General features: G+C 70.8%; 68 protein-coding genes, 10 tRNA genes, 1 other RNA gene and 1 riboswitch (1 of these 80 only partly in view). Of the genes, 50 read left to right on the forward strand and 29 right to left on the reverse strand.

From position 1 onward, the window contains the following. The 9 genes from ACZ7L5_RS16565 to ACZ7L5_RS16605 form a co-directional block, all read left to right on the forward strand. On the forward strand, window positions 1–1,188 hold the 3' portion of the coding sequence (locus tag ACZ7L5_RS16565; RefSeq protein ID WP_471517257.1) for a copper resistance CopC/CopD family protein. Its footprint begins 549 nt before the window's first position; 1,188 of the gene's 1,737 nt are visible here — the last part of the coding sequence; the start codon falls outside the window, past its left edge; the stop codon is at window positions 1,186–1,188. A 258-nt stretch (window positions 1,189–1,446) separates the two neighbouring features. Continuing rightward, window positions 1,447–2,760, forward strand: coding sequence for an ABC transporter substrate-binding protein (locus ACZ7L5_RS16570; RefSeq protein ID WP_471517259.1), 1,314 nt, complete (start codon window positions 1,447–1,449; stop codon window positions 2,758–2,760). 5 nt (window positions 2,761–2,765) lie between these two features. Next, window positions 2,766–3,743, forward strand: coding sequence for a carbohydrate ABC transporter permease (locus tag ACZ7L5_RS16575; RefSeq protein ID WP_471517261.1), 978 nt, complete (start codon window positions 2,766–2,768; stop codon window positions 3,741–3,743). Further along, a complete protein-coding gene (locus tag ACZ7L5_RS16580) occupies window positions 3,740–4,630 on the forward strand; it encodes a carbohydrate ABC transporter permease (protein WP_471517262.1) in 891 nt (296 codons plus the stop codon). The genes ACZ7L5_RS16575 and ACZ7L5_RS16580 overlap by 4 nt, the downstream gene beginning before the upstream one ends. Window positions 4,631–4,656: 26 nt before the next feature. After that, a complete protein-coding gene (locus tag ACZ7L5_RS16585; protein WP_471517264.1) occupies window positions 4,657–5,982 on the forward strand; it encodes a glycoside hydrolase family 36 protein in 1,326 nt (441 codons plus the stop codon). Next, window positions 5,979–7,979 (forward strand): beta-galactosidase, encoded by a 2,001-nt coding sequence (locus ACZ7L5_RS16590; RefSeq protein WP_471517266.1) that lies wholly within the window; start codon window positions 5,979–5,981, stop codon window positions 7,977–7,979. Before ACZ7L5_RS16585 ends, ACZ7L5_RS16590 begins: the two co-directional genes overlap by 4 nt. 62 nt (window positions 7,980–8,041) lie before the next feature. Next, entirely contained in the window at window positions 8,042–9,373 is a 1,332-nt protein-coding gene (locus tag ACZ7L5_RS16595) for a TerD family protein (RefSeq protein ID WP_471517268.1), read from the forward strand. 100 nt (window positions 9,374–9,473) lie between these two features. Continuing rightward, complete coding sequence (locus ACZ7L5_RS16600; RefSeq protein WP_471517270.1) at window positions 9,474–10,262, forward strand: Fpg/Nei family DNA glycosylase; 789 nt, start codon at window positions 9,474–9,476, stop codon at window positions 10,260–10,262. An 89-nt stretch (window positions 10,263–10,351) separates the two neighbouring features. Beyond that, window positions 10,352–12,808: a SpoIIE family protein phosphatase gene (locus ACZ7L5_RS16605; RefSeq protein ID WP_471517272.1), complete on the forward strand. Its 2,457-nt coding sequence runs from the start codon at window positions 10,352–10,354 to the stop codon at window positions 12,806–12,808. Window positions 12,809–12,847: 39 nt separating this feature from the next. On the opposite strand, the gene ACZ7L5_RS16610 is transcribed toward ACZ7L5_RS16605, so the two are convergent. After that, window positions 12,848–13,318 (reverse strand): NUDIX domain-containing protein, encoded by a 471-nt coding sequence (locus ACZ7L5_RS16610; RefSeq protein ID WP_471517274.1) that lies wholly within the window; start codon window positions 13,316–13,318, stop codon window positions 12,848–12,850. 37 nt (window positions 13,319–13,355) lie between these two features. Next, window positions 13,356–13,880: an AAA family ATPase gene (locus ACZ7L5_RS16615; RefSeq protein WP_471517275.1), complete on the reverse strand. Its 525-nt coding sequence runs from the start codon at window positions 13,878–13,880 to the stop codon at window positions 13,356–13,358. Window positions 13,881–13,995: 115 nt separating this feature from the next. Here ACZ7L5_RS16615 and ACZ7L5_RS16620 point away from each other — a divergent pair, with 115 nt between their 5' ends. The 4 genes from ACZ7L5_RS16620 to ACZ7L5_RS16635 all read left to right on the forward strand — a co-directional run bounded on the left by ACZ7L5_RS16620 (window position 13,996) and on the right by ACZ7L5_RS16635 (window position 16,500). Beyond that, on the forward strand, window positions 13,996–14,229 hold the full coding sequence (locus ACZ7L5_RS16620) for a hypothetical protein (RefSeq protein WP_328880663.1): 234 nt from the start codon (window positions 13,996–13,998) through the stop codon (window positions 14,227–14,229). A gap of 44 nt (window positions 14,230–14,273) precedes the next feature. Continuing rightward, complete coding sequence (locus ACZ7L5_RS16625) at window positions 14,274–14,498, forward strand: hypothetical protein (protein ID WP_328880664.1); 225 nt, start codon at window positions 14,274–14,276, stop codon at window positions 14,496–14,498. A 97-nt stretch (window positions 14,499–14,595) separates the two neighbouring features. Further along, window positions 14,596–14,904 carry a hypothetical protein gene (locus ACZ7L5_RS16630; RefSeq protein ID WP_471517276.1) on the forward strand — a complete coding sequence of 103 codons (309 nt, stop codon included), beginning with the start codon at window positions 14,596–14,598 and terminating at the stop codon, window positions 14,902–14,904. A 306-nt stretch (window positions 14,905–15,210) separates the two neighbouring features. Further along, window positions 15,211–16,500 (forward strand): peptidase, encoded by a 1,290-nt coding sequence (locus tag ACZ7L5_RS16635; protein WP_471517277.1) that lies wholly within the window; start codon window positions 15,211–15,213, stop codon window positions 16,498–16,500. A 157-nt stretch (window positions 16,501–16,657) separates the two neighbouring features. On the opposite strand, the gene ACZ7L5_RS16640 is transcribed toward ACZ7L5_RS16635, so the two are convergent. Then, window positions 16,658–16,745: transfer RNA gene (locus tag ACZ7L5_RS16640), tRNA-Ser, on the reverse strand. A 73-nt stretch (window positions 16,746–16,818) separates the two neighbouring features. On the opposite strand from ACZ7L5_RS16640, the gene ffs reads away from it, so the two are divergent. The 6 genes from ffs to ACZ7L5_RS16670 all read left to right on the forward strand — a co-directional run bounded on the left by ffs (window position 16,819) and on the right by ACZ7L5_RS16670 (window position 26,624). After that, window positions 16,819–16,913, forward strand: an RNA gene (gene ffs / locus ACZ7L5_RS16645) — signal recognition particle sRNA small type. Window positions 16,914–16,974: 61 nt separating this feature from the next. Then, window positions 16,975–19,350 (forward strand): DNA polymerase III subunit gamma and tau, encoded by a 2,376-nt coding sequence (locus tag ACZ7L5_RS16650; RefSeq protein ID WP_471517278.1) that lies wholly within the window; start codon window positions 16,975–16,977, stop codon window positions 19,348–19,350. 87 nt (window positions 19,351–19,437) lie between these two features. Next, a complete protein-coding gene (purD, locus tag ACZ7L5_RS16655; protein WP_471517280.1) occupies window positions 19,438–20,691 on the forward strand; it encodes a phosphoribosylamine--glycine ligase in 1,254 nt (417 codons plus the stop codon). A gap of 393 nt (window positions 20,692–21,084) precedes the next feature. Continuing rightward, window positions 21,085–23,835 (forward strand): hypothetical protein, encoded by a 2,751-nt coding sequence (locus ACZ7L5_RS16660; RefSeq protein ID WP_471517372.1) that lies wholly within the window; start codon window positions 21,085–21,087, stop codon window positions 23,833–23,835. A gap of 272 nt (window positions 23,836–24,107) precedes the next feature. Next, window positions 24,108–25,598 (forward strand): N,N-dimethylformamidase beta subunit family domain-containing protein, encoded by a 1,491-nt coding sequence (locus ACZ7L5_RS16665; protein ID WP_365061392.1) that lies wholly within the window; start codon window positions 24,108–24,110, stop codon window positions 25,596–25,598. Window positions 25,599–25,724: 126 nt separating this feature from the next. After that, the gene (locus ACZ7L5_RS16670) at window positions 25,725–26,624 is read left to right on the forward strand and encodes a phosphoribosylaminoimidazolesuccinocarboxamide synthase (protein ID WP_471517281.1); all 900 of its coding nucleotides are present in this window, start codon (window positions 25,725–25,727) and stop codon (window positions 26,622–26,624) included. A gap of 37 nt (window positions 26,625–26,661) precedes the next feature. Here the strand turns inward: ACZ7L5_RS16670 and ACZ7L5_RS16675 are convergent. The 8 genes from ACZ7L5_RS16675 to ACZ7L5_RS16710 all read right to left on the reverse strand — a co-directional run bounded on the left by ACZ7L5_RS16675 (window position 26,662) and on the right by ACZ7L5_RS16710 (window position 31,218). Further along, window positions 26,662–26,737 (reverse strand) — tRNA-Gly (locus ACZ7L5_RS16675). Window positions 26,738–26,759: 22 nt separating this feature from the next. Then, entirely contained in the window at window positions 26,760–27,410 is a 651-nt protein-coding gene (locus ACZ7L5_RS16680) for a response regulator transcription factor (RefSeq protein ID WP_362387114.1), read from the reverse strand. Beyond that, a complete protein-coding gene (locus ACZ7L5_RS16685; protein WP_471517282.1) occupies window positions 27,407–28,639 on the reverse strand; it encodes a sensor histidine kinase in 1,233 nt (410 codons plus the stop codon). Before ACZ7L5_RS16685 ends, ACZ7L5_RS16680 begins: the two co-directional genes overlap by 4 nt. Before the next feature lie 17 nt (window positions 28,640–28,656). Further along, the gene (locus ACZ7L5_RS16690; protein ID WP_471517283.1) at window positions 28,657–29,433 is read right to left on the reverse strand and encodes an ABC transporter permease; all 777 of its coding nucleotides are present in this window, start codon (window positions 29,431–29,433) and stop codon (window positions 28,657–28,659) included. Then, the gene (locus ACZ7L5_RS16695; RefSeq protein ID WP_406200539.1) at window positions 29,430–30,389 is read right to left on the reverse strand and encodes an ABC transporter ATP-binding protein; all 960 of its coding nucleotides are present in this window, start codon (window positions 30,387–30,389) and stop codon (window positions 29,430–29,432) included. Before ACZ7L5_RS16695 ends, ACZ7L5_RS16690 begins: the two co-directional genes overlap by 4 nt. A gap of 130 nt (window positions 30,390–30,519) precedes the next feature. Further along, window positions 30,520–30,592, reverse strand: a tRNA-Gly gene (locus tag ACZ7L5_RS16700). Window positions 30,593–30,672: 80 nt separating this feature from the next. Then, window positions 30,673–30,744: transfer RNA gene (locus ACZ7L5_RS16705), tRNA-Gly, on the reverse strand. A gap of 156 nt (window positions 30,745–30,900) precedes the next feature. Beyond that, the gene (locus ACZ7L5_RS16710; RefSeq protein ID WP_328880675.1) at window positions 30,901–31,218 is read right to left on the reverse strand and encodes a histone-like nucleoid-structuring protein Lsr2; all 318 of its coding nucleotides are present in this window, start codon (window positions 31,216–31,218) and stop codon (window positions 30,901–30,903) included. A gap of 364 nt (window positions 31,219–31,582) precedes the next feature. Here ACZ7L5_RS16710 and purS point away from each other — a divergent pair, with 364 nt between their 5' ends. The 9 genes from purS to purM all read left to right on the forward strand — a co-directional run bounded on the left by purS (window position 31,583) and on the right by purM (window position 40,760). Beyond that, entirely contained in the window at window positions 31,583–31,846 is a 264-nt protein-coding gene (gene purS / locus ACZ7L5_RS16715; RefSeq protein WP_015659417.1) for a phosphoribosylformylglycinamidine synthase subunit PurS, read from the forward strand. Beyond that, window positions 31,843–32,523, forward strand: a complete 681-nt coding sequence (gene purQ, locus ACZ7L5_RS16720; RefSeq protein WP_471517284.1) for a phosphoribosylformylglycinamidine synthase subunit PurQ — start codon at window positions 31,843–31,845, stop codon at window positions 32,521–32,523. The genes purS and purQ overlap by 4 nt, the downstream gene beginning before the upstream one ends. Beyond that, on the forward strand, window positions 32,520–34,778 hold the full coding sequence (gene purL, locus ACZ7L5_RS16725) for a phosphoribosylformylglycinamidine synthase subunit PurL (RefSeq protein ID WP_471517285.1): 2,259 nt from the start codon (window positions 32,520–32,522) through the stop codon (window positions 34,776–34,778). The genes purQ and purL overlap by 4 nt, the downstream gene beginning before the upstream one ends. Window positions 34,779–34,901: 123 nt before the next feature. Further along, a complete protein-coding gene (locus ACZ7L5_RS16730) occupies window positions 34,902–35,402 on the forward strand; it encodes an ArsR/SmtB family transcription factor (RefSeq protein WP_362387120.1) in 501 nt (166 codons plus the stop codon). Window positions 35,403–35,509: 107 nt separating this feature from the next. Then, complete coding sequence (locus ACZ7L5_RS16735) at window positions 35,510–36,346, forward strand: M23 family metallopeptidase (protein WP_471517286.1); 837 nt, start codon at window positions 35,510–35,512, stop codon at window positions 36,344–36,346. 10 nt (window positions 36,347–36,356) lie between these two features. Further along, window positions 36,357–37,154: a maleylpyruvate isomerase family mycothiol-dependent enzyme gene (locus ACZ7L5_RS16740; protein ID WP_471517288.1), complete on the forward strand. Its 798-nt coding sequence runs from the start codon at window positions 36,357–36,359 to the stop codon at window positions 37,152–37,154. Window positions 37,155–37,244: 90 nt separating this feature from the next. Then, window positions 37,245–38,039 (forward strand): META domain-containing protein, encoded by a 795-nt coding sequence (locus tag ACZ7L5_RS16745; protein ID WP_471517290.1) that lies wholly within the window; start codon window positions 37,245–37,247, stop codon window positions 38,037–38,039. A 61-nt stretch (window positions 38,040–38,100) separates the two neighbouring features. Beyond that, window positions 38,101–39,630, forward strand: a complete 1,530-nt coding sequence (purF, locus tag ACZ7L5_RS16750; RefSeq protein ID WP_328880682.1) for an amidophosphoribosyltransferase — start codon at window positions 38,101–38,103, stop codon at window positions 39,628–39,630. Window positions 39,631–39,692: 62 nt separating this feature from the next. Next, window positions 39,693–40,760 carry a phosphoribosylformylglycinamidine cyclo-ligase gene (purM, locus tag ACZ7L5_RS16755; RefSeq protein ID WP_328880683.1) on the forward strand — a complete coding sequence of 356 codons (1,068 nt, stop codon included), beginning with the start codon at window positions 39,693–39,695 and terminating at the stop codon, window positions 40,758–40,760. A gap of 85 nt (window positions 40,761–40,845) precedes the next feature. Here the strand turns inward: purM and ACZ7L5_RS16760 are convergent, their stop codons facing one another. Beyond that, window positions 40,846–41,097, reverse strand: a complete 252-nt coding sequence (locus ACZ7L5_RS16760; protein WP_328880684.1) for a DUF3073 domain-containing protein — start codon at window positions 41,095–41,097, stop codon at window positions 40,846–40,848. 316 nt (window positions 41,098–41,413) lie between these two features. Further along, the gene (locus ACZ7L5_RS16765; protein WP_471517292.1) at window positions 41,414–42,502 is read right to left on the reverse strand and encodes a Leu/Phe/Val dehydrogenase; all 1,089 of its coding nucleotides are present in this window, start codon (window positions 42,500–42,502) and stop codon (window positions 41,414–41,416) included. A 224-nt stretch (window positions 42,503–42,726) separates the two neighbouring features. Here ACZ7L5_RS16765 and ACZ7L5_RS16770 point away from each other — a divergent pair, with 224 nt between their 5' ends. Next, window positions 42,727–43,569, forward strand: a complete 843-nt coding sequence (locus tag ACZ7L5_RS16770; protein ID WP_471517294.1) for a DUF8083 family protein — start codon at window positions 42,727–42,729, stop codon at window positions 43,567–43,569. Between the two features lie 572 nt (window positions 43,570–44,141). Beyond that, window positions 44,142–44,348, forward strand: a complete 207-nt coding sequence (gene bldC / locus ACZ7L5_RS16775; RefSeq protein WP_003949541.1) for a developmental transcriptional regulator BldC — start codon at window positions 44,142–44,144, stop codon at window positions 44,346–44,348. A gap of 492 nt (window positions 44,349–44,840) precedes the next feature. Here the strand turns inward: bldC and ACZ7L5_RS16780 are convergent, their stop codons facing one another. The 7 genes from ACZ7L5_RS16780 to ACZ7L5_RS16810 form a co-directional block, all read right to left on the reverse strand. Continuing rightward, window positions 44,841–45,056, reverse strand: a complete 216-nt coding sequence (locus ACZ7L5_RS16780; RefSeq protein ID WP_471517296.1) for a DUF6274 family protein — start codon at window positions 45,054–45,056, stop codon at window positions 44,841–44,843. A 309-nt stretch (window positions 45,057–45,365) separates the two neighbouring features. Then, a tRNA-Asp gene (locus ACZ7L5_RS16785) sits at window positions 45,366–45,440 on the reverse strand. Window positions 45,441–45,534: 94 nt separating this feature from the next. Then, a complete protein-coding gene (gene hrpA / locus ACZ7L5_RS16790) occupies window positions 45,535–49,479 on the reverse strand; it encodes an ATP-dependent RNA helicase HrpA (protein WP_471517298.1) in 3,945 nt (1,314 codons plus the stop codon). 124 nt (window positions 49,480–49,603) lie between these two features. Beyond that, window positions 49,604–49,677, reverse strand: a tRNA-Phe gene (locus ACZ7L5_RS16795). Between the two features lie 26 nt (window positions 49,678–49,703). Then, window positions 49,704–49,778 (reverse strand) — tRNA-Asp (locus tag ACZ7L5_RS16800). Window positions 49,779–49,815: 37 nt separating this feature from the next. Beyond that, window positions 49,816–49,888 (reverse strand) — tRNA-Glu (locus ACZ7L5_RS16805). Window positions 49,889–49,968: 80 nt separating this feature from the next. Continuing rightward, the gene (locus tag ACZ7L5_RS16810; RefSeq protein WP_471517299.1) at window positions 49,969–51,540 is read right to left on the reverse strand and encodes a metallophosphoesterase family protein; all 1,572 of its coding nucleotides are present in this window, start codon (window positions 51,538–51,540) and stop codon (window positions 49,969–49,971) included. 85 nt (window positions 51,541–51,625) lie between these two features. Between ACZ7L5_RS16810 and ACZ7L5_RS16815 the strand changes: the two genes are divergently transcribed. The 9 genes from ACZ7L5_RS16815 to ACZ7L5_RS16855 all read left to right on the forward strand — a co-directional run bounded on the left by ACZ7L5_RS16815 (window position 51,626) and on the right by ACZ7L5_RS16855 (window position 63,080). After that, window positions 51,626–51,976 carry a metallopeptidase family protein gene (locus ACZ7L5_RS16815; protein ID WP_328880690.1) on the forward strand — a complete coding sequence of 117 codons (351 nt, stop codon included), beginning with the start codon at window positions 51,626–51,628 and terminating at the stop codon, window positions 51,974–51,976. A gap of 119 nt (window positions 51,977–52,095) precedes the next feature. Further along, complete coding sequence (locus ACZ7L5_RS16820; protein WP_471517300.1) at window positions 52,096–52,635, forward strand: hypothetical protein; 540 nt, start codon at window positions 52,096–52,098, stop codon at window positions 52,633–52,635. A gap of 292 nt (window positions 52,636–52,927) precedes the next feature. Then, window positions 52,928–55,081 carry a DEAD/DEAH box helicase gene (locus tag ACZ7L5_RS16825; RefSeq protein ID WP_471517302.1) on the forward strand — a complete coding sequence of 718 codons (2,154 nt, stop codon included), beginning with the start codon at window positions 52,928–52,930 and terminating at the stop codon, window positions 55,079–55,081. Between the two features lie 165 nt (window positions 55,082–55,246). Next, on the forward strand, window positions 55,247–56,797 hold the full coding sequence (locus ACZ7L5_RS16830) for an amino acid permease (protein WP_471517304.1): 1,551 nt from the start codon (window positions 55,247–55,249) through the stop codon (window positions 56,795–56,797). 130 nt (window positions 56,798–56,927) lie between these two features. Next, window positions 56,928–57,000: transfer RNA gene (locus ACZ7L5_RS16835), tRNA-Lys, on the forward strand. Window positions 57,001–57,390: 390 nt separating this feature from the next. Further along, complete coding sequence (locus ACZ7L5_RS16840) at window positions 57,391–58,395, forward strand: STAS domain-containing protein (RefSeq protein WP_471517306.1); 1,005 nt, start codon at window positions 57,391–57,393, stop codon at window positions 58,393–58,395. A gap of 138 nt (window positions 58,396–58,533) precedes the next feature. Then, window positions 58,534–58,665 carry a hypothetical protein gene (locus ACZ7L5_RS16845; RefSeq protein WP_471517307.1) on the forward strand — a complete coding sequence of 44 codons (132 nt, stop codon included), beginning with the start codon at window positions 58,534–58,536 and terminating at the stop codon, window positions 58,663–58,665. A 370-nt stretch (window positions 58,666–59,035) separates the two neighbouring features. After that, on the forward strand, window positions 59,036–59,380 hold the full coding sequence (locus ACZ7L5_RS16850) for a hypothetical protein (protein ID WP_471517308.1): 345 nt from the start codon (window positions 59,036–59,038) through the stop codon (window positions 59,378–59,380). Between the two features lie 421 nt (window positions 59,381–59,801). Next, the gene (locus ACZ7L5_RS16855) at window positions 59,802–63,080 is read left to right on the forward strand and encodes a S8 family serine peptidase (protein WP_471517309.1); all 3,279 of its coding nucleotides are present in this window, start codon (window positions 59,802–59,804) and stop codon (window positions 63,078–63,080) included. 70 nt (window positions 63,081–63,150) lie between these two features. On the opposite strand, the gene ACZ7L5_RS16860 is transcribed toward ACZ7L5_RS16855, so the two are convergent. Continuing rightward, the gene (locus ACZ7L5_RS16860) at window positions 63,151–63,795 is read right to left on the reverse strand and encodes a GTP cyclohydrolase II (protein WP_471517310.1); all 645 of its coding nucleotides are present in this window, start codon (window positions 63,793–63,795) and stop codon (window positions 63,151–63,153) included. A gap of 115 nt (window positions 63,796–63,910) precedes the next feature. Next, on the reverse strand, window positions 63,911–64,426 hold the full coding sequence (locus ACZ7L5_RS16865) for a MarR family winged helix-turn-helix transcriptional regulator (RefSeq protein ID WP_471517311.1): 516 nt from the start codon (window positions 64,424–64,426) through the stop codon (window positions 63,911–63,913). Between the two features lie 48 nt (window positions 64,427–64,474). Between ACZ7L5_RS16865 and ACZ7L5_RS16870 the strand changes: the two genes are divergently transcribed. The 5 genes from ACZ7L5_RS16870 (at window position 64,475) to ACZ7L5_RS16890 (ending at window position 69,552) form a co-directional block, all read left to right on the forward strand. Continuing rightward, the gene (locus tag ACZ7L5_RS16870; RefSeq protein WP_471517312.1) at window positions 64,475–65,608 is read left to right on the forward strand and encodes a dihydrofolate reductase family protein; all 1,134 of its coding nucleotides are present in this window, start codon (window positions 64,475–64,477) and stop codon (window positions 65,606–65,608) included. A gap of 98 nt (window positions 65,609–65,706) precedes the next feature. After that, window positions 65,707–65,780: transfer RNA gene (locus tag ACZ7L5_RS16875), tRNA-Met, on the forward strand. A gap of 103 nt (window positions 65,781–65,883) precedes the next feature. Further along, a complete protein-coding gene (locus tag ACZ7L5_RS16880) occupies window positions 65,884–66,987 on the forward strand; it encodes a PP2C family protein-serine/threonine phosphatase (protein WP_471517374.1) in 1,104 nt (367 codons plus the stop codon). Between the two features lie 229 nt (window positions 66,988–67,216). Continuing rightward, a riboswitch (cyclic di-AMP (ydaO/yuaA leader) is annotated at window positions 67,217–67,374 on the forward strand. An 11-nt stretch (window positions 67,375–67,385) separates the two neighbouring features. Then, window positions 67,386–68,411, forward strand: coding sequence for a M23 family metallopeptidase (locus ACZ7L5_RS16885; protein WP_471517313.1), 1,026 nt, complete (start codon window positions 67,386–67,388; stop codon window positions 68,409–68,411). Window positions 68,412–68,607: 196 nt separating this feature from the next. After that, window positions 68,608–69,552, forward strand: coding sequence for an aldo/keto reductase (locus ACZ7L5_RS16890; protein WP_471517315.1), 945 nt, complete (start codon window positions 68,608–68,610; stop codon window positions 69,550–69,552). Window positions 69,553–69,571: 19 nt separating this feature from the next. On the opposite strand, the gene ACZ7L5_RS16895 is transcribed toward ACZ7L5_RS16890, so the two are convergent. The 3 genes from ACZ7L5_RS16895 to lhgO form a co-directional block, all read right to left on the reverse strand. Next, window positions 69,572–70,906, reverse strand: a complete 1,335-nt coding sequence (locus ACZ7L5_RS16895; RefSeq protein ID WP_471517316.1) for a PrsW family intramembrane metalloprotease — start codon at window positions 70,904–70,906, stop codon at window positions 69,572–69,574. 153 nt (window positions 70,907–71,059) lie between these two features. Then, window positions 71,060–71,911 (reverse strand): tRNA (guanosine(46)-N7)-methyltransferase TrmB, encoded by an 852-nt coding sequence (trmB, locus tag ACZ7L5_RS16900; protein ID WP_471517318.1) that lies wholly within the window; start codon window positions 71,909–71,911, stop codon window positions 71,060–71,062. A 245-nt stretch (window positions 71,912–72,156) separates the two neighbouring features. Next, a complete protein-coding gene (gene lhgO / locus ACZ7L5_RS16905) occupies window positions 72,157–73,383 on the reverse strand; it encodes an L-2-hydroxyglutarate oxidase (RefSeq protein WP_471517320.1) in 1,227 nt (408 codons plus the stop codon). Window positions 73,384–73,769: 386 nt separating this feature from the next. Here lhgO and ACZ7L5_RS16910 point away from each other — a divergent pair, with 386 nt between their 5' ends. Next, entirely contained in the window at window positions 73,770–75,128 is a 1,359-nt protein-coding gene (locus tag ACZ7L5_RS16910) for a histidine-type phosphatase (RefSeq protein ID WP_471517322.1), read from the forward strand. Window positions 75,129–75,289: 161 nt separating this feature from the next. Here the strand turns inward: ACZ7L5_RS16910 and ACZ7L5_RS16915 are convergent, their stop codons facing one another. Further along, window positions 75,290–76,714 carry an MFS transporter gene (locus tag ACZ7L5_RS16915; protein WP_471517324.1) on the reverse strand — a complete coding sequence of 475 codons (1,425 nt, stop codon included), beginning with the start codon at window positions 76,712–76,714 and terminating at the stop codon, window positions 75,290–75,292. Window positions 76,715–77,471: 757 nt separating this feature from the next. Between ACZ7L5_RS16915 and ACZ7L5_RS16920 the strand changes: the two genes are divergently transcribed. Together ACZ7L5_RS16920 and ACZ7L5_RS16925 are read left to right on the forward strand one after the other, a co-directional pair. Next, entirely contained in the window at window positions 77,472–79,595 is a 2,124-nt protein-coding gene (locus ACZ7L5_RS16920; protein WP_328880709.1) for an asparagine synthase-related protein, read from the forward strand. Window positions 79,596–80,463: 868 nt separating this feature from the next. Continuing rightward, a complete protein-coding gene (locus ACZ7L5_RS16925) occupies window positions 80,464–83,925 on the forward strand; it encodes an AfsR/SARP family transcriptional regulator (RefSeq protein ID WP_471517326.1) in 3,462 nt (1,153 codons plus the stop codon). A gap of 30 nt (window positions 83,926–83,955) precedes the next feature. Here the strand turns inward: ACZ7L5_RS16925 and ACZ7L5_RS16930 are convergent, their stop codons facing one another. Together ACZ7L5_RS16930 and ACZ7L5_RS16935 are read right to left on the reverse strand one after the other, a co-directional pair. Next, the gene (locus tag ACZ7L5_RS16930; protein ID WP_471517328.1) at window positions 83,956–85,926 is read right to left on the reverse strand and encodes a sigma-70 family RNA polymerase sigma factor; all 1,971 of its coding nucleotides are present in this window, start codon (window positions 85,924–85,926) and stop codon (window positions 83,956–83,958) included. A gap of 366 nt (window positions 85,927–86,292) precedes the next feature. After that, window positions 86,293–87,072 (reverse strand): TetR/AcrR family transcriptional regulator, encoded by a 780-nt coding sequence (locus tag ACZ7L5_RS16935; RefSeq protein WP_328880712.1) that lies wholly within the window; start codon window positions 87,070–87,072, stop codon window positions 86,293–86,295. A 383-nt stretch (window positions 87,073–87,455) separates the two neighbouring features. Between ACZ7L5_RS16935 and ACZ7L5_RS16940 the strand changes: the two genes are divergently transcribed. Beyond that, on the forward strand, window positions 87,456–88,835 hold the full coding sequence (locus ACZ7L5_RS16940) for an NAD(P)/FAD-dependent oxidoreductase (protein ID WP_471517376.1): 1,380 nt from the start codon (window positions 87,456–87,458) through the stop codon (window positions 88,833–88,835). A 194-nt stretch (window positions 88,836–89,029) separates the two neighbouring features. Further along, on the forward strand, window positions 89,030–90,700 hold the full coding sequence (locus ACZ7L5_RS16945) for an ATP-binding SpoIIE family protein phosphatase (protein WP_471517329.1): 1,671 nt from the start codon (window positions 89,030–89,032) through the stop codon (window positions 90,698–90,700). Window positions 90,701–90,848: 148 nt separating this feature from the next. On the opposite strand, the gene ACZ7L5_RS16950 is transcribed toward ACZ7L5_RS16945, so the two are convergent. After that, complete coding sequence (locus ACZ7L5_RS16950; protein ID WP_471517378.1) at window positions 90,849–92,117, reverse strand: MFS transporter; 1,269 nt, start codon at window positions 92,115–92,117, stop codon at window positions 90,849–90,851. A 142-nt stretch (window positions 92,118–92,259) separates the two neighbouring features. Here ACZ7L5_RS16950 and ACZ7L5_RS16955 point away from each other — a divergent pair, with 142 nt between their 5' ends. Beyond that, on the forward strand, window positions 92,260–92,808 hold the full coding sequence (locus tag ACZ7L5_RS16955; RefSeq protein ID WP_328880715.1) for a MarR family winged helix-turn-helix transcriptional regulator: 549 nt from the start codon (window positions 92,260–92,262) through the stop codon (window positions 92,806–92,808). The last annotated feature ends 532 nt before the right edge of the window (window positions 92,809–93,340 follow it).

Genomic DNA, 93,340 nt, shown 5'->3' on the forward strand with positions numbered 1-93,340 from the left:
CTCCTCGCGGCCACCCTCGCCCTGCTGGTGCTGCGTGCCCCGTACGAGACGGGCGAGGGCCCCCTGGGAGCCCTGAGCGTCGACTCCCTCTCCCGCACCCTGACGAGCCGCCCGGGCGCGGTCCTGCTGGCCCGGCTGGGCCTCCTGGCCGTCGCCGCCGTCTACCTCGTACGGCTCACCGGGCGCCGTAAGCCCTACGGCTGGGCGGGCGCCGCCCTCGCCGTCGGCCTCGCCGTGACCTGGGCCGCCGGCGAGCACGCCTCCGCGGGCATCCAGGTGCCCGTGGCGATGACGTCCTCGGCGCTGCACCTGCTGGCCACGGCGGTGTGGATGGGCGGTCTCGCGGCGCTGCTCGCGACGCTGTACCGCGCCCGCCTGACCCCGGCCGCGGTCACCCGCTTCTCCCGCCTCGCGTTCGCCTCCGTGACCGTCCTGGTCGTCACCGGCGTCTATCAGTCCTGGCGCGGCCTCGGCTCCTGGGACGCGCTCACCGGCACGACGTACGGCAGGCTCCTCGTCCTCAAGCTCGTCGCGGTGGCTCTGCTGCTCGCGGCGGCGGCCGTGTCCCGGCGCTGGACGGCGCGGCTGGCGACGGCCGACGCGCCGGCGGTCGTGGCGGAGAAGGAGCGCGAACGGGTTCCCGAGCCTGTCGGCGGGCCGCCCGCGCTGCCCGAGGCGCCGCAGGCCGACGTACCGCCGTCGACCGACCCGCAGCGCCGGGCGCTGCGCCGTTCCGTCCTGGCCGAGGTCGCCGTCGGTGCCGCGGTGCTGGCGGTCACCACGATCCTCACCAGCACCCTGCCCGGCCGCGCGCAGGCCGAGGCGGCGGCGGAGTCGCCCGCGGTGATCGGCGCCTCCGTGACCGTGGTCCCCTTCGACGTCGGCACCCAAGGGGGCCACGGCAAGGTGCAGATCACCCTCGACCCGGGCCGGGTCGGCGACAACTCCATCGAGGCCATCGTCTTCGGCCCCGACGGCGGCGTCGCCACCGTCCCCGAACTGCGCGTCTCCTTCACCCTCCCGGCCAAGGACGTCGGTCCCATCGACGCCGGAGTCGCCGACAAGGGCGGCTACTGGGGCAACAGCTTCCTCAACCTGCCCCTCGCCGGGAAGTGGGAGATGAAGGTGACCGTGCGGACGTCGGAGGTCGACCAGGTGAGCGAGACCAGGACCGTGACCGTCCGCTAGTCACCGTCCGCCAGTCCCTCACCCATCTCGCTTCCCCTCTCGCTCCACCTCTTCGGTTCCCTGCCCTCAACGCAGTGTTGAACGTCGATCCGAGATGTCGGTCACGTTTCCGAAACGTCGATCGACATCCCTTGACGCATGACCGGACATACGGCTGTTATTGCGCCATCGTGTTCGGTCAAGTTGATTTCTGATCGGTTACGACGGACTTCGACGCGTCCCACCCTCATGATCGAACCCTGCCCTCAGGAGCCGTAGATGCAGCACTTCTCCCCCTCCGGTCTCTCACTGCCCTCGCCGAGTCGTCGCACCCTGCTGCGCGGCATAGGCGGCGCCGCCGTACTCGGCGCGGGCATTCCGCTGCTCAGCGCCTGCGGCGGCAGCGGTACGGCGAGCGACCCGAAGACCGTCACCCTCGGCTCCAAGGCGTCCGACGCCGTGCCGAAGAAGGCGTTCGCGGACATCTACGCGGCCTACAAGAAGAAGTCCGGCATCACGGTCGACGTGAACACCAAGGACTCCAACACCTTCCAGGAGCAGATCAACTCCTACCTCCAGGGCACGCCGGACGACGTGTTCACCTGGTTCGCCGGCTACCGGATGCAGTTCTTCGCGGCCAAGGGCCTCGCCACCCCGATCGACGACGTGTGGCAGACCATCGGGGGCAACTTCCCCGACGCGATGAAGAAGCTCAGCAAGGGCGAGGACGGCAAGTACTACTTCGTGCCGCTGTACACGTACCCGTGGGCGATCTTCTACCGGAAGAGCGTCTTCCGGGAGAACGGCTACGAAGTCCCCACCACCTGGAACGACTTCGTGGCGCTGTGCAAGCAGATGCAGAAGGACAAGCTGGTCCCGATCGCCTTCGGCGACAAGGACGCCTGGCCCGCGCTCGGCACCTTCGACCAGATCAACTTCCGCCAGAACGGCTACGACTTCCACGTCGACCTGATGGGCGGCAAGGCCTCCTGGACCGACGCCAAGGTGCGCAAGGTCTTCGACCTGTGGACCGAGATCCTCCCGTACCACCAGGAGGGCGCCGTCGGCCGTACCTGGCAGGACGCGGCCCAGACGCTCGCCTCGAAGAAGGCCGGCATGTATCTGCTCGGCACCTTCGTGGCCCAGCAGTTCACCGACAAGGCCGCCCTGGACGACCTCGACTTCTTCGCGTTCCCGGAGATCGACCCGCAGTTCGGGCAGGACACCGTCGAGGCGCCGACCGACGGCTTCATAATGAGCAAGAGCCCGAAGAACAAGGCCGAGGCCGTCAAGCTGCTGGAGTTCCTGGGCACGCCGGAGGCCGAGACCGTCTATCTCAAGTCCGACCCGAGCTCGGTCCACGCCTCCACCAAGGCCGACACCTCCTCGTACACGGCGCTGCAGAAGAAGGCGTACGACATGATCGCCGGCGCCAAGTCCCTGACCCAGTTCATGGACCGTGACAGCCGCCCCGACTTCACGTCGACCGTGATGCAGCCCGCGCTGCAGAAGTTCATCCGCGACCCCGAGGGCGTGGACAGCCTGCTGTCCTCGATCGAGCGCCAGAAGAAGACGATCTTCGCGTCCGGCTGATCGACATGACCACAGAAACCACCAAGGAGATCCCGGAGGCGGCCGCCGTGCCGCCTCCGGGCGCTGCCCCCGCCAAGAAGGTGCCCCACGGGCACCGCCGTCTGCTGACCCGCCGCGACCGGCTCACCCTCGGGCTGATGGCGGGCCTGCCGACCGTCCTGCACATCGCGCTCGTCTGGGTCACCGCGCTGGCCTCGATCGCGCTGGCCTTCACCACCTGGGACGGGATCGGCTTCGACTCGATCCAGTGGGTCGGGCTGCAGAATTTCAAGGAACTATTCGAGCAGAACCCGCAGTTCTGGCCCGCCGTCCAGCACAACGTCATCTGGTTCGTCGTCCTGATCGCGATCCCGACCCCGCTCGGCCTGTTCCTGGCCGTGCAGCTGGACAAGAAGATCCGGTTCAGCAGGGTGTACCAGACCGCGTTCTTCCTGCCGGTCGTGCTGTCGATGGCCGTCATCGGCTTTGTCTGGCAGCTGATCTACAACCCCGACACCGGCCTGATCAACAGCATCATCGGGGCCAACGAGCCCGGCAAGTACATCGACTGGATCGGCGACCCGGACCTCAACCTCTGGGCGATCCTCGTCGCCGCGTCCTGGCGCCACACCGGCTACATGATGATCCTGTACCTGGCCGGCCTGAAGGGCGTCGACCCGTCCCTGCGGGAGGCGTCCGCGCTCGACGGGGCGGGCGAGTGGCAGACGTTCAGGAACGTCATCTTCCCGACGCTGCGCCCCACCAACACCGTCGTCCTGGTCGTCACCATCATCGAGGCCCTGCGCGCCTTCGACCTGGTCTTCGTCTTCAACAAGGGCGCCGAGGGCACCGAGCTGCTCTCGATCCTGGTCACCAACAACATCATCGGCGAGTCCAGCCGCATCGGATACGGCTCCGCGATCGCGGTGGTCCTGCTGCTGATCTCCCTCGTCGTGATCATTCCCTACCTGGTGGCCACCTTCCGGAAGGAGCGGCGCGCATGAGCACCGGCACCCTCGCGCTCGGCAAGAAGCGCGCCCCCGTCCGCCCCGCCCGGATCCTGCTGCACGTCTTCCTCGCCGGCGCGGCGCTGGCCTGGCTCGCGCCGCTGGCCTGGGCGATCTATGCGGCGCTGCGGCCGTACTCGGAGACGAGCGAGAAGGGATACGTGTCCTGGCCGGACACGCTGAGCTTCGACAACTTCACGAATGCCTTCACGCAGTCGGACATGAGCCACTACTTCGTCAACACCATGATCATCGCCGTGCCGGCGGCGCTGGTGACGTTGTTCCTGTCCTCGATGGTCGCCTTCTACGTGAGCCGCTTCGACTTCCGCATCAACCTGGCGCTGCTGCTGGTCTTCACGGCGGGCAACCTGCTGCCGCAGCAGGTCATCATCACCCCGCTGTACCGGCTGTACCTGCTGATCGACCTGCCCGGCATCACGATGAGCGGCAAGCTCTACGACTCCGCGCTCGGCCTGGTGTTGATTCATGTCGCGTTCCAGTCGGGCTTCTGCGCCTTCGTGCTCAGCAACTACATGCGCTCGCTGCCGCACGAGCTGACCGAGGCCGCGCTGGTCGACGGAGCCTCGGTGTGGCGGCAGTACTGGCAGATCGTGCTGCCGCTGTGCCGCCCGGCGATGGCGGCCCTGGCGACGCTGTTGTCCATCTGGATCTACAACGACTTCTTCTGGGCCCTCGTCCTGATCTCGACCGGCGAGAACATGCCGATCACCTCGGCGCTGAACAACCTCACCGGCGCGTACTTCACGGACCCGAACCTGGTCGCCGCAGGCGCTCTGCTCACCGCGATCCCCACGCTGATCGTGTACTTCGTGCTCCAGCGGCAGTTCGTCAGCGGTCTGACGCTGGGCGCCAACAAGGGCTGACGGCCCCTTTCTTGAAAGAGACACCCGTGCACCACCTCTTCACCCCCGTCGCCTCCGTGCCCGTGGACACGCGCACCGCCCTCGTCCACGAGGAGGGCTGGCAGTCCTGGAGCCCCAGTGGCTCCTACGCCCTGGGCGACAAGCCGTACCGTCCGACCAACGACAACTGGGCGACGGTCTGTTACCGGCCCGGCGTCACCGTCCCCGAGGGAGCCTTCCAGGGCGAGGGGCTGCTGGCCCTGGACCCCGGCGACGGCTCACCCGTACGCCTGTGGGCGGCCGTCGAGCCGACCCGCGCGGTGCCGTCGATCCGCCTGGTCGTCGACGGGGACACGGCGGAGGTCAGCGCCGACGGGCCGGTGCAGGAGTGGACGGGCGCCACCATCCAGTCGGTACTGGGCGACTGGGCCGAGAGCCGCCGGCTGTCGGCCCCCCGCCCGGCGCCCACCGTCTGGTGCTCCTGGTACGAGTACTTCACCGCCGTCACCGAGGACGACATCCACGAGAACCTCCGTGCGATGGACACCCTCGACCTGCCCGTCGACGTCGTCCAGATCGACGACGGCTACCAAAGGGCCCTCGGCGACTGGCTCACCCTGTCCGGCCGCTTCCGTTCCCGCGCGGGCATCGCCGACGCGATCCGGGCGAGGGGCCGCCGCGCCGGCATCTGGACGGCACCCTTCCTGGTCGACCCGGCGAGCGACCTGGCCGCCGAGCACCCCGAGTGGCTGGTCCGCGACACCGACGGCGGCTTCACGCACGCCGGCCGCAACTGGGGCCACGACCTGCGCGTCCTGGACACCACGCACCCCGACGCGGCGGCGTACCTGACGGAGGTGTTCCGGACCCTGCGCGCCGAGGGCTACGACTACTTCAAGGTCGACTTCCTCTACGCCGGCGCCCTGGACGGCGTACGGCACGACGGAGACGACGGGGACGCAGCCGCGCTGACGGCGTACCGTTCCGGGATCGAGCTGATCCGCGAGGCCATCGGCGACGACGCCTACCTGCTGGGCTGCGGGGCACCCCTGCTCGCGTCCATCGGCCTGTTCGACGCGATGCGGGTCAGCCCCGACACGGCCCCGCACCGCCGCCCCGAGGCCGACGACCACAGCCAACCCGGCCAGGACCCGGCCGAGTTCACCGGTGCCGGCCGGCAGTGGCAGCACGGCCGCCTCTGGACCAACGACCCCGACTGCCTGATGGCCCGCCCGGCGGTGGAGACCCGTGAGCGGTGGGCGGCGCACGTCGAGGCGACGGGCGGCCTGATGGCGTCCAGCGACCGACTGCTCTCGCTGGACGAGTGGGGCGTGGCGACGACCCGCCGTCTCCTCGGGGGAGGTGCCCGGTGAAGCGCGAACTGTCCGTCCCCGGCATCGCCTACGGCGGCGACTACAACCCCGAGCAGTGGCCCGAGGAGGTCTGGGCCGAGGACATGCGCCTGATGCGCGAGGCCGGGGTCACCATGGTCAGCGTCGGCATCTTCTCCTGGGCGCTGCTGGAGCCGAAGGAGGGCGAGTACGACTTCTCCCTCCTGGACCGCGTCCTGGACCTGCTGCATGCCCACGGCATAGCGGCCGACCTCGCGACCCCGACGGCGGCGCCCCCGGCGTGGTTCTTCCGCGCCCACCCCGAGGCACTGCCCGTCGACAAGGACGGCAGGGGGCTGTCGTACGGCAGCCGCCAGACGTTCTGCCCGTCGAGCCCCGCCTACCGCGACGCCGCGCTGCGGATGGCGCGGGCGCTGGCCGGGCGTTACGCGCAGCATCCGGCGCTGGTGATGTGGCACGTCCACAACGAGTACGGCTGCCACAACGCCGAGTGCTACTGCGACGAGAGCGCGGCCGCCTTCCGGCACTGGCTGCGCGGGCGGTACTCGGACGACCTGGCCGCCCTCAACGACGCCTGGAGCACCCGCTTCTGGAGCCAGTGGTACTACGACTGGGACGAGATCCTCCCGCCCCGCCCCACCGGCGCCGTCCCGAACCCCACCCACCAGCTGGACTGGCGCCGCTTCTGCAGCGACGAACTGCTGTCGCTGTACGAGGCGGAGCGCGAGGTTCTGCTGGCGGCGGCCCCTCAGATCCCCGCCACCACCAACTTCATGGTGATGTACAACTTCGACGCCCTCGACTACTGGCGCTGGGCCCCGAAGCTGGACATCGTCTCCAACGACCACTACCTCCAGTCGGCCGATCCCGAGTCCGAGATCGACATCGCGCTCAGCGGCGACCTGGTCCGCTCCCTCGCGGGCGGCCCCTGGCTGCTGATGGAGCACTCGACGGGCGCGGTGAACTGGCAGCCGGTGAACAGGGCCAAGGGCCCGGGCGAGCTGCGGCGCAATGCCCTGGCGCACGTGGCCCGGGGCGCCGACGGCATCGCGTACTTCCAGTGGCGCGCGGCGAAGGCGGGCGCCGAGCAGTGGCACTCGGCGATGCTTCCGCACGCGGGCACGGACAGCCGGATCTGGCGGGACGTGGTCCGGCTCGGCGCGGACCTGCGGGCGTTGGCCGAGGTCAGGGGCAGCACGGTCCCGGCCCAGGTGGCCATCGTCTGGGACTGGAACTCCCGCTGGGCGATGGAGCTGCCCTCCCAGCCGAGCGCCGAGCTGCGCTTCCAGGACCTGGTCCGCGCCTGGTACGAGCCGCTGTGGCGGGCGGGCATCGCGGTGGACTTCGTCCGCCCCGACGCGGACCTGTCGGCCTACCGGCTGGTGCTGGCCCCCTCGCTGTACCTGGTGGACGACGCGGGCGTGAGTAATCTGACGGCCTTCGCGTCGGGTGGCGGCACGCTGGCGGTCGGCTTCCACAGCGGTGCGGTCGACGAGAACTGCCATGTCCGGCTGGGAGGTTACCCGGGCGCGTTCCGGGAGGCGCTCGGGGTACGGACCGACGAGCTGTTCCCGCTGCTGCCGGGGGAGCCGGTCGGGCTGAGCGGTGGCGGCACGGGGACCCTGTGGTCGGAGCGGGTACGGCTGTCCGGCGCCGAGCCGGTCGAGTCGTACACGACCGGGCCGCTGAGCGGCGTACCGGCGGTGACGCGCAACAGCACCGGGTCCGGGGTGAGTTGGTACGTGGCCACTCTTCCCGACCCGACGACCCTGGCCGCGCTCCTGGACCGTATCCGCCGCGAGGCGGGCGTGGAGCCGGTGCGCAGCACCCCGCAGGGCGTCGAGGCGGTCCTGCGGCGGGGTGCGGACGCCGATTATCTCTTCCTCGTCAACCACACCGACCGTCCCGTCCATGTGGCCGTCGCGTCGGACGCCACGGAACTGCTGACCGGCAAGGTGGTGCCGGGTTCGGTCAGCGTTGCGGCGGGGGAGACGGCGGTGGTGCGCGAGCCGCGCTGAGCATCCCGCCGTGTGGCATGGTGGCGGGAAATCACCGGGGGATCTTCGAGGGGTGGGGCGGCATGCCGGAGCTGGCCAAGGGCGGGAACATCGCGGTGGGCTCCGGGCCCGTCGCCGCCGAGCTGCACGCCGTGGGCGGCACGGTCGACCTCAGTGCCCTGCTGGTGGCGGCGGACGGCAAGGTCAGGTCCGACGACGACCTGGTCTTCTACAACCAGCCGTCGGCCGAGTCCGGTGCCGTCCGGCACCTCGCCGCCGACAGCGGGGGCCCCGAGCGCATCGAGATGGACCCGGCCGCGCTCCCGGCGGACGTGGACCGGGTGGTCCTGGTCGGGAGCTGCGACCCCGACGACGTGCACCGCACATTCCGCGAGGTCAAGGACGTGCTCGTCCGTGCCTCCCAAGTCGGCGCCGACCCGGTCGACTTCCGCCCGCCGGCCCTCACCGACGGCGAACGCGCCGTACTCCTGATGGAGCTCTACCGCAGGGGCGAGGCCTGGAAGCTGCGCGCCATCGGCCAGGGGTACGCCGACGGGCTGGCCGGGCTCGCCACCGACTTCGGCATAGACGTGGCGGAGGCGGAGGAGCCGGAAGCGGCCGAGGAGCCCGAGCAGCGGGTGGCGTCACAGGCGCCGATGCCGTCCGAGCCGCCCGCCGGCGCGGCGCAGCCGGCCCCGACCGCGCCCCCGATGAGCCTGCGCAAGCCCCCGCTCGGCACGATCAGCCTCGACAAGGGCGGCCAGGTCGCGCTGAGCCTGGACAAGGCGGACCGCAAGCTGGTGGTCACCGCGACCCTGGAGTGGGACGGCGGCAGCGAGCAGCGCCGCAAACGGGGCGCCGACCTCGACCTCTACGCCCTGTTCGTGCCGGCGTCGAAGGCGACACGCGGCGACCAGGCCCCCGGCACCCTCATCACGCCGAAGAAGGGCTCGCGTCCCCCGCGCGCCTCGGACACGGCGCACAAGGGCAAGGGCGCGGACGTCGTCTACTACAAGCGCCTCGGCTCGCGGAAGAACCCTCCCTTCATCCACCTCGACGGCGACGCCCGCGTCCCCGGCCGCGAGACACTCCGTATCGTCCGCCCCGACCAGCAGGGCTACGTCCTGCTCTGCGCCTACTCCGCGCTGAGCAACGGCTTCGGCTCCTTCCGCAGCTTCGGGGCGAAGGTCGTCGTCACCGACGGGCGCGGCTCGACCGTCACCGTCCCGCTCTTCGAGAACACGAAGACCCGGTACTGGGTGGCCATCGCCCTCGTCGACTTCACCGCGTCCGACGGGGCGGAGATCCAGCACGTCGAGGCCTACAGCGCCCGTATGACCGAGCGCCGCCCGGTCCTGCACGTGGACGGCACCGTCGAGATGAACGCGGGGCCGGTGGAGTTCAAGCGGCGCTGAACCGACGCCGGCCCGACGCCCGGGCCCGGCGAGGTGAGAAGTCCACTAAACGGGGCAAAACAGATAAGAGCACGGCATCCAACCGCGAAGGCCGTCCGCCATGCCTGAGCTGCCAGACGTCGAGGGTTTCCGGAACGTGCTCCAGTCCTGCGCGAAGGGCCGGACCATCCGCCGCGTCGACGTCCGCGACCCGGGCGTCCTGCACGGCGTGAGCGCACGGCGGCTGCGGGACTCGCTGGAGGGGCGGCGCGTCACCAGGGCGGAGCGGCACGGCAAGTGGCTGCTCGCCCGCACCGGCGGCCCGACCCTCGCGCTGCACTTCGGCATGACCGGCCTGCTGCTCTGCGCCCACCCGGACGACGCGGCCGAGCCCCACGACCGCGTCCTGCTCACCGTCGCCCGCGACCACCAGCTCCGCTACCGTGACCAGCGCAAACTCCAGGGCCTCTGGCTGGCCGGCGACGACTTCGACGTCGTACGGCTGCTGCGGGACCAGGGGCCCGATGCCCTGACGGTGGGCCGCGAGGAGTTCGAGGACGTGCTCGCCTCGCATCGCGGACGCGTCAAGTCGGTCCTGATCGACCAGTCGGCCCTGGCGGGCCTCGGCAACCTCCTGGCGGACGAGATCCTGTGGCGGGCGAGGCTGCGGCCGAACACCCCGGCGAACGTCCTCGCCGAGCCCGAGCGCCGCCGCCTCTACACCGAGATGCGCCGCACCCTGCGCCCCGCGGTCGCCGCCGGCCGGGTTCCCCCTCGCCCCACCTGGCTCACCGGCCACCGCGACGACCCCGACCCGCACTGCCCCCGCTGCGGCACGCACCTGCGCCGCACCCGCGTGGCAGGCCGGACGACGGTGTGGTGTCCGGGGTGCCAGGAGAAGGGGGCGTGAGTGCGGCAGACGACCCCGAAGCGACGGCCCGACGTGCGCGGGCCGGTTCAGGATCCAGGTGAATCTCGGCGAGAGCGAGATGAACGATCATGGACGAGCCCGTCATCACCGGCCGGACGACACGTCCGCTCGACGATGTGGTCGGCGAGGCGCTCACGGCCCGCGTCACCGTCGACGAACACGGCACGGTGACCGGGTGGAACGCGGGCGCCGAGCAGCTCCTGGGCTACTCGGCCGAACAGATCGTCGGGCGCCCGGCGGCCGAGCTGGCGGCCGGGCCTCTCCCGCCGGACCTGCCCCCGTTCGCCCGGCTGCCGAGATGGCACGGCACGGTCCCGGTCCGACACCGCGACGGCCGACGGCTGGAGATCAAGGTCCTCGCCCACCACAGGACCGGCGAATGGTTCCTGGTGTCGGCCCTGAGCAAGCAGCAGCCCCCGCCACTCGCCGACGACCCCTTCGTGACCTGGAGTTTCGCCCAGTCCCCCTGCTGCGCTCTGGCGCTCTACGACACCAGGCTCCGACTGCGCCGCGCCAATGCGGACATGGAACGCTCGGTCGCCCTCACCGAGGCGGACATGCTCGGCCTGCGGGTCAACGAGATCGTGGCCAACCCGGCCGGCGACCGGGCGGAGGAGAGCATGGTGCGGGTCCTGGAGACGGGCGAACCGCAGTACAACGAGAACTTCCTGCGCGCGGAGGGGGAGACCCGCGAGCACGCCTGGTCGATCTTCCTGTCGGCCCTGCGCGACCCGGCGGGCGAGGTGCGGGGCGTCTGCCTCACCGCGCACGACATGACCGAACAGCACTGGGCCCGCAAGCGCCTCCAGCTGATCGCCGAGGCGGGCCGGCGCATCGGCACCACCCTCGACGTGATGCGTACGGCGCAGGAGCTGGCGGAGGTGACGGTCCCGGCACTCGCCGACTTCGCCACGGTCGACCTGCTGACCTCCCTCGAGGACGTGCACGAGCCGCTCCCCGAGGGCGGGCCGCCGCCCGGCCCCGTGGTGATGCGCCGGGCCGCCCACCAGTCCGTGACCCCCGGCATGCCCGAGGCGGTCGTGGCGATGGGCGACGTGGACGAGTACCCGGAGGGCACCGCGCCGGTCGTGACGCTCCGCTCGGGACGGTCCGCGGTGTACGAGATGACACACCCCGAGATCACGCGGCTGACAGCCCGTGACCCGGCCCGGGGCGCCCGGGTCCGCGAGTTCGGCGTCCATTCGGTGCTGGCGGTGCCGCTGACGGCTCGCGGAACCACGCTGGGTGTCGCCGTCTTCACCCGTCACCGCAAGTCCCAGGCCTTCCAGCAGGACGACCTGGTGCTGGCCGAGGAGCTGGCGGCCAGGGCCGCCGTCTCCATCGACAACGCCCGCCGCTACACCCGCGAACGCGGCACCGCCGTGATGCTCCAGCGCAGCCTGCTGCCGCAGCGGCTGCCCAAGCAGGCGGCGATAGAGGTGGCGTCCCGCTACCTCCCGGCCGGCGCGCACGCCGGCGTCGGCGGTGACTGGTTCGACGTGATCCCGCTGTCCGGGGCGCGGGTGGCGCTGGTCGTCGGCGACATCGTCGGCCACGGCATCCACGCCTCCGCGACGATGGGCCGGCTGCGGACGGCCGTACGCACGCTCGCCGACATCGATCTGCCCCCGGACGAACTGCTCACCCACCTCGACGACCTGGTGGCCCGTCTGGCCACGGAACGCGAGGCAGGACGGTCGGCCGACGCGCACTCCGAGCCCGCCGGCGAGGTCGGGGCGACCTGCCTGTACGCCGTGTACGACCCGATCTCCCAGCGCTGCACCCTCGCCCGGGCCGGGCATCCGCTGCCGGCCGTGGTGAGCCCCGAGGGCACCGCCGAACTCCTCGACCTTCCGGTCGGCCCCCCGCTGGGCCTGGGCGGCCTGCCCTTCGAGGCGGCCGAGATCGACCTGCCGGAGGGCAGTCTGCTCGCCCTCTACACCAACGGGCTCATCGAATCCCCGGACCGCGACCTCGACGACGGCATCCGCCGCCTCCGCCGGCTGCTCACGGGCCCGGAGCCGAGCCTTGACGGCCTGTGCGACAGGATCCTCACCGATCTGCTGCCGCCCCGCCCGCCGGACGACGTGGCCCTGCTCATCGCCCGCGCCCGGGCACTCGACGCCTCCCAGGTCGCCACCTGGGACGTACCGGCCGACCCCTCCGCCGTCGCCCAGACCCGCAAGGACGCGCTGGCCCAGCTGGACGCCTGGGACCTGGAGGACGCCGCGTTCGTCACGGAACTCGTCGTCAGCGAGCTCGTCACCAACGCCATCCGGCACGCGGAACCCCCGATCCAGCTCCGCCTCATCCACCTCACCCACGACGACTCCCTCATCTGCGAGGTCTCCGACGGCGGCAACACCGCCCCGCATCTCCGCCGCGCCCGCACCTACGACGAGGGCGGCCGAGGCCTCCTCCTCGTCGCCCAGCTCACCCAGCGCTGGGGCACCCGCCAGACAGCCACGGGCAAGACGATCTGGGCGGAACAGCCGGTGGAGCCGGTGCCGCCGGCCGGCGTCTGACCGGCTGCGAGCCCGACCGAGCCGGACGAAAGCTCCCGGCTAGCCGAGATACGGCCGCTCGCGCGCCTCCAGGAAGTGCCGAAGCCGCAGCCGCTGGGTGTGGTGCATGGGGAGGCCGTCCAGTTCGCCGGGAGCCACGAACCGAATGCCGGTGGACTCGTCCGACGACGCGAGCCGTCCGCCGATGACGCGGGCGGTGAAGCAGACGTTGAACTGCCGCCGCACCTCACCGTCCGAGTAGGCGATGACATGCCTCGGGTCCGTGTACGTCCCGACGAGCCCGGTGATCTCCACGTCCAGCCCGGTCTCCTCCCGCACCTCCCGGACAGCCGCCCCGGGCAGCCAGTCCGCGAGCTCCATGCCGCCGCCCGGCAGGGCCCACAGGCCGTTGTCCCGCCGGCGCTGCAGCAGAATGCGCCCCTGCCCGTCCGTGACGACGGCCGAGGCCGCGACGACCATGCTGTTCGGCGTGGGCGCGTTCGGGTCGTCGTAGTACTCGGTGCGTGCCACGGTGGGTTCCTTCCTGCCGGGGGACCGCGGCCCGACCTCAGCCCTTGACGGCCTCTGCGATCCGCAGGGCGGCCTGGGCGGGCGTGAGGTGCGTGGTGTCAACGACCTCGGCCTCGCCGTGCAGCCACGTGCGGGCCGCCTCGGCGTAGGGCTCCAGGTACTTGAGACGGAACGAGGAGTTGGGCCCGACCACAGGGTCGCCCGCGATACGCCCGCGCAGGGTCTCCTGGTCGGCGTGGAGGACGAAGTGCCGTACCGGAATGGCGTGCTGGCCGAGACCGGCGCTGATCTCGCGCCAGTACTCCTCGACCAGGACGGTCATCGGCATCACCAGCGTGCCGCCGGTGTAGTCGAGTACGCGGCGGGCGGTCTCGACGACGAGCGGCCGCCACGGCGGCCAGTGCTGGAAGTTGTCCGTCCCGGGCAGCCCCGGTGTGATGTCCATGAGTGTCTCGCCGACCTTCTCGGCATCGAACACCCGTGAGTCCGGGAGCAGCTGCTGCACGAGCGCACTGGTCGTTGTCTTGCCTGCACCGTGGGTTCCGTTGATCCATACGATCACGGGATCCAACGCTAGCGCCGTGCGGGCCGCGGGAACGGGCTCGGCAGAAAACCAGTGCGTCACACCGGGCTCACTGGTGTGGCCTGAAAAATCGAACACATGATTGAATTTGGCCATGCGAACATTTCCCGACGACCTCGCCCAGGCACAGCGGGAGTGGAGCGCCACCTACCGGCAGCTGGCCGAGCGTCCCGGCCGCACGGAGCTGCGCCGGCGCCTGTACCGGCTGTCGGCCGAGGTGTTCTTCCATCCCTTCTGGCAGCAACGGCGCCCCAGCCCCGCCGCCTGGTGGGACCTGCGTGACCTGGGGCGTTCGGGCGGGGACGGGCACGGGCGGCAGCGTCGATGACGAGCTGGGGTGCAGGGCCCGACTTCCCGGATGATCCTGAGGACATGTCCGCACCGATACGCGTGACCGTGCATCCACCGTCCGCCACGGGAGGCCGACGCGTGCGCGTCGACGGCGAGATCCTCGGGCTGGCGCACAACGTGGCCGACGTGGCGGAGTTCCTCCGCAGGGCCGGGCTGGAGATCGACCCGTCGGACGTGGCGGAGGTGTCGTGGATCGACTGGCGGGGAGTGGGCCCCGATCGTTGGGGCCCCGAGGCGGGCGGCTGACGGCAACCTGGCGGGTGGCGAGGCAGGTTACTGGCGAGTTCGGGTGCTCTGTAAGATCCACTCCGACCAACGCAAGCCCTAACTGGGGGAAAAACTCATGACCAAGCGCTTCTCCGCCCTGGCCGTCTCCGCGGCCATCGTCGGCGGCCTCTTCATCACGTCGGTGCCCGCTCACGCCGCCCCGTCCGCCGACAAGGGCGCGGTCTCGGCCAGGGCCGCCGTCACGTGCAACAAGAACGAGATGCGCCAGCAGATCGCCAACCTCAAGACCAAGGCCGCGAAGCTGAAGCAGCTGGGGGAGACCGCGGCGGCGAACAGGGCGCTCAACGAGGCTGCGGCCATCCAGAAGAAGCTCAACGCCTGCATCAAGGCCGACGACGAAGCGAGCAAGCCGTTCCCCGGCTAGGTCTCGGCTGAGTCTCCGGTCCCACGTGTGGCGCTGCCCGTCCTTTCCATGGATGGCCGGCGCCACACGCTTTTTGTGGCCGCTCGCGCTGAGTGATGGATCACAGAAAAAGTGCGGCCTACGCAGGCAACTGTGCCGTAAGTGCCATATGTGCGTGCGCTGTGAAGGTTTCTCCGGCAGCGGGTGCGAGAAACCACCTGCGGCCTTGATCCGGCAGGTCATACGATCACCGCTGCGTCGCCCCGCGTGAGTAGTCCGCAAGTGCGACGCCCAGCGCACCTTTTCGCCACCGACCAGGGGTCCATTGTGAAGATTCGCCGTGTTCTTGCGACCGCCGTCGCCGCCGCCGTGACCGCCCCGGTCGTCCTTCTCTCGACGGCACCCGCCTTCGCCGACGAGAAGCCGGCCGCGCGGACGCAGAAGGCGAAGCCGACGATCGAAGAGCTCCAGCAGGCCGTCGACCTCGCGCAGAAGGAGTACGACGCCGCCGTCGTCGCGGTGAACGACGCCATCAAGTTCCTTGAGGAGGGTCTGGAGGCGGAGACCTACCCGACCAAGGCCGCCGTCATCGAGACCAAGAAGGCCGCCGAGGCCGCCGCCAAGGCCAAGACGGAGGCCGACCAGGCCGTCGTGGACGCCCAGGCCAAGCTGGACGCCGCCACCACCGACGAGGAGAAGGCCGCGGCGCAGACGGTGCTGGACGCGGCCGAGAAGGCCGCCCAGGACGCCGCGGCGGCCAAGACGGCCGCCGACACCAAGGCCGCCGAGGCGAGGACCGCTCACGACGACGCCCGCGTCGCCCAGGCCCGGAAGATCGGCCTTCTGCAGAAGGCGAGGGACGAGGCCAAGAAGAAGCTCGACGACGCGAAGAAGGCGCTCGCGGACGCCGAGGCCGAGGAGGGGGAGGAAGGGGAAGGGGAGGAGCCGGGCGGCGAGTGCGTCCCCGAGCCCAAGCTCACCGCTGTCCTCAGCGGGCTGCCGGACAAGGTCGTCGGCGGAACCACGGAGAACTTCACGCTGCGCGTGACCAACGGCACCGGCAAGACCATGGACGAGGTGTACCCGTACGCAGCCGTCCACGCCTTCGACGACAAGGGCCTCAAGGAGCTCGACTCCTACCTCGACCTGGAGTGGTCCACCGCTGCGAACCCGAGCTGGCGCGACTTCGACGTGCTCGACGGATCGTCCGTCGGCACCCTCAAGGCGAAGGCGTCGGTCGACGTCAAGCTGCGCCTGAAGGTCGACGCGGACATCCCGGCCGGGCAGGGCGCCGTCTTCGTCTCGGCCGACTACATCAACGCTGACGAGTCCTGCGGCGGCTACCCGGACCTCGACCACCACGAGTTCCAGATCCTTGCCAAGGCCGACCCGGGCAACACCGAGGACACCGACGGCAAGCCCGACCACACCACCGAGCAGGGCGGCACCTCCACCACTCCGGTGAACGCAACCGGCGGCAGCGACAGTGGCTCGCTCGCCGAGACCGGCTCGAGCGACGTCCTGCCGAAGGTCGCCCTGGCGGGCGGCGCGGCGCTCATGCTCGGCGCCGGCGCGGTGGTCGTCGCCCGTCGCCGCAAGACGGGCACCAACGCCTGACCGGCACTGCGAGACGCGACCGGGCCCGTTCCCTTGAGGGGACGGGCCCGGCCCGTTTCGGCCCCGACAGCGCGCCGAGACGGACATTGCGACGGACAACGTCGAAGGGCCCCACCGCGAACGGTGGGGCCCTTCGACATCGTGCCCGGTGAGGCACTGGCGGAGGATACGAGATTCGAACTCGTGAGGGGTTGCCCCCAACACGCTTTCCAAGCGTGCGCCCTAGGCCTCTAGGCGAATCCTCCGCCGCAAACAATACAAGACGTTGAGGAGTGCTCGCGAACTCGTTCCCCACTGCTGACATCGGGTACTCTCTGGGAAGCCCCTCACGCGGCGCTATCTGACTGAACTCCCCCAGGGCCGGAAGGCAGCAAGGGTAGGTTGGCTCTGGCGGGTGCGTGGGGGGCCCTTGCGTTTCCCGGGGGCCGGACCGCCGGGGCCGGGTTGTCAGTGGGCGCCTATAACCTCGTATGCGTGTCGTCTCTCGCGCTGTACCGCCGCTATCGCCCGGAGTCGTTCGCCGAGGTCATCGGGCAGGAGCATGTCACCGACCCGTTGCAGCAGGCGCTGCGGAACAACCGGGTCAATCACGCGTACCTGTTCAGCGGGCCGCGCGGCTGCGGCAAGACGACCAGCGCCCGGATCCTCGCCCGGTGTCTGAACTGTGAGCAGGGTCCTACGCCGACCCCCTGCGGCGAGTGCCAGTCCTGCCAGGACCTCGCTCGCAACGGCCCCGGATCCATCGACGTCATCGAGATCGACGCCGCGTCGCACGGTGGTGTGGACGACGCCCGTGAGCTGCGCGAGAAGGCCTTCTTCGGACCGGCGAGCAGCCGCTACAAGATCTACATCATCGACGAGGCCCACATGGTCACGTCGGCCGGCTTCAACGCACTGCTGAAGGTCGTCGAGGAGCCCCCGGAGCATCTGAAGTTCATCTTCGCCACGACCGAGCCCGAGAAGGTCATCGGGACCATCCGCTCGCGGACGCACCACTACCCCTTCCGCCTCGTCCCGCCGGGCACCCTGCGGGACTACCTCGGCGATGTGTGCGGCCGGGAGAACATCCCCGTCGAGGACGGCGTGCTGCCGCTCGTCGTGCGCTCGGGCGCGGGGTCCGTGCGTGACTCCATGTCCGTCATGGACCAGCTGCTCGCCGGAGCGAGGGAGGAGGGTGTGACGTATGCCATGGCCACCTCCCTGCTCGGGTACACCGACGGCTCGCTCCTCGACTCCGTCGTGGAGGCCTTCGCCACCGGTGACGGCGCCGCCGCCTTCGAGGTCGTGGACCGCATCATCGAGGGGGGCAACGATCCGCGGCGGTTCGTCGCCGACCTGCTGGAGCGGCTGCGGGACCTCGTCATCCTCGCCGCCGTGCCGGACGCCACCGAGAAGGGACTCATCGACGCCCCGGCCGATGTCCTGGAGCGCATGCAGGCCCAGGCCGGCATCTTCGGCGCCGCCGAACTGAGCCGTGCCGCCGACCTCGTCAACGATGGGCTGACCGAGATGCGGGGGGCCAACTCGCCCCGGCTGCAGCTCGAACTGATCTGCGCACGCGTGATGCTGCCCGCGGCCTACGGGGACGAGCGTTCCGTGATGGCCCGCCTCGACCGGCTGGAGCGGGGCGTCAACTTCTCCGCGGGCGGCGGCGCCGGCATCCCCGCGATGGGATACGTGCCCGGCCCCGACGCCCACGCGGGAGCGGCCGCCGCGCAGGCTACGCCGGGTGGCGGTCCCGCCGCGGCCCGCGCTGCCGTACGGGCGTCGGGAGGGCCGGGACAGGCCCCCGCGGCCGGTCCCGGTGCTCCGACGGGCGGCGCCGCGGGCGGCATGGGCGGTACGGCCGCCCCGGACCCGACGGGGCAGACCCCGCCCGCGCCCGCGGCCCCGGCCGAGGCGCCCCAGAGCGGCCACCGGCCTCAGCCCTCCCAGGCTCCGCCCACCCCCGAGCCCGCCCCCGCACCCCCGCCCACACCTACGCCCGCCCCGGCGGCGGCCACCCCTCAGCCCCCCTCCGCCCCCGGCGCCTGGCCCACCGCAGCCCCCGCAGGCGGCGGCCGACGTCCCGGCGGCTGGCCCACGGCGACCCCGGCGGGCGGCGGCACCCAGCCCCCGGCGCCTGCAGGCGGCACCCCGGCACCCACCCCGCAGCAGCCTCCGGCAGCCGCACCGGCGCCCACACCCGCCCCCACCGCAGGCGCGGCCCCCGCCTACACACCCCCGAGCAGCGGCGTCGACCCCCGCATGCTCTGGCCGAACATCCTGGAGGCGGTCAAGAACCGCCGCCGCTTCACCTGGATCCTGCTCAGCCAGAACGCCCAGGTGACCGGCTTCGACGGCACCACCCTCCAACTCGGCTTCGTCAACGCCGGAGCGCGCGACAACTTCGTGAGCAGCGGCAGCGAGGACGTCCTGCGCCAGGCGCTGGCCGAGCAGTTCAACGTCCAGTGGAAGATCGAGGCCGTCGTCGACCCGTCGGGCGGAGGCTCGGCTCCCCCACCTCCGGGCGGCTCCCCGGGCTTCGGCGGAGGCGGCGGCAGCTACGGCGGTGGCGGCACCGGCGGCGGCAACAGCGGCTACGGCGGTGGCGGTACGTCCGCCCAGCGCCCGGCCCCTCCCCAGCCCACGCCCACGGCGCCCGCCCCGCCCTCGACGGCCTCCGCGTCGGCCGCCGCCACCCCGGCCCCCGAGCCTGCCTCCGCCCCGGAACCGCGCCCACCGGTGAACCTCGAGGACGACATCCCCGAGGACGACGACCCCGACCTCAACGAGTCGGCGCTCTCCGGCCGTGAACTGATCGTGCGAGAGCTGGGGGCGACGGTGGTGGAGGAGTTCACGAACGAGTAGCGGGGCACGGTGCCTTGGAGGAACGTACAGGTCACGAACCCCCGGCCCCTCGGCACCCCGCACAAAAACCCCGTTAGGCTGACCCCCGTGAAGGTCCTTGTCATCGGAAGCGGCGCCCGCGAACACGCCCTGTGCCGCTCCCTGTCCCTCGACCCCGACGTCACCGCGCTGCACTGCGCCCCCGGCAACGCCGGCATCGCCGAGGTCGCCGAGCTGCACCGGGTCGACGCCCTGGACGGCACGGCCGTAACCGCGCTGGCGGAACGGCTCGGTGCCGACCTCGTGGTCGTCGGGCCGGAGGCACCGCTCGTCGCCGGGGTCGCCGACGCCGTCCGCGCGGCGGGCATCCCGGTCTTCGGTCCCTCCGGGGAGGCCGCGGAGATCGAGGGTTCCAAGGCGTTCGCCAAGGACGTGATGGCGGCGGCCGGCGTCCCGACCGCCCGCTCGTACGTCTGTACGACGCCCGCCGAGGTCGACGAGGCGCTCGACGCCTTCGGCGCCCCGTACGTCGTCAAGGACGACGGTCTCGCCGCAGGCAAGGGCGTCGTCGTGACCGCCGACCTCGAGGCGGCGAGGGCGCACGCGAACTCCTGCGAGCGCGTCGTCATCGAGGAGTTCCTCGACGGCCCCGAGGTCTCCCTCTTCGCCATCACCGACGGCAAGACGGTGCTCCCGCTCCAGCCCGCCCAGGACTTCAAGCGGGCGCTCGACGGGGACGAGGGCCCGAACACCGGCGGCATGGGCGCGTACTCCCCGCTCCCGTGGGCCGACCCGAAGCTGGTCGACGAGGTCATGGAGACCGTCCTTCAGCCGACGGTCGACGAGATGCGCCGCCGCGGCACCCCGTTCTCCGGGCTGCTCTACGCCGGTCTCGCGATCACCTCCCGCGGGGTACGGGTCATCGAGTTCAACGCCCGCTTCGGCGACCCGGAGACCCAGGTCGTCCTGGCCCGCCTGAGGACCCCGCTGGCCGGGGTCCTGCTGGGCGCCGCCAAGGGCGAACTCGCCGACCTGGAGCCCCTGCGCTGGAGCGACGACGCCGCGGTCACCGTGGTCGTCGCCTCGCACAACTACCCCGGCACCCCGCGCACCGGCGACCCGATCACCGGCCTCGACGAGGTGGCCGCCGAGGACGCCCCGCACGCGTACGTCCTGCACGCCGGCACCAAGCAGGACGCCGACTCGGTCCTGAGCGCCGGCGGCCGCGTCCTGTCCGTCACGGCCACCGGCAAGGACCTCACCCAGGCCCGCGACCGCGCGTACCGGGCCGTGGCCCGCATCCGGCTCGACGGCTCCCAGCACCGTACGGACATCGCGGCGAAGGCGGCGACGGGCGAGTAGCCACCCCGAGCGCCCGCCCCGGGATCAACGCGAGCGCCCGCCCCGGATAAACCCCGAAGGCCCCGAATCCGTCTCAGGATTCGGGGCCTGATCCATGCCGGGACCAGGGCCTGCCACCGTCCGGGACCAGGTCTCGCCACCTGCTGTGATCAGGGGCCTGATCCTCGCTGTCCGTCAGCCACCTTTCCCCAAAGCCATTCCATCGAGTGACCGATGCCCTATCCGGCTGACGTGGGCCGAAGCCCCAACTAGGGTGCGGCGCAAGCGTTCCGGCACTTGGCCCACCGGCATTGCGATGTCAGTGGCGGGTGCCACAGTGGGGGAGTGAGCAAAGCCAGGACAGTTCGGACAGCCAGGGCAGCGCGGAGGGGGTGAGGTCCGGCCGTGACCGGTATGGGTGTGGAGATGGGTGCGCAGGCCGCGCGTGCCCGGGCCCTCGCGGTGCTGCGCGTCCGCAGCCGCGCGCTGGCCGTCGCCCTGCTGCCCGCGGCGGTCGCCGTGGTGCTGCTCGCCGGCGTCTCCACGGGCCACTTCGTCGGCCCGGGCTGGCACGCCGCCCGCTGGGTCGTCATCCCCGTCGCCGTACTCGTCCTGCTCGCCGCCGCCGCGATCGCGCTGGTGGTCGCCCGGGCCCGCCCCGCCGTCAGTCCCACGGTCCCGATCGGCGAGGAGCAGGCCCCGGACCTGTACCGGCTGGTGCGCGACCTCGCCGACCGCCTCGACGTCCCCGCCCCGTCCGCGATAGCGCTCACGCCGGACTGCGACAGCTGGCTGGAGGACCGCACCCACCCGTCCCACGGCCCGCCGCCCCCGGCGGAGGACCGCGACGAGGACGGTCTCAACGGCCTGCGCGGCGGAAGCTCGCGCGGCGCCCACCGCCGTACGCCCGCCGCCCCCGTCCTCGTCATCGGCTCCCCGTTCCTGTGGTGGATGCGGGTCGGCGAGCTGCGCGCGGTCCTCGCCCCGGTCGTCGCCGGTACGGGACCCTCGGCGCACCCGGACATAGCCCAGGCCCGGCGCTTCGTCCGGGGCCTGGACGCCGCGGTGGCCGTCTCCTCGACGCGCGGCCGTTGCCCGGGGTCGCGGGCGGTGTGCGCGGGCATCGGCTGGGTCGCTCGGCTGCTGCTACGCAGTTGCCGGGACCATGCGGCCGAGATGGAGCGGGGCGTGGCCGCCGCGGCCGCCGAGCGTGCACAGGCTGTGGATTACGGACTGCGGATCGTCGCGCAGGAACAGGTCGGGCTTGCGTACGCGGGCTGGGACCGGCTGCTCACGCGGGTCGCGCTGCCCGCCTGGCGGATGGGCCGCTGGCCGTCCCGGCTGGACGCGGGCGTCGTCGCCGCGCTCACCGAACTCTCCCGCCGGGACCGTCTGGCCGAGGGCTTCGCGTCCCGGCTGGGCGAGCGCCCCGCCTGTGACCTGCTCGAAGAGCCCGGCGCGGTCGACGAGGCGGCCTCACTCCTCGCCGCCCGCCTCTTCCACGGCGGCCCCGCCGAACCCGGCCCGGACTGGTCCCCGGTGGGCTGGCAGGAGTACCCGGAGGAGGTCGTCGACCGCAAATGGCGCACCGACGCGGCCCGCCTCCACCGCGTCCTCGACGCCCTCGGCGTCCGCCGCACCACCGAGGGCCCGGAAACGGACGGCCCAACCCTCTCCCGAGTCCTGGACCACCTGACGACCCCACCGGCCCTGGTGCCCTCCACCGCGTACTCCAACGACACAGCACACCCCGAGTCGGACAGGCCCCAAAGCCGGACGACAACGACGGAAGCCACCCCCCACCAGCCCACCGACGCACACGCCGGCGCCGCCCCGGCCTCCGATGCGTCTGCCGACCTCGACGGGGACGCTGAGGCGAGCGCGGCCTTGGGTCAGCTTGCGGACACGGACGCCAGCCTCCACCAGCCCACCGACGCACACGCCGGCGCCGCCCCGGCCTCCGAATCGTCTGCCGACCTCGACCGGGACACCGAGGCGGCCGCGGCCTCGGGTCGGGCTGCCGGCACGGACGACGGCCACGACCGGGCTTCCGGCGCGACCCTGGCCTCCGGTGCGCATACCGGGGGCGACCCGGAGTCCGGCACGTCTGCCGACCTCGACCGTACGGCCGAGGCGGGCGCGGCCTTGGGTCAGGTTGCGGACACGGACGCCAGCCTCCACCAGCCCACCGACGCTCATGCCGCCGTCGACCGGGAGTCCGGCGCATCCGCCGACCTCGACCGGGACACCGAGGCGGCTGCGGCCTTGAGCCAGGTTCCCGACACGGACGACGGCCACGACCGGGCTTCCGGCGCGCATGCCGGCGCCGCCCCGGCCTTCGGTGCGCCTACCGGGGGCGACCGGGAGTCCGGCGCGCACACCGACACCGCCCCGACCTCCGGCGCGCACACCGACACCGCCCCGGCCCCCGGCGCGCACACCGACACCGCCCCGGCCTCCGGTGCGCCTACCGGGGGCGACCGGGAGTCCGGCGCGCACACCGACACCGCCCCGGCCTCCGGCGCATCCGCCAACCCCGATCAGCCTGCCGACAAGTCCGCCAACCTCGATCAGGCTCCAGATCCGCACGCGGACCGCGATCAGACCGCTCACGCGCACTCGGGCACCAACCAGCCCCTCGCCACCGGCGATCAGGCTGCCAACCTGCACCCCGGCCCCACCCCGACCCCCACGACCCCCGCAACACCCAAACCCCCCAAGCTCCCCTACGCCGCCATGGCCGACGATCACCCCGCCGAAGACCAGGAAACCGAGCGCAGCTCCGCCCTCGCCGCAGGCATCACCGCCGAGTTGGCACGCGAGGAGGCCGCGGCGCCGCCGGAGCGGACGGCGTCCCCCGACCCCGGCACCACTCTCCTGGACATCGGAGCCCTCCCCCTCTTCCCGCTCCAACCGCCCCGCACGTCCCGCGAGTTGCTCACCGACCACGTGACGGCGATGGTGTGCTGCGCGGCGATGGACACCGCCGGTGCGGTGCCGGGGCTGGACTGGCTCGACGGCCCCACGCTCCTCATCAACGGCGAACGGGCCGCCGACCTGACTCCCAGAGTTCTCAGCCTCATCGAGGACGGCGACCCGACCCCCCTGCGGGCCTGGCTGGTGGAGTCGGGGATACGCCCGGAGAAGCCGGTTCGCCTGGTCTGACGGCGGCCGTGCCCGCCGTATGCGGTCGGAAGCCCCGGTTCCACTTTCGGCCAATTCGCAACGAATAGTGACAGGATGCGTGCGGAATGTGATGTGCTGGGACCGATAGCGCACATGGCAAGGGCTTACGACATACGACAGCCACAAGAAGCCCAGGCCGCACGGCGGGAACCGCAAGCAAACCGCAAGCAACACAGGGCACTTGCAGCAGACGCGCACCACCACACACGACGCTCGATGCACCACCACGGGGGACGAGGGAGGGGTATGGCATGGGGTCGGAGCAGATCCGCCGCTGGGAGTCGGGCGCACTCGCGCACGCCGTGACGGACCCCTTCGGCCAGGGGCCGGTCCCCTGGCTGCGCGGCAACGTGACGTACTTCGACGACACCGGCCAGGTCGTCCCCTGGTACGTCGACGGCCAGGCCCACCCGCCGACGTCGGACACCCCAAGGGTCCCCGCGCCCCGCAGCGCCGGCCCCCGCTCGGCCGACGACGTGCGCCGCCAGATCAAGGGCTTCATCTCCACCGGCGCGGTCGCCCCCGGCGAGGCCGTCGACTTCCACATCACCGTCGACCCGCCGCAGGAATTCGCCGTCGACATCTACCGCATCGGCCACTACGGCGGCGACGGCGCCGCGAAGATCACCACCAGCCCCCGCCTCTCCGGCATCGTCCAGCCGCCCCCGCTCACCGCCGACCGCACGGTCTCCTGCCACCACTGGTGGCTGTCCTGGCGCCTGCAGATCCCGTCGTACTGGAGCATCGGCGCGTATGTGGCCGTCCTGACCACGCTGGACGGCTACCGCTCGCACATCCCGTTCACCGTCCGCGACAACCACCCCGCGGACCTGCTCCTGCTCCTCCCCGACGTGACCTGGCAGGCCTACAACCTCTACCCCGAGGACGGCCGCATCGGCGCCAGCCTCTACCACGCGTGGGATGACGACGGCCGGCTGCTCGGCGAGGCCGACGCCGCCACGACCGTCTCCTTCGACCGCCCGTACGCGGGCGCGGGCCTGCCCCTGCACGTCGGCCACGCCTACGACTTCATCCGCTGGGCCGAGCGCTACGGCTACGACATCGCCTACGCCGACGCCCGGGACCTGCACGCAGGACACGTCGACCCCACCCGTTACCGCGGCCTGGTCTTCCCCGGCCACGACGAGTACTGGTCGACGAACATGCGCCGCACGGTGGAGCTGGCCCGCGAGAACGGCACATCCCTCGTGTTCCTCTCCGCCAATTCCATGTACTGGCAGGTGGAGTTGGGCCCGTCCCCGTCCGGCGTCCCGGACCGACTCCTCACCTGCCGCAAGCGCAAGGGCCCCGGCCGCTCGGTCCTCTGGCGTGAGATCGACCGCCCCGAACAGGAGGTGATCGGCATCCAGTACGCGGGCCAGGTCCCGGAGCCGCACCCCCTGATCGTCCGCAACGCCGACCACTGGCTGTGGGAGGCGACCGGCGCCCACGAGGGCGACGAGATCAAGGACCTGGTCGCGGGCGAGGCCGACCGCTACTTCCCGCGCACCCCGCTCCCCGAGCACGAGGAGCGCATCCTGCTCGCCCACTCCCCGTACGCCGACCGCGAAGGCGCCGTGCGCCACCAGGAGACGTCCCTCTACCGCGCCACGTCCGGCGCCCTGGTCTTCGCGTCCGGGACGTTCGCGTGGTCCCCGGCACTGGACCGCCCGGGCCACGTCGACGCCCGGGTCCAGCGCGCCACCGCCAACCTCCTGGACCGCATCTGCAAGCGTGACTGAGCTCACCCAGCTCACCCCAGTCGCCACCCAGCACACCCTCAGCCGCTCACCCAGCACACCCCCAGTCCAAGGTCAGCGCCCCGTACGGGACAATCGACCCATTGGACAGAACCACGGGGAGGAACCGTGTCCGGATTCGTAGAAAAGCCCGAGCCGATTCAGGTTCCGGGCCTGGTGCACCTGCACACCGGCAAGGTGCGCGAGCTGTACCAGAACGAGGCCGGTGACCTCGTGATGGTCGCCAGCGACCGTATGTCCGCCTATGACTGGGTGCTGCCGACCGAGATCCCCGACAAGGGGCGCATCCTCACGCAGCTCTCCCTGTGGTGGTTCGACCAGCTCGCCGATCTGGTCCCCAACCACGTGCTGGGCGCCGACGTGCCCGAGGGCGCCCCCGCCGACTGGGCGGGCCGCACGCTCATCTGCAAGTCGCTCCAGATGGTCCCGGTGGAGGCCGTGGCCCGCGGCTACCTCACCGGCTCCGGGCTGCTGGAGTACAACGACGCCCGCACGGTCTGCGGCCTCGCCCTCCCCGAGGGCCTCGTCGACGGCAGCGAGCTCCCCGCCCCGATCTTCACCCCGGCGACCAAGGCCGCGGTCGGCGAGCACGACGAGAACGTCTCCTACGAGGAGGTCGTCCGCCAGGTCGGCGCCGACACCGCCGCCCAGCTGCGCCAGGCGACCCTCGCCGTCTACTCCCGCGGCCGGGACATCGCCCGCGACCGCGGCATCATCCTCGCGGACACCAAGTTCGAGTTCGGCTTCGAGGGGGAGACGCTGGTCATCGCCGACGAGGTCCTCACCCCGGACTCCTCCCGCTTCTGGCCGGCCGAGCAGTGGGAGCCGGGCCGCGCGCAGCCGTCGTACGACAAGCAGTTCGTCCGTGACTGGCTGACCTCGCCGGCCTCCGGCTGGGACCGCAAGAGCGAGCAGCCCCCGCCGCCGCTGCCGCAGGAGGTCGTCGACGCGACCCGGGCGAAGTACGTGGAGGCGTACGAGCGCCTGACGGGCATGAGCTGGGCGTAACGCAAAAGGCCCCCGGAGAACCGGGGGCCTTTCGAAATGGAGCGAACGACGAGGTTCGAACTCGCGACCTCAACCTTGGCAAGGTTGCGCTCTACCAACTGAGCTACGTTCGCATGCGCCGTGGCGCGAGAACCACTATACCCAACCCCGCTCCCGCGCGAGACGCACCGCCGCGTGCCGGTTCTCCGCCCCGAGCTTGGAGACGGCGGAGGACAGATAGTTCCGCACGGTCCCCTGTGACAGTGCGGCCCGCTCCGCGATCTCCGCGACGGGCGCCCCGTCGGCGGCGAGTTCCAGCACCTCGGCCTCCCGGGCGGTCAGCGGCGAGTCCCCGGCGGCGATGGCGTCGGCGGCCAACTCCGGATCGACGTAACGGTTTCCGGCGTGCACGGTACGGATGATCTCCGCGAGCCGCTGGGCGCTGACGGTCTTCGGGACGAACCCGCGCACACCCGCCGCAAGGGCCCGTTTCAGATGCCCGGGCCGGCCGTGACTGGTCACGATCAGCACCTGGCACCTGGGCAGTTCGGCCCGCAGTGATGTGGCGACCTTCACACCGTCCGCCCCGGGCATCTGCAGATCGAGGACGGCCACGTCCGGTTCGTGCGCCCGTGCCATCGCCAGCGCCTCCGGCCCGGTCGCCGCCTCGGCGACGATCATCAGGTCGTCCTCCAGGGAGAGCAGGGTGGCGAGCGCCCCCCGGATCAGATGCTCGTCGTCGGCGAGGAGCAGTCGTACGGGCCCTGCCGGGCGGCCGGACGTACGGTCGCTCCGCAGGTCGGTCATACGGCGACCTCCCGCACACCCGCCCCCGCCAGCGGCACCTCCGCCACCAGCCGGAACACCGCCTCGCCCACGTGACCGGCGTCCAGCGTCCCGTCCACCGCGGCCAGCCGCTCCCGCAGCCCGGCCAGCCCGGAGCCCCCACCTTCGTCGGAGGCTCCGGCCGCCCCGTCGTTCTCCACCGTCAACACCACGCGCCCCTCGCTCACCGATACCCCCACCGAGCACCGCCCGGCATTCCCGTGCCGCAGCACATTGGTGGTCGCCTCCCGGACCACCCAGGCCAGCGCCGACTGCACCTCGACGGGGAGCCCCGCCGTCCGGCCGGTCACCCGGCACTCGATCCCGGCCGCCTTCAACACCCCCTGCGCACCGGCCAGTTCAACCTCCAGGTCGACCTCCCGATAGCCGCGTACGACGTCCCGCACCTCGCGCTGCGACTCGCCGGCGATGCGCTGCACCTCGATCATCTGCTCCACGGCCTCGGGCCGCCCGCGCCGCGCGAGCTGCACGGCGAGTTCGCTCTTCAGGGCGATGACCGACAGATTCCGCCCCATGACGTCGTGCAGATCCCGCCCGAACCGCAGCCGCTCCTCGGCGACGGCGAGCCGGGCCCGGGTCTCGCGGGCCTCGTCGAGTTCGTAGACGGCGTTCAGGAGCCAGACGGAGAAACCGGACGTGAGGGCCAGGATTCCGCAGGCGATGAAGACCGCCACCGACGCGCCCAGCGCCGCCGGGACCGGGGAGCCGAGCGGCAGGGCCACGAGTCCGGTGGCCACCGCGGTTCCCGCGACGATCGCGAACACGCGCCGCCTGCTGCCGACGCCGAGCGTGATGGTGCCGACCGTGAAGGCCAGCGTGCCGCCCAGGACCGTGCCCACCGCGGTGTCGACATCCTCGCCGTTCGGGCCGTACCGCACGATGAGGGTGGTGGCGACGACGACCGCCATGGCGACGGTGACGAGCCCCGCCATCGCCCGCAGCGGCTGCGCACGGCGGCCGCGCGTCCAGTCGAGGGCCCGCGACGCGGTGAAGGCACAGGCCACGGCGTGCGCGCACACCATCAGAAACAGCCAGCGCGCGATCCCGGGCTCGGACGTCGTCGAGCCGACGGCGGGCAGACCGAGCGTGGCGACCTCGATCACCGCGAAGAAGTGGAACGACCACCGTGTGTACGTCTCGACCTTCGCCGGGGTGCTCTTGCCCCGCCACCACGTTCCCGGCCCGCGCATGCGCCGTCCCCCCTGCCTCAGTGCCGTGGCTCCCATCGGAACCACCGTCGCACAGCCAACACGCCCAGGACCGTCCAGGCCAGCCCGGTCAGCACGGGACCGATCACCTCGTACGCCGACAGGTCGCCGGTCCAGCCACCCCGCAGCAGGGTGATCACCGGGGTCAGCGGCAGGAACTCGCACACCGACGCCACCCGGTCCGGCAGCACCTCGAGGGGGACGAACATCCCGGAGAAGATCATGGACAGGAACACCACGGGCAGTGTCGTGACCTGCGCACTCTCGACGCTGCGAGTGAACGACGCGGTCACGGCGCCCAGCGACGCGCACAGCACGACCCCCAACAGCAGGCCCAGCACGGCCAGATGGGGAGCAGCCGGCGCGCCCACGTCGAGCAGGACGGCGCAGCCGACCGCCAGCACCAGGCTCTGCGCGATGCCGGTGACCACGGCCGGCAGCGCGGCCCCGGCCAGGATCTCCGCGTCCTTGAGCTCGCCGGTGCGCAGCCGTTTGAGGACGAGCTCCTCGCGCCGGGCGGTGTAGACGGAGACGAGCGTGGCGTACACCGCGTAGAGCAGGGAGAAGCCGATCGATGCGGGCAGGACGACCGTGCCGAGGGAAAGGCCGGCCTCCGCCAGGTCCATCCCCTTCGCAGCCTCCCGCACGCTGAAGGGCAGCAGCAGCGGTACGAACAGCGCCGCGAACAGCGTGCCCCTGCTGCGCCCGAGCAGCGTCACCTCCGCGCGGGCCAACGCCGTCATGCGTCCCACCGGGGTGGTCATCGCCGTACTCATGCCGCGTACTCCTTCTTCTCGGCGGCGCCGGCCGCCTCCCGCGCGATCCCCAGGAACGCCTCCTCAAGCGACGCCGGACGCACGTCCAGCCGCCGCAGCTCCACCCCTGCCGTGTCCGCCCACACCAGGAGCCGGGTCGCGGTGCGCTGCAACTCGTGGGTGCGCAGCCGTACGACGCGCCCGTCGATCTCGTGCTCGCGCACGCCCATGTCGTCGAGGGGCGGCAGATCCCCCACGAAGTAGCCCTGGGGCAGCTCGAAGGAGATCCGCGAGGGCTGTGCCGCCGTCACCTCGGCCGGCGTCCCGGCGGCGGCGATGCGTCCCTCGTGCAGGATCGCGATGCGGTCGGCGAGGTTCTCGGCCTCTTCTAGGTAGTGCGTGGTCAGCAGCACGGTCGTACCGGCGTCGCGCAGTTCCCGGACCAATTCCCAGGTGTCCCGGCGCCCTTCGGCGTCGAGCCCGGTCGTCGGCTCGTCCAGGAACAGCACCTCGGGCCTGCCCAGCAGGGCGAGCGCCAGATCCAGCCGCCGCCGTTCACCGCCGGACAGCTGCTTCACCCGCACCCCGGCCCGCCGCCCGAGCCCGACCATGTCCAGGGCCTCGGCCTCGGGCATGGCCCCGCTCACGCACCCCGCCCACATCCGCGCGGTCTCGGCGACGGTCAGCTCGGACGGAAAGCCGCCCTCCTGCAACATCACCCCGGTCCGCGGCCGTACGACGTCCCGCTCGGCGTGGGGATCGTGCCCGAGCACCCGCACCCGCCCCCCGGCGGGCCGGGCGAGCCCTTCGAGCAGTTCGACGGTGGACGTCTTGCCCGCGCCATTGGTGCCGAGCAGCGCGAAGACCTCGCCGCGGTCCACGGAGAACGTGATTCCGCGCACCGCTTCGAACCCGCCCCCGTACACACGACGCAGGTCGGTGACCTCAATCACGTGTTCGTGTTCGTTGATGTTCATGACACCAGCGTCCCGGCGATCCGATGCCGGAAGCAGTGCGCGCTGTCATCACTCCGCATGACAAATGTCAGGGGACGCGCGCCGGATAACGAAAAGACCCCGGTCCATCAGGACCGGGGTCTCATTCCCGAGCGGACGACGAGGCTCGAACTCGCGACCTCAACCTTGGCAAGGTTGCGCTCTACCAACTGAGCTACGTCCGCATTGCCCCCGACCGGCTCTCACCGATCGGTGCGAGCACCAGCCTACCTGATCCACTTACGTGGTCAGTACGGTGGTGCAGAGCGGGTGACAGGAATTGCACACTGCGCCTTCCCCCTGGAAGGGGGATGTTCTACTACTGAACTACACCCGCAAGCTCGGCGAGCTGGGCTTTTCTGCCCCGCCCGGCGGCGTGCCCCAGACATTAGCTGATCAGCAGGGGGGTAGCGCAAGTCGGTTGTCGCACCGGCTCAAGTCGGCCGTCCTCAGGGCGCGCTGACGGACCCTGAGGACACGTCCTCGGAGTACCTCACCGGGCCGAGGCGAACGCCTCGTAGACCTTCTTGGGGATGCGGCCGCGGGCCGGCACCTCCATCTTGTTGGCCTGGGCCCAGGCCCGGACGGCCGCCGGGTCCGGGGCGACCTCGGTCTGCTTGTACGCCTTGCCTGACTTCGACCGCTTGCGGCCGGCGTCCACGTAGGGCGCGAGCGCCTTACGCAGTTTCTTGGCATTGGCTTCATTCAGGTCGATCTCGTACGACTTGCCGTCGAGTCCGAAGGCGATCGTTTCCGCCGCTTCCGAGCCGTCGATGTCGTCAAAGAGAGTGACCACGACCTTCTGCGCCACGAATATCGGTCCCTTCGTCCGGCATGTCATACAGCTCAGCTGGGATGACGTGCCGAGTGTCGGCTATTTGCCAATTCATTTGTACAGTGCCCGGCAATGCAATGTGAAGCCCGACTAAATCTGTCCGCGTGTCAAAAATCAAGAGGGAGCGCAGCGACTTCGATTGAGGGTGGTGGTGGGAGACGGGCGGGCGCAATACCTATCTGCGGCTGACCGGGGATCTTTCCCGTAACTTTTCGTGAACGCCCCCCTCCCGTACCTCATCGTGATGGCTGTCACGTAGCTTCCTACAACTCTACTCGCGTAGAAATTTTGTGCGGGTAGTCTGAAGGAACCTGCTCAGCACCACACACCGGGAGTGCCAGTGGCACGCGTCGTAGTCGACGTCATGCTCAAGCCGGAGATCCTCGACCCCCAGGGCCAGGCGGTGCAGCGCGCACTGCCGCGGCTGGGATTCGAAGGCATCTCGGACGTACGTCAGGGAAAGCGATTCGAACTGGAAGTTGACGGGCCGGTCGACGAGGCCGCGCTCGCCCGCATCCACGATCTTGCGGAATCCTTCCTCGCCAACACCGTGATCGAGGACTTCACCGTCAAGGTGGAGGAAGTCGCGGAGGCCGCGAAGTGACCGCTCGTATTGGCGTCGTCACTTTCCCGGGGAGTCTCGATGACCGGGACACCCAGCGCGCGATCCGCCTCGCGGGCGCGGAACCGGTCGCCCTCTGGCACAAGGACAAGGACCTCAAGCAGGTCGATGCCGTGGTGCTGCCCGGCGGTTTCTCCTACGGCGACTATCTGCGCGCCGGAGCCATCTCCCGGTTCTCGCCGGTGATGGAGACCGTCATCGAGCAGGCGAAGACCGGACTGCCGGTTCTCGGTATCTGTAACGGCTTCCAGGTACTCACCGAGGCGCACCTGCTGCCCGGCGGGATGCTCGGCAACGACCATCTGCACTTCATCTGCCGCGACCAGAAGCTGCGGGTGGAGAACGCGGAAACCTCCTGGACCAGTGATTACGAGAGCGGGCAGGAGATCCACATCCCGCTCAAGAACATGGACGGCCGTTATGTCGCCGACCGGTACACGCTGGACAAGCTGGAGGCCGAGGGCCGCGTCGCGTTCCGGTACCTGGACTTCAACCCGAACGGCTCGCTCAACGACATCGCCGGCATCACCAACGAGGCCGGCAACGTCGTAGGCCTCATGCCGCACCCGGAGCACGCCGTCGAGCCCCTGATCGGGTCGGGCCGCACCGACGGTCTCCCCTTCTTCACCTCGATCCTCAAGAAGCTGGTCAACGCATGAGCCGGACGCCTCTGGACACGGTCGAGCACGCGGCCGCGACCCCCGACGTCGAGCTGCCCTGGGCCGAACTCGGCCTGAAGAAGGACGAGTACGAGAGGGTCGTGGAGATCCTCGGCCGCCGGCCCACCGGTGCCGAGCTCGCCATGTACTCGGTCATGTGGTCCGAGCACTGCTCGTACAAGTCCTCCAAGGTCCACCTCCGCCAGTTCGGCGAGAAGGCCCCCGAGTCCGACGCGATGCTCGTCGGCATCGGCGAGAACGCCGGTGTGGTGGACGTCGGCCAGGGCTACGCCGTGACCTTCAAGGTCGAGTCGCACAACCACCCGTCGTACGTCGAGCCCTACCAGGGTGCCGCGACCGGTGTCGGTGGCATCGTCCGCGACATCATCGCGATGGGCGCGCGCCCGGTGGCCGTCGTCGACCCGCTGCGCTTCGGTGCCGCCGACCACCCCGACACCAAGCGGGTGCTCCCCGGTGTCGTCGCGGGCATCGGCGGCTACGGCAACTGCCTGGGCCTGCCCAACATCGGCGGCGAGGTCGTCTTCGACTCCTGCTACCAGGGCAATCCGCTGGTCAACGCCGGTGCCATCGGTGTGATGCGGCACGAGGACATCCACCTCGCGAAGGCGTCCGGCGCCGGCAACAAGGTCATCCTGTACGGGGCCCGTACGGGCGGTGACGGCATCGGCGGCGCGTCGATCCTCGCGTCCGAGACCTTCGACGACGCCAAGCCGTCGAAGCGCCCGGCCGTCCAGGTCGGCGACCCCTTCCAGGAGAAGCTCCTCATCGAGTGCACCCTGGAGGCCTTCCAGGAGAAGCTGGTCGTCGGTATCCAGGACCTCGGCGCGGCGGGGCTGTCCTGCGCCACCTCCGAGCTGGCCTCCAACGGCTCCGGCGGCATGCGCGTCACCCTGGACGACGTCCCGCTGCGCGACTCCACGCTCTCGCCCGAGGAAATCCTCATGAGCGAGTCGCAGGAGCGCATGTGCGCGGTCGTCGAGCCGGCGAAGGTCGACCGGTTCCTGGAGATCTGCGAGAAGTGGGACGTCATCGCCACCGTCATCGGTGAGGTGACCGACGGCGACCGCCTGGAGATCTACTGGCACGGCGGCAAGATCGTCGACGTCGACCCGCGCACCGTGGCGCACGAGGGCCCGGTCTACGAGCGCCCGTACGCCCGTCCGTCCTGGCAGGACGAGCTGCAGGCCGACGACGCGAACAAGCTGCCCCGCCCTACGACCTCGGCCGAGCTGAAGGACCAGGTCGTGAAGCTGGTCGGCTCCCCGAACCAGGCCTCCAAGAAGTGGATCACCTCGCAGTACGACCACTTCGTGCAGGGCAACACCGTCCTCGCCCAGCCCGAGGACTCCGGCATGATCCGCATCGACGACGAGACCGGCCTCGGCGTCGCCATCGCCACGGACGGCAACGGCCGGTACGCGAAGCTGGACCCGTACCACGGCGCCCAGCTGGCGCTGGCGGAGGCGTACCGCAACGTCGCCACGACCGGCGCCAAGCCGCTCGCGGTCTCCGACTGCCTGAACTTCGGCTCGCCCGAGGACCCGGCGGTGATGTGGCAGTTCGCGGAGGCCGTGCGCGGACTGGCGGACGCCTGCCAGCAGTTGGGCACCCCGGTGACCGGCGGCAACGTCTCGCTCTACAACCAGACCGGCGACGTGGCCATCCACCCGACGCCGGTCGTGGCCGTCCTCGGCGTTATCGACGACGTCGCGCGCCGCACGCCGGTCGCCTTCCAGGAGGAGGGGCAGCTGCTCTACCTCCTCGGCGACACGCGTGAGGAGTTCGGCGGCTCGGCCTGGTCGCAGGTCGTGCACGACCACCTCGGCGGTCTGCCGCCCCAGGTGGACCTGGAGCGCGAGCGGCTGCTCGCCGAGATCCTGATCTCCGCCTCCCGCGACGGCATGATCGACTCCGCCCACGACCTGTCCGACGGCGGTCTGATCCAGGCGGTCGTCGAGTCGGCGCTGCTCGGCGGCAAGGGCGCGCGTCTGGTCGTACCGGACGGGCTGGACGCCTTCACCTTCCTCTTCTCCGAGTCGGCGGGACGCGCGGTCGTCGCCGTGCCGCGCTCCGAGGAGCTCCGCTTCAACGACATGTGCGGTGCGCGGGGCCTGCCGGTCACCCGCATCGGTGTCGTCGACGGCGACTCGGTGGAACTGCAGGGCGAGTTCGCGCTCTCGCTGGAGGGCCTGCGCGAGACGCACGAGGCGCCGATTCCTGCGCTGTTGAAGTAGACGAGGGGCCCTACCGCTCCGAAGCCCCCGTCCGGTCACCGGGCGGGGGCTTCGCCGTACCGCCCTCCGAGCACCGGCATGCCGATGGTTGCACGTAATTACGTAGTTCCGTAGCATCGCAGCGTGGAACTTGAACAACGCGTCGCCGACCTCGAGCGACGGCTGGCAGCGCTGGAGAGCGCGCAGCAGACCGCCCCCCGCATCGGCGAGGGCGACTTCTGGGCCCTTCAGGGGTTCAAGGAGCAGCTGGCCGAGCTGGGCGCGGCCGACGGCGGAGTGCTGTTCACCGGCGCGGTTCGGCTGCCGACCGGGGAGCAGTACGAGTGGCAGCACGGCGCGCTGACCGAGGGGCTGCTGGACGCCGAGTGGACCGAGGCCGCCGAGTCCTTCGCGGCCCTCGGTCACCCGGTCCGGCTCCGGCTGCTCCGCGAGGTCATCGCCGGCCGGCGCACCGCGGCCGAACTGGCCGAGCTGGACGAGGTCGGCACGACCGGCCAGATCTACCACCACCTGCGCCAGCTCACAGGCGCGGGCTGGCTGCACACGACCGGCCGGGGCCGTTACGAGGTGCCGCCGGGGCGGGTCGTACCGCTGCTGGTGGCGCTGTCGGCGGCCCGTCCGTAACAAGGCCCGCAGCAACGCCCGAGGAGACGTCCGGCGCAACGCCCGAAGCAAGGGACCGAACAGGGACCGAACAGGAATCGAAAAGGGACCGACCCAGAGGGGGAACGATGTCCGCACGCAAGCTCGCCATGGTGGCCTTCCGCGGCCTCCAGCTGGCCTTCATCGGCCTGGTGATCGCCCACATCTGCTTCGGCTGGGGCTACCCGGTCTGGTGGGACTTCCTGCCGCTGGTCCTCGCGTACGTCGTCGTCACCGTCGCCAACCGCTGGGGCGGCGCCCCGGACAGCTCGCGCCGGGCCCGGGAACCCGTCGAGGTCGGCCCGCCGGTCACCGGCCGCTGGTCCGCGCTGAACAGCCCGGCCGACCGCACCCCGAGCCATGGCATCCACGCCCACGGGCAGACGTACGCCATCGACATCATCGCCGAGCCGGAACCCGGCGCCCGCCCCGCCTTCCACTGGCTGTGGCCGATCGCCCGACGCCCCCAGGACTTCCCGGCCTTCGACGAACCGATCCTCGCGGTCGCCGACGCCACGGTCGTGCGGGCCGTCGACGGGCAGCGCGATCACCTGAGCCGCAACTCGCTCGCGGGGCTGCTGTACCTGATGCTGGCCGAGGGCTCGGTCCGCGAGATGGCGGGCCTTCGCCGCATCCTCGGCAACCACCTGATCCTGGACCTCGGCAACGGCACCTACGCGGCCTACGCGCACCTGCGGCGCGGCTCGCTCACCGCCCGGGAGGGCGACCGGGTGCACGCCGGGCAGGTCATCGCCCGCTGCGGAAACTCGGGCAACTCCTCCGAGCCGCACCTGCACTTCCAGCTGATGGACGGCCCGGACCCGGACAGCGCCCGTGGCGTGCCCTTCGGCTGGCGCGGCGTCGGAGTGCCGCGCAACCAGGAGGTGTTCGAGGTGGTCGGCCCGGTTGTCGGTGCCGCCGACTAATCTCGCGCCCATGCCCCCGGCCAAGAAGCGCGCCCGCACCTACGACCCCGCCAAGATCCGCACCGCGGTCCTCACCCAGTTCGGGCACGTCCGCGAGGCCGTCCGCACCCTCACCCCCGAGCAAGTGGCCCTGCCCACCCGCCTGGAGGGCTGGACCGTACGGGACCTGGCGGCGCACGTGGCCATGACCGTGGACGCCGTGAGCCGCCACCTCGACCGCGACGAACCGGCGAAAGCCGAGCTCGCCCTTCTGGACTGGCCCTTCGCCACGGCGGCCCTCGCCGGCGACATCGACGACGGCACCCGCGACCTCGCCGCCGCCAACCCCGACCTGGTAGCCCTCTACGCCCGCACCGAGGAACGCCTCACACAGAGGCTGGCGGACGCCCCCGGCGGCCGGCTCCTCGCCGCCCGCATCGGCGCGATGCCCCTCGCCGACTACCTGGTCACCCGCACCGTCGAGCTCGTCGTCCACACCGACGACCTGAACGCCGCCGTCCCCGGCCTCGGCATCCCGTACGACCGTCAGGCCCTCGCCGCCTGCACCCGCCTCCTCGCGGACGCGCTCGCCGCGAAGGCACCCGGCGGGTCGACCGAGGTGCGGATTCCGCCGTATGCCGTCGTGCAGTGCGTCGAGGGGCCGAGGCACACCCGGGGCACGCCGCCGAACGTCGTCGAGACCGATCCGCTGACCTGGATCCGGCTGGCCACCGGGAGGGTGGCGTGGCAGGCGTCCATCGCGCGGGCCAAGGTGCGCGCGAGCGGGGAGCGGGCGGATCTGGGCGGGCTGCTGCCGCTCATGGGGTGAGGCCGGACCGGAGAAAGGGCGGCCGGGGTTGGCGTGCCCCGTCCGGCCTCACAAGCGGAACCAGTCTCGCGTCCCTCCCGTCCCACCGGCATGAACACACTCGGCACCCTCGGTAAGGACAAGAAGCGACTGGCCGCCTTTGCCACGCTGACCCTCCTCCCGCTCGCCGTGGCCTGCGGCAGCGAGGACGCGGGCAGTGACACGGTCGGCTCCGGGGCGTCGGCCTCCGTCACCGGCGCGCACTGGGCCGTCGACGAGGTCACCGTCGACGGAAAGAAGAGCGCCGCCCCGAGCAACGCCTATGTGCGCATCGCCGACGGCGGCAAGGTCAAGGGCAACCTGGGCTGCAACAACTTCGGCGCCGACGCCGCCTTCACCGACAGCAAGGTCACCTTCGACAAGATGCAGGCGACCGAGATGGCCTGCGAAGGCGTCCCCCCGAACTTCGAGGTGACCCTCGCCCGCACCCTCTCCGACGGCAACCTCACGGCCGAGGTCGACGGCGACAAGCTCACCCTCACCACGACGGACGGCGACCGCGTCGCCCTCACCAAGGAGAAGGCGGCCCCGCTGGCGGGCACGAAGTGGGCCATCACCAGCCCCGACACCGACGGCAAGGCCCACCTCACGTTCGACGAGAAGACCGGCCTGGTCAACGGCAGCCTCGGCTGCAACAAGGTGAGGGCCGAGGCCACGGTCCGCGACGGCAGTATCACGCTCGGCACGGCGTCCACCACGCGAATGATGTGCGACACCTCACTCATGAATACGGAGAAGACCCTCCTGGGCCTCTTCGACGGCACGGTGAAGTACCGAGTGGATCACCGCACCCTCGTGCTGACCAGCGAAAACGGCGAGCGCGTAAACGCGGCCGCCACTGAGTGATCATTTACAGGCGCGTATCCCCAATTCGGACCAGTGGTCGATCTCGCCTACACTCGGAGCCGTGCCACGTGGTGACGGTCGACTCAATCACGATCTGCTTCCCGGCGAGAAAGGCCCCCAGGACGCTTGCGGCGTCTTCGGTGTCTGGGCCCCGGGTGAAGAGGTCGCAAAGCTCACGTACTTCGGGCTCTACGCCCTCCAGCATCGGGGCCAGGAATCCGCGGGAATCGCGGTCAGTAACGGCTCCCAGATCCTCGTCTTCAAGGACATGGGCCTGGTCTCCCAGGTCTTCGACGAGACCTCTCTCGGATCGCTCCAGGGTCACATCGCAGTGGGCCACGCCCGCTACTCGACCACCGGTGCCTCCGTCTGGGAGAACGCGCAGCCGACGTTCCGTGCCACCGCGCACGGCTCCATCGCGCTCGGCCACAACGGCAACCTGGTCAACACGGCCCAGCTCGCCGAGATGGTCGCCGACCTGCCCAAGCAGGAGGGCGGCCGCACCCCGCGCGTCGCGGCCACCAACGACACCGACCTGCTCACCGCGCTGCTCGCGGCCCAGGTCGACGAGGACGGCAAGCCGCTGACCATCGAGGAGGCGGCCCACACGGTCCTTCCGCAGGTCAAGGGCGCCTTCAGTCTCGTCTTCATGGACGAGAACACCCTGTACGCCGCCCGTGACCCGCAGGGCATCCGCCCGCTGGTCCTCGGCCGCCTGGAGCGCGGCTGGGTCGTCGCCTCCGAGTCCGCCGCCCTCGACATCTGCGGCGCCAGCTACGTCCGTGAGGTAGAGCCGGGCGAGTTCATCGCCATCGACGAGAACGGCCTGCGCACCTCACGATTCGCGGAAGCAAAGCCCAAGGGCTGTGTCTTCGAGTACGTGTACCTGGCCCGCCCGGACACCGACATCGCCGGCCGGAACGTGTACCTCTCCCGTGTGGAGATGGGCCGCAAGCTCGCGAAGGAAGCCCCGGTCGACGCCGACCTGGTCATAGCGACCCCGGAATCCGGCACCCCGGCCGCCATCGGCTACGCGGAGGCGAGCGGCATCCCGTTCGGTGCGGGTCTCGTGAAGAACGCGTACGTCGGACGTACGTTCATCCAGCCCTCGCAGACCATCCGCCAGCTCGGCATCCGTCTGAAGCTGAACCCGCTGAAGGAAGTCATCAAGGGCAAGCGCCTGGTGGTCGTGGACGACTCGATCGTGCGCGGCAACACCCAGCGGGCCCTGGTCCGCATGCTCCGCGAGGCGGGAGCGGCCGAGGTCCACATCCGGATCTCCTCTCCCCCCGTGAAGTGGCCCTGCTTCTTCGGCATCGACTTCGCCACCCGCGCCGAGCTGATCGCCAACGGCATGTCCATCGACGAGATCGGCACCTCGCTCGGGGCCGACTCGCTCTCCTACATCTCCATCGACGGCATGATCGAGGCGACCACCATCGCCAAGCCGAACCTGTGCCGCGCCTGCTTCGACGGCGAGTACCCGATGGATCTCCCGGACCCCGAGCTGCTCGGCAAGCAGCTGCTGGAGACGGAGCTGGCCGCTGGCCCGGCCGCCACGGCCGCGGCCGACGCGATCCGCCGCCCGTAGACGGCCCGTGCTGTGCTCTTTTAAGAAACGCCTGCCGTACGACACGAAGGTTCTCTACTGCCATGTCTGAGACAACTGGTGCCAGCTACGCAGCAGCGGGCGTCGACATCGAAGCGGGCGACCGCGCGGTCGAGCTGATGAAGGAGTGGGTGAAGAAGACCCAGCGCCCCGAGGTCCTCGGCGGCCTCGGCGGTTTCGCCGGCCTCTTCGACGCCTCCGCCCTCAAGCGCTACGAGCGCCCCCTGCTCGCCTCCGCCACCGACGGTGTCGGAACCAAGGTCGACATCGCCCGCCAGATGGGCGTCTACGACACGATCGGCCACGACCTGGTCGCGATGGTCATGGACGACATCGTGGTGTGCGGCGCCGAGCCGCTGTTCATGACCGACTACATCTGCGTCGGCAAGGTCCACCCCGAGCGGGTCGCCGCGATCGTCAAGGGCATCGCCGAGGGCTGTGTGCTTGCCGGCTGCGCCCTGGTCGGCGGCGAGACGGCCGAGCACCCGGGTCTGCTGGGCGAGAACGACTTCGACGTGGCCGGCGCCGGCACGGGTGTCGTGGAGGCCGACCGGCTGCTGGGCCCGGATCGCATCCGTACGGGTGACGCGGTGATCGCCATGGCGGCATCCGGCCTTCACTCGAACGGGTACTCGCTGGTCCGGCACGTCCTGCTGAACCAGGGCGGCCTCGCCCTGGACGCGCAGATCGACGAGCTCGGCCGCCCCCTCGGCGAGGAACTGCTGGAGCCCACCAAGATCTACTCGCTGGACTGCCTGGCCCTCACCCGCACCACGGACGTGCACGCGTTCAGCCACATCACGGGCGGCGGCCTCGCGGCGAACCTGGCCCGGGTGATCCCGGACGACCTGCACGCGATCGTCGACCGCTCCACCTGGACGCCGGCCCCGATCTTCGACCTCGTCGGCCGGACCGGTCAGGTCGAGCGCCTGGAGCTGGAGAAGACGCTGAACATGGGCGTCGGCATGATCGCGATCGTGCCCGAGGAGTCCACGGACGCGGCGCTGGAGACGCTGGCCGACCGTGGCGTGGACGCCTGGGTCGCCGGCGAGATCACGGACAGGGGCGACCACGAGACGGGCGCGGCCCTCGTCGGTACGTACTCAAAGTAGACACGCCCGGGGCTGAAGCCCTGCAAGCAGCACAGAACCCGGTCGGCGACCGAAGTCACCGACCGGGTGGGTGCTCAATACAAGGTCAAGCTCCGCGACGTTGCTGTGAGGGATCGCCGTCCTCGTCCTCGTCGTCGTCCTCATAGAGGTCCGCATAACGGGAGTACAAGTCGTCGTCATCCTGCTCATCGTCCTCGAACGGTTCGCCGTTCGGCGACTGGTTCGACGGCGATGCGCCCAGCTCGTCAGCCAGGCGTGAGAGATCCGTCCCACCGCTGTTGTACTTCAGCTGGCGGGCGACCTTCGTCTGCTTGGCCTTGGCCCGGCCGCGCCCCATGGCTCGACCCCCTTAACGACGGGGCTCGACGGCCCCAGAGTCTGACACGCGTTCATGATCCAGAACGGACTCTCCGTGGAGAGGCCGGTCCGTAGGGCTTCCACGGTACCTGAGCCCGCGCCCATACGGTACGTCGCCCGCAGCACGCGCGTGTGCACAGGACCTTCGAGGTGCCCTGTCCTCGCTGGTCAACCGCGATTTTAACCACTTATCGGCGGTCGACCCGCCGGTAGAAGTGAGAGTTCTCTCCAACTGCCCACCGGCGGGTACCGCTCAAACCCTTTTCAGGGCTTCCGGATGATCCATTGCCCCCGGATCAGAGCGTCGTGCGTGCCTCCGCCATCCGCTGTTCGGCGATCCGGTCGGCCGCGGCGGCCGGCGGAATCCCGTCCGTCTTCGCACGTGCGAATATGGCCAGCGTGGTGTCGTAGATCTTCGCGGCCTTCGCCTTGCACCGCTCGAAGTCGAAACCATGCAGCTCGTCGGCGACCTGGATGACACCGCCGGCGTTCACCACGTAGTCGGGCGCGTAGAGGATCCCGCGGTCGGCGAGGTCCTTCTCGACGCCCGGGTGGGCGAGCTGGTTGTTGGCCGCGCCGCACACCACCGAGGCGGTCAGCGCCGGCACGGTGTCGTCGTTCAGGGCTCCGCCGAGCGCGCAGGGGGCGTAGATGTCGAGGCCCTCGGCCCGGATCAGGGTCGCGGTGTCGGCGACGGCCGTCACACCTTCCGGGTGCGCGGCGAGGATCCGGCCGACGGCCTCCTCGCGCACGTCCGTGATGACGACCTCGGCGCCTTCCGCCCGCAGGTGCTCCACCAGGTGGTGGCCGACCTTGCCGACGCCCGCGATGCCGACCTTGCGGCCGCGCAGCGACGGGTCGCCCCACTGGTGCTGGGCCGAGGCGCGCATGCCCTGGTAGACGCCGAAGGCGGTGAGCACGGAGGAGTCGCCCGCGCCGCCGTTCTGCGGGGAGCGCCCGGTGGTCCAGCGGCACTCGCGGGCCACAACGTCCATGTCGGCGACGTACGTACCGACGTCGCACGCGGTGACGTAGCGGCCGCCCAGCGAGGCCACGAACCGGCCGTAGGCCAGCAGCAGCTCGTCGGACTTGATCTTCTCCGGGTCGCCGATGATCACGGCCTTGCCGCCGCCGTGGCCGAGACCGGCCATGGCGTTCTTGTACGACATCCCGCGCGCGAGGTTCAGCGCGTCGGCGACGGCCTCTTCCTCGGTCGCGTACGGGTAGAAGCGCGTGCCGCCGAGGGCGGGGCCCAGAGCGGTGGAGTGGATGGCGATGACGGCCTTGAGGCCGCTGGCGCGGTCCTGGCAGAGCACGACTTGCTCATGACCCCCCTGGTCCGAGTGGAACAGGGTGTGCAGGACGCCGTGTGTTACGTCGGTCACTGTGGTGACTCCTGAGTACGGTGCGGCGATTGGAGCGAGCTCCCGTACGGGTGGCGGGAGAGCTGTTGAGCATGAGATTAAACCCGCCGGCGCCCGTCCAACCCGCAGTGCTCAGGATCACCTACTCCCGGAGTACACCCGTGCGACGATTTGCATAGTTTTCCCGCACGTTTGTGAGCGGGTTTCGCAGGTTTCCCTGGCAGACGGCGGGGGAGGGAGCAGGCGTGCCCAAGGTGTCCTCGGTGATCGTCCCGTACGCGACCTATCTGCGGGTGTACGAACCACTGGCCGCCTTCCCGGAACCGGAGCGCGACCACTGGGCCCGCTATGCCCGCCGTGCCGACCGCCCCTCGTACCAGGACGAACTGCGCCGCTCGCTGGCCGACTTGCTGCCCACTCCGCCCATCCCGGTGCCGGTGCACGAGAGCGGCGACGCCTTCGTGCTTGAGGCCGAGGGCGTGCTGTGCGTGTGCCCGTGGCGCACGCGGCTGCGCGGCTGGCAGGCCCTGGAAGAGCTCGGCGACGAGTTGCCGGGGCCCGTTCTGGACGCGGTGCTGCCGGAGGTCGTACGGCGCCAGGCGGCCCAGGACTACGAGCGCTGGCTGGCCCGCAACCCGGACGCCAGGCCGTGGATCCGCACGTCGACGTGGCAGGTGCCGCTGCACTGGTTCGTGCTGGTGTCGGACGGGGAGCGGCGTTTCGACAAGGGCTCGGGCGACATTCCCCCGATGCTGCGCTACCGGACGCCGATGGTGCAGGCGCGGCGGCGGGTGGCGCGGGCCCTGCGGACGCTGAAGGACGCCATCGACGAAGGGCCCCTCATCGACGGCCTGGTGGACGTCGGACGCTGGCTGGAGGAGTTCCATCCGCGCTCGCTGGTCGAGCTGGACTACGGCGGCCTCGTGCACACCCTGTCGGCCGGTGAGCTGGAGGACGACCACTCGGCGGCGGACGTGGCCGACGGCATCGACGCGCTGCGGCGCGGCGACGGGGCGGCCGCGGGGACGGCCTACGGACGGCTGGTGGAGCGCTGGCGGTCGGTACGGGACCGGCGTTCCGCCAACTGAGCGGTCCGGGTGAGAAGTCATGACTGGTGTGACGTAACGAACTGTGTGATGTAACGAACTGGCGTTTGACGAAACGCCCGTTTTGGGGTTTCGTGCTCGCTCTGGGGTTCCTGATGTCTCGTCAGCATGGGACGTAGGCCCCGATCCGGGCGTACTGCGCGAAGGATGCGTCAATGCGCGTAAGCGTGACGGACCGCACTTACGCGGCTCTTGCGCCCCTAACCCCTCCTCGTGCCAAAATAGGACAAGGAGTCCGGGGAGGACTCTCGCTCGACATTGCACGCTTTGGGGGGTCTTGGGACTCCTGCACGCCACTGTGACTGATCGTCACAGGGGCGTGACTGTCCGCTATGGCATGGTCCATCGGCTTCCGTCGCTGATGAACACCTGGAGGGGCAATTCCATCGGTTTGGCCGACGCGGCTGGACAGATGGTGTAGTTGTAGTGCCGAGGACAAGCCGTTCGTCCTATAACCGACTCGACTCGCGTCCGCCATTTCGGGCAACGCGGGTCAAGGTGCAGAATTTAGAGGAAAGAACCGAGAAGGTTCGGTTCTCCCGAGGAGGCCGCTCATGACCGCTCGCACCCCTGATGCCGAGCCGCTGCTGACCCCGGCTGAGGTCGCCACCATGTTCCGCGTCGACCCCAAGACGGTCACGCGGTGGGCGAAGGCCGGGAAGCTTACTTCGATCCGTACGCTCGGCGGGCACCGCCGCTACCGCGAGGCGGAGGTCCGTGCATTGCTCGCGGGCATCCCGCAGCAGCGCAGCGAGGCCTGAACAACTTCATAACCGGGCAAAACGGCAGTTCCCCCAACCGTCGTGGCGCCCGACCCCTAGCTCCAAGCGACGCGGGTTCTGCCCCAACAGAGCCCACGCCCAGGCCAATCAGAGCACTTCAGGCACGCAACAAGGGTGCGTCGTGGATCGCGCTGGACTCCGCCGAGTCCAGCGCGATCTTTTTTGTGCGCAGTATGTGTGCCGGCAGGTGGTCCTGTGGGCAGCCTTGTCGGAGTCTGGGGAGGCGCGTCGGATCTCCTGTGGACTCGCCCCGAGGGTCACTCAGTGTGCACCCGGCGATCGCCGGAAGCTGGTGCAATTGCACATATTAAATTGACCAGTTGTAGGCGAGGCGTAAGTACCAAGCTTCCCGAAACTCATGCGGTGACACCCGTCACATGGCGCGGTGCTTGTTGCCTCTGGCCCATGTGCGCTAATGGGGCACACGGCTTCCAGCGCCCCATGACGGGGCGGCAGTTGAGGTTGCCCAGGTCACGCCGAGGACGTGGCCTCGTCCTCGGCGACTTCCACGGGGGGCGGAGCCGGCAGGGTGGGGCGAGGGGCGGGGTGCGGGGCGGAAGCCATCGCCAGGCGCAACAGGTGATGGCAGATCGGGCAGTGCCGAGTGAGATGTCGCGGATAGCAGGAGGCGGCCGACAGGTGCGCACGGAGCAACGCCCGCGTCTCGTGCCTAGTCGATGCCGCCATACGCCACCTCCAGGGGCCACGCCGGGAAGAGCCCTGATTTCTGGGTACCGAGCGAATGTGACTCCGTCAAGGTGGCGGGGGGCTCCCCGGCCACCGGGTGACGCCGAACCGACGCCGGAACACGAAGAAGGCCCGCGTCCCTGGTGGGATGCGGGCCGATCTCGTTCACTGCGGTCCTGACGGGATTTGCTGTACTCGATTGCGGCTGCGCCGCGGGCGCGGCCTCCACCTTGGCAGGGCGGGAGGTGGGTGGTGGGGATGAAGAAAGGCCCGCGTCCCTGGCGGGATGCGGGCCGATCTCGTTCACTGCGGTCCTGACGGGATTTGAACCCGCGGCCTCCACCTTGACAGGGTGGCGAGCACTCCAAACTGCTCCACAGGACCAGGTTTCGCTGCGCGATTCGTGCGTTGCGCTGCGAGAAGAGACTGTACAGGAGGGTGAGCCCACTGGTCGAACTCACCCTGCGTGCACAGGCCGTTACGGCGCAAGCGCGTCGATCGCCTTCACGATCCGCTTGTCCGAGATCGGGTACGCCGTGCCGAGCGCGTGCGCGAAATAGCTGACGCGGAGCTCCTCCAGCATCCAGCGGACGTCCAGCACCTGCGAAGGGACCGGACGGCCCTGCGGCATCTGCTCCAGCAGCCAGGCGTACTCGTCCTGCATCTCGTGGACCTTCTCCATACGCGTCGTGTCGCGCTGGACGTTCGTCGGCATCTGCTGGAGGCGGCGGTCCACCGCGATCAGGTACCGCATGAGGTCGGGCAGGCGGCGCAGTCCCGCCTGCGTCACGAAACCGGGCTTCACCAGGGCGTCCACCTGCTTGCGGACGTCTGTGAGGTTCGCAAGCAGGACAGGGCTTCGTACGGCCTTCAGACGACGCTCAGCGGCCTGCCAGGCGGCCAGCACCTGCTGCACCTGGCCCACCGCACGGACCGTCGTGTCGACGATCTCGGCGCGGACCTTGTCGTACAGCTTCCGGTACGACTCCTCGTCCCACACCGGCCCCCCGAAGTCACCGATCAGCTTGTCCGCCGCTGCCATCGCGCAGTCGTCGAAGAGAGCCTGGATCGAGCCGTGGGGGTTGGCGGACAGGGCCAGCTTCTGGGCGTTCGTCAGCTTCTCGGACGCGAACTTCGCCGGGTTGACCGGAATGTTGCGCACGATCAGGCGGCGGGTGCCCTTCCACATCGCCTCCGCCTGCTCCGCCTCCGTGTCGAAGAGCCGGACCGAGACCGTGTCGCCGTCATCCACCAGCGCCGGGTACGCCTTGACCGGCTGGCCGGCGCGGCGGGTCTCGAAGACGCGGGTCAGCGTGCCGATGGTCCAGTCGGTCAGGCCCTTGCGTTCCAGGGACTCACCGCCCTGACGGGAGGCGGTTGCCGCCGCGGCCTGCGAGAGGGCCTGCCGCGCCTTCGGCTTCAGACGGAGCCTGAGGGTCTCCAGGTCCTTGTCCTCCGCCAGCTTTCGGCGCCGCTCGTCGATGATCCGGAACGTGATGCGCAGATGGTCGGGGACCTTCGACCAGTCGAAGTCGTCGGCGGCGAAGGGAACTCCGACCATGCGCTTCAGCTCGCGCGCCATGGTCACCGTCAGCGGTTCCTGCAGCGGCACCGCCGCATCCAGGAAGCGCTTCGCGAAGTTCGGCGCCGGTACGTAGTGGCGGCGGATCGGCTTCGGCAGGGAGCGGATCAGCTCCGTCACCAGCTCCTCCCGCAGCCCCGGGATCTGCCAGTCGAAGCCCTCGTCCGTGACCTGGTTGAGGACCTGGAGCGGGACGTGGACCGTCACGCCGTCCGCGTCCGCGCCCGGCTCGAACTGGTACGTGACACGGAACTTCAGCTGCCCCTGCCGCCACGCGTCGGGATAGTCGGCCTTCGTGACCGCCTCGGCCGACTCCCGGATGAGCATCGCGCGCTCGAAGTCCAGGTACTCCGGCTCCTCGTGCCGCTTGTGCTTCCACCAGGAGTCGAAGTGGGCACCGGAAACCACATGGTCGGGCACCCGCTGGTCGTAGAAGTCGAACAGCGTGTCGTCGTCCACGACGATGTCCCGGCGCCGCGCCCGGTGCTCCAACTCCTCGACCTCGCTGAGGAGTTTGCGGTTGTCGGCGAAGAACTTGTGGTGTGTGCGCCAGTCGCCCTCGACCAGGGCATTGCGGATGAACAGCTCCCGGCTGGTCTCCGGGTCGATACGGCCGTAGTTGACCTTGCGCTGGGCGATGATCGGGACGCCGTACAGCGTGACCTTCTCGTACGCCATCACCGCGGCCTGGTCCTTCTCCCAGTGCGGCTCCGAGTACGTGCGCTTGAGCAGGTGCTCCGCCAGCGGCTCGACCCACTCGGGCTCGATCTTCGCGTTGACTCGGGCCCAGAGGCGCGAGGTCTCCACGAGCTCGGCGGACATCACGAAGCGCGGGGGCTTCTTGAAGAGGGCCGAGCCGGGGAACACCGCGAACTTGGCGCTGCGGGCGCCCAGATACTCGTTCTTCGCGCCGTCCTTCACGTCCTTCATGCCGACGTGCGACAGCAGGCCGGCGAGGAGGGAGACATGCACGCGGTCGGCGGGGGCGTCGTCCTCGTTGAGGTGGATGCCCATCTGCTTGGCGACGGTACGCAGCTGCGAGTAGATGTCCTGCCATTCGCGGATGCGCAGGAAGTTCAGGTACTCCTGCTTGCACATCCGCCGGAACGACGACGAGCCCCGCTCGCGCTGCTGTTCACGGACGTAACGCCACAGGTTCAGATACGCGAGGAAGTCGCTCGTCTCGTCCCGGAAGCGGGCGTGCTGCTGGTCGGCCTGGGTCTGCTTGTCGGCCGGGCGCTCGCGCGGATCCTGGATGGACAGCGCCGCCGCTATGACCATGACCTCGCGGACACAGCCGTTCTTGTCGGCCTCCAGGACCATCCGGGCCAGCCGCGGGTCGACGGGCAGCTGAGCGAGCTTGCGGCCGGTGTCCGTGAGCCGCTTGCGCGCGTCCTTCTGCGCCGGATCCAGCGCACCGAGCTCCTGGAGGAGCTGCACGCCGTCGCGGATGTTGCGGTGGTCCGGCGGATCGATGAACGGGAACTTCTCGATGTCGCCCAGGCCGGCCGCGGTCATCTGCAGGATGACGGACGCCAGATTCGTACGGAGGATCTCCGCGTCCGTGAACTCCGGGCGGGCGACGAAGTCGTCCTCGGAGTACAGCCGGATGCAGATACCGTCGCTCGTCCGGCCGCAGCGGCCCTTGCGCTGGTTGGCGCTGGCCTGGGAGACCGGCTCGATGGGCAGCCGCTGCACCTTCGTGCGATGGCTGTACCGGCTGATCCGGGCGAAGCCGGGGTCGATGACGTACTTGATGCCCGGAACGGTCAGCGACGTCTCCGCGACGTTGGTCGCCAGAACGATCCTGCGGCCGGTGTGCGGCTGGAAGACGCGGTGCTGCTCGGCATGGGAGAGCCGGGCGTAGAGCGGCAGGATCTCCGTGAAGCGGTACTGCTTCTTGGTGAGCGCGTCCGCCGTGTCCCGGATCTCCCGCTCCCCGGAGAGAAAGACGAGGATGTCGCCCTTCCCCTCCCCCATCAGCTCTTCCACCGCGTCCGTGATCGCGGTGATCTGGTCGCGGTCGGCGTCCTCGGAGTCCTCCTCCAGGAGCGGCCGATAGCGCACCTCCACCGGATACGTCCGGCCGCTGACCTCGATGATCGGCGCGTCACCGAAGTGCCGGGAGAAACGCTCCGGATCGATGGTGGCCGAGGTGATGACGACCTTCAGATCCGGCCGCTTCGGCAGCAGCTGGGCCAGATAGCCGAGCAGGAAGTCGATGTTCAGGGACCGCTCGTGGGCCTCGTCGATGATGATCGTGTCGTAGGCGCGCAACTCGCGGTCGGTCTGGATCTCGGCCAGCAGGATGCCGTCCGTCATGAGCTTGAGGAAGGTCGCCTCCGGGCTCACCTGGTCGGTGAACCGCACCTTCCAGCCGACGGCCTCGCCCAGCGGCGTGTCGAGCTCCTCGGCCACGCGCTCCGCGACGGTACGGGCGGCGATACGGCGGGGCTGGGTGTGCCCGATCATGCCGCGGACGCCGCGCCCCAGCTCCATGCAGATCTTGGGGATCTGCGTGGTCTTGCCGGACCCCGTCTCACCGGCGACGATCACGACCTGGTGATCACGGATGGCGGCCGCGATGTCGTCCTTCTTCTGGCTGACCGGCAGCTGCTCGGGATACGTGACCGCAGGCACCCGGGCCCGTCGGCCGGCGATCCGCTCCTCGCCCTTGGCGATCTCCGCCTCGATCTCGGCGAGCACGGCGTCCCGCGCCTCCGGCTTACGAATCTTGCGCGCACCTTCGAGCCGCCGCCCGAGCCGCTGCGCATCACGCAGGGACAACTCGGTCAGACGGGGGGCGAGGGCGCCCAGGGCGGGGGCGGGGTGCGTAGACATACGCGATCCAGGATCTCATCCCACCGAAATCCGTGGCGAACGCTTTTGTCCGTGGCGCCTGGCGGCGGGTTGGGGCAGGACGTGCGAAAGCCCCCGCCGAGTGATCGGCGAGGGCTTTCCGTTGTGGCTGGGGCCGGGGTCGAACCGGCGACCTATCGCTTTTCAGGCGATCGCTCGTACCAACTGAGCTACCCAGCCGTGAGGGCTCTTGCGAAGCCTCACAGCGGTCCTGACGGGATTTGAACCCGCGGCCTCCACCTTGACAGGGTGGCGAGCACTCCAAACTGCTCCACAGGACCATGCGATGCGTACGACAGTGTCGCACACCGTACTGCGTGCCCCCAACGGGATTCGAACCCGTGCTACCGCCTTGAAAGGGCGGCGTCCTAGGCCGCTAGACGATGAGGGCTATCGGCCCGCCTGGGCGCTTCTCAGCGCGTCGGGGACGTGAGAAGCATATGGGATGGCGGGAGGTATCGCCAAAACGGTTTACGGGGCGGGGGTGGGGGCCGTCGGGGACGTCGTCGCGGATTCGGTGGCGCCCGGTTGGTTCTCCTCCACCAGGTGGCGCCTCACCTCCGCGGTCGTCAGGCCGAGGCCGCCGAGTTCGATCTCGTCCCAGGCCTGGAGGCGGCGGGTCTCGCGGTCGAAGTAGAGGATCGAGGTCTGGATGGGGTCGGGGTGCTTGCCCTCGATGGCGCGCAGGCCGCTGCCGCCGGTGGAGCCTTCGATACGCAGGCGGGTGCCGTAGGGGAGGAGCTCCATTTCCGGGTGGTGGATGTGGCCGGCCAGGGCGAGGGGGACCTCGCCGTCGGTCTGGCGGGCGGCCAGGGGTTCGTGGGCGACGGCGACGTCGACGGGGGTCCCGGCGGTCGTCTGGTCGCGCAGGGCGGTGGCCAGCCGGGCGCCCGCCAGTTCGTTCGCGGCGTCGCCGCCGGGGACCTGGGAGCGGTCCGGGGTGAACTGGGGGTCGCCGATGCCGGCGAAGCGCAGGCCGGCGATGGTCTTCGCCTTGCCTTCGTCGAGGACGTGGACGTTCTTGAGGTCTTCGAGGTAGCGCTGGGTGAGGCGGGAGTCGTGGTTGCCGCGGACCCAGACGTAGGGGGCGCCGAGGTCCTCGATGGGGTCGAGGAAGCCGTTCTCGGCGGCGGTGCCGTGGTCCATGGTGTCGCCGGAGTCGACGATGACGTTGACCTTGTACTGGTCGACGAGCGAGCCGATGATCTTCCAGCTCGCCGGGTTGAGGTGGATGTCGGAGACGTGCAGGACGCGGATGGTGGTGGGGTCCGGCGCGTAGGCGGGGAGCGTGGAGGTGGCGTCGTAGAGCTTGGTGACGTTCGTGACCAGGCGGGCCAACTCCTTTTGGTAGACGTCGAATTCGGTGACGATGCTGCGGGCGTTGCCGACCAGGGACGGGGCGGAGGAGAGCAGTCCTGAGAACTTCGGTTCCAGGACCGACTCCGGGTTCCAGGTGGCGTACGCCGTGCCGCCTGAGGCGGCCAGGAGGGTGAGGGCGAGGCCGCCGGCGGCGAGGGCGCGGCGGGGGCGGCGGTAGACGGCGAGACCGAGGGCGGTGGCGCCGGTGACGACGGCGACGCAGCTGCGCAGGGCCAGGTCGACGGTGCCGTGGGTGACGTCCTGGGTGACTTCGTCCTGGAGGCCGGAGAGGCGTTCGGGGTGGTCCACGAGGGCCTGGGAGCGGACGGGGTCGAGCTGGTCGACGTTGACGTCCAGGCGGACCGGGGCGATGTGGCTGTCGAGTTGGAGGGCGCCGAGGGGGGAGACGTTGATCTTTGTGCCGCCGGTGAGGGAGGGGCGCAGGGTCATCGTCGTGTTCATGGGGCCGACGGGGGCGCGGACGTTGCCGACGATCAGCAGGCCGAGCCAGGTGCCGATGAGGACGACGATGACCAGGCCGACGGCGCGGGTCCACGGGTGGGGCTGGGTGACGAGTTCCGGGGTGGGGCCGGGGCGGCGGGTGGCGTAGCGGCGGGCGAGGGCGCGCGGGGCCCTGGGGAGGGGTCCGACAGCTTTCCTGAACGCGGCGGGGACGCGGGCCATTGGTCCCGTATGCCCAAGTGCCGTGGCGGATATGCGGGGCCGTTGGCGGCTCCTTCCTGGCTGGTTCGTGCCTGACAATGGGCGTGTGCTGGAGATGACGCGCGAGGAGTTCGAGGAACTGGTCGCCGAGGCGCTGGACCGGATTCCGCCGGAGTTGACGCGGCTGATGGACAACGTCGCGGTGTTCGTCGAGGACGAACCGCCGGCGGACGATCCCGAGCTGCTCGGGTTGTACGAGGGGACTCCGCTGACCGATCGCGGGGAGTGGTACGCCGGGGTGCTGCCGGACCGGATCACGATCTACCGGGGGCCGACGCTGCGGATGTGTGAGTCGCGGGAGGAGGTCGTGGCCGAGACCGAGGTGACGGTGGTGCATGAGATCGCGCATCACTTCGGGATCGACGACGAGCGGTTGCATGCGCTCGGGTACGGGTGAGGCGGCTCCGGGGTCTTTCGGTGCCGGGGTCGTGTCGCAGTGGTGCGGGCGCGTGTCCTCTTGTGGGCGGCGGGAGTTGGGCAGGTTGACTTCTTCGCCCGCCCCTGGAGGTGGCTCCCGTGCGCCCCTTGTACGTACCTGTCCGTCTGGCTGCCACGGTGATGGCCGTCGCCGCTGCCGCCGGCTGTATGAGTGTGGGTGACGACGGTGGTGGCGGGGGCGCCAAGCCGTCCCATTCGGCGGGGGAGCGGGGTGGTGAGGCGCCCGACGGGGGTGCGGCGGTGTCGGGGGGCGGGTCCGGGTTCGGGGCGCATGCGGACGACGGCAAGCGGGCGAAGGGGAAGGGCAAGGGAAAGGGTGGGGACAAGGGCGCCGAGTCGGGTTCTCCGTCGGCCTCGTCGTCCGCGGATGCGAGTGCGTCCGCTCCTGCCGGTGGCAGGCCGCCGGTGAAGCCGGGGCAGAGCGAGAAGCCGGGTCCCACGCGTACGGCTGAGCCGACGCCCACCCGGCCGGCGGATCCGGAACCGACGCCGACGGAGCAGCCGACGTCCGTCACGCCTACGCCCACCGTGGCCGAGCCGTCGTCGTCGGCGCATGAGGAGACGGGGCCGCAGTTGGCTCAGCGGGAGCCCGCGCCGGCTGCGGGGGCGCCTGCGTGAGGTAGGGCCTGCGTGAGGCAGGGCCTGCGGGGGTCGAGGGGGCAGGGCACGTGAGGGTGCCTACGGCCGGGGCGAGTGACGTTGCCTACAGGGTTGACGGCTGGTTTGCGCTGGGGGGCTGGGGGTGCGTATGGTGGTAGATCGTTTGATCCCATTTGCCCGGCGCCACTGCAGAGCGCGCCGTGTGGCGCGTACTCTCCCTTGCCGTGGCGGACCGCATTGAGGCGGTCGATTGCGAATCACGGAGTTGACGGGCGCGTGCCGACGAGACTCCGGAAGGTTTCGCATACGCATGTCCATTTCCAGTACTGATCACGTCGTCATGCCCGAGGACGCTGAGAACGCCGTCGTCGAGGAGGCCCCCGAGGCCACCTTCGCGGACCTCGGTCTCCCCGAGGGCGTCGTGCGCAAGCTTGCGCAGAACGGCGTGACCACCCCCTTCCCGATCCAGGCCGCGACCATCCCGGACGCCCTGGCCGGCAAGGACATCCTGGGCCGCGGTCGCACCGGCTCCGGCAAGACCCTGTCGTTCGGTCTCCCGACGCTGGCCCGCCTCTCCGGCGGCCGCACCGAGAAGCACCGTCCGCGCGCCGTCATCCTCACCCCGACCCGTGAGCTCGCGATGCAGGTCGCGGACGCTCTCCAGCCGTACGGCGACCAGCTCGGCCTGAAGATGAAGGTCGTCTGCGGCGGTACGTCGATGGGGAACCAGATCTACGCCCTGGAGCGCGGTGTGGACGTGCTGGTGGCCACCCCGGGCCGCCTGCGCGACATCATCAACCGCGGCGCCTGCTCGCTGCAGGACGTCGAGGTCGCCGTTCTCGACGAGGCCGACCAGATGTCCGACCTGGGCTTCCTGCCCGAGGTCACCGAGCTGCTCGACCAGGTCCCGGCCGGCGGTCAGCGCATGCTCTTCTCCGCGACCATGGAGAACGAGATCAAGACCCTCGTCGACCGGTATCTGAAGGACCCGGTCCTGCACGAGGTCGACGCCGCGCAGGGTGCCGTGACGACCATGTCGCACCACATCCTGATCGTGAAGCCCAAGGACAAGGCGCCGGTCACCGCCGCGATCGCCTCCCGCAAGGGCCGCACCATCATCTTCGTCCGCACCCAGCTGGGCGCCGACCGTGTCGCCGAGCAGCTGCGCGACGCCGGTGCGAAGGCGGACGCGCTGCACGGCGGTATGACGCAGGGTGCGCGGACCCGGACGCTGGCCGACTTCAAGGACGGTTACGTCAACGTCCTCGTCGCCACGGATGTCGCCGCGCGCGGTATCCACGTCGACGGCATCGACCTCGTGCTGAACGTGGACCCGGCCGGTGACCACAAGGACTACCTGCACCGCGCGGGCCGTACGGCGCGTGCGGGGCGGACCGGTTCGGTCGTCTCCCTCTCGCTGCCGCACCAGCGGCGCCAGATCTTCCGGCTGATGGAGGACGCGGGCGTCGACGCCTCGCGCCACATCATCCAGGGCGGTGCCGCCTTCGACCCGGAGGTCGCCGAGATCACCGGCGCCCGTTCGATGACCGAGGTGCAGGCGGAGTCGGCGGGCAACGCCGCTCAGCAGGCCGAGCGTGAGGTCGCCCAGCTCACCAAGCAGCTGGAGCGGGCGCAGCGGCGTGCCGTCGAGCTGCGTGAGGAGTCCGACCGGCTCGTCGCCCGCGCGGCGCGCGAGCGCGGTGAGGACCCCGAGGCTGCGGTGGCCGAGGCGCAGGCCGCGGCGGTCGAAGCCGTCGAGGCGGTCGTGCCGGAGCAGCCGGCGGCGCAGGACGTCGACCGGGCCGAGCGTACGGAGTCTTCGGCGCCGTACGAGCGTCGTGAGCGGCGGGACGACCGGGGCGGGTTCAACCGCGACCGTGACCGTTCCTTCGACCGTGACCGTGGCGGCCGTTCCTTCGAGCGCCGTGACAACGACCGTGGTGGGTTCAACCGCGACCGTGACCGCGGCGGCGACCGTGGCTTCGAGCGTCGGGACCGGGACGGCGACCGTGGCGGCTTCCGTCGTGACGACCGCGGTGACCGTGGTGGCGAGCGTGGCGGCCGTTCTTTCGACCGTGACCGTGGCAGCCGTTCCTTCGAGCGCCGTGACAACGACCGTGGCGGCTTCCGTCGTGACGACCGCGGTGACCGTGGTGGCGACCGTGGCGGCCGTTCTTTCGACCGTGACCGTGGCAGCCGTCCGTTCGAGCGCCGTGACAACGACCGCGGCGGCTTCCGTCGTGACGACCGGCCGGCGGCCGGGCGTCCCTTCGAGCGTCGTGACGAGCGTGGCGGTCACCGTGGCAGCGACCGTCCCTTCAACCGCGACCGTCGCGACGACCGCCCGGGCTTCCGCTCCGGCGGCCACGAGAGGCCGTACGGCCGTCGTGACGAGCACCGTGGCACCGGCGGTTCGTCCTTCGGACGCCGCGAGGACAAGCCGCGCTGGAAGCGCAACGGCTGAGCCTGCTGCATCGGCTGACGCCGTGTGAGGCTCGCTGAGTGAGCATGGAAGGGCCCGTACGACTCGTTCGTACGGGCCCTTCGCGTTGCACCGCGGAGCTGCAAGGGCCTCTTCCAGTCAAGATGTGACGTGTGTCATGCCCCTGGCGAGGGAATCGCAGGGGACATGACAGATGACGCCATAGCGAGCGGGCGGTCCTCCGGGAAGGTCTCGGACGAAGAGCGGCTGGCCCAGCTCGGCTACACGCAGGTTCTCGCCCGCCGCATGTCGGCGTTCTCCAACTACGCGGTCTCCTTCACGATCATCTCGGTGCTGTCGGGCTGTCTGACGCTCTACCTGTTCGGCATGAACACGGGCGGCCCGGCGGTGATCACCTGGGGCTGGGTGGCCGTAGGCCTGATGACCCTCTTCGTCGGCCTCGCCATGGCCGAGATCTGCTCGGCGTATCCGACGTCGGCGGGCCTGTACTTCTGGGCGCACCGGCTCGCGCCGTCGCGTACGGCCGCCGCCTGGGCGTGGTTCACGGGCTGGTTCAACGTCCTGGGCCAGGTGGCGGTGACCGCCGGCATCGACTTCGGGGCGGCGTCGTTCCTGGGCGCGTATCTGAACCTTCAGTTCGGCTTCGAGGTGACCCCGGGCCGCACGATCCTGCTCTTCGCGGGCATCCTCGTCCTGCACGGCCTCCTCAACACCTTCGGCGTGCGCATCGTCGCCCTCCTCAACAGCATCAGCGTGTGGTGGCACGTGCTGGGCGTCGCGGTGATCGTCGGAGCGCTGACCTTCGTACCGGACGAGCACCAGTCGGCGTCCTTCGTGTTCGGCGAGTTCGTGAACAACACCGGCTGGGGCAGCGGGGTGTACGTCGTCCTGGTGGGTCTGCTGATGGCGCAGTACACCTTCACCGGGTACGACGCCTCGGCCCATATGACGGAGGAGACGCACGACGCGTCGACGGCGGGCCCGAAGGGGATCGTGCAGTCGATCTGGACGTCGTGGATAGCGGGTTTCGTTCTCCTGCTGGGCTTCACCTTTGCGATCCAGTCCTACGAGGGTGCCCTCACGTCCCCGACCGGCGCGCCGCCCGCGCAGATCCTGCTGGACGCGTTGGGGGCGACGGCGGGCAAGCTGCTTCTGCTGGTCGTCATCGGGGCGCAGTTGTTCTGCGGGATGGCGTCCGTGACGGCCAACAGCCGTATGATCTACGCCTTTTCACGTGACGGTGCCCTGCCCTTCTCGCACGTGTGGCACACCGTCAGCCCCCGCACCCGGACGCCGGTGGCGGCGGTGTGGCTGGCGGCGGGCGGAGCGCTGGTGCTCGGGCTGCCGTATCTGATCAACGTCACGGCGTACGCGGCGGTGACCTCGATCGCGGTGATCGGCCTCTACATCGCGTACGTCATCCCGACGCTGCTGCGGCTGCGCAAGGGGGACGCCTTCGAGCGCGGACCGTGGCACCTGGGGCGCTGGTCGGGGGTCGTCGGGGTGGTCGCGGTGACGTGGGTCGGTGTGATCACGGTGCTGTTCATGCTGCCGCAGGTGTCCCCGGTGACCTGGGAGACCTTCAACTACGCCCCGGTCGCCGTCCTGGTCGTCCTCGGCTTTGCCGCGACCTGGTGGCTGGCGTCGGCCCGGCACTGGTTCCTCAACCCCGACCACGAGCGCACGATCGCCCGGGACGCGGCCCGTGCGGGGGCGCCCGAACCGGTGGATCCGTAGCACTCCGGCGCGCGCGGGTTCCGCGAGAGCTCCTCCCGCGGCCCTCCGCCACCGCTGACGTGGCCGTGACCCCGATACCCGATCGGATCCACGGCCACGTGCGGCTATGCTCGGGGAGGCAACATCGCCTGGGCCCTTAGCTCAATTGGCAGAGCAGTGGACTTTTAATCCATTGGTTGTGGGTTCGAGTCCCACAGGGCCTACGGTGCGGGTGACGGGGGGTACCCCCTCTGACCTGCTGCGCAGCGCCTGAGACGACTTAAGTTGGCTCGGGCGCTGCTTCGTTTCCGGCCCGAGTTCGGCCCACAAGCGGGCCCTCTGCCGCGGACGTCTCCATGAGCCGTTCGGCAGGCGGTGCGCTCGGTTTCGATGAGCCCGTCCGGGACTGCGGGTCGAGACCGTCGGCGGCGTACCGTGGAGATACCGAGGACATCGCGCATTCCGGCAGTCTTGCCGGGGCGTCCTCGGCGCGAGACGAACCCCGGGCCGCCCGAGCGGACGGTGCGGAGACGGGTCGGCATCATGTACGCCGCGATCACTGCAACTGCGCACCCTGCCCGGGGAGTTGTGAATCCCTGCCGAGGGGCGGGGTGATGGAAGCGCGGCGGCTGGACATCCACCGGCGTGACAAGGGGGAGCGAGCCCTGGTCACGCTCCTGGGTGAGGTGGGGCCGACCACGGCGCCCCTGCTGCGGGCCGCGCTGGAGCAGTGCTTGCGTGACGGCATGACCGTCATCGACGTCGATCTCACCACCGTCGGCTCCTGCGACGCCAAGGGCCTGGACGTGTTCCTGACGACGTCACGCCGTGCCGAGCGGGTGCACGCCGCGCTGCGGCTGCACCATCCGTGCGCGCAGATCACCCGGCTCCTCGCAGTCACCGGCTCCGCTCCCCTGCTCCTCGCGGCCCCGGCCCATGCGGTGCCACCCGCACCGCTCCATGACCTGCTGGACACATCTGCGTCGGTCGGGTCGGCCGGAGGGACACGTGCGTCCGGCTGCCGCGCGGAGGCGCCGGTGGTCAAGGACGGGATACGTCTGCGCCGGCTGAACCGCTGGCAGGCGGAGGGGATGAGAGAAGACATCGCCGACTTGGCCGTGGCACCCGTCGCGGGCTCCTCGGGACGGGCGCACCGAGAGCGGGTCCACTTCCTGTGGCGGCTTGCCGTCAGCGCGCGACGGCCCGGCTTCGTGTTGCTGCTCGCCGAGACGACGGTGCTGGTGGGATGCGGCTTCGGATTTCCGGTGAGCCCCGAGGGCCGCTCCGAGCGAGGGCTGCAGGAGTGCATCGGGCGGCTCGCCGGCGGTACCGGGTTCCTGCTCATCACTCAGGTCGTGGCTCAGCACCAGGGCCAACACCGCGACATCGGCCGCCGCCTGCAGCAGCGTCTGCTGGCCGATCGGCACGCCGCACTCGGGGTCGCCCTGCTGCACCCGGCGGACCGGGCCGGACAAGCCGCTTACGAGTCGTGGGGTTGGCTGAACCGCGGAGAGTTGGTCGGGCTGCCCGGACGGGGCGCTCCTTGCGTGCTGACCCTGTCCCGGGACAGCGGACCTCCGGTGCCTGCCCTTCGGGGCACCGGGCGGGGCCGGGCGTAGTGGCAGAGGTGGTCCGCTCCTCAACGGGCCCGGTCCGGCGGCTGACCTGGGCGACATCGGAGGGCGCCCCTTGGTTGGTCGTACGGCTGCCCGTGACCCCGGCCCTCTCCGTGAAGTTGCCTTCCGAGATGGGCACACATGGGCCCGTACCCCGATCTGTTCGACCAGTGCCGCGTGGTCCGGGTCGGCGGCGAACTGGACCTGACGACCACGCCGGCCTTCGCGCGTGACCTGGAGGACGCCGACACGGCACCGGCCGGCTGTTTCTGATCGTTGACCTGAGCGAGGTGACGTTCATGGACGGCAGCAGCGGTTCCCGCGGTACGCCAGTGTCCAGGGCGCCTGGCAGGGCGTACCCGCGGACCGTGCGGCGGCGGACCGGCCCGTGCGATGTACGGCGGAGCCGCTGTGGTGCCACCCCGCGCTGAGCGGGCGGTTCGAGCACCGGCTGTGCCTTCGTGGGCCTTCGTGGCGTGCTGTGGAAGGAATGTGGTCTGGTGGACTCACTGGAACAGGAACAACCGCGTTCGTTCGGAAAGCGGCATCGCGTTGACACGGGTCGGCGCCGGACGTGACGTGCGGCAGGGCGCAGTGCCATGCCGCTCCGGAAATCCGGCACGACGCAAGGAAGCGGCACTTGATGATGTACGACCAGAATCGCGCCCGACAGCCCGCAGACCAGCCCCGCGGCGCGGGAAGCCGCGGCCCCGGCCCGGCCCCGCTGTTCCCGTCGGCCGAGCGTGACAAGATCGCCCAGCGTCTCGGACGGGCCCTCAACACCTTCCCCGACACTCCGCTCCAGTCGCTGGAGGAGGCCGAAGGCGCCTTCGACGATGCCACAGCTCAGCTCATGGCCGTCCTCGCCGAACAGCGGCGTACCCTCCGCGCGGGCTGGCAGGACCACGATCCCGAAACGCAGTCCGCCGAACTCCACCTCGCGTTGAGGCAGTACCGGGAGGTCATCCAACGACTGCTCCGCCTCTGACCATGGGTGAGCGGACGCCGTCGCAGCGCCCGAGTCGACTTCGGTCGGGTCGGGCGCTGCCTCGTTGTGAGGTTCGCGTGTGACCAGGCGGTCGCTCCCGGGTGCGTCGAGGAAGACGCCGAACTGCTGAGGGCTGGGCGATGGCGGAGTTCTGTGCCGCGCAAGGGCCGTGCCTCCCGAACCTCCGGCGTCCCGCCAGTCCCTGCCGTCTCACAGGAATGTCACAGCCTGCTCCGAAACGTCCGCCATGGCGCTTGGCGGGTTTGTGCCAGGCGAAAATCTCCCCGCCCTGAACTATCAACAGAAATCGGTCCCTTGAGGGAAGCTGGGCGATCATCCGGGATCACATTCCGGACCGCGGCGGTCGAAGGTGCTCGATCCGGCCGCCGACGTCTACGTTCCTTCAGCACCAGGGATCACGATGCCCCCCACCCCCCACTCGGCCCCGATATCGGGCGCGAAACGCGCCGCCCGTATCGCCGTGGCCGCAGGCCTCGTCGCCGCGCTCTCCGCGGCGGGCCCCATACCCCTCGCCCTTGCCGCGGACGGCTCCACCGCCACCGCGGCCGACCCCGGCGTGAAGTCCGCTCATGACAAGCTCGGTGCGGACGACGCCGACCTCCTCGCCGAGGCCAAGGCGCAGCGCGACAAGACCGTCACCATGATGATCGCCACCGCGCCCGGGCAGACCGAGAAGGTCGCCGCGGAGCTGGACGCGGTCAAGGGCGGCTCCGTGGGCCGTACCTACGACAAGCTCGGCTATGTACGGGCCACCGTGCCGACCGGCAGGGCGGACTCGGCCATCGCGTCCGCCGCGCAGCTCTCCTCCGTGCAGGCCATCGACCTGCGGGACGAGATACCCCTGGAGGAGCCGGGCCTCGACAGCGGCGCCAAGTCGGCCGCCTCCGCGGCCACTTACCCCGGCCCCGACAAGAACACCCCCGCGAAGAACCCGTACAACCCGTCCTTCGAGACGGGCGCCGTCGACTTCGTGAAGAAGAACCCGAAGGCGGACGGCCGTGGCGTCACCATCGGCGTCCTCGACTCCGGCGTCGACCTCGCGAGCCCCGCGCTGCAGAAGACGACGACCGGTGAGCGCAAGATCGTCGACTGGGTGACCGCAACCGACCCGATCGTCGACGGTGACGGCACCTGGCGGGCGATGACCACCTCCGTCTCCGGGCCGTCCTTCACCTTCGGCGGCAAGAGCTGGACGGCGCCCGAAGGGGCGTACCAGGTCAGCACCTTCCGCGAGGACGTCACCGAGCAGGGCAAGGCCGCGGACGGTGACGCCGACGGCGACGTCAACCGCGACGGCGACACGACCGACGACTGGGGCGTCCTGTACGACGCCAAGGCCGGCAAGGTCACCGTCGACGTGAACGACAACGGCGACTTCACCGACGACACCCCGATGAAGCCGTACAAGGACGGCCACCAGGTCGGCCGCTTCGGCACCGACGACCCGGCCACCGGCATCGCCGAGAGCCAGGACTTCGTCGTGGAGGTCCGCAAGGACGTCCCGATGGACCCGCTGGGCGGCGACTGGGCCGGCAAGAAGGCCGACTTCGTCAACATCGGCCTCACCGCCGGCGCGCACGGCAGCCACGTGGCCGGCATCACCGCCGCCAACGGCCTGCTCGGCGGCAGGATGGACGGCCAGGCCCCCGGCGCGAAGATTGTGTCCTCCCGGGCCTGCATCTTCGGCCCCGGCTGCTCCAGCGTCGCGCTCACCGAGGGCATGATCGACCTCGTCGCCAACCGTGGCGTCGACGTCGTCAACATGTCCATCGGCGGGCTGCCCCCGCTGAACGACGGCAACAACGCGCGTGCCGAGCTCTACACGCGGCTCATCGACACCTACGGCGTGCAGCTCGTCCTCTCTGCGGGCAACTCCGGCCCCGGCGCCAACACCATCGGCGACCCCGGCCTCGCCGACAAGGTCATCTCGGTCGGCGCCGGCGTCTCCAAGGAGACCTTCGCCGCCAACTACGGCACCGGGGTGCGCACCAAGTACCAGCTGTTCAACTTCTCCTCGCGCGGCCCGCGTGAGGACGGCGGCTTCACCCCGACCGTCGTGGCCCCCGGCGCCGCGGTGAGCACGATCCCGGCCTGGATGCCGGGCGCGCCCATCGCCGAGGCGGGCTGGAAGCTCCCGGCCGGCTACGCCATGTACAACGGCACGTCGATGGCGTCCCCGCAGGCGGCGGGCGCGTCCGCGCTGTTGCTGTCGGCCGCGAAGCAGAAGGGCATCAAGCTGACGCCCGAGAAGCTGCGCACGGCCCTGACCTCGACCGCCCACCACATCGAGGGACTCCAGGCATACGAGGAGGGCGCCGGCCGCATCGACGTCGCCGATGCCTGGAAGGCGGTCAAGGCGGGCGCCACCGCCCACGACTACGCCGTGCAGGCCCCCGTCGACACCGCGCTCGACCAGGCGCTGAAGACGCCGGGCTCCGGCACGGGTCTGTACGACCGCGAGGGCGGCCTGAAGGCCGGCAAGAAGAAGACGTACGACGTCACCGTCACCCGTACGTCCGGCCCCGCCGGCTCCCTCCCGCACACCCTGCGCCTGGCCAACAACAAGGCCCGCACCTTCTCGATCCTCGGCCCGAAGGTCGTCGACCTGCCGCTGAACAGGCCGGTGAGGGTCAAGGTGCAGGCCGCGCCGAAGAACGCGGGCATCAAGAGCGCGATCCTGGAGGCCGACGACCCGAGGACGGTCGGCGTCGACAAGCAGGTCCTCACCACCGTCGTCGTCTCCACGCCGGCCAAGTACACGTTCACCGCCTCGGGTTCGGTGCAGCGCAACAACTTCAGGTCGTACTTCGTGACCGTCCCGGAGGGCACGGAGTCGCTGGAGATCACGCTCGGCGGGCTGAAGCAGGGCAGCCGGACGTTCTTCACCGCCATCAATCCCTACGGCGTTCCCGCCGCGGACAACAGCCCGGACACCAAGGACCTCCCCGAGTCCGCCGAGCCGGTGCCCGGCGTCTGGGAGATCGTGGTCGACTCGCGCCGTACGTCGGCGCTGCTGGACAACCCGTTCAAGCTGAACGCCGCCGTCTACGGCGCCTCCTTCGACCCGGAGTCCGTGACCGTGCCGGAGGCCGAGGTCGGTTCCCCGGTCGCCGCCTCCTGGACGGTGACCAACAAGCTGGAGGCCGTCGAGGGCAACCTCAAGGGCGGCGCGCTCGGCTCGTCGAAGACCGCGCGGCCGACCATCAAGGGCGGTGAGACGCACACCAGCACCATCGAGGTGCCCGAGGGCACGACCTCGCTGGACGTCTCCATCGGCAAGGTCTCCGACCTGGGCGCCGACCTCGACCTGTCGGTGTACGACGCCCAGGGCAAGCTCGTCGGCCAGTCCGCGGACGGCGACGCCGAGGAGGCCGTCTCCGTCGCCGACCCGGCCACCGGCAAGTACACCGTCGAGGTGTCCGGCTTCGAGGTGCCGTCCGGCTCGACCGCGTACGACTACCGGGACGCGTACTTCTCCTCCGCGCTCGGCTCGGTCAAGGTCGACGAGTCGGCGCCGGTGAAGCTCGGCACGGGTGACTCGGCGAAGGCGGCGGCGACCGTCACCGTCGCACGGGCCGTGCCGGAGGGCCGTCAGCTGTTCGGTGAGGTGCGGCTGGTCAACACGCGCGGGACGACCGCGGGTGTCGGCGGGGTGACGATCGAGAAGGTCACGCCGTAGTCGTCGGCACAACGACTGAGGGGCGGGCGTCCGAGAGACCGGGCGCCCGCCCCTTCTTGTTGCCGTTCGCTCAGCCCGCGCTGAGCTTCGCGAGGTCGCCCAGCGGGAGCGTGTGCTGGGTCTGGAGGACCTTCGCGCGCAGGTAGCGGACGTTGTCCGGGGTGGCGAAGACGCCGGTCGGGACGCGGCCCTGGACCTTGATGCCGAGGGCGCGCAACTGGTCGGCCTTGTCGGGGTTGTTGGAGAGCAGGTCCAGTTCGTCGATGCCGAGGGCGGTGAGCATCTGGGCGGCGGCCGTGTAGTCGCGGGCGTCCTCCGGGAGGCCGAGCGCGGCGTTCGCGGCGTAGGTGTCGAGGCCCTGGTCCTGGAGGGCGTACGCGTCGAGCTTGTTGTAGAGCCCGATGCCGCGGCCCTCCTGGCGCAGGTACAGCAACACCCCGCCGCGCTCGGCGATGCGCTCGACGGCCTCGCGCAGCTGGGGGCCGCAGTCGCAGCGGGCCGAGCCGAAGACGTCGCCGGTCAGGCACTCGGAGTGCAGACGGACCAGGGGAGTGCTGCCGGGGGCGGGGTCGCCGAGGACGACGGCCACGTGTTCCAGGCCGTCGGTCAGGCCGTGGAAGGTGATGAGTTCGGCGTCGACGCCGTAGCCGTCCTGGAAGCGCAGCGGAACCCGGACGCGGGCGCGCTGGGTGGCGGCGGCGGTGAAGTCGGGCATGCGGGTTCTCCGGGTTCCGTGCGGGGGCCAGCTGCTTCAGATTTGAAGCAGAACCTCGATACAGGACCCTATCCCATGCTTTAAATTTGAAGCAATGAGTTACCTGTGGCGTACGTCACGAACATGGCTTGCTGGACCGTCGCCGCCACGGCACGTCCTCCGCGGTGGCGTGCGCGGTGTCGCCCTGGAAGCCCCCGGCCACCGCCGTGAAGATCTCCTCCAGCTGCCCGACCTGCTCCGGGGTCAGCCGGTCGAAGAGCAGCGCCCGTACGGTCTCCACATGGCCCGGGGCCGCCCGCTCCAGGACGCGCATCCCCTCCTCGGTCAGGGCCGCGATGCTGCCGCGCTTGTCCCAGCGGCAGTCCTCGCGCCGCACCAGCCCGTCCTTCTCCAGGCGCGTCACGGCGTACGTCAGCCGGCTGCGGGTGATCTTCAGGCCCTCCGCCAGGTCGGTCATGCGCAGCCGCCGCTCCGGAGCCTCGGACAGGGTGGCGAGGATGGAGTAATACAGATGGGGCATGCCGGCTTCCTGCTGGAGCTGCCGGTCCAGCGCGTCCTCCACGAGGGCGGCGGAGGCGATGTAGGCGCGCCAGGCGCGCTGCTCCTCGGGGGTGAGCCAGCGAGTCGTCATGCGACCAGTGTAGGTTTGTTTCAAACTTGAACCAAGCGGAGCGTGCCGATGCCGTCGTACCCCTACGTCCTGCTGTCCGCCGCGGTCTCGCTGGACGGCTACCTCGACGACACCACCCCCGAGCGCCTGCTGCTCTCCGGCCCGGCCGACTTCGACCGGGTCGACGAGGTACGGGCGTCCGTGGACGCGATCCTGATCGGCGCCGGCACGATCCGCGCGGACAACCCGCGGCTGCTGGTGAACTCGGCCGAGCGGCGGGCCGCGCGGGTGGCGGCCGGGAAACCGGAGTTTCCGCTCAAGGTCACGGTCAGCGCGTCCGGCGAGCTCGACCCGACGGCGAACTTCTGGCACACCGGCGGCGAGAAGATCGTCTACACGACGGAGAAGGGCGCGGCGCGCCTGCGCCGCGCGCCGGTCGCGGCGGACGTGGTCGCGCTCGGCGCCGACCTGGACTGGCGGGGCCTGCTGCGGCACCTGCGCGAGGTGCGCGGCGTCGAGCGGCTGATGGTCGAGGGGGGCGGCACCATTCACACGCAGCTCCTTCAGCAGGGGCTGGCGGACGAGGTGCAGCTGGTGCTGGCGCCCCTGTTCGTGGGCGACCCGGACGCGCCCCGGCTGTTCGGGCCCGGCGGCTACCAGGGCGGTCGGCTGCGGCTGGTCGAGACGCGGCAGATCGAGGACGTCGTGCTGATGCGCTACGAGCCGACGGCGCCCGGCGCGGGTGTCCTGCCGTCCGCCGCGGACCGGAGCTGGCTGGCGGTGGCCTGCGATCTGGCCGCGCAGTGCCCGCCGTCGGAGACGGCCTTCAGCGTCGGGGCGGTCGTGGTGGCGGCCGACGGCACGGAGCTGGCGCGGGGGCACTCGCGGGAGGGCGGCGATCCCGTGGTGCATGCGGAGGAGGCTGCGCTGGCGAAGATCGCGGCGGGGGACCCTCGGGTGACTTACGCCACGGTCTACACGAGCCTGGAGCCCTGCACACATCGGGCGTCCCGGCCGGTTCCCTGTGCGCGGTTGATCCTCGATGCGGGGGTGCGGCGGGTGGTGACGGCCTGGCGGGAGCCGGACACCTTCGTGGCGGGGGCCGACGGGAGCGGGCTGCTGGCGGGGGAGGGAGCGGATGTCGTGGTCCTGCCGGAATACGAGGGGCGGGCCAAGGCTCCGAATGGGCATCTGCTGCCCTGACCGCCCCGCCCGACGGGTGCGGAAAACACCGTTCAGGGCGGGGCCGGGGAAACGCGTGTGCATCTTGTCCTGCGGATGGCGTACTATTGAGTCATCGCCGCGGGGTGGAGCAGCTCGGTAGCTCGCTGGGCTCATAACCCAGAGGTCGCAGGTTCAAATCCTGTCCCCGCTACTGATGACTCAGGGTCGGAACTGATCAGTTCCGGCCCTGAGTGTTTTCCCCCCGACCGCGCCGCTCGTCCGGTCGGCCCTCACCACTCGCCCCGCGCTCCCGCATCGGCAACCCTGGTGAGGTGGAGCAACGGCGGATCTCGTACGCACGCCGGTTCGTCCGGCTGCTCCCCGCCCTGCTGATCGCGGCCGGATGCGTGTACGACTCCGTCACGCCCACGGACTTCACCGGCGCCCCCTTCTTCACCGCCGCACCCCTGGTCGCCGCCCCGCTCTACTCACAGCGCGGCACCGTACTCACGGGCATCGTGGCCGTCACCGCCCTGCTCGTGCTGCGCATCGTGCGCGGCGGCCTGCCCCGGGCCGGGGCGATCACGGAACTGGTCACCGTGGTCACCGTCTCCGTCCTCGCCGTCCTCATCAACATCCTCGTCCGCCGCAGCGACGAACGCCTCGCCTCCGCCCGCGAGATCGCCGAGGCCGCCCAGCGCGCCGTACTGCCCCAGCCCGCCGAGCGGATCGGCGGCTTCCAGATCGCGGCACGGTACGAGGCGGCGCAGGAGGGCGCGTCCATCGGCGGCGACCTGTACGCCGTGCAGGACAGCCCGCACGGCCTGCGGGTCGTCGTGGGGGACGTACGCGGCAAGGGCATCGGGGCGGTGGGCGCGGTCGCCGTGGTCATCGGGGCCTTCCGGGAGGCCGCCGAGCAGGAGGCCACGCTGGAGGCGGTGGCACTGCGCCTGGAGCGGGCGCTGGCCCGCGAGCGCGACCGGCGCGAGTGGGCCGAGTCCGACGAGGGGTTCACCACCGTCGTGCTCGCCGAGCTGCCGCACGGCAGCGGGATCGTGCGCCTCGTCAACCGCGGGCATCCCTCGCCCCTGTTGCTGCACGCCGACGGCACCGTGCGCGCGCTGCCCGCCGCCGAGCCCGCACTGCCGCTCGGCATGCGGGACCTGGGCGTCTGGCCCGACCGGGCCCAGGAGGCCGACTGCCCGAGCGGGGCCACGCTGCTCCTGTACACCGACGGCCTGAGCGAGGCACGGGACGCCGGCGACCGCTTCTACGACCCCGAGGCGGGACTCGCGGGGCGCGCCAACGCCCGCCGCGAGCCGGCCGCGCTGCTCGGCGTCCTCGCGACGGAGGTGCGGCGGCACTCGGGGGGCGGGATGGCGGACGACATGGCCCTCATCGCCGTACGGCGGCCGTGATGTCACCGGCCGTGACCGGGTGATCCCCCTCCGCATAACAACTGACATACCGTCAATACCCGTGTGACGCCTGAGGTCTGGCCAACTCGCCCGATTTAGGCCGCTCATGACCCGTAAGTCCGGGCGAAAATCGTTAATGATCAAGTGGAACAGCTTGGAATCAGCACCCCGGGTCTATTAACGTTCGATAACGCAGCGCGGTCGTCCCAGCCGTCACAAGAGTCGGCTCCGTGCGCACGCGCCGAATCTCGAAAGGGAACCGGGGAACCACCACCTTGGGGTGAATCGCGCAAATACCACCGTGAACTCACGGGCGGTATACGCGCGTAGGAGACCTTCCTGCTCCGAACCCGTCAGCTAACCCGGTAGGCGAGAAGGAAGGAAAGGAGTACGCCCACGTGGCGTCCAACCGGCCTGCCCCGCAAGCCCCGTTCGTGCCGAGTCAGCGCAATACCGACACCTTCGGCTACGACCGCGACCGCACCGACGAGGGCCCCTTCGAGGAGTGGAACCCCACCGCGGAGTCCCTTCGTCCCGTACGCGGCAGGCATCGCGTCTCCAAGCAGCGCGGCGGGGGACTCGCCCGCAGCTCCACGGTCCTCGGCGTCGGTGTCATAGCCGCCGTCGGCGCGGGCGGCATGGCCAGCGCGAACAGCGGCAAGCCGCCGGTCGCCATCACCATGCCGGACCTGCCCCTGATCTCGGACGACTCCTCCGACCCCGCCGAGGACGCGGCCACCGCGCTCAGCACCATGGGCGAGACCTCCGAGGACACCGCGCAGGGCGGTTCCGACGCCGGTGAGGCGCTGCGGAGCCGGATCATCGCGCAGGCCGAGTTCCAGCAGGACCAGATCGACAGCAAGGCCGCCGCAGCCGCGGTCGCCGCCGCCGAGAAGGAGGCCGCCGACGCGGCCGCCAAGGCGGAGAAGGAAGCCAAGGCCAAGGCCGCCGCCGCGAAGGCCGAGGCCGAGGAGGAGGCCCGCAAGAAGGCCGAGGCCGAGCGACTCGCCGAGCTGGCCAAGCAGTACACACTGCCGACCTCCTCGTACACCCTCACCTCGACCTTCGGGCAGGCCGGCGCCTACTGGTCCTCCGGCTACCACACGGGCCTCGACTTCGCCGCGCCCACCGGGACGCTGATCAAGGCCGTGCACAGCGGCACGATCACGTTCGCCGGCTGGGACGGCTCGTACGGCTACAAGACCGAGCTCACCCTCGACGACGGCACCGAGGTCTGGTTCGCGCACCAGTCCTCGATCAGCGTGAGCGTCGGCCAGAAGGTCAACACCGGTGACGTCATCGGCCGCGTCGGCGCCACGGGCAACGTGACCGGCGCCCACCTGCACCTCGAGGTGCACCCCGGCGGCAGCTCCAGCGGCATCGACCCGCTGGCGTGGCTGCGCGGCAAGGGGCTCACGCCCTGAAGTCCTGACGGCCCGTGCGCCTGTTGAGGCTCGGCCACTTCTGAACCCCGGCTTCCTGCTCCGATCCTCGGCAGTCCTGACGGCGTCCCCCCGACGTCAGGCCTGCCGGTATCCGCAGCGCCGGGGTTCGCCTGTTTACGGGAACTTTGCGGCCCTTCCGGAAGATCGGCCTCCATCACGGACGTTGATGTCGAGCATGACTTCTCTACGCAAGCTCGGCTCCTCCGACCTCGAGGTCTTCCCGCTCTGCCTCGGTGGCAACGTCTTCGGCTGGACCGCCGACGAGCCCCAGTCCTTCGCCGTCCTCGACGCGTACACCGAGGCGGGCGGCAACTTCATCGACACGGCCGACTCGTACTCGGCGTGGGTCGAGGGCAACGTGGGCGGCGAGTCCGAGACCGTCATCGGCAACTGGCTGAAGGCGCGCGGCAACCGGGCGGACATCGTGATCGCCACGAAGGTCAGCCAGCATCCCGACTTCCAGGGCCTCACCGCCGCCAACATCAAGGCGGCCGCAAACGCCTCCCTGCGTCGCCTCGGCACCGACCACATCGACCTCTACTACACCCACTTCGACAAGCCGGAAGTGCCGGTCGAGGAGATCGTCGGCGCGCTGGACGAGCTGGTGAAGGCGGGCAAGGTGCGCGACATCGCCGCCTCCAACATCTCGGCGACGCGGCTGGAGGCGTCCCTCGCCTTCTCCGACCGCGAAGGCCTGGCTCGCTATGTCGCCCTCCAGCCCCACTACAACCTGGTCTCCCGCGACACCTACGAGGGCGAACTCCAGAACCTCGCCGAACGGCAGGGCCTGGCGGCGGTCCCGTACTTCGCCCTGGCGGCCGGGTTCCTCACGGGCAAGTACCGCGCCGGTACGGCCGTGGACAGTCCCCGTGCCCAGGGCGCCGGCAAGCACGCGGAGACGGAGCGGGGCCGCAGGGTGCTGGCGGTGCTGGACGAGATCGCGTCCGCCCACGAGGTACCCGTGGCCGCGGTGGCCTTGTCCTGGCTCGCGGCCCAGCCGACGGTCACGGCCCCGATCGCCTCGGCACGGACGCCGGAGCAGCTGCCGGCGCTGCTGGGGGTGGCGGAGCTGACGTTGACGGAGGGGGAACTGGGGAGGCTCACGGCGGCGTCGGCATGATCCTCCCGCCGCCCCACGGTCACGTCCGATAGGGGTTGTACGCGGGGTAGGGCGCCGCCGCCCCGTATCCCGCGTACCCGCTCCCGTACGGCTGCCAGTGACCGGGCGGCGCCCCGTACCCATGAGCCGGCGGCCAGACCCGCGCCGCGGCCACCGCGTGCTCCAGTGCCGGCCGTGCGACCTCCCGGCGTCGCCACAGCTCGTGCAGCAACTCGTGTTCCCGTACGACGAAGTCGGCGCCGGCCCGCCCGCGGCGTCCCCGGTGCCGTAGGAACGCCAACGACGTGGCGTAGGCCTCGTACTGCGCCACGGCCCGCGCCGCCGTCCGCCCGCCGTGGCGGCGCGCGTACTGCCGGGCCACCCGCCGGTCCCGCATCGAGCCCAGTGCGTACGGCTCGCTCGGCGACAGCCACCCGGTGACGACATAGGCGGGCAGCTCCTCGCGCACGGTCCTCAGCTCGCGCTGCCGGGTCCAGATCACCAGCCAGGTGAGCAGCCCGAACGTGGGCACCATGAAGGCCGCGTACACCGCGAAGAACCCGAACTCGCCGAAGGACGACGAGCCGTTCCACAGGGCGTGCATGCCCATGGCGAGCAGCAGCCCGGAGAGGGGGAGGAGGACGCGCCGCGCGTGCTGCCGCTCGCCGGAGAGTGCGGCGATGCCGAAGCCGATGCCGGTCAGGACGGTGAAGAGCGGGTGCGCGAAGGGCGACATGATCACGCGGACGAAGAAGGTCGCCGCGGTGACGGAGGCGATGCCGCCGTCGCCGGAGAGCTGGTCGGTACCGAAGGCCGTACCGAGGTAGAGGATGTTCTCGGTGAAGGCGAAACCGGTGGCGGTGACGCCGGCTATCACCACGCCGTCGACGATGCCGGTGAAGTCCCGCCTGCGGAAGAGGAAGACCAGCAGGACGGCCGCGGCCTTCGCGATCTCCTCCACCACGGGCGCTATGACGGTCGCGCCGAGGGTGTCCGCGTGCGACGGATCGGCCGTCGCGGTCGCTATCCATCGGGTCGCGAAGCTGTTGGCGACGATCGCTATCAGCGCCGCCGCGCAGGCGCCCCAGGCGAAGGAGAACAGCAGATTGCGCCACGGGCCCGGCTCGACGCGATCCAGCCACCGGAACGCGGCGACCAGCAGCGGCACGGGCAGGACGGCCAGACCGAGCCCGACCAGGAACCCCTCGGTGCCGGTCTGCTCACGCACCAGCGCGAGGATGACCAGCCCGGAGAGCGCGAGCAGGGTGCTGAGCGCGCCGTAACGCACCCATCGCTTCTGCCACCAGTGCGCGTGCCGCAGTGCGCCGCCGGTGGGACCGGTGGGGTGCGTCGGATACGGGGGGCAGGTGGCCACGGCATGGACCCTAACGAGGCAGGGGCGCCGCCCGCAGCAGCGCGAGGGGGGCTCGGGCGCCGGTGGGGTTTGCTGTCGATGGTCTGGTCGGTGCTGGTGCTGGTGCTGGTGGTGATACTTGTGCTGGTGTCAGTGCTGTGCTTTCCGCTGCTCCTACCGCTGTACGCGGCGGAAGAGCAGGTCGTTCACCACATGACCCTTGTCCAGTCCCTGGCCCTCGAAACGGGTCAGCGGCCGGAACTCCGGACGGGGCGAGAAACCGCCGTCTGCCTGTGTGTTCTCGAAGTCGGGGTGCGCGGTCAGCACTTCGAGCATCTGTTCGGCGTACGGCTCCCAGTCGGTCGCGCAGTGCACCAGCGCGCCGGGCTTCAGCCGGGTCGCGGCGAGGCTGAGGAACTCGGGCTGGATCAGCCGCCGCTTGTGGTGCCGCTTCTTGGGCCAGGGGTCGGGGAAATAGACGCGCAGGCCGTTGAGCGAGTCCGGGGCGAGCATCTCGCGGAGCAGGATGATGGCGTCGCCGTTGCCGACGCGGACGTTGTTCAGGCCGTTGTGGTCGGCGAGGTTGAGGAGGTTGCCCTGCCCCGGGGTGTGGACGTCGACGGCGAGGATGTTGGTGCCGGGGTCGGCGCCGGCCATCTGCCCGGTCGCCTCCCCCATCCCGAAGCCGATCTCCAGCACGACGGGGTTGTCGTTCCCGAACAGCTCGGCGAGGTCGACGACACACTGCCCGTCGATGTCGAGCCCCCACTTCGGCCACAGCCGCTGCAACGCGTCCGCCTGCCCCGCGGTCACCCTGCTCCGCCGCGGCTGAAAACTCCGGATCCGCCGCTCGAAGTGCGACCCGGCGGGGTCGGCCTTCGGCCCGTCCGGGAACCGGGGTTCCCCCTTGGCCCGGGTGTGCCGAACGGAGACACCGGGATGATGACCGACGTGCTCGCCGGGGGCCTCGGACTGATGCGGGGTGCCGGGCTGGGGGGCTTCGGGGGCGTTGAGGGAGTCAGACACAGTGGGAACGATTTTACGGGGAGGCGGAGACGTTCCCGCCCGTCCGGCGTCTGAGGACGAGGCCCGTTCAGGGCCGAAGCGGGGGTCTGGGGGTCTGGGGGGCGGCAGCCCCAGGTACGGGACGGGTAGGGGCGGCGGGGGCGAGACGGGGGCGAGACGGGGGCGAGCCGGGCGCGAGCCGGGCGCGAGACGGGGGCGAGACGGGGGCGAGCCGGGCGCGAGCCGGGCGCGAGCCGGGGGCGAGATCACCCCGCCCCAGAACCAGCGGAGCGCCCCAGTACCACCAACGCCCGCCGAGCCACTTCCCGCCCGATCGGCAGCGAAGCCGTCGCCGCAGGACTCGGCGCATTCAGCACATGCACGGCCCGATCCCCTTCCCGGATCAGGAAGTCGTCCACCAGCGCCCCGTCCCGCAGCACCGCCTGCGCCCGCACCCCCGCCGCAGCCGGCACCAGATCATCCGCAGTCACCGCGGGCAACAGCCTCCGCACCGCCTGAGTGAACGCCGCCCGCGACACCGACCGCCGCAGCTCCCCGGCCCCGTACCGCCAGTGCCGCCGCGCCATCCGCCACACCCCGGGCCACGCCACCGTCGCCCCGACCTCCCGCGGCCGGACGACCCCCCATCCGTAGCCCTCGCGGGCCAGCGCCGGCACCGCGTTGGGCCCGATGTGCACATCCCCGTCGATCCCGCGCGTCAGGTGTACCCCGAGGAACGGAAACGCCGGATCCGGCACCGGATACACCAGCCCCCGCACCAGCTCGGGCCGCGCCAGCGAGTAGTACTCCCCCCGGAACGGCACGATCTGCACGCCGGGCTCGTCCCCCGTCATCCGGGCCACCTCGTCGCAGTACAGCCCGGCGCAGTTCACCAGCACCCGCCCCCGCACGACGTCCCCGCGCGTGGTCCGCACGGCGACCCCGAGGTCCGCCCGCCGGTCGATGCGCTCGACCTCCGCGCCGTACCGGATCTCCGCCCCGGACGCCTCGGCCAGCTGCCGCGCGACCCCGACGAAGTCGCAGACGCCCGTCGTCCCGACGTGTATGGCCGCGAGCCCTCGCACCTCCGGCTCGTACTCGGCGATCTGCGCGACGCCCAGCTCCCGTACCGGAATGCCGTTCTCCCGGCCGCGCTGCACCAGTGCGTGCAGGCGTGGCAGCTCCGCCCGCTCGGTCGCGACGATCAGCTTGCCGGTGACGGCGTGCGCGACGCCGTACTCCGCGCAGAACTTGACCATCTCGGCGGCACCCCGCACCGCGTACCGCGCCTTCAGCGACCCCGGACGGTAGTAGATCCCGCTGTGGATGACCCCGCTGTTGCGGCCCGTCTGGTGCCGGGCCGGACCCGGCTCCTTCTCCAGCACGGTCACCCGCGTCCCCGGCGCGGCACGCGTGATCGCGAACGCCGTGGCCAGCCCGACGATCCCACCGCCGACCACGAGCACGTCACAGTCGTAAGCGATCGCCCGCACCTGCTCCACCTCCCGGTTTCGATAATGCACTGCGCCACTGACAACGCACTCAAACCCGGGGGACCGACGCGGCCCGACCCGGGTGAGGGGCTCGCGCACCTCGGCGTGGCGATTTCGAGGGGGAACCTTTGGCAAGGGCGGGAAATCCGGCCACCGACCAGCCGTGATTCAGCCACGGAAAGTTCATGCGCCGCTTCGACGATGCGGCAGTCATCCGGTCTGCCGCTTCGGTGCGATGCAGCGGCACTGAACGAAACGGCCCCGCCATGAGACGCCTCGCCACGAGACGCCCCGCCATGAGACGCCCCGCCATGAGACGTGCATCCCTGAGAGGCACACCCCTGAGAGGCACACCCCTGAGAGGCACACCCCTGAGAGGCACATCCATGAGATGCCTCCCCCCGGCCCTGGCCCTCGGCCTTGCCGCCCTTCTGGTCGCCACCCCGGCCGGCGCCGACACGGGCACCGCCAAGAACGCCGGCACCCGGGACAGCTACGGCACCAAGGCGACGTACGCCCCCGGCCAGAACCCCCGCAGCTACCAGCGGCCCCCCGCCGGCTACACGCCCGTGTTCACGGAGAACGTCTCCCGGCACGGCTCCCGTTCCGCGACCGACGGCGAGGACGCAGACCTGGTGCTCACGCTGTGGCGGAAGGCCGAGGCCGTGGGCGCGCTCACCGCGAAGGGCAAGCAGTTCGGGCCCAAGGTGCAGGCGCTGCAGGAGGCCATGAGCACCGTGGGCTACGGAGACCTCAGCGGACGCGGCAAGCGGGAGATCCAGGACACGGCCGTACGGATGGAGCAGCGGCTGCCGGGGCTGTTCAAGCAGATCGCCGGCGCCAAGGAGAAGATCGACGTCGTCAGCTCGGGGCAGGGACGTGCCGTCGACAGCGCGAACCTGTACGCCGCCGCGCTCGCCGGCACGGACTCCGCCCTGAAGCCGCTGATCGGCTCGACCCGCACGGACGTCGACCTCCTGTACTTCCACAAGGCGGCCGGCGGTGCGGCCTACCGGGACTACATCGCGAACGACCAGCGGCTCGCGAGCACCCTGAAGTCGCTCACCGACCGGCCCACCACCCACCGCGCCGCCCGGGACGTACTGAAGAAGCTCTTCAAGGGCGCCTTCGTCGACCAGCTCTCCGACGACGACCGGGTGGCTGCCGCGACGGCCGTCTACAACCTGTACGCCATCGCGCCCGCCATGAGCGACGAGAGCCCCGGCGCCAAGGGCTGGGGCATGGAGCGGTTCATCTCCAAGGGGGACGCGGCCTGGTTCGGGTACCTGAGCGACGTGGAGGACTTCTACGAGAAGGGCCCCGGCTTCGTCGGCAGCGACATCACCTACAAGATGGCGGACGTCCTGCTCGACGACTTCTTCAAGCAGGTCGAGGCCAAGCGCGCCGGCACCAGTGAGCTGGGCGCAGAGCTGCGCTTCACCCACGCCGAGGAGATCATCCCGCTGGCCGCTCTGATGGGCCTGCCCGGCAGCACGAAGGGCGTGACGGCCGAGCGGCCGTACACCTACGCCGACAACGCCTGGCGGGGTGCGGCCGTGGCGCCGCTCGGTTCGAACGTCCAGTGGGACGTCTTCCGCAAGGGCGGCACCTACCTGGTGCGGATGCTCTACAACGAGAAGGAGACCGCGTTCAAGGCCGGTTGCCGCCCCATCGCCGAGGGCAGCACCTTCTACAAGCTCGACGAGCTGGAGCGCTGCTTCGGGCGCACGAACGGCGCCTCGTAACGCCTGCCGTCCGGACCGCACGGCGGCGCGGCGGCTCAGCCTTGCCGCGCCCCGCGCACGCGCGCGTGCCGGAGATCCCCGGCCAGGGTCTGTTGCGGAAGTGGCCTCTGCCGCGACGCGTGGCCGCCCTGCGGGCGACGAGGCCACTTTCGCAACAGGCCCTAGGCCGGCGCCATGAGCAGCGGCCGCGCCCGCTCCCGCAGCTCGACGACCCGCGGCTCGTCGCCGTACGGCTCCAGGCGGTGCAGCAGGTCCTTCACGTACTCGGTGGTACGCGCGGACGATATCCGCCCCGCGACCTCCACCGCCCGTACGCCTTGCTCGCACGCCGCGTCGAGATTGCCCGACTCCAGTTCGGCGACCGCCGAGACGACGAGCCGCAGTCCGTGCGAGCGCACGAACTCCTCCGTCGGCTTCGACAGCGCCTGTTCCGTGAACCGCCGTACCTGACGCGGTGCCTTCAGGTCCCGGTAGCACTCGGCGGCGTCCGCGGCGAACCGGTCGTAGGAGTAGAACCCGAGCCATGACGGGTCGTTGTCCCCCTCCCGGGACCGCTCCAGCCAGCCCTCCGACGCCTTCAGGGCCGCGCCGGCGGCCTGCGCGTCACTTGCGCGCGCGTGTGCGCGTGCCTCGACGAGGCGGAAGAAGCTCATGGTGCGGGCCGTGGCGAGCCCTCGGTTGCGTTCCAGCGCGGCCTGGGCGAGGTCGACGCCCTCGTCGCCGAAGCCCCGGTAGGTCGCCTGGAGCGACATCGACGCCAGGACGTACCCGCCGAGGGGCACGTCGGCGGCCGCGCGGGCGAGCCGCAGGGCCTGGATGTAGTACCGCTGGGCGGCCTCCTGCTGTCCCGTGTCGAAGGCCATCCACCCGGCGAGGCGGGTGAGTTCGGCACTCGCCCCGAACAGGGCACGGCCCACCTCGTCGGAGTACGAGCCGAGCAGCAGCGGCGCCGCCTCCACCCGTAAGCACTCGGGCACCATGGACGAACGCCAGTCGCCGCCTCCGTACTTGGAGTCCCAGCGCCTGGCGTCCTCGGCGGCCTCCCGCAGCTTCTGCACATCGCTGTGGCCGACTTTGAGCGGTGCGCCGGAGCTCTCGGACGGAAGCACCTCGCGCGCCACCGAAGTGTCGGCCGGGGTTATCAGCCAACGTGAGGCGGGCGTTGCGTACGCGCTTACTGCGAACGATCCGGCCAGCGACTGCCAGATGCCGCCGGTGCCGGCCCGGCGTCCGGCGAGATCGAGACGGTAGAGCTCCGTCGCCGACTTCACCGCCTGTCCGACGTCCCGGGGGAAGGCGAGGCCCACCTCGGGCGCGGGGTCCGCGTCCGCCAGGCCGATCTCGTGGAGCGGCACCGGGCGGCCCAGCTTCTGGCCGATTGCGGCGGCGATGAGATGCGGCGCGGCACCCTGCGGCACCATGCCCTTCGACACCCAGCGCGCCACCGATGTCTTGTCATAGCGAAGAGTCAGGCCCCGCTGAGCGCCAAGGTCGTTGACGCGTCGAGCGAGTCCTGCGTTGCTGATTCCCGCGAGGGCGAGAACGGCGCCGAGCTTTTCGTTCGGCCCGCGTTGCTCCCTGGACATGCGCCACCCCTCGACACAGACGGCTGCCGCGCTGGCATAACCATGCGGCATTCGTAAACCCAGCGTAGTTCGCCGCATCCCAAGCGTTAAGGGGCATTCTTCCGGATGGCGGGATTGTGGTCCGTACTCAAGTGCGCACCCCCTACGCACAGTTGTGACGTGCTCCCGGTGTGTGGCTGTGCGCCCGTCCGTGCGCTCTTCTCCAGCCACCTGGGGAGCGGTTCCATGGCTTCTGCGTGGGTCGGCCCGCTGTACTGGATCCAGTGGGCTGGGGGATTCCGCCGCCTACATCCCCGCGGGCGGCGGAACGGTCCGGGGGGCGCACTCCGTTCCCCGGACTGCGCGCACGACGAGTACGCCGAGTAGTGCGCAGGACTTGCACGGAGCGTGCGCGAGCCTGTCCTTACGGCGCCGATTTGGCCGAAAAGCGACCCCGCCTCTCGCGGGTGATTACCGCTCCGACCACGGGAGTTGAGGGCGCGAAGGGCGTTTTTGGGGAGCGTATCGGGGGCGCATTCGCGTCGCAGGAGTTGTCCGGGAGTTGTCTCGGACGTCCTGCCCAGTCGCCCGATCGCCTTGCTCCGCCCGGGCGTTCGGGCTGGGGCCCGGCGCGTTCGTGGCGGCGCCGGGGCGCCCCCACGGGCGCAATTCCGCGATCTCGAGCGGCTCCGCCGCCGCTCCGGCGCGCCTCCTTCATGGCAGCATGGTGAACCGGTTCGTACGGTGCACTGGTTGTCCACAGCCTGTGGAGGCGGCGATGCGGTGGTTGGTGGGATGGAGCAGCACCACCGCGGTGGCCGCCGGGATGGGCTCCGCGGGGGCGACCGGGATGGGTTCCGCGGGTGCCACCGGAAGCGACGGCGAGACTGTGCACCCGGTCGGATCCCAGCTCCTGTGGGGCGACCCCGATCCCCTGTGGGCGGTCGGCGACTGGCGTCCCGACGAGGTGCGCGTGGTGAAGGCCGACCCACAGACCCGGATCGCGGTACTGGGCACCTGCGGGGCGAGTGACGAACAGCTGCGCCTCGGTCTGTTCGCCGCACGCGGAGGGGCACTTCGGCACCTGACGGCCTGGTCCGGCAGCTACACGGCCGTCGTACAGGTCGGCCGCAGGGTCATGGTGTGCGGCGACCTGGCGGGCGCACGGCCGGTGTTCTACACCCCCTGGGCCGGCGGTACGGCCTATGCGACCGCCGCGCTCCCCCTCGCCGACCTCATCGAGGCCAACCTCGACTTCGGACACCTCGCCGCGCTGCTGGCCGCCCCCGACGTACCGGCGGCCCTGCACGACTCCACCCCGTACGACGGCGTGCGGCGCATTCCACCGGGGCATGCGCTGATCCTGCGCACCGGAGCGCGCGAGATCGCCGGGTACGAGCAGGTCGCCTCGCTGGCGGTGGCGGCGCCGACGGCCGACCCAGACAGCGCGGTCGACGCCGTACGCGACGCCCTGGTGGAGGCTGTACGCGCGCGTCTGTCCGCGCCCCGCCACGTCCCCGGCGCCGACATAGACCCAGGACCGGTACCGGGGATGGGCCCGGCCGAGCGGCGTGCCGCGCGCGGGATGCCGGTTCCGGGCATCGGCGCCGACCTGTCCGGCGGTCCGGCCTCAGGCACCCTGGCGCTGCTGGCCGCCGGACTGCCCGGCATGCCGGGCACGGTCCTCGGCCACGGCACGGGCGCGGGGGAACGCCTCCTGGCGGTCACCTTCAACGACCTCGCGGTCGGCGGCCGTGAGGCCGAGCTGGAACGGGCGGGGACGCTGGCGGCCAACCCGCGCCTGCACCACGTGGTGGTGGCCGGCGGCGAGGAGACATTGCCGTACGCCGACCTGGACGGCCCGCTGACGGACGAGCCCGGCCCGAGCCTGGTGACGGCCGCGCGGCACCGCGCGCGCCTCGCCTCCGGCAGCGCCGACCACTTCACCGGCTACGGCGCCCGCCAGGTCCTGGACGCCCACCCGGCCCGCCTCGCGGACCTCCTGATGGACCGCAAGCGGCGCCACCTGGTCCGCCCGGTCGCGGCGCTGGCGAAGGCGGACGGCTCGGTGCTGGTCCCCGCGCGCGTGTACGGCGCGGCGCGCAAGCTGGCCCGCACGCCGTACCGCACGGGCGTGGAGACCCTGGCCGCCCGTTTGATGGACCGCCGCTTCGACGAACCCGGAGGTGCCGTAGGGGCGTCGCTCGCCGCGCTCACCTGGGCCAGACCGGGCCCGGCGGCACGCTGGCTGACGGGCGAGGCCCTGGCTGAAGTATCGGTTCGCCTGCAAGCGGCGACGAGCCGCAACGGCGTGGGCCCCGGCCAACGCCCCGGCGACTACCGCGCCCGTGCGGCACTGGCCCGCCACTCGGCCGACCTGCGCGTCCTCGAACAAGCCGCCGAGATCCGCTTCCAACGCCTGCACGCCCCGTTCCTCGACAACCAGGTCGTCCGCGCATGCCGGGCCCTCCCGGAGGCCCTGCGCGTCCAGCCCGGCGCCCGCGCAGCGATCCTGCGTACGGTCCTGGAGGGCGCCGGCGTGGCCGACCTCCCACCCGGCTGGGGCGCCCCGTCCCACGCGTCGGCGGCCGTGGCCGCAAGGACAGGCCTACGGGTATCGGCCGACTCCCTGATGACCCTGTTCGGCACCCCCCTACTGGCCCAGGCGGGCCTGGTGGAGGCCCGAGTGGTCCGCAAGGCCCTCCGCGCCGCCGCCGAGGGCGAGCCACTACCCCTGGACGGCCTGGCGGACCTGGTCTCCCTGGAGCTATGGCTACGCCGCCTGCTGGCCCGCCGAGGCACCTGCTGGACGGGAACACCGGCCCGGCAACGGGCGGTACCGGAGGGGATCAAGCCGCAGCGGGGGGCGTTGGGGGCGGGGGCGGGGGTTCGGCCGGTTTAGGGGCGAGGGGGTGCGGGGGGCGAGGGCGCGCGTGGGGGGCGAGGGGGCGCGGCGGAGCTTTGAGCGGCTCGCTCTTGGTGGCGGGTCAGGTGTCTCAGCGTGTCTGGTGTTCGAGGGCGCGGCTGCGTCGTCGCTGGCTCCCACTCGCCGGTAGGGGGCTGCGCACGGGCGCGGGCGGTCCCTCTCGGCACCGGCCCAGGCACTTCAGACCGTCCGGCGTTTGAGGACGAGGCTGCACATCCCCAACCCCCGCCCACCCGCAGGGGGCTGCGCATACACGCGGACGGTCCCTCGCAGCACCGGCCCACGCATTCCAGCCCGCCCGGCATTTGAGGACGAGGCTGCACCATCCCCCGCCCCCACCCACCCGCAGGGGCTACGCACGCGGACGGTCCCTCTCGGCACCGGCCCAGGCATTCCAGCCCGTCCGGCGTTCGAGGGCGAGGCTGCACCATCCCCAACCCCCGCCCACCCGCATTGGGCTACGCATGCACGCAGACGGTCCCTCGCAGCACCGGCCCACGCATTCCAGCCCGCCCGGCATTTGAGGACGAGGCTGCACCATCCCCAGCCCCCACCCACCAGCAGGGGGCTGCGCACGCGCGCGGACGGTCTCTCTCAGCGCCGGCCCAGGCACTTCAGCCCGTCCGGCGTTTGAGGACGAGGCCCGTTCAGGGCCGACACAGGGGGTCTGGGGGCGGCTGCCCCCAGGGGCCGGGGTCGAAGGGGCTGAGCCCCTTCAAGGACGGGACGGTAGGGGCGGCGGGGGCGAGAACTCACCCGCGCGCTCCGAAGGACCACCGCACCCACGACACCCGCCACAAGCCAAACCCACGCCCCCACCACCCACCCCGGGGACAATGAGCCGGTGCGGTACAGAATCCTGGGCGTCACCCAGGCCGAGGACGACCAGGGCACCGTCGTACCCGTGGGCGGCCCCCGCCTCCGAGCCCTCCTGACGGCCCTCGCCCTCCGCCCCGGCCGCGTAACCACCGCCGACACCCTGATCGACGAGGTCTGGGCCCACGACCCGCCCCAGGACGCCCCCGCCGCCCTCCAGGCCCTGATCGCCCGCCTGCGCCGCACCCTCGGCAAGGACACCGTCACCTCCGCGCCCGGCGGTTACCGGCTCACGGCGACTCAGGACGACGTGGACCTCTTCGTCTTCGAACGCCTCGTACACCAGGGCACCTCCGCCCTGACCGACGGCGACCCGTCCACCGCCGCCCAGACCCTCGGCAGCGCCCTCGCCCTGTGGCGCGGCCCGGCCCTCGCCGACCTCCCGGACCGCGGCACCGCCGCCACCCGCCCGCAGGCGCTGCGCTTGGAGGCGACCCGCGCGCGTATCGAGGCGGACCTGCGACTGGGCCGGGGCCGGCACGCGATACCCGACCTGAAGGAACTGACCGCGGCGCACCCGTACGACGAACCGCTGCACGCCCTCCTCATCCGCGCCCTGCGCGACACGGGCCGCCCCGCCGACGCCCTCGCGGCATACGAAACCGCCCGCCGCTCCCTGGCCGACGGCCTCGGCACCGACCCCGGCCCGGAACTCCGCGCCCTCCACGCCGATCTGCTGACACGGGCGACTCCTGAACTGAAGGCGAGCCCCCAGCCTCAACCCGCGACGAAGCCGCAGCCGAACCCCCGGACAAAGCCCCAGCCGCAACCCACCCCCCACATAGCCTCCCCACCACCCCCACCACCCCCACCCCCACCCCACCCCCACCCTCCCGAACGCACCAGCAACCTCCGCCCCCGCCTCACCTCATTCGTCGGTCGGGAACTCGAACTCGACGCCGTCCGTTCCGAATTGCACAGGGCCCGACTGGTCACGCTCACCGGACCGGGCGGCTCTGGAAAGACCCGCCTCGCCGAGGAAGCCGCCGCCGGCCTCCCCCAGGCATGGCTCGTCGAGCTCGCCCCGCTCGACCGGCCGGAGGCGGTGCCCGGTGCGGTGGTCAACGCGCTCGGGCTGCGCGAGACCGTGCTCATGACCAACGAGCTCACGGCCCAGCAGGACGACCCGATCGCCCTGCTGATCGAGTACTGCGCCCCGCGCAGCCAACTCCTGATCCTTGACAACTGCGAACATGTCATCGGTGAAGCCGCCACCCTCGCCGAGGCCCTCCTCACCCGATGTCCGGGTCTCACGATCCTCGCCACCAGCCGTGAACCCCTGGGCGTCCCCGGCGAGTTGGTCCGCCCGGTCGAACCCCTGCTCCCCGACCAGGCGCACCGCCTCTTCGCGGAGCGCGCCGCGGCCGTCCGCCCCGACGCCGAGGTCGTGCTGCGCGACGGGCGCGACCAGGAGGCCGTCGCGGAGATCTGCCGCCGCCTCGACGGGCTGCCCCTCGCCATCGAGCTGGCGGCGGCCCGGCTACGGCTGCTCAGTCCCCGCCAGATCGCCGACCGCCTCGACGACCGCTTCCGCCTCCTCACCTCCGGAAGCCGTACGGTCCTGCCCCGTCAGCAGACCCTGCGCGCCGTCGTCGACTGGTCCTGGGAACTGCTCGACGAGTGGGAGCGGACGGTACTGCGCGAGGTGTCCGTCTTCGCGGGCGGCTGGGACCTGGAGGCGGCGGAGGCGGTGTGCACCGGCCCGGTCGCGGACCTCATCGGCGCACTGGTCGACAAGTCCCTGGTCGTGGCCACCCCGTGCGAGCGGGACGGCTCCGGCGGCATGCGGTACCGCATGCTGGAGACCATCCACGAGTACGCAGTCGAGCGCGCCGCCGAGCTCCCCGAGCTACGCCTCGCGGCAGAGCGCCGACACCGCGCGTGGGTGCGCGCCCTCGTGCAGAAGGCCGACCCGCTGCTGCGGTCCGCAGGTCAACTCCCGTGGGTCTCCCGCCTGGAGACCGAGCTGGACAACATCCGCGCGGCCCTCGACCACGCCCTCACAGCAGGCGACGAATCGGATGCCACAGCCATCGCCCTCGCCATGAGCTGGTTCTGGTGGCTGCGCAACTACCGGGTCGAGGGCGCGGCCTGGGTCGAACGGATTCTGCGCCTGTCCGCGACCCTGGACGCCTCAGTCCCGGGCGCACCTCCAACTACCCCTCCCGTTCCCCCTCCGGCCGCCCCTCCCGCTGCCCGTCCCACCACTCCCACCGCCGCCCCGCTGGACGCCCTCCTCACCGCCCCGGTCGAACAGGCGCACCACCCGAGGCACGTGCCACGCATGAGCCTGCGCATGCTGCATCTGTTCCTCGCCATCGAGTTCGAACCGGTGGAGCACTGGCAGGACGAGCGACGCAGGCGGTACATCGAGCGTGTGCAGGCCCACTTCGCGCAAGGCGGCCCGGCGGCGGCTCGCATCCCGGGCATGGTCTGGCCGTTGACCCACTACATCCTGGAAGACACGGCGAACACCCGTCCCGTCATGGATGCCTCGCTGGCCAACTGCCGGGCGTACGGCGGCGACTGGGAGGTCGGCTGCATCCTGATGTTCCGCACGCACATGCTCGTCGACTCACAGGGCGGCCTGGCCAACGTCGACGACGACCTCGCGGAGCTGCGGATCCTCAGCCGCCGGGTCGGCGACCGCTGGATGCGGGCCCAGGTGTGCAGCGCGGCCGGCGAGACGGCCACGGTGCGCGGTCGCTTCGAGGAGGCCAGGGGCGAGTACGACGAGGCGCTGCGCCTGGCCCACGAGGTGGGTGCGTACACCGAGACCCCGGGCCTCATCGCCCGGCTGGCCGAGATCGCCTACCGCTCGGGTGACCGTACGGCCGCGTTGAGGTTGCTGGACGAGGCGAGCGCCATGGCCGACCGATACGGCGTGGCGGACTCACGGGCGTTCGTCCTGCTGATGCGCGCCCAGATCGCCCTGGACGACAAGGACACCGCCCGTGCGCGCGAGATGTGCGAGGCGGCACGCGCGCAAACCGAGCGCGCCACACCACCGCCCCAGTTCGTTGTGGGGCTGAACGCGGTCGACGCCATGACGGTAACGGCGGAGTCGGGCCCGGAGCATGGTCTGCCGCGGCTGGTCGACGCTCTGCGCCTGGCCGTGGAGAAGCGCTGTGCCAACCAGATCACGGAGACTCTCACGGACGCCGCCGCGGACCTGCTGACCCGCCTCGGCGACCACCCGCGCGCAGTCCGGCTGCTCGCCGCCTCGGAGCACTGGCGCCGCGGCAATACACGCCTCATGCCCGAGCGCGCGCACGCCGAGCGGGCCGAGACCACCGCCCGCACCGCCCTGGGCGCCGAACGCTTCACCGCCGAGTACACCCGGGGCGCCGCCCTCACCCACGACGACGTGCTGTACGACCTCGACCGGGCCGTGCTCGGCCTCCAGCTCCCTACCGAGCAGGCGCCGTAAGCCAAGGTCAGAACCTCCAGCCGAACGCCCCTACACGCAGCTGAACTTCGACTCCGCCCAGTCCGCCGGCAGCAGGGTGTCGAAGGTGCCGTGCGGCTCGACCACCAGCCGAACGGCCTCCCGCCCGGCGAGGTTCACATGGACGGGCACGGCTCGGTCCCCGCCCTCGATCACCGCGGACCGCCACAACCGGACGCCGTCGGCGTACACCGAGAAAGTGAACTTGCCCAGCCCCAGAGTCGAGTCGTCGACGCCTGCCATCGCCGTGTAGGCGGAGCACTCCCGGTTGAGGTCGATGGTGACGGAGGACCGGCCGTGCACGGTGACGCCGTTCGTGTACCGCTCGTTGCCGATCGACACGCCGTGCCGCTGCCACACCCAGCTGCTCTCACCGATCCGCATCTCGGGTTCGGTGCCGTCGCCGGTGATGTCGTACGACAGCTCGCTCCACTGGTAGTCGACAGGCGCGGGCGGGGGCGGCGGAGTGGGTGTCGGTGTCGGTGTCGGTGTCGGAGTCGGCGTCGGGGAGGGCGTGGGCGTCGGGCTGGGCGTGGGGGTGGGTGGCGAGGCCGGTGTCGGGGTCGCCTCGGGATGGTCGGCCGGGACGATCGCCGGCGGTTGCGGGGCGGGCTCCTTCTCCGAAGGCTCCGGCGGCTGCGGCGGCTGCGGCGGCTGCGGCGGCTTGGGTGTCGGTGTCCCCTCGACGATGGGGGAGGGCACCGGGGGTTGCTTGGCGTCCTGCCTGTCGGCAGGCGGCTCGTTGCCGGCGAGCGCGAGCACGATCGCCGCCACCACGCCCACGGCGACGACACCGGCCGCGATTCCGGCCTTCACCGGCGCGCCCAGCCCTTCGGAGGCCGCAGCGCCGCCCCCGGAACTCGCCCCGCCGGACGAACCGCCGCCCGCCGCGGAGGCAGCCCCAGCCGCACCGGCCGCGCCCGCGCCCGCGCCACCGGCGATGAGCCCGGCCACCTTGGCGTACCCGGCGGCGCCGAACCAGCCGATGACCGCGACCGGCACGACGGCCGGGATACCACCGGCGACTTCCTTGATCTGGCCCGCGGCCAGACGGCACTTGGCGCACTCCTCCAGGTGCTTGCGCATGCCCCGCTCGGCCCGGGTGCGCAGGCTGCCGCGGGCGTAGGCCCCGAGCCGGTCGGCATGGCGGGCGCACTCCTCGTCGCCGGCGAGGCTGGCGCTGACGTGAGCTTGGAGGTAGGCCTGCTTGAGCCCCTCGCGGGCGCGGCTGGCGAGCACGCGCGTGCCGTTGGCATCGAGCCCGAAGAGCGTGGCGACCTCGCTCGGCGACTCGTCCTCCACCTCGGTGTGCCACAGCACGGCCTGCCAGCGCTCCGGCAGCGACCGGAAGGCCCGCATGGCCATGGACTGTTCGGCCTCGTGCATCGCCCGCACGTCCGCGCCCAGGTCGAGCGTGTCGTCGTCGGACACCTCGGCGACCCGCGTGGACTGAGCGGCGAACACCGCGAAGTCGTCGACCAGTTGCTCCCGCCGCACCGACTTCGTCCAGTCCGCGGCGGCACGCCGGATCGAGGTGAGCAGATAGGCGCGCACGGCGTGTTCGGGGCCGGAACCTCGGCGTACGGCCTGGAGCATGCGGGCGAACACCTCGGCGGTGAGGTCGTCCGCGGTGTGGGCGTCGCGACAGCACGTGCGCGCGTACCGGCGCACCGCTCCCGCGTGACGCCGGTACAGCTCCTCGTAGGCGGTGTCGTCACCGGACCGCATCCGACCGATCAGGTCGGCGTCCGACGGCGGCAGTTCGCTCGCCGGCAAGTCGGACGGCAGCTCGCGCGGCGGAGGCAGCACGCTGTCCTCACGCCGGTCGCGCTGGGCCGGGACGCTGCCTTCCGCGCGGGCCTGTGGACGCCCCTCCACGGGGTCGCCGCCCGGCGGGAGGTCCGCCCGTCCGCCCTGATTCGGCACCTGCGGAGTCGCCGAGTCACCGTCGCCGCGTGACTCGTCCCACCCGTCAACGCTCATCGCGGAAAGCCCCCGCCGCCAGCTCTACCAGTCCTGGACACCGGGTCAGGGTGCCATATTGGCTTTTGGTCAGGACCCACGCGTACGGACATCCACCCGTCCGTGGGGACTTACCGCGACGCATCAATGGCCCTCGCCCCTACGGGGAAGACGCAACCAGCGCTCACCGCAGTGGTGTTCGAGGCGAGGGCGGCACGGCACCCCGCCTCGCAGACACCCTTCTCGAACCCTCACCCCTTCGAAGTAACTCCTTCGAAGGCACCCTTCGCGCTCACGGCCGACGCATCGGCCGATTCACGCCCGAGGCCCGATTCACGCCTGGGGCCTGACTCACGCCCGAGGTCCGACTCACGCCCGAGGCCCGACTCACGCCTGGGGCCGGGACCGCAACCCCTCCAGCAGGATGTCCAGCAGCCGTGCCGAGGCCGCCGCCTGCTGCGCCGCATCCGGCAGCGAGGGCGCCGCCGTCGCGATCACCAGCAGGACGTCCGACACCGACACGTCGGCCCGCAGCTCGCCCGCCGCGCGCGCCCGCTCCACGAGCTGGCCCACCACGTCGAGCAGCGCCGCCGCGCCCGCGTCGTCCACCGGGTCGACCGGAACCGCCGGAGGATGCTCGGGCACCAGCCGCAGTTCTCCGATGCCCGGCTGCATCCGCTGCTGCGGCACCCGGGCCTCGTCGGGCGACGTACCGTCCTCGGCGACCCCGACCCGCAGCACCTGCGGCGGCAGCAGCCGGCCCGCGCCGGAGGCCACCGAGGTGCGCAGGAAGCGCGAGAGCGCCGACCACGGCTCGTCCTCCTGACCGAGCGCCGCACGTGCCTGGTCGGTCAGCCGGGAGGTCTCCTCCTCGGCTATCCGCCGGACCAGGACGTCCTTGCTCGGGAAGCGCCGGTACACCGTCCCGACGCCGACCCGCGCGCGTCGCGCCACGTCCTCCATCGGCGCGCCGTACCCCAGCTCGCCGAAGACCTCACGCGCCGCACGCAGCACGTGCTCCAGATTGCGCTGTGCGTCCACGCGCAGCGGCGTCGTACGTGACGCGTCCCCACGTCCGTTGCTCGCAGCCGCGCTCATCGTGCCGCCCACTCCGCCACCCGGTGTGATGGTGGATGCGGAAGACCATCGAGAATCCTGAACATGCATAAGCGATCCCCCGGTAATGACGTCTCCCCCCGGAGACTCCCCGTCATTTCAAAGCCGGAGCGTCGCGGAACAAGCCCGGACAACGAGTCCGTTCCGTGTGACTCACGGACCCGATGAGCGCATCCCCCTACACCCCGTCGACACACGAACATAGTTGAGAGGGAGTCAATTCAGAAGGGGCAGGTTCCGCACGGAGCGCCCCTCGATCGGAGTACGAGTCGTTTACGTCCCGATTGCGCCACGTGTGATCCCCCGGCGCACACCCGCTGACCTGCGGGTCTTCCCCGCACTCCGGCAATTCGGCCAAATCGCGGCGCCGACGATCTCCGGTCACACAAATGGTCGAGCCTGTGGACAAACGCAAGCGCCGGGTGCGTCATGGGATGGTGAAGGAACGTGCGCGCATTCTCGTTGTCGGCGGCGGCTACGTCGGGATGTACACGGCCCTGCGTCTCCAGCGGAGACTGCAACCGGAACTCGGCCGGGGCGACGCCGAGATCACGGTCGTCACTCCCGACCCGTACATGACGTATCAGCCATTCCTCCCCGAAGCGGCGGCCGGCTTGATCTCCCCGCGCCATGTGGTCGTACCGCTGCGCCGCGTTCTGCCCCGGTGCCGGGTCATCATCGGCGAGGCCACCGCCATCGACCACGCCAAACGCACCGCGACCCTCACCACCCTCGCCTCCGAGGAGGAGGGCACGGGCAGTGAACAGCTCTCCTACGACGAGCTCGTCCTCGCCCCCGGCTCCATCGCGCGCACCCTCCCCATCCCCGGTCTCGCCGATCACGCCATCGGCTTCAAGACCGTCGAAGAGGCCATCGGCCTGCGCAACCACGTCATCGAGCAGATGGACATCGCCTCCTCCACCCGCGACCCCGCGATCCGCGACGCGGCCCTCACCTTCGTCTTCGTCGGCGGCGGCTACGCCGGCGTCGAGGCGCTCGGCGAACTCGAGGACATGGCCCGCTACGCCACGCGCTACTACCACAACGTCAGCCCCGAGGACATGAAGTGGATCCTCGTCGAGGCCTCGGACCGCATCCTGCCCGAGGTCGGCGAGGACATGGGCCGCTACACCGTCACCGAACTGCGCCGCCGCAACATCGACGTACGCCTGCACACCCGCCTGGAGTCCTGCGCGGACCGCGTCGCCGTCCTCAGCGACGGCGCCCGCTTCCCGACCCGTACGGTCGTCTGGACGGCCGGCGTCAAACCGCACCCGATCCTCGCCGCGACCGACCTGCCACTTAATGAGCGCGGCAGGCTGAGGGGCACCCCCGAGCTGACGATCGAGGGCACCACGCACGCGTGGGCCGCAGGCGACGCCGCCGCAGTCCCCGACGTCACCGCAGCCGAACCCGGCACGGAGTGCGCCCCCAACGCGCAGCACGCCCTGCGCCAGGCCAAGGTGCTCGGCGACAACATCGCGCACACCCTGCGCGGCGAACCGCTGGAGACCTACGCCCACAAATACGCCGGTTCGGTCGCCTCCCTCGGATTCCACAAGGGTGTCGCCCAGGTCTACGGGCGCAAGCTCAAGGGCTACCCTGCCTGGTTCATGCACCGCGTCTACCACCTCAGCAGGGTGCCGACCTTCAACCGCAAGGCCCGAGTCCTGGCCGAATGGACCCTCTCGGGGCTCTTCAAGAGGGAGGTCGTCTCCCTCGGTTCACTCGAACATCCCCGTGCGGAGTTCGAACTCGCGGCCGGTGGAAAGCATCCCCTCAACCCGGAAGACGACCCGAAGGGGTCGTCCTGACCGGACCCAGGAACTCCACCGACCGGGCAGGCGTCAGACGGGTGTCGGCCAGGTCGGCCGCACTGCCAGACTGATCCCCGAACCGATCCCGACCACAAGGCTCTCCCCACTGTGCCGCAACCCCGGGGCGTCACCCCACAGACCCCCGGCCGGGTCCGGAGCTGGCCGAAGACGACGACACGAGGCAAGGATTCGTGAACTTCACGCGCTGGAGCGCCCGGCTCCCCGGAACGCAGCGCCGCGCCGCAGCGCGGACCGAACCCGCGGCGGCGGTCGCCCAGGACCGCCGAGGAGAGGGCCCGGGTGCCGTCCCGGCGGCCCGCGCCGAACACCTCACCGACGAGGCCAGGCCGATCCCCGCCGTCGACGAGCTGCCGGTCCGCGAGGTCCTGGACCGCGTCCCGGCCCTGGTCGCCCTCGTCCACGGCCACGACCACCGCCTCGCGTACGTCAACGACACCTATGCCACGGCCTTCGGCGTACGCCCCCCGGGCGAACCGGCCCGCGAGGCCCTGCCCGAGCTCGCCGAACTGGGCCTGCTCCCGCTCCTCGACCAGGTCCTGCGCAGCGGCAAGCCCCGCACCCTCAAGTCCCGCAAGGCACCCGACGGCCGCTCCTACACCTTCACCTGCACGCCCGTGACCGAGGGCGACGGCGGAGTCCTCGTCTTCGCCACCGACGTCACCGACCACGCGGAAGCCGCCGAACGCCTCCGCGCCAGCGAACGCCGCCAACGCGAAACGGCCGTCACCCTCCAGCGCTCGCTCCTCCCGCAAGAGCTGGAGGAACCGGACGACCTGCGCATCGCCGCCACCTACCACCCGGGCGGCACGGAGGCCGCGGTCGGCGGCGACTGGTACGACGTGATCACCCTCGGCGGCGGCCGCACGGCCCTGGTCATCGGCGACGTCATGGGCAGAGGAGTGCGCGCAGCGGCGGTCATGGGCCAGCTCCGTACGGCGGTGAGGGCCTACGCCCGCCTGGACCTCCCGCCGCACGAGGTGCTCCAGCTCCTGGACGGCCTGGCAACGGAAATCGACGCCAACCAGATCGCCACCTGCGTCTACGCCATCCACGACCCGAACGAGGGCCGCCTGATCTACGCGTCGGCCGGCCACCTCCCCATCCTCGTCCGAGACGAGAACGGCGCAGTCCAACGCGCCGACGAACCCACCGGCCCGCCCCTCGGCACGGGCGGCTGGATGCATGCGTCCGGCTCGATCCCCCTGAGCCCGGGCTCGACCGCGGTCCTCTACACCGACGGCCTGGTGGAACGCCGGGACGAGGACCTCGACGAGGGAATCGCCTCCCTGGAACGCGCCCTGGCCGGCGCGACGGGCACCCCCCAAGTCGTCTGCGACCGCCTCGTCCGAAGCGCAGGCGTCACAGCGGACCACGACGACGACGTGGCCGTCCTGGTCCTCCAGCACCCGGCCCGCACGGGCCCCGACGGCGACCTCTTCCGCAACGCCGCCCTGGAACTCCTCGGCGGCATCGAAGCGGCCCCCCGCGCGCGTGCCTTCGCCTCCGGCGTCCTGACCAGCTGGCGCTTCCCGCCCGACCTCCACGACCTGGGCGTCCTGGCGGCCAGCGAACTCGTCGCCAACTCCCTCCAACACGGCACCCCGCCCATGCGCCTCCGCCTCCGCCGCACCGACCGCCGCTTGATCATCGAGGTGACGGACGGAGACGACCACCTCCCCAGACGCCGCCGAGCAGAACCGGCCGACGAATCGGGCCGAGGAATCGCCATCGTCGCAACGATCGCCTCCGGCTGGGGCTCACGACGGACACCGGGCGGCGGCAAGGCGGTGTGGTGCGAGTTCGTACTGCTGAAGACGGCCTTGGACACACAGAGACCCTGAGCCCTCGACGCCGGTCCAGGCATTCCAGCCCGTCTGGGGGTGCCCCTCTGGGGGAGTTTGAGGACGAGGCCCGTTCAGTGCCGACAGCGGGGGTCTGGGGGCGCCGCCCCCAGGTACGGGACGGGTAGGGGCGGCGGGGGCGAAACCCTCAGGCGCGCGCCGGAGCCTGCTCCGCAGCCGACGCTGCCCCCTGCGCCACCACCCGACTCTTCCCCACCCACGGCCGATCCTGCACCGCACTCAGCTCCCGCCCCAACCGCACAGCGAGATAGGTGATCCCCAACGAGAACAACAGAAACGTCACGACATACGGCCCATGCAGCGACGCCCCCATCGGCCCGCCCACAGCCGGCCCCACAGCCAACGCAAGCTGCTTGACCAGCGCAAACGCCGAGTTGTACTGCCCAGCCATGCCCTCCGGCGCGAGATCAGCCACCAGCGGAGCAACGGTCGGTGACAACATCGCCTCACCCAGCCCGAACAACGCATACGTAGAGATGAAGGCAGCCGTAGCCATCTCCTGGCTCCCGTGCCCCAGCCCGGCATACCCCGCCGCGAGCCACGCCACGGCCCAGATGAGCCCGACCGCCGCAATCACCCGCGACCGCCGCCGCCGCTCGACGAACTTCAGCACGACGAACTGAGCCACCACGATCATCGCGGTGTTGGCCGCCAGCGCGGTCCCGAGCGCCGACGTGGAAACCCCGGCCGCCTCGACCCCGTATGCACTGAGCCCCGACTCGAACTGTCCGTAGCAGGCGAAGAACAGCACGAAGCCCAGCACGCACAGCTGCACCATGGCCCGGTTCTGGAGCAACTGCTTCCAGCTCCCCTTGCCCGCCCCGGCACCCGGCGCCCCCTCGATCCGCGGCGCCCGTGGCATCCGCACCGTCATCATCACCACGACGAGCAGCAGGAACATCGCCGCCTCGATCGAGAACAGCAGAGTGAAGGACGAGACACTCGAAGCGTCGACGAGGTGCCCACCGATGAGCCCGCCGACCCCCAGCCCCAGGTTCTGCAGGAAGAACTGCATCGCGAACGCCCGAGACCGGGTCTCCGCGGTGGAGCAGTCGACGATCATCGTCGCGAGCGCAGGCTGCATCACGGCCTGTCCCGCACCCAGTGCGGCGGCCGACAGCAATACGGATACGGCGCTCCCCGCGAGCCCCAGGCTCAGTGCCCCGAGCGCGGCAGTGACCAGGGCGGCGACCAACACCGGCATTGGGCCGCGCCGGACGATCGCCCGCCCGGCGAACGGCAGCACGACCAGCGCGGCCACGGCGAAGACGGCGAGGACCAGCCCCGCCGTCATGGCACCCAGTCCCCGGACCTGCGCCACATAGACGTACAGGTAGGGGACGGTGAAACCGAGCCCGAATGCGCTGAGTGCGTTGCCCACGTGGATCCGGCGCATCGCTGCGCCCATCGCCCTGGTCACGTTCACCTCTCTCGTATCTCTCAGATGCAGATCTAAAGACTTCAAACCTAAACTTCGAAGCTAAACAGTACACAGTGAAGGACTTCGATGCCAAGCGAGCCCGTGCCATACTCGGCCCATGGGCGACACCCCGGACATCAGCGAACCGACACTCGAAGAACAGATCGCCGCCTACCAGCGCGAGTTCCAGGGCCTCGACCCGCAGGTGGAGAAGGTCGTCTCGGCGCTGTCCCGCCTGAACCGGCGCATGAACGTCGCCTACGGGCGCCAGACCGCCGCCCTCGGCATCAGCAACGCCGAGTGGGAGGTCCTCAAAGCCCTCGTCCTCTCCGGCGCCCCCTACTGCATGGGTCCCAGCGACCTCGCCAAGGGCCTCGGCCTCACCCCGGCCGCCATGACCCACCGCATCGACCGCATGGTCGCCGAGGGTCTGGTCACCCGGGAACGGGACGAGTCCAACCGCGTCCGCGTCATCGTCGAGCTGACCGCCGAGGGCAGGGAGAAGTGGCTGGAGGCGATGCGGCTCGCGTCTGTCTTCGAGGAGGACCTGCTCCAGGACCTCTCTGCGGAGGAGCGCACCACCCTGGGAGAGGTCCTCACGCGCCTGCTCCGTAGGGTGGAGCACGCCCAGCCGGACGCTGGCGGACGTCTCAGCGACCTGGACTGACACGAGGCCCGGCCGCGCAGTAAAAGATCTTGACAAGGGGCGCTTGACAGCCCCCTGCCTGATCCGTAAAGTTCTTCGGGTTGCCACCGAGCCGTAACGGTTCTGCGGCAGCACCTCCCGCCGCGAAAGCGGCAAACCAAACCACCAGCACGATCTCCCGTCAGGGTTGATTTCGGCATGCCCGAATTCAATTCGAATTGGGACTCGGCGGCCCGATTGGGAATCGCCGGGCGGATCCGCTAAGGTTTGAGACGTCGGAACGGCCCAACAGCCGGGAAGGCAAGCCCCTCTGACTGGGACTCAGGCCCGAAAGGATCTGATAGAGTCGGAAACGCCGGAAAGGGAAACGCGAGAGCGGAAACCTGGAAAGCACCGAGGAAATCGGATCGAGAAAAGGTCTGATAGAGTCGGAAACGCAAGACCGAAGGGAAGCGCCCGGAGGAAAGCCCGAGAGGGTGAGTACAAAGGAAGCGTCCGTTCCTTGAGAACTCAACAGCGTGCCAAAAATCAACGCCAGATATGTTGATACCCC

The organism is Streptomyces sp. NPDC107528 (assembly GCF_055639295.1).

Excerpts from the sequence above, each read along its gene's own strand:
- ACZ7L5_RS16620 (WP_328880663.1), top strand. The coding sequence starts at position 13,996 with ATGCGAACATTTCCCGACGACCTCGCCCAGGCACAGCGGGAGTGGAGC.
- ACZ7L5_RS16600 (WP_471517270.1), top strand. The coding sequence starts at position 9,474 with ATGCCTGAGCTGCCAGACGTCGAGGGTTTCCGGAACGTGCTCCAGTCC.
- ACZ7L5_RS16625 (WP_328880664.1), top strand. The coding sequence starts at position 14,274 with ATGTCCGCACCGATACGCGTGACCGTGCATCCACCGTCCGCCACGGGA.
- ACZ7L5_RS16605 (WP_471517272.1), top strand. The coding sequence starts at position 10,352 with ATGGACGAGCCCGTCATCACCGGCCGGACGACACGTCCGCTCGACGAT.
- ACZ7L5_RS16740 (WP_471517288.1), top strand. The coding sequence starts at position 36,357 with ATGCCCCCGGCCAAGAAGCGCGCCCGCACCTACGACCCCGCCAAGATC.
- ACZ7L5_RS16865 (WP_471517311.1), bottom strand. The coding sequence starts at position 64,426 with ATGACGACTCGCTGGCTCACCCCCGAGGAGCAGCGCGCCTGGCGCGCC.
- ACZ7L5_RS16575 (WP_471517261.1), top strand. The coding sequence starts at position 2,766 with ATGACCACAGAAACCACCAAGGAGATCCCGGAGGCGGCCGCCGTGCCG.
- ACZ7L5_RS16850 (WP_471517308.1), top strand. The coding sequence starts at position 59,036 with ATGATGTACGACCAGAATCGCGCCCGACAGCCCGCAGACCAGCCCCGC.
- ACZ7L5_RS16950 (WP_471517378.1), bottom strand. The coding sequence starts at position 92,117 with ATGCGCCGGATCCACGTGGGCAACGCACTCAGCGCATTCGGGCTCGGT.
- hrpA (WP_471517298.1), bottom strand. The coding sequence starts at position 49,479 with ATGTCTACGCACCCCGCCCCCGCCCTGGGCGCCCTCGCCCCCCGTCTG.
- ACZ7L5_RS16660 (WP_471517372.1), top strand. The coding sequence starts at position 21,085 with ATGGGTGTGGAGATGGGTGCGCAGGCCGCGCGTGCCCGGGCCCTCGCG.
- ACZ7L5_RS16890 (WP_471517315.1), top strand. The coding sequence starts at position 68,608 with ATGACTTCTCTACGCAAGCTCGGCTCCTCCGACCTCGAGGTCTTCCCG.
- ACZ7L5_RS16780 (WP_471517296.1), bottom strand. The coding sequence starts at position 45,056 with ATGGCGGCATCGACTAGGCACGAGACGCGGGCGTTGCTCCGTGCGCAC.
- ACZ7L5_RS16940 (WP_471517376.1), top strand. The coding sequence starts at position 87,456 with ATGGTGAAGGAACGTGCGCGCATTCTCGTTGTCGGCGGCGGCTACGTC.
- ACZ7L5_RS16665 (WP_365061392.1), top strand. The coding sequence starts at position 24,108 with ATGGGGTCGGAGCAGATCCGCCGCTGGGAGTCGGGCGCACTCGCGCAC.
- ACZ7L5_RS16845 (WP_471517307.1), top strand. The coding sequence starts at position 58,534 with ATGGGCCCGTACCCCGATCTGTTCGACCAGTGCCGCGTGGTCCGGGTC.
- bldC (WP_003949541.1), top strand. The coding sequence starts at position 44,142 with ATGACCGCTCGCACCCCTGATGCCGAGCCGCTGCTGACCCCGGCTGAG.
- ACZ7L5_RS16580 (WP_471517262.1), top strand. The coding sequence starts at position 3,740 with ATGAGCACCGGCACCCTCGCGCTCGGCAAGAAGCGCGCCCCCGTCCGC.
- purL (WP_471517285.1), top strand. The coding sequence starts at position 32,520 with ATGAGCCGGACGCCTCTGGACACGGTCGAGCACGCGGCCGCGACCCCC.
- ACZ7L5_RS16935 (WP_328880712.1), bottom strand. The coding sequence starts at position 87,072 with ATGCATGTTCAGGATTCTCGATGGTCTTCCGCATCCACCATCACACCG.
- ACZ7L5_RS16955 (WP_328880715.1), top strand. The coding sequence starts at position 92,260 with ATGGGCGACACCCCGGACATCAGCGAACCGACACTCGAAGAACAGATC.
- ACZ7L5_RS16860 (WP_471517310.1), bottom strand. The coding sequence starts at position 63,795 with ATGCCCGACTTCACCGCCGCCGCCACCCAGCGCGCCCGCGTCCGGGTT.
- ACZ7L5_RS16685 (WP_471517282.1), bottom strand. The coding sequence starts at position 28,639 with ATGCGCGGGCCGGGAACGTGGTGGCGGGGCAAGAGCACCCCGGCGAAG.
- ACZ7L5_RS16745 (WP_471517290.1), top strand. The coding sequence starts at position 37,245 with ATGAACACACTCGGCACCCTCGGTAAGGACAAGAAGCGACTGGCCGCC.
- ACZ7L5_RS16570 (WP_471517259.1), top strand. The coding sequence starts at position 1,447 with ATGCAGCACTTCTCCCCCTCCGGTCTCTCACTGCCCTCGCCGAGTCGT.
- ACZ7L5_RS16630 (WP_471517276.1), top strand. The coding sequence starts at position 14,596 with ATGACCAAGCGCTTCTCCGCCCTGGCCGTCTCCGCGGCCATCGTCGGC.
- ACZ7L5_RS16830 (WP_471517304.1), top strand. The coding sequence starts at position 55,247 with ATGACAGATGACGCCATAGCGAGCGGGCGGTCCTCCGGGAAGGTCTCG.
- ACZ7L5_RS16915 (WP_471517324.1), bottom strand. The coding sequence starts at position 76,714 with ATGTCCAGGGAGCAACGCGGGCCGAACGAAAAGCTCGGCGCCGTTCTC.
- ACZ7L5_RS16810 (WP_471517299.1), bottom strand. The coding sequence starts at position 51,540 with ATGGCCCGCGTCCCCGCCGCGTTCAGGAAAGCTGTCGGACCCCTCCCC.
- ACZ7L5_RS16920 (WP_328880709.1), top strand. The coding sequence starts at position 77,472 with ATGCGGTGGTTGGTGGGATGGAGCAGCACCACCGCGGTGGCCGCCGGG.
- ACZ7L5_RS16695 (WP_406200539.1), bottom strand. The coding sequence starts at position 30,389 with ATGAACATCAACGAACACGAACACGTGATTGAGGTCACCGACCTGCGT.
- ACZ7L5_RS16735 (WP_471517286.1), top strand. The coding sequence starts at position 35,510 with ATGTCCGCACGCAAGCTCGCCATGGTGGCCTTCCGCGGCCTCCAGCTG.
- ACZ7L5_RS16760 (WP_328880684.1), bottom strand. The coding sequence starts at position 41,097 with ATGGGGCGCGGCCGGGCCAAGGCCAAGCAGACGAAGGTCGCCCGCCAG.
- ACZ7L5_RS16825 (WP_471517302.1), top strand. The coding sequence starts at position 52,928 with ATGTCCATTTCCAGTACTGATCACGTCGTCATGCCCGAGGACGCTGAG.
- ACZ7L5_RS16840 (WP_471517306.1), top strand. The coding sequence starts at position 57,391 with ATGGAAGCGCGGCGGCTGGACATCCACCGGCGTGACAAGGGGGAGCGA.
- ACZ7L5_RS16595 (WP_471517268.1), top strand. The coding sequence starts at position 8,042 with ATGCCGGAGCTGGCCAAGGGCGGGAACATCGCGGTGGGCTCCGGGCCC.
- ACZ7L5_RS16680 (WP_362387114.1), bottom strand. The coding sequence starts at position 27,410 with ATGACCGACCTGCGGAGCGACCGTACGTCCGGCCGCCCGGCAGGGCCC.
- ACZ7L5_RS16690 (WP_471517283.1), bottom strand. The coding sequence starts at position 29,433 with ATGAGTACGGCGATGACCACCCCGGTGGGACGCATGACGGCGTTGGCC.
- ACZ7L5_RS16910 (WP_471517322.1), top strand. The coding sequence starts at position 73,770 with ATGAGATGCCTCCCCCCGGCCCTGGCCCTCGGCCTTGCCGCCCTTCTG.
- ACZ7L5_RS16855 (WP_471517309.1), top strand. The coding sequence starts at position 59,802 with ATGCCCCCCACCCCCCACTCGGCCCCGATATCGGGCGCGAAACGCGCC.
- purM (WP_328880683.1), top strand. The coding sequence starts at position 39,693 with ATGTCTGAGACAACTGGTGCCAGCTACGCAGCAGCGGGCGTCGACATC.
- ACZ7L5_RS16930 (WP_471517328.1), bottom strand. The coding sequence starts at position 85,926 with ATGAGCGTTGACGGGTGGGACGAGTCACGCGGCGACGGTGACTCGGCG.
- ACZ7L5_RS16870 (WP_471517312.1), top strand. The coding sequence starts at position 64,475 with ATGCCGTCGTACCCCTACGTCCTGCTGTCCGCCGCGGTCTCGCTGGAC.